The sequence below is a fragment of the Actinoplanes sp. SE50/110 genome (genome assembly GCF_900119315.1).
Classification (GTDB): domain Bacteria; phylum Actinomycetota; class Actinomycetes; order Mycobacteriales; family Micromonosporaceae; genus Actinoplanes.
In genome coordinates this window covers 3033228-3148570 of record NZ_LT827010.1, presented here as the reverse complement: position 1 = coordinate 3148570, position 115343 = coordinate 3033228, and the positions used below count along the sequence as shown (strand labels likewise).

Annotated in this window: 100 protein-coding genes and 2 pseudogenes (1 of these 102 only partly in view); 49 read left to right on the top strand and 53 right to left on the bottom strand. The window is 72.4% G+C overall.

All coding sequences use genetic code 11. The features are described from left to right. Positions 1-22 precede the first annotated feature (22 nt). On the bottom strand, positions 23-412 hold the full coding sequence (locus ACSP50_RS13955; protein ID WP_014689758.1) for a hypothetical protein: 390 nt from the start codon (positions 410-412) through the stop codon (positions 23-25). Between the two features lie 719 nt (positions 413-1131). Then, positions 1132-2103: a DUF5937 family protein gene (locus ACSP50_RS13950; RefSeq protein WP_014689759.1), complete on the bottom strand. Its 972-nt coding sequence runs from the start codon at positions 2101-2103 to the stop codon at positions 1132-1134. 70 nt (positions 2104-2173) lie between these two features. Here ACSP50_RS13950 and ACSP50_RS13945 point away from each other — a divergent pair, with 70 nt between their 5' ends. Continuing rightward, positions 2174-3358, top strand: a complete 1185-nt coding sequence (locus ACSP50_RS13945) for an MFS transporter (protein WP_014689760.1) — start codon at positions 2174-2176, stop codon at positions 3356-3358. Between the two features lie 118 nt (positions 3359-3476). Here the strand turns inward: ACSP50_RS13945 and ACSP50_RS13940 are convergent, their stop codons facing one another. Next, positions 3477-6308, bottom strand: a complete 2832-nt coding sequence (locus tag ACSP50_RS13940) for a hypothetical protein (RefSeq protein ID WP_155123499.1) — start codon at positions 6306-6308, stop codon at positions 3477-3479. A gap of 346 nt (positions 6309-6654) precedes the next feature. Between ACSP50_RS13940 and ACSP50_RS13935 the strand changes: the two genes are divergently transcribed. Then, the gene (locus tag ACSP50_RS13935; protein WP_014689762.1) at positions 6655-7869 is read left to right on the top strand and encodes a hypothetical protein; all 1215 of its coding nucleotides are present in this window, start codon (positions 6655-6657) and stop codon (positions 7867-7869) included. Positions 7870-8381: 512 nt separating this feature from the next. Continuing rightward, on the top strand, positions 8382-8720 hold the full coding sequence (locus tag ACSP50_RS13930; protein WP_014689763.1) for an RNA polymerase-binding protein RbpA: 339 nt from the start codon (positions 8382-8384) through the stop codon (positions 8718-8720). Between the two features lie 68 nt (positions 8721-8788). Here the strand turns inward: ACSP50_RS13930 and ACSP50_RS13925 are convergent, their stop codons facing one another. The 9 genes from ACSP50_RS13925 to ACSP50_RS13885 form a co-directional block, all read right to left on the bottom strand. Further along, positions 8789-9301, bottom strand: a complete 513-nt coding sequence (locus ACSP50_RS13925; protein WP_014689764.1) for an FxsA family protein — start codon at positions 9299-9301, stop codon at positions 8789-8791. Positions 9302-9440: 139 nt separating this feature from the next. After that, on the bottom strand, positions 9441-10229 hold the full coding sequence (locus ACSP50_RS13920) for a polyprenol monophosphomannose synthase (protein WP_014689765.1): 789 nt from the start codon (positions 10227-10229) through the stop codon (positions 9441-9443). After that, positions 10226-11848, bottom strand: coding sequence for an apolipoprotein N-acyltransferase (gene lnt / locus ACSP50_RS13915; RefSeq protein ID WP_043511385.1), 1623 nt, complete (start codon positions 11846-11848; stop codon positions 10226-10228). The genes ACSP50_RS13920 and lnt overlap by 4 nt, the downstream gene beginning before the upstream one ends. Positions 11849-12332: 484 nt before the next feature. Beyond that, positions 12333-13574 (bottom strand): glutamate mutase L, encoded by a 1242-nt coding sequence (locus tag ACSP50_RS13910; protein WP_014689767.1) that lies wholly within the window; start codon positions 13572-13574, stop codon positions 12333-12335. Continuing rightward, a complete protein-coding gene (locus ACSP50_RS13905; protein ID WP_014689768.1) occupies positions 13571-13936 on the bottom strand; it encodes a hotdog domain-containing protein in 366 nt (121 codons plus the stop codon). The genes ACSP50_RS13910 and ACSP50_RS13905 overlap by 4 nt, the downstream gene beginning before the upstream one ends. After that, positions 13933-14625 carry an OAM dimerization domain-containing protein gene (locus ACSP50_RS13900; RefSeq protein WP_231957030.1) on the bottom strand — a complete coding sequence of 231 codons (693 nt, stop codon included), beginning with the start codon at positions 14623-14625 and terminating at the stop codon, positions 13933-13935. Before ACSP50_RS13900 ends, ACSP50_RS13905 begins: the two co-directional genes overlap by 4 nt. Before the next feature lie 35 nt (positions 14626-14660). Beyond that, entirely contained in the window at positions 14661-16205 is a 1545-nt protein-coding gene (locus ACSP50_RS13895; protein ID WP_014689770.1) for a lysine 5,6-aminomutase subunit alpha, read from the bottom strand. Between the two features lie 11 nt (positions 16206-16216). After that, positions 16217-17752 carry an amidohydrolase gene (locus tag ACSP50_RS13890; RefSeq protein ID WP_014689771.1) on the bottom strand — a complete coding sequence of 512 codons (1536 nt, stop codon included), beginning with the start codon at positions 17750-17752 and terminating at the stop codon, positions 16217-16219. Positions 17753-17757: 5 nt separating this feature from the next. Then, positions 17758-18768: a Zn-dependent alcohol dehydrogenase gene (locus ACSP50_RS13885; RefSeq protein ID WP_014689772.1), complete on the bottom strand. Its 1011-nt coding sequence runs from the start codon at positions 18766-18768 to the stop codon at positions 17758-17760. 132 nt (positions 18769-18900) lie between these two features. Between ACSP50_RS13885 and ACSP50_RS13880 the strand changes: the two genes are divergently transcribed. After that, on the top strand, positions 18901-20265 hold the full coding sequence (locus tag ACSP50_RS13880) for a KamA family radical SAM protein (protein WP_014689773.1): 1365 nt from the start codon (positions 18901-18903) through the stop codon (positions 20263-20265). A gap of 67 nt (positions 20266-20332) precedes the next feature. On the opposite strand, the gene ACSP50_RS13875 is transcribed toward ACSP50_RS13880, so the two are convergent. Continuing rightward, positions 20333-20524, bottom strand: coding sequence for a CsbD family protein (locus ACSP50_RS13875; protein ID WP_014689774.1), 192 nt, complete (start codon positions 20522-20524; stop codon positions 20333-20335). A 141-nt stretch (positions 20525-20665) separates the two neighbouring features. On the opposite strand from ACSP50_RS13875, the gene ACSP50_RS13870 reads away from it, so the two are divergent. Next, positions 20666-21379, top strand: a complete 714-nt coding sequence (locus tag ACSP50_RS13870) for a class I SAM-dependent methyltransferase (RefSeq protein WP_099344067.1) — start codon at positions 20666-20668, stop codon at positions 21377-21379. 60 nt (positions 21380-21439) lie between these two features. On the opposite strand, the gene ACSP50_RS13865 is transcribed toward ACSP50_RS13870, so the two are convergent. The 6 genes from ACSP50_RS13865 to ACSP50_RS13840 form a co-directional block, all read right to left on the bottom strand. Beyond that, positions 21440-22102, bottom strand: coding sequence for a DUF6193 family natural product biosynthesis protein (locus tag ACSP50_RS13865; RefSeq protein ID WP_014689776.1), 663 nt, complete (start codon positions 22100-22102; stop codon positions 21440-21442). Positions 22103-22113: 11 nt separating this feature from the next. After that, a complete protein-coding gene (locus tag ACSP50_RS13860) occupies positions 22114-26538 on the bottom strand; it encodes a polymorphic toxin-type HINT domain-containing protein (protein WP_014689777.1) in 4425 nt (1474 codons plus the stop codon). 354 nt (positions 26539-26892) lie between these two features. After that, positions 26893-27675: an alpha/beta hydrolase-fold protein gene (locus ACSP50_RS13855; protein WP_014689778.1), complete on the bottom strand. Its 783-nt coding sequence runs from the start codon at positions 27673-27675 to the stop codon at positions 26893-26895. A gap of 102 nt (positions 27676-27777) precedes the next feature. Then, a complete protein-coding gene (locus tag ACSP50_RS13850; protein ID WP_014689779.1) occupies positions 27778-28347 on the bottom strand; it encodes a maleylpyruvate isomerase N-terminal domain-containing protein in 570 nt (189 codons plus the stop codon). A 42-nt stretch (positions 28348-28389) separates the two neighbouring features. Further along, the gene (locus ACSP50_RS13845; RefSeq protein ID WP_014689780.1) at positions 28390-28839 is read right to left on the bottom strand and encodes an Lrp/AsnC family transcriptional regulator; all 450 of its coding nucleotides are present in this window, start codon (positions 28837-28839) and stop codon (positions 28390-28392) included. Between the two features lie 35 nt (positions 28840-28874). Next, positions 28875-30014 carry an acyl-CoA dehydrogenase family protein gene (locus tag ACSP50_RS13840; protein ID WP_043511389.1) on the bottom strand — a complete coding sequence of 380 codons (1140 nt, stop codon included), beginning with the start codon at positions 30012-30014 and terminating at the stop codon, positions 28875-28877. 93 nt (positions 30015-30107) lie between these two features. Between ACSP50_RS13840 and ACSP50_RS13835 the strand changes: the two genes are divergently transcribed. Both ACSP50_RS13835 and ACSP50_RS13830 read left to right on the top strand, forming a co-directional pair. Continuing rightward, positions 30108-31016: a 5'-3' exonuclease gene (locus ACSP50_RS13835; protein ID WP_014689782.1), complete on the top strand. Its 909-nt coding sequence runs from the start codon at positions 30108-30110 to the stop codon at positions 31014-31016. Between the two features lie 6 nt (positions 31017-31022). Continuing rightward, a complete protein-coding gene (locus ACSP50_RS13830; protein WP_014689783.1) occupies positions 31023-31892 on the top strand; it encodes an SDR family NAD(P)-dependent oxidoreductase in 870 nt (289 codons plus the stop codon). A 308-nt stretch (positions 31893-32200) separates the two neighbouring features. On the opposite strand, the gene ACSP50_RS13825 is transcribed toward ACSP50_RS13830, so the two are convergent. Further along, a complete protein-coding gene (locus ACSP50_RS13825; protein ID WP_014689784.1) occupies positions 32201-32557 on the bottom strand; it encodes a PRC-barrel domain-containing protein in 357 nt (118 codons plus the stop codon). A 180-nt stretch (positions 32558-32737) separates the two neighbouring features. Between ACSP50_RS13825 and ACSP50_RS13820 the strand changes: the two genes are divergently transcribed. Next, positions 32738-33595, top strand: coding sequence for a DUF2382 domain-containing protein (locus ACSP50_RS13820; RefSeq protein WP_014689785.1), 858 nt, complete (start codon positions 32738-32740; stop codon positions 33593-33595). Positions 33596-33653: 58 nt separating this feature from the next. On the opposite strand, the gene ACSP50_RS13815 is transcribed toward ACSP50_RS13820, so the two are convergent. From ACSP50_RS13815 to ACSP50_RS13800, 4 genes are read right to left on the bottom strand one after another with little or no spacing between them, the layout of a single operon-like run. Continuing rightward, positions 33654-33962, bottom strand: a complete 309-nt coding sequence (locus ACSP50_RS13815) for a DUF6401 family natural product biosynthesis protein (RefSeq protein WP_014689786.1) — start codon at positions 33960-33962, stop codon at positions 33654-33656. A gap of 26 nt (positions 33963-33988) precedes the next feature. After that, a complete protein-coding gene (locus ACSP50_RS13810) occupies positions 33989-34984 on the bottom strand; it encodes a hypothetical protein (protein WP_014689787.1) in 996 nt (331 codons plus the stop codon). Further along, entirely contained in the window at positions 34974-36206 is a 1233-nt protein-coding gene (locus ACSP50_RS13805) for an MFS transporter (RefSeq protein WP_014689788.1), read from the bottom strand. The genes ACSP50_RS13810 and ACSP50_RS13805 overlap by 11 nt, the downstream gene beginning before the upstream one ends. Positions 36207-36210: 4 nt before the next feature. Further along, the gene (locus ACSP50_RS13800) at positions 36211-37053 is read right to left on the bottom strand and encodes an alkaline phosphatase family protein (RefSeq protein WP_014689789.1); all 843 of its coding nucleotides are present in this window, start codon (positions 37051-37053) and stop codon (positions 36211-36213) included. A gap of 181 nt (positions 37054-37234) precedes the next feature. Here ACSP50_RS13800 and ACSP50_RS13795 point away from each other — a divergent pair, with 181 nt between their 5' ends. Together ACSP50_RS13795 and ACSP50_RS13790 are read left to right on the top strand one after the other, a co-directional pair. Further along, positions 37235-40294 (top strand): bifunctional diguanylate cyclase/phosphodiesterase, encoded by a 3060-nt coding sequence (locus tag ACSP50_RS13795; protein WP_014689790.1) that lies wholly within the window; start codon positions 37235-37237, stop codon positions 40292-40294. Positions 40295-40390: 96 nt separating this feature from the next. After that, positions 40391-41053: a GNAT family N-acetyltransferase gene (locus ACSP50_RS13790; RefSeq protein ID WP_014689791.1), complete on the top strand. Its 663-nt coding sequence runs from the start codon at positions 40391-40393 to the stop codon at positions 41051-41053. An 8-nt stretch (positions 41054-41061) separates the two neighbouring features. Here the strand turns inward: ACSP50_RS13790 and ACSP50_RS13785 are convergent, their stop codons facing one another. Further along, the gene (locus ACSP50_RS13785) at positions 41062-42243 is read right to left on the bottom strand and encodes an acyl-CoA dehydrogenase family protein (RefSeq protein WP_014689792.1); all 1182 of its coding nucleotides are present in this window, start codon (positions 42241-42243) and stop codon (positions 41062-41064) included. 86 nt (positions 42244-42329) lie between these two features. On the opposite strand from ACSP50_RS13785, the gene ACSP50_RS13780 reads away from it, so the two are divergent. Then, complete coding sequence (locus ACSP50_RS13780; protein WP_014689793.1) at positions 42330-42938, top strand: GGDEF domain-containing protein; 609 nt, start codon at positions 42330-42332, stop codon at positions 42936-42938. Positions 42939-43241: 303 nt separating this feature from the next. Here the strand turns inward: ACSP50_RS13780 and ACSP50_RS44795 are convergent. After that, positions 43242-43337, bottom strand: a pseudogene (locus tag ACSP50_RS44795) (hypothetical protein); the annotation flags it as partial. 179 nt (positions 43338-43516) lie between these two features. Here ACSP50_RS44795 and ACSP50_RS13770 point away from each other — a divergent pair. Beyond that, positions 43517-45199, top strand: a complete 1683-nt coding sequence (locus ACSP50_RS13770; RefSeq protein WP_014689794.1) for a discoidin domain-containing protein — start codon at positions 43517-43519, stop codon at positions 45197-45199. A 167-nt stretch (positions 45200-45366) separates the two neighbouring features. On the opposite strand, the gene ACSP50_RS13765 is transcribed toward ACSP50_RS13770, so the two are convergent. Then, on the bottom strand, positions 45367-45663 hold the full coding sequence (locus ACSP50_RS13765) for a hypothetical protein (protein WP_014689795.1): 297 nt from the start codon (positions 45661-45663) through the stop codon (positions 45367-45369). A gap of 248 nt (positions 45664-45911) precedes the next feature. After that, complete coding sequence (locus ACSP50_RS13760) at positions 45912-46709, bottom strand: CPBP family intramembrane glutamic endopeptidase (protein ID WP_014689796.1); 798 nt, start codon at positions 46707-46709, stop codon at positions 45912-45914. Positions 46710-46914: 205 nt separating this feature from the next. Between ACSP50_RS13760 and ACSP50_RS13755 the strand changes: the two genes are divergently transcribed. Continuing rightward, the gene (locus ACSP50_RS13755; RefSeq protein WP_014689797.1) at positions 46915-48450 is read left to right on the top strand and encodes an alkaline phosphatase; all 1536 of its coding nucleotides are present in this window, start codon (positions 46915-46917) and stop codon (positions 48448-48450) included. Continuing rightward, a complete protein-coding gene (locus tag ACSP50_RS13750; protein ID WP_014689798.1) occupies positions 48447-49187 on the top strand; it encodes a discoidin domain-containing protein in 741 nt (246 codons plus the stop codon). Before ACSP50_RS13755 ends, ACSP50_RS13750 begins: the two co-directional genes overlap by 4 nt. Here ACSP50_RS13750 and cutA read toward each other — a convergent pair. Continuing rightward, on the bottom strand, positions 49154-49504 hold the full coding sequence (gene cutA / locus ACSP50_RS13745; protein WP_014689799.1) for a divalent-cation tolerance protein CutA: 351 nt from the start codon (positions 49502-49504) through the stop codon (positions 49154-49156). The genes ACSP50_RS13750 and cutA overlap by 34 nt on opposite strands. A 23-nt stretch (positions 49505-49527) precedes the next feature. Here cutA and ACSP50_RS13740 point away from each other — a divergent pair, with 23 nt between their 5' ends. Then, positions 49528-49887, top strand: coding sequence for an MmcQ/YjbR family DNA-binding protein (locus ACSP50_RS13740; protein WP_014689800.1), 360 nt, complete (start codon positions 49528-49530; stop codon positions 49885-49887). Here ACSP50_RS13740 and ACSP50_RS13735 read toward each other — a convergent pair. The 6 genes and pseudogenes from ACSP50_RS13735 to ACSP50_RS13715 form a co-directional block, all read right to left on the bottom strand. Continuing rightward, complete coding sequence (locus ACSP50_RS13735; RefSeq protein WP_014689801.1) at positions 49835-50542, bottom strand: HAD family phosphatase; 708 nt, start codon at positions 50540-50542, stop codon at positions 49835-49837. The two genes, ACSP50_RS13740 and ACSP50_RS13735, sit on opposite strands and share 53 nt — an antisense overlap. Positions 50543-50690: 148 nt before the next feature. Then, positions 50691-50909 carry a hypothetical protein gene (locus ACSP50_RS41840; RefSeq protein ID WP_014689802.1) on the bottom strand — a complete coding sequence of 73 codons (219 nt, stop codon included), beginning with the start codon at positions 50907-50909 and terminating at the stop codon, positions 50691-50693. Between the two features lie 10 nt (positions 50910-50919). Beyond that, positions 50920-51492: a polymorphic toxin-type HINT domain-containing protein gene (locus ACSP50_RS45035; protein WP_080127817.1), complete on the bottom strand. Its 573-nt coding sequence runs from the start codon at positions 51490-51492 to the stop codon at positions 50920-50922. Then, positions 51423-51707: an ALF repeat-containing protein gene (locus tag ACSP50_RS43920; protein ID WP_014689804.1), complete on the bottom strand. Its 285-nt coding sequence runs from the start codon at positions 51705-51707 to the stop codon at positions 51423-51425. The genes ACSP50_RS45035 and ACSP50_RS43920 overlap by 70 nt, the downstream gene beginning before the upstream one ends. A gap of 122 nt (positions 51708-51829) precedes the next feature. Continuing rightward, positions 51830-52066 (bottom strand): annotated as a pseudogene (locus tag ACSP50_RS43915) (hypothetical protein); the annotation flags it as partial. Positions 52067-52481: 415 nt separating this feature from the next. Continuing rightward, a complete protein-coding gene (locus ACSP50_RS13715) occupies positions 52482-53150 on the bottom strand; it encodes a lytic transglycosylase domain-containing protein (RefSeq protein ID WP_014689805.1) in 669 nt (222 codons plus the stop codon). Between the two features lie 113 nt (positions 53151-53263). On the opposite strand from ACSP50_RS13715, the gene ACSP50_RS13710 reads away from it, so the two are divergent. The 5 genes from ACSP50_RS13710 (at position 53264) to ACSP50_RS13690 (ending at position 56401) form a co-directional block, all read left to right on the top strand. Continuing rightward, on the top strand, positions 53264-54076 hold the full coding sequence (locus ACSP50_RS13710; protein WP_014689806.1) for a DUF72 domain-containing protein: 813 nt from the start codon (positions 53264-53266) through the stop codon (positions 54074-54076). Between the two features lie 84 nt (positions 54077-54160). Further along, positions 54161-54382, top strand: coding sequence for a DUF397 domain-containing protein (locus ACSP50_RS13705; RefSeq protein WP_014689807.1), 222 nt, complete (start codon positions 54161-54163; stop codon positions 54380-54382). An 81-nt stretch (positions 54383-54463) separates the two neighbouring features. Then, on the top strand, positions 54464-55504 hold the full coding sequence (locus tag ACSP50_RS13700; protein ID WP_014689808.1) for a glycoside hydrolase family 32 protein: 1041 nt from the start codon (positions 54464-54466) through the stop codon (positions 55502-55504). Beyond that, the gene (locus ACSP50_RS13695; protein ID WP_014689809.1) at positions 55497-55913 is read left to right on the top strand and encodes a DUF1810 domain-containing protein; all 417 of its coding nucleotides are present in this window, start codon (positions 55497-55499) and stop codon (positions 55911-55913) included. Before ACSP50_RS13700 ends, ACSP50_RS13695 begins: the two co-directional genes overlap by 8 nt. 107 nt (positions 55914-56020) lie before the next feature. After that, a complete protein-coding gene (locus ACSP50_RS13690) occupies positions 56021-56401 on the top strand; it encodes an SseB family protein (protein ID WP_099344065.1) in 381 nt (126 codons plus the stop codon). Here the strand turns inward: ACSP50_RS13690 and ACSP50_RS13685 are convergent. Both ACSP50_RS13685 and glgX read right to left on the bottom strand, forming a co-directional pair. Continuing rightward, on the bottom strand, positions 56398-56859 hold the full coding sequence (locus ACSP50_RS13685) for a GNAT family N-acetyltransferase (RefSeq protein ID WP_043514095.1): 462 nt from the start codon (positions 56857-56859) through the stop codon (positions 56398-56400). The genes ACSP50_RS13690 and ACSP50_RS13685 overlap by 4 nt on opposite strands. A gap of 100 nt (positions 56860-56959) precedes the next feature. Beyond that, complete coding sequence (gene glgX / locus ACSP50_RS13680; RefSeq protein ID WP_014689812.1) at positions 56960-59068, bottom strand: glycogen debranching protein GlgX; 2109 nt, start codon at positions 59066-59068, stop codon at positions 56960-56962. Positions 59069-59167: 99 nt separating this feature from the next. On the opposite strand from glgX, the gene ACSP50_RS13675 reads away from it, so the two are divergent. From ACSP50_RS13675 to ACSP50_RS13665, 3 genes are all read left to right on the top strand, one after another. Continuing rightward, a complete protein-coding gene (locus tag ACSP50_RS13675) occupies positions 59168-60532 on the top strand; it encodes an MFS transporter (protein ID WP_014689813.1) in 1365 nt (454 codons plus the stop codon). Further along, entirely contained in the window at positions 60529-60942 is a 414-nt protein-coding gene (locus ACSP50_RS13670) for a MarR family winged helix-turn-helix transcriptional regulator (protein WP_014689814.1), read from the top strand. Before ACSP50_RS13675 ends, ACSP50_RS13670 begins: the two co-directional genes overlap by 4 nt. 91 nt (positions 60943-61033) lie before the next feature. After that, entirely contained in the window at positions 61034-62059 is a 1026-nt protein-coding gene (locus ACSP50_RS13665) for an aldo/keto reductase family protein (RefSeq protein ID WP_014689815.1), read from the top strand. A gap of 68 nt (positions 62060-62127) precedes the next feature. Here the strand turns inward: ACSP50_RS13665 and ACSP50_RS13660 are convergent, their stop codons facing one another. Both ACSP50_RS13660 and ACSP50_RS13655 read right to left on the bottom strand, forming a co-directional pair. After that, on the bottom strand, positions 62128-63231 hold the full coding sequence (locus tag ACSP50_RS13660; protein WP_014689816.1) for an alpha/beta fold hydrolase: 1104 nt from the start codon (positions 63229-63231) through the stop codon (positions 62128-62130). A gap of 204 nt (positions 63232-63435) precedes the next feature. Then, positions 63436-64704 carry an erythromycin esterase family protein gene (locus tag ACSP50_RS13655; RefSeq protein ID WP_014689817.1) on the bottom strand — a complete coding sequence of 423 codons (1269 nt, stop codon included), beginning with the start codon at positions 64702-64704 and terminating at the stop codon, positions 63436-63438. Between the two features lie 147 nt (positions 64705-64851). Here ACSP50_RS13655 and ACSP50_RS13650 point away from each other — a divergent pair, with 147 nt between their 5' ends. Then, positions 64852-65310: a group II truncated hemoglobin gene (locus ACSP50_RS13650; protein ID WP_014689818.1), complete on the top strand. Its 459-nt coding sequence runs from the start codon at positions 64852-64854 to the stop codon at positions 65308-65310. A gap of 436 nt (positions 65311-65746) precedes the next feature. On the opposite strand, the gene ACSP50_RS13645 is transcribed toward ACSP50_RS13650, so the two are convergent. Further along, a complete protein-coding gene (locus ACSP50_RS13645; RefSeq protein ID WP_014689819.1) occupies positions 65747-66928 on the bottom strand; it encodes a hypothetical protein in 1182 nt (393 codons plus the stop codon). 256 nt (positions 66929-67184) lie between these two features. On the opposite strand from ACSP50_RS13645, the gene ACSP50_RS13640 reads away from it, so the two are divergent. From ACSP50_RS13640 to ACSP50_RS13610, 7 genes are read left to right on the top strand one after another with little or no spacing between them, the layout of a single operon-like run. Next, entirely contained in the window at positions 67185-68765 is a 1581-nt protein-coding gene (locus tag ACSP50_RS13640) for an AAA family ATPase (RefSeq protein ID WP_014689820.1), read from the top strand. Beyond that, positions 68762-69205 carry a hypothetical protein gene (locus tag ACSP50_RS13635; RefSeq protein WP_014689821.1) on the top strand — a complete coding sequence of 148 codons (444 nt, stop codon included), beginning with the start codon at positions 68762-68764 and terminating at the stop codon, positions 69203-69205. The genes ACSP50_RS13640 and ACSP50_RS13635 overlap by 4 nt, the downstream gene beginning before the upstream one ends. Next, complete coding sequence (locus ACSP50_RS13630) at positions 69202-69417, top strand: DUF2997 domain-containing protein (RefSeq protein WP_014689822.1); 216 nt, start codon at positions 69202-69204, stop codon at positions 69415-69417. The genes ACSP50_RS13635 and ACSP50_RS13630 overlap by 4 nt, the downstream gene beginning before the upstream one ends. After that, positions 69398-70186, top strand: a complete 789-nt coding sequence (locus ACSP50_RS13625) for a helix-hairpin-helix domain-containing protein (protein ID WP_014689823.1) — start codon at positions 69398-69400, stop codon at positions 70184-70186. Before ACSP50_RS13630 ends, ACSP50_RS13625 begins: the two co-directional genes overlap by 20 nt. Further along, positions 70179-70790 carry a 4Fe-4S single cluster domain-containing protein gene (locus ACSP50_RS13620; RefSeq protein ID WP_014689824.1) on the top strand — a complete coding sequence of 204 codons (612 nt, stop codon included), beginning with the start codon at positions 70179-70181 and terminating at the stop codon, positions 70788-70790. The genes ACSP50_RS13625 and ACSP50_RS13620 overlap by 8 nt, the downstream gene beginning before the upstream one ends. Positions 70791-70826: 36 nt before the next feature. Then, positions 70827-71759 (top strand): daunorubicin resistance protein DrrA family ABC transporter ATP-binding protein, encoded by a 933-nt coding sequence (locus tag ACSP50_RS13615; RefSeq protein ID WP_014689825.1) that lies wholly within the window; start codon positions 70827-70829, stop codon positions 71757-71759. Then, positions 71756-72508, top strand: coding sequence for an ABC transporter permease (locus ACSP50_RS13610; RefSeq protein WP_014689826.1), 753 nt, complete (start codon positions 71756-71758; stop codon positions 72506-72508). Before ACSP50_RS13615 ends, ACSP50_RS13610 begins: the two co-directional genes overlap by 4 nt. Positions 72509-72561: 53 nt before the next feature. On the opposite strand, the gene ACSP50_RS13605 is transcribed toward ACSP50_RS13610, so the two are convergent. Further along, entirely contained in the window at positions 72562-75765 is a 3204-nt protein-coding gene (locus ACSP50_RS13605; protein ID WP_014689827.1) for a BTAD domain-containing putative transcriptional regulator, read from the bottom strand. 222 nt (positions 75766-75987) lie between these two features. Continuing rightward, entirely contained in the window at positions 75988-76365 is a 378-nt protein-coding gene (locus ACSP50_RS13600) for an NUDIX domain-containing protein (protein ID WP_231956927.1), read from the bottom strand. A 74-nt stretch (positions 76366-76439) separates the two neighbouring features. Here ACSP50_RS13600 and ACSP50_RS13595 point away from each other — a divergent pair, with 74 nt between their 5' ends. Beyond that, on the top strand, positions 76440-76907 hold the full coding sequence (locus tag ACSP50_RS13595; RefSeq protein ID WP_014689829.1) for a GNAT family N-acetyltransferase: 468 nt from the start codon (positions 76440-76442) through the stop codon (positions 76905-76907). Between the two features lie 40 nt (positions 76908-76947). Here ACSP50_RS13595 and gndA read toward each other — a convergent pair whose 3' ends face one another. Further along, positions 76948-78387, bottom strand: coding sequence for an NADP-dependent phosphogluconate dehydrogenase (gene gndA / locus ACSP50_RS13590; RefSeq protein ID WP_014689830.1), 1440 nt, complete (start codon positions 78385-78387; stop codon positions 76948-76950). A 202-nt stretch (positions 78388-78589) separates the two neighbouring features. Here gndA and ACSP50_RS13585 point away from each other — a divergent pair, with 202 nt between their 5' ends. From ACSP50_RS13585 to ACSP50_RS43375, 5 genes are all read left to right on the top strand, one after another. Continuing rightward, positions 78590-78904, top strand: a complete 315-nt coding sequence (locus tag ACSP50_RS13585) for a type II toxin-antitoxin system PemK/MazF family toxin (RefSeq protein WP_014689831.1) — start codon at positions 78590-78592, stop codon at positions 78902-78904. A 98-nt stretch (positions 78905-79002) separates the two neighbouring features. Then, a complete protein-coding gene (locus ACSP50_RS13580) occupies positions 79003-80451 on the top strand; it encodes a PP2C family protein-serine/threonine phosphatase (protein ID WP_014689832.1) in 1449 nt (482 codons plus the stop codon). 76 nt (positions 80452-80527) lie between these two features. Continuing rightward, on the top strand, positions 80528-81769 hold the full coding sequence (locus ACSP50_RS13575; RefSeq protein ID WP_052311573.1) for a hypothetical protein: 1242 nt from the start codon (positions 80528-80530) through the stop codon (positions 81767-81769). A gap of 92 nt (positions 81770-81861) precedes the next feature. Beyond that, the gene (locus tag ACSP50_RS13570) at positions 81862-82860 is read left to right on the top strand and encodes a glutamate ABC transporter substrate-binding protein (RefSeq protein WP_197688135.1); all 999 of its coding nucleotides are present in this window, start codon (positions 81862-81864) and stop codon (positions 82858-82860) included. A 77-nt stretch (positions 82861-82937) separates the two neighbouring features. Then, positions 82938-84146 (top strand): hypothetical protein, encoded by a 1209-nt coding sequence (locus tag ACSP50_RS43375; RefSeq protein WP_014689835.1) that lies wholly within the window; start codon positions 82938-82940, stop codon positions 84144-84146. Positions 84147-84457: 311 nt separating this feature from the next. Here the strand turns inward: ACSP50_RS43375 and ACSP50_RS13560 are convergent, their stop codons facing one another. Together ACSP50_RS13560 and pgm are read right to left on the bottom strand one after the other, a co-directional pair. Next, entirely contained in the window at positions 84458-86758 is a 2301-nt protein-coding gene (locus ACSP50_RS13560) for a bifunctional diguanylate cyclase/phosphodiesterase (protein WP_014689836.1), read from the bottom strand. 45 nt (positions 86759-86803) lie between these two features. Next, on the bottom strand, positions 86804-88423 hold the full coding sequence (gene pgm / locus ACSP50_RS13555; protein WP_014689837.1) for a phosphoglucomutase (alpha-D-glucose-1,6-bisphosphate-dependent): 1620 nt from the start codon (positions 88421-88423) through the stop codon (positions 86804-86806). Between the two features lie 104 nt (positions 88424-88527). On the opposite strand from pgm, the gene ACSP50_RS13550 reads away from it, so the two are divergent. Beyond that, positions 88528-90147, top strand: a complete 1620-nt coding sequence (locus ACSP50_RS13550) for a copper resistance CopC/CopD family protein (RefSeq protein WP_014689838.1) — start codon at positions 88528-88530, stop codon at positions 90145-90147. Here ACSP50_RS13550 and ACSP50_RS13545 read toward each other — a convergent pair. Next, on the bottom strand, positions 90125-90922 hold the full coding sequence (locus tag ACSP50_RS13545; RefSeq protein WP_014689839.1) for a bifunctional 2-polyprenyl-6-hydroxyphenol methylase/3-demethylubiquinol 3-O-methyltransferase UbiG: 798 nt from the start codon (positions 90920-90922) through the stop codon (positions 90125-90127). The genes ACSP50_RS13550 and ACSP50_RS13545 overlap by 23 nt on opposite strands. 58 nt (positions 90923-90980) lie before the next feature. Here ACSP50_RS13545 and ACSP50_RS13540 point away from each other — a divergent pair, with 58 nt between their 5' ends. Then, a complete protein-coding gene (locus tag ACSP50_RS13540; protein WP_014689840.1) occupies positions 90981-91556 on the top strand; it encodes a TetR/AcrR family transcriptional regulator in 576 nt (191 codons plus the stop codon). Between the two features lie 4 nt (positions 91557-91560). Here ACSP50_RS13540 and ACSP50_RS13535 read toward each other — a convergent pair whose 3' ends face one another. Together ACSP50_RS13535 and ACSP50_RS13530 are read right to left on the bottom strand one after the other, a co-directional pair. Next, complete coding sequence (locus tag ACSP50_RS13535) at positions 91561-91782, bottom strand: helix-turn-helix transcriptional regulator (RefSeq protein WP_014689841.1); 222 nt, start codon at positions 91780-91782, stop codon at positions 91561-91563. Between the two features lie 6 nt (positions 91783-91788). Beyond that, the gene (locus ACSP50_RS13530; RefSeq protein WP_014689842.1) at positions 91789-92259 is read right to left on the bottom strand and encodes a hypothetical protein; all 471 of its coding nucleotides are present in this window, start codon (positions 92257-92259) and stop codon (positions 91789-91791) included. 103 nt (positions 92260-92362) lie between these two features. On the opposite strand from ACSP50_RS13530, the gene yaaA reads away from it, so the two are divergent. Continuing rightward, the gene (yaaA, locus tag ACSP50_RS13525) at positions 92363-93172 is read left to right on the top strand and encodes a peroxide stress protein YaaA (RefSeq protein ID WP_014689843.1); all 810 of its coding nucleotides are present in this window, start codon (positions 92363-92365) and stop codon (positions 93170-93172) included. 11 nt (positions 93173-93183) lie between these two features. On the opposite strand, the gene ACSP50_RS13520 is transcribed toward yaaA, so the two are convergent. Continuing rightward, a complete protein-coding gene (locus tag ACSP50_RS13520; protein WP_014689844.1) occupies positions 93184-93750 on the bottom strand; it encodes an FKBP-type peptidyl-prolyl cis-trans isomerase in 567 nt (188 codons plus the stop codon). Positions 93751-93961: 211 nt separating this feature from the next. On the opposite strand from ACSP50_RS13520, the gene ACSP50_RS13515 reads away from it, so the two are divergent. The 3 genes from ACSP50_RS13515 (at position 93962) to ACSP50_RS13500 (ending at position 102098) form a co-directional block, all read left to right on the top strand. Further along, on the top strand, positions 93962-94762 hold the full coding sequence (locus tag ACSP50_RS13515) for a hypothetical protein (RefSeq protein ID WP_231956926.1): 801 nt from the start codon (positions 93962-93964) through the stop codon (positions 94760-94762). A gap of 66 nt (positions 94763-94828) precedes the next feature. Then, the gene (locus tag ACSP50_RS44790; RefSeq protein WP_014689846.1) at positions 94829-100291 is read left to right on the top strand and encodes an MMPL family transporter; all 5463 of its coding nucleotides are present in this window, start codon (positions 94829-94831) and stop codon (positions 100289-100291) included. Between the two features lie 397 nt (positions 100292-100688). After that, the gene (locus ACSP50_RS13500) at positions 100689-102098 is read left to right on the top strand and encodes an SDR family oxidoreductase (RefSeq protein WP_014689847.1); all 1410 of its coding nucleotides are present in this window, start codon (positions 100689-100691) and stop codon (positions 102096-102098) included. A 46-nt stretch (positions 102099-102144) separates the two neighbouring features. On the opposite strand, the gene ACSP50_RS43370 is transcribed toward ACSP50_RS13500, so the two are convergent. The 3 genes from ACSP50_RS43370 to ACSP50_RS13485 all read right to left on the bottom strand — a co-directional run bounded on the left by ACSP50_RS43370 (position 102145) and on the right by ACSP50_RS13485 (position 107216). Beyond that, a complete protein-coding gene (locus ACSP50_RS43370) occupies positions 102145-102891 on the bottom strand; it encodes a hypothetical protein (protein ID WP_014689848.1) in 747 nt (248 codons plus the stop codon). Between the two features lie 80 nt (positions 102892-102971). Beyond that, positions 102972-103775 carry a hypothetical protein gene (locus ACSP50_RS13490; protein ID WP_014689849.1) on the bottom strand — a complete coding sequence of 268 codons (804 nt, stop codon included), beginning with the start codon at positions 103773-103775 and terminating at the stop codon, positions 102972-102974. A 42-nt stretch (positions 103776-103817) separates the two neighbouring features. Next, positions 103818-107216 carry a DEAD/DEAH box helicase gene (locus ACSP50_RS13485; protein WP_014689850.1) on the bottom strand — a complete coding sequence of 1133 codons (3399 nt, stop codon included), beginning with the start codon at positions 107214-107216 and terminating at the stop codon, positions 103818-103820. Between the two features lie 433 nt (positions 107217-107649). Here ACSP50_RS13485 and ACSP50_RS13480 point away from each other — a divergent pair, with 433 nt between their 5' ends. After that, complete coding sequence (locus ACSP50_RS13480) at positions 107650-109293, top strand: bifunctional diguanylate cyclase/phosphodiesterase (protein WP_014689852.1); 1644 nt, start codon at positions 107650-107652, stop codon at positions 109291-109293. Between the two features lie 25 nt (positions 109294-109318). Here ACSP50_RS13480 and ACSP50_RS13475 read toward each other — a convergent pair whose 3' ends face one another. Then, positions 109319-109753: a DUF5990 family protein gene (locus tag ACSP50_RS13475; RefSeq protein ID WP_014689853.1), complete on the bottom strand. Its 435-nt coding sequence runs from the start codon at positions 109751-109753 to the stop codon at positions 109319-109321. Positions 109754-109826: 73 nt separating this feature from the next. On the opposite strand from ACSP50_RS13475, the gene ACSP50_RS13470 reads away from it, so the two are divergent. The 5 genes in view from ACSP50_RS13470 to ACSP50_RS13450 are tightly spaced (at most 45 nt apart) and all read left to right on the top strand, a layout consistent with a single transcriptional unit that may run on beyond the window. Continuing rightward, positions 109827-110627, top strand: coding sequence for a tetratricopeptide repeat protein (locus tag ACSP50_RS13470; RefSeq protein ID WP_014689854.1), 801 nt, complete (start codon positions 109827-109829; stop codon positions 110625-110627). Between the two features lie 9 nt (positions 110628-110636). Next, a complete protein-coding gene (locus ACSP50_RS13465) occupies positions 110637-111320 on the top strand; it encodes an esterase family protein (RefSeq protein ID WP_014689855.1) in 684 nt (227 codons plus the stop codon). After that, positions 111317-112570 carry a RimK family alpha-L-glutamate ligase gene (locus ACSP50_RS13460; RefSeq protein ID WP_231956924.1) on the top strand — a complete coding sequence of 418 codons (1254 nt, stop codon included), beginning with the start codon at positions 111317-111319 and terminating at the stop codon, positions 112568-112570. Before ACSP50_RS13465 ends, ACSP50_RS13460 begins: the two co-directional genes overlap by 4 nt. Positions 112571-112602: 32 nt before the next feature. After that, entirely contained in the window at positions 112603-114795 is a 2193-nt protein-coding gene (locus ACSP50_RS13455) for a glycoside hydrolase family 9 protein (RefSeq protein ID WP_043511406.1), read from the top strand. Between the two features lie 45 nt (positions 114796-114840). Next, on the top strand, positions 114841-115343 hold the start of the coding sequence (locus tag ACSP50_RS13450; RefSeq protein ID WP_014689858.1) for a cytochrome P450. Its footprint extends 763 nt past the window's final position; 503 of the gene's 1266 nt are visible here — the first part of the coding sequence; it begins with the start codon at positions 114841-114843; its stop codon lies beyond the right edge, outside the window.

The window sequence follows — 115343 nt, the reverse complement described above, 5'->3', positions numbered from 1 at the left end:
TAACCGACCCGCGAGGGCCCGGTCAGGTGAGGAGGGTGACCGTGTAGTTCAGGGTGGTGCCGCTCGCGGTGTAGGTGGCGGTCTGCCCGTTGTTGCAGAACGACACGAACACGTTGCCGGGCACGGTGTTGCCGGCCTGCGCGTGGACCAGCGGGCGGACGTCGGAGCCCTCGGCGAACGGGGTCGAGTTCAGGTCGACGACGCGGTACTGGTTGATCGGGTAGTCGTCGGTGGACGCGGACAGCTCCCCGGTGCGGGTGGTGACCTGGAAGTCGATCACGAAGCCACCGTTGTTGATCACCGAGACCTTCTGCACGCAGGGGGTGGCGGCCTGCGCGGGGACGGCGGCGGCCAGCGAGAGGCCGGCCGCCCCGACGAGAGCAACGGCGGCGCTGACGGTGCGGGATGCCATAGTTTGTCCTCCTATGTAGTCATTGGCAACCATCGCGGAGAACTTGACCCCACAAATCCTCATCAAACAGATGATCATAAATTTTTTGGGGTCGGGTGGAACGACGTTCGGGCCATGGCGCCCCGTCCGCAGCCGCCGGCCACCGCGGCACCAGGCACGATCCGGCCGCCGCCGCGAGCCGGGCCGGTCGAGGAGAACGGCGGCAATGTGCCGCGGATTACGCGTCGCCGCGAGCCCGGCCGGTCGAGGAGAACGGCGGCAATGTGCCGCGGATTACGCGTCGCCGCGCGACCGGGGTCGACCACCCGCCAGGCTTGCGTCGCGCTTACCTCAGTCGGCGACCCGGTCCGCAGTAAGGCCGCGCAGCACCGGACCGCCCGTGCGGCCAGCCGACACGGGACCGTCCACCCGGCCAGCCGACACCGGACCGCGCACGCCGGGTCTGTCGAGAAGGCGGTGCCACTCGATCCTTCCGGGATCGGTGGCGGCCAGCGGTCAGGCGGCCGTCGAAGGCAGGACCGAAGGCGTTGAGGGCGGGTTCCAGCGGGTGATCCAGGGACGGCGGCCGTCGAAGGCAGGACCGAAGGCGTTGAGGGCGGGTTCCAGCGGGTGATCCAGGGACGGCGGCCGGCGCCGGTCGGGCCCCGGGCCGGCGGTGGCGATCGGCGAACGGGGCCCGGGGGGCCGACGGGCCGGGTGCGACCACACGCGCGGGGGTCTCAGCGGGCGGTGTGGACGAGCTGGTCGCCGAGCGGGGTGCGCGAGTAGAGGACGGAGCGGCCGGAACGGGCTCGACTGAGCAGGCCGGAGCGGTACAGGACGGACAGGTGGTCGCCGACGGCGCCGGGGGCCAGGTTGAAGGCGGTGGCCAGGTGTGTGGTGCTGGCCGGGTCGGCCAGGGCGGTGAGGAGCTGGGCTCGGCTGCGGCCCAGCAGGGCTGCCAGGGTGTCCGGGACGGCGGGTGGGGACAGTTCGAACAGGGTGCCTACGCCGCGGGCCGGGTAGACGATCGCTTTCGGCCATGGGTCGTCGCCGAAGACGGCGGTGCGGGGCCAGATCAGGACGGACGGGATGAGCAGCAGGCCGGTGCCGTCGAGGGTGCCGGCGGGGCCGCGGTGGGCGGTCAGTTCAATGCCGCCGCGGTGCCAGCGAACCTTGGGGGCGAGGCCGGCGAGTGCCGCGGACCAGCCGGCGCGGCCGAGTTCGGCGGAGCGGTGGACGACGTCGCGTTCGCAGACGGCACGGATCGTGGGCCATTCCGGCGCCATCAGCGCCGACCAGGCGTCCGACAGGAAGGCGGCCATCCGGTCCAGGACGTCATCGGCGTACAGCAGAATTCTGACCGGGGCCGGAACCCGGCGGCGGGCCAGATAGAAGTCGATTTCGGTACGGGCCGCGCGGAGCGGGACCGCGCGGATCGCGGCGAGGTCCTGGTCGATGGTCTGGGTCATGCCGCGAGGCGGCGGTGCGAAGAAGTTCGCGCCGGAGCGGGCCGACTTCAGCGCGAGGACGGCGGTCAGCCACGGGTCCGGGCGCAGCTGATCGAAAGCGGGCCGGAAACGGGCCAGCCAGGACTCGGGGAGACCCGGGGCGGGTGCGTGCAGGGCCCGTAGCAGATTGTGCAGCTCAAAGATCGGCGACACCGCGAACCGGGTGTGCAGCAGATCCTCGGCGCCGACCTCGAACCGCATCACGACGCCGACGTTACGCCTCCTGGCGAATCAATCGCCAGCAGCGTGCGCCGGGCCGGAGGGTGGCCGGGTGACCTATCGCGACGTCTTCGCGGAACCACGGTTCCGGGTGCTGTTTCTGGGCCGGACCGCGGCCATCGCGGCGGAATCGCTGCGGATCTTCGCGCTGTCCGTGTTCGTCTTCGAACGGACCGGGTCGGCGCTGCTCAGTGCGCTCGCGTTCGCGGCCGGTTTCCTGCCGCAACTCGCGGGTGGGCTGCTGCTCGGCGTGCTGACCGACCGGATCCGGCCACGGCCGCTGATCGTCACCGGATACCTGGCCGGCGGGGTGGCGGCGCTGCTGATCGCGGTGGTGCCGCTGCCGGTCGCCGCCCAGCTGACGATCATCGGGGTGGTGGCCTGCGGGACACCGATCTTCATGGGCGCGGCCGGGCGGCTGGTCGCCGAGGTGCTGACCGGTGACGCGTACGTGCTGGGCCGCTCCGTTCTGAACGCCGCCTCGTCCGGCGCGCAACTGCTCGGCCTCGCGCTCGGCGGCGTCGCCGTCGCCGCGGCCGGACCGCGCCAGGCCCTGCTGATCGCGGCCGGCGGGCAGGCCCTGGCCGCGCTGATCATCCGGCTCGGGCTGCCCGACCTCGCCGGCGAATCCGCGGACCGGGGCTCCGCGGTGCGCGCCAGCCTGGCCGGCGTCCGCGACCTGCTCGGCGACCCGATCATCCGCGCCTTCCTGCTGGCCCAGTGGCTGCCGTCGGCGTGTGTCGCGGGGGCGGAGGCACTGCTCGTCTCGTACGGTCACGGGCGCGGCTTCCCGGCCGGCGCCGCGGGCGCGCTGATGGCGGCCGTCCCGGTCGGCATGCTCGCCGGCGACCTGATCGTCGGTCGCTGGGTGCGCCCGGCTACCCGGGAACGCCTGGTCCGCCCGCTCATCCTGCTCGCCGGCGCGCCGCTGCTCCTGCTGCTGACCGGGCCCACGCTGCCGGCGACGCTGGGCTGCCTGGTCCTCGCCGGCGCCGGATACGCCTACCAGCTCGGCCTGCAACGCCCGCTGCTGGACGCCACCCCGGAGGGACGCCGCGGCCAGATGTTCACCCTGCTCTCCACCGGGCTGATGACCCTGCAGGGCCTCTCCCCGGTGGTGCTGGGCGTGCTCGCCCAGTGGGGCAGCCCGGCCGCCGCCATCGCCACCGCCGGAGCCGGCACACTGCTGTGCATGATCCTGCCACCCCGAACCAGGGAGCTGGTCAAGCGGACATGACCCACGGGCCCGCACCGCGACGCCCAGCCGTGGCACGCAGCCACCGCCGGGCCACATCGCGACGCTTCGCCAGGACAGGCGGGCCATCAGAGGAATCGCCTGCCCCGGCATCGGCCGGTCACCGCAGCCGGTAGCCCCCGAAATCCTCCCGCCGCCGGTCCCGCCCCGGATCGGGGACCTCGGGGTGGCCCACCCTGCCCAGCTCATCCCGAAGCCGCTCGATCTCGGATCGCATCGCCTCCCGGTCCGCGCGCAGCCGGGAGACCTCCGCCGCCATCACATCCCGGTCAGCGTGGGCCCGGTCGACCTCCCCGGCCAGCGCGTCCCGATCCGCCCGCAGCCGTTCGAGCTCCGCCACCGCCAGATCGCGGTCCGCCCGTACCCGCCCGAGCTCCGCGTGGAGCGCGTCACTGTCCGCCCGCCCTTGATCGAACTCCGCGGCCCAGCCGTCGCCACCGGACAGCGGATCACCGAACCCGACAGCGGAGGCCCCGCCATGCGCGTCAGCGAATTCCGGGGCCCGGACGTCACGCGTGCCCCACGACTGATCACCCTCCGCGGGCCACGCGTCGCCACTGCCCCGGGACTGATCAATCTCCGCGGGCCACGCGTCGCCACTGCCCCGGGACTGATCAACCTCCGCGGGCCACCCGTCGCCGCCAACCCGCGACCGATCACCCTCCGCGGGCCACCCGTCGCCGCCATCCCCGGGCGAGGCGACATCCGGGACCCAGGCCTCACCGTCGGGACGTATGCGGTCGAACTCCGTGGTCGTCGCATCAGACCCCGCGCGCAGCCAGTCGACATCGATGGCGCCGGGGTGGCGGTGCCCGGCGGCAGGATCGGTCGGCGAGAAGCCGCGGTCCTCGACCCACAGTTGCCACCCGGCCGGCGGCGGACCCCAGGCCGGATCCGGCGTCCAGCCCGGCGGCGGCGTCCAGCCCGCGGGCGGCGCCGGCCAGGCCGGCGGCGGGTTGAAGCGAAGACCGGCCGGCCGATGCGCGGCTTGCGGCGATCTCGGCGCTTGCGCGCCGCGAGTTTCCGCAAAACCGGTTTCCCGTACGTCGTGAGCCTCCGAGCCGCGCCCCCCACCCGCCGCGCCGGGCAAGCCGAAGGCGCCGTGCCCACCCGCCGGGGAGCCGGGCGACACCGAATGCCGCCCCGGCCCACCGACCCCCGGGCTCAGCGAATCGAAGCCGCCACCCTGCCCGGCTGTCGACGAACCGGAGACCCCAACGTCCCAGACGGCGGGCGAGCCGGAGCTGCCACCTCGCCAGACTGCCGGCGAACCAGAACTGCCACCCGGCCCGATCACCGGCGGACCAGAACTGCCACCGGGCCCGACCACCGGCGAACCAGAACTGCCACCGGGCCCGACCACCGGCGGACCAGAACTGCCACCGGGCCCGATCACCGGCGGACCAGAACTGCCACCGGGCCCGACCACCGGCGAACCAGAACTGCCACCGGGCCCGACCACCGGCGAACCCGGCGAACCAGAACTCCCGCCCTGCCCGACCACCGGCGAACCCGGGACACCAGAACTCCCGCCGTGCCGGCCATCCGGAGTGCCGGGGAACTCAGGCGCGCCGGCAGCGTCCCCCTGCTCGATACTCGGTGCGCCCCAGAATCCGCCATCGGCGGTGGGCCCCGGCATCGGCGTGCCGGGCGCACCGCCCGGACCCGCGCCGACGGTGCCCGGAACGACAGGGACGGGGCCGCTGCCCGCCGGGACGATCGGGACCGTGCGCCGGCCGACCTCCGCGGGGTGGCCCGGTACCGCGGGCATGGTCACGGGCGAGCCGGCCGGCGCGGTGGACAGGACAGCGGTGTCGGCCGCCGAATTCGACTCGGGCGTCGGCCGCGGGCGGGGGGCGGGATGCCGCACAGGTGCCACCGGCGGCGCCACCACGCCTGCGGGCACAACCGGTGACGGCAACGCCGTCGGGAGCCCGGACGGCGCGGGCGTCCCCGGCGGAGGCGCGGACGGCGGTGCGGCCGGAACCGGGGAAGGCGACGCCGACGGCACGGGGGCGCCGGCGGCCGGATCCGGGGTGACCGGGGCCGACAGGAGCGGCGCGGGCAGGACCGCGGTTTCGGCGGCCGGGGACGATTCCAGGGCGGGGACCACGGCCGGGCGACCGGGCGCCGCCATGGGCTCCGGGACGGTCGGCCCGGCCGGTGAGGCGCCTTCGGGCGGGGCGTCCAGCCAGCTTTCGGGCAGTTCGTGGGCTTTCACGGCGTACACCATGAGCCTGGTGGTGACGGTGTCGCCGCTGATGATGGCGCGGGCGCAGGTGGTGAGGCCGCGATCGTGGAGGTGGCGGACGGCGGGCAGGAGCTCGCCACTGAGCCGGGGGCTGAGCCGGCCGACCCGGAGGCCCTCGAGGCGGACCTCGATCGTCGCCGTCCGGTCGCCGGCCTCGTGCAGGGTGGTGTGGACCCAGCACTCGCCCTCGGGGCGCAGGAACTCGATCAGGACGTCGCGGTGCTCGTCGTCGCCGGCCACCTCGATCGGCGCGCCGGTCGGAAGCAGCCGATACGCCTCGCGGGGCGGGTGGTTCGCCGGGGCGATCAGGTGCGGCTCGGCCAGGTCCAGGCGGATCGAGGCGCTGAAGTCGTGCGGCCCCCGCTGCGTGGCGAACATCCTGGCCCCGACCTGCGGCGTCCAGCCGCGGGCGACCAGGCTCGCCAGAGCCGGCGCATAGCGTTTCGCGGCGTCCGGGGGCAGATGCCCGACCTGGACCGGGCCCACCCAGACGGTGACGGCGTCCCGGTCGTGCGGGTTCGCCGGATCGGGCAGCAGCTGCGCGCTGACCGCCATCTCCGCTCCCCCGGCCGACAACCGGCCGCCGAACAGCCCACGGATCGCCTCGTGATGGTGCGACTCGCCGGCGACCTCAGCCGCGGCCCAGCCGCGCTGCCCCCATAGATCGAACGGTAGTGCCATGGCGGCCACCGTACGGTGCCGCCCGGCCACCGGCATCCCCACGGTGTGCCGCAATCCCGAACCCGACAGTTCGACGGCGACCTTGGCCGCACATTTCTCTCGGCGGATCCGGCAATGACGCCTGGTCCGACCGGTCGGGCCGCAATCCGGACGCCGCGGTAGACACGCACTGTACCCTCCACCCGGGCCGCAATCCGGACACCGCGGTACACGCACTGCCCCCTCCACCCGGGCCGCGGTCCGGACACCGCGATAGACACGCTGCCCCCCTGCACCCGGGCCGCGGAAGCCGGTCCAGCGTGGTGACATCGGTAAGATCGCCGATCGGCCTAGGGTGGGAGGTGCTATGACGACGCAGGACCAAGCCGCCGAGGCCATCGAAACCCGACCCTGTTCCCACTGTGGGCGACCCGTTCCGCAGCGGGCCTCCGCCGGCCGGCCGTTCCGGTACTGCCGGGACAACGACGGTGAGTGCCAGCGCGCCTCCCGGAATGTCCGGATGCGGCACCGGTCGTCGCCCGGCCTGGCCGGGTCGGTCGCCCGGACCTGGGAAGTGGTGGACCGCCTCGACCAGATGGTGGGGACGCTGACCGAGGCGCTGCATTCGGAGATGTCGCCGGCCGGGGTGGAACGCCAGGTCGCCGAGGTGCGGGCGGAGACGTCGCGGGCGGTGGCGGCCGCGCACGCCGAACGCGACGATGCTCGGCGCGACGCGGAGCAGGCGGCGACGGCGACGGCCGCGGCGCAGCAGATCGCGGCGGCGGCCACCGCCGAACGGGATGAGGCGCGGCAGCGGGCCACCGCGGCGGAACGTGCGGCCGAGGAGGCCGGCAAACGGGAGCAGGCGGCGGGGGCGGCCCGCGACGAGGCGGTGCGGGCGGCCACGGCCGCGGCGGCGCTGCGCGAACGGGCCGAGGCGGAACGCGACGCGGCCGGCACCGAGCTGGCCGTCGCGCGGCGCGAGGTGCAGGAGATCAAGGAGCAGCGGGACACCGTCGAACGCGATCTGGCCGCGGCGCTCCGAGACCACAACGCATTGCGGCGTACGTCGGAGCAGGCGGCCGCCCGGTCCGAAGAGCAACTGGCGGCGGCGCGGGGTGAGGCGGAGCAGGCGCGGGAGGCGGCCGGGCAGGCCGAACGCCGGGCGCAGGCCGCCGAACAGGCGGGTGCGGAGGCTTCGGCGCGGGCCGAGCGGGCGCTGGCCGAGGCGGCGGCCCGGGCGGAACGGGCGGTGGCCGAGGCGGGGGCTCGGGCCGACCGGGCCGCGGCCGAGGCGGGGGCGGTGCGCGAGGAGCTGGCGGGGGTGGTGGCCGAGCGGGATGGGCTACGGCGTACCGCCGCGGAAGTTGATCGTGCTCGGGAAGATCTGCGCCGGGCCGGTGAGGAACGGGCGGACCTGGAGCGGCGCCTGGTGGCGGCGCGGGCGGACGCGGACGCCGCGCATCAGCGGGTGGCTCAGCTGACCGGTCAGGTCAGCGACCTGGCGTCGGCGCTGGCGGCGCTCGGCACGAGCCGTCCGGCGGCGGCCGCACCGGCGCAGGCCGCATCGCCGGAGGCTTGAACCGACTCCCGGAGCGGTCCCGCATTCTCCTTTATCGACCGGAGCAGCCGCCCGGCTCCTGCGGCCGGAACGGCTGCCGGATGTCCGGACTGTGACCGGATGGTGGGGTGCCGGACGTCCCGGCTGTGACCGGATGGTGAGGTGCCGGTTGTGGCAGCCTTTGGCAAAGGTCGCCGCCGGCGGTGCCGAACAGGAGGGGGAACGGCGACCCGGATCGCCACCGCCTGATCACGGTACGGAGGGGATCGGCGGGGTTAATAGGTGGTGAACGGCGCGAGTGACCGACATCGCAGCACCCGAAGATGTGTCAAATGGGCGCAATTTGGACCAAGGTCCACTTCGCGACCGTTCAATTTGCGGTGTAAGGTCGCCAGCCGGTTACGCTCATAGCGTTACATCGCCTTTACCGGGCGGGTAAAAGACCGATAGAGACTCGGCGGGCGCAGGAATCCGGCGGCCGCCCCTTTCGTTACATCAACGAGAGCAGCACCACGAGCGAGGGGAAGCCGATCATGGGCGAACGCATGCTGCGCGGCAGCCGTCTAGGCGCAGTCAGCTACGAGTCCGACCGTAACACCGAGCTGGCGCCCCGACAGACCCGTGAGTACCTGTGCGTCAAGGGTCACCAGTTCGAGGTCCCGTTCGCTGTCGACGCCGAGGTGCCCACCACCTGGGAGTGCAAGTTCGACGGCAGCGTGGCCCGGCTGGTCGACGGCAGCGAGCCGGAGCAGAAGAAGGCGAAGCCGCCGCGCACCCACTGGGACATGCTGCTGGAGCGCCGCTCGATCGCCGAGCTGGAGGACATCCTCAACGAGCGCCTGCAGGAGGTCCGCACTCGCCGCGGGCGCTGACCGACACCCCACCGATAGACGACGAACGGCCGCCCCCCTGAGGGGGCGGCCGTTCGCATGTGCCGGGGTCAGCGGACGATTTCGCCCTCGATGGCGGCGGCGGGGTGGCGCGGGGAAGGCGGGAAGCCGGCGTCGACCACCGAGGAGTTGACCACCGTCGGGTCGTCGACGCGGACCCGGACCTTGCGTGGGCCGAACAGGTCGCCGGTCATGCCGGCGCCGAGGCGGCGCTCGGCGAAGCGCTCGACACCGCGGCGGGCCATGCCGCGCAGCGGGGGCAGGAGCAGCAGGACGCCGGCGATGCCGGTGACGAAGCCGGGCAGGGCCAGCAGCAGCGCGCCGCCGAGGCCGACGAGGGAGCCGGTCACCTCGGCGCCGGGCGGGCGGCCGGCCGCGGCGGACTGCTGGAAGGCGCGCCAGCCGCGGATGCCCTCGCGGCGCAGCAGTGCGAAACCGGCCAGGGTGAAGGCTGCCAGCAGCAGGAACGCCCAGCCGGCCCCGATCAGGTGGGCCACGGTCAGGAAGACGGCGACCTCGGCCAGCGACAGCAGCGGTAGGGCGAGGGACAGGCCACGGCGCATCAGGAGACCTCCGGTTCAGTGGTGCCCCTCCAGCATGACACCGGAACCTGCGACCTGCCTGAGTGCGCCCGGCCCGCGACGCGGGCCGGGCAACGCGGGAGCGGACGATCGGGCCGGCCCGTGGGGCCGGCCTCGGTCGTCACGGCCAGGTCTGTTCCTGCCGGGGCTTGCGGCCGAGCAGGGTGAGCAGACTCTCCTTGCGGGCCTGCGCGCCCCACACGGTCACCCGCAGCAGCTGTTCCTTGAAGATGTTGCCGCTCATCTTGCTCACGCCGTGCTCGCGTTCGGTGAAGGTGATCGGGACCTCGACCAGCTTGAACCCGCCGCGGTAGGCGCGCCAGGCCAGTTCGACCTGGAAGGAGTAGCCGGTGGAGGCGACGGACGGGACGTCGATGGCGTCGAGGACGGTCATCCGGTAGGCGCGGTAGCCGCCGGTGGCGTCGCGGAACGGCATGCCGAGGGCCATCCGGATGTAGATGTTGCCGCCGCGGGAGAGCAGCAGCCGGCGCATCGGCCAGTTGTGCACGCTGCCGCCCGGGATGTAGCGGGTGCCGAGCACGGCGTCGGCGCCGCTCAGCGCGTCGAGCAGCCGGGACAGCTCCTCGGGGGCGTGCGAGCCGTCCGCGTCCATCTCGACGACCGCGTCGTAGCCCTTGTCCTTGGCCCAGGCGAAGCCGGCCTTGTAGGCGGCGCCGAGGCCCTCTTTGCCCTGGCGGTGCAGCACGAAGATGTGGTCGTCGGCGAGGGCGAGCTCGTCGGCGATGGCGCCGGTGCCGTCGGGCGAGTTGTCGTCGGCGACCAGGATGTCGACCTCGGGCACCGCGGCGCGGACCCGCCCGGTGATCAGGCGGACGTTGTCGGCCTCGTTGTACGTGGGGATGATCACGAGGACCCGGCCCACTCCCGGGTAGCCTTCCACCTCGGTCAACGTTCCTCCACGCTCATGTCGTCGTCTGTGCTGGGGACCGGCCGCCGACGGCGCAGGGGCGCGGCGCCGGCCAGTGCGATGACGGCCAGCCCGACCGCGATCGCCTCGGGCCAGATGCCCGAACGAGTCGCCAGCGTACGCGTAGCCCCGAGGGACATTTTATGCACCACCACTTTCGCGGTGTTGAAACCCGTCGCGCCGTGCACGTCACCCCGGGTATCGACGAAGGCGGACACCCCGACGGTGGAGACCATCAGCGAGTCCATCCCGTGCTCGACGGCGCGCAGCCGGACCATGGCGAGCTGCTGCCGGGCCTCGCCCACGTCGAAGGTGGCGTTGTTGGTCTGCACGGCGAGGATCTGGGCGCCGCCGGTGACGGTGTCCCGGACGATGCCGTCGTAGGCGACCTCGAAGCAGATCACGTCGCCGAGGGTCAGCGAGCCGGTGCGGACCACCCCGGAGTGGTCGCCGGCGAGCATGTTCTTGACCATGTCGACCCGGTCGGTGACCAGCCGGGCGACGGAGCGCAGCGGCATGTACTCGGCGAACGGGACCGGGTGCTGTTTGACATAGGTCTGCGCCAGGTCGGGCCCGGTGTCCGGCAGCCAGAGCAGGCCGGCGTTCTTGATATCGGCCGGCTTGTCGGTGCGCAGCACCGCGCCGACCAGGATCGGCGCCTTGATCGCGGTGGCGGCCGCGGAGATCTCGGCGGACGCGTCGGTGTTGCGCAGCGGGTCGATGTCGCTGGCGTTCTCCGGCCAGACCACCAGGTCGGGCTGCGGCTGGCGGCCGGCGGCGACGCCGGCGGCCAGCTGCCGGGTCGCGGTGACGTGGTTGTCGAGCACGGCGCGGCGCTGGGCGTTGAAGTCGAGGCCCAGGCGCGGCACGTTGCCCTGCACGATGGCGATGGTGCGGGTCGCTCCGGCGGGGGCGGTCAGCGGGATCGCGGCGGGGCCGCCGATCAGCAGCCCGAGGGCGGCGGCGAAGCCGGCGGCGGGCAGCAGGGTGGCCGCGGTCCAGCGGCGCCAGGCGAGCGCGACCAGGGCGCCGCCGGCGGCCGCGACGGCGAAGGTGACCAGCGGGGCGCCACCCCAGGCGGCCAGGCGCAGCGTGGGCGCGTCGCCCTGGCTGAAAGCGAGCCGGCCCCACGGGAAGCCGCCGAACGGGGCCCGGTCCCGCAGCGCCTCGTCGGCGACCCAGATCAGGCCGGTCAGCGGCGGCCAGAGGGCCCGTCGGCGGTCGGTGAGCGGGGAGAGCCAGGCCCCGGCCAGCCCGGCGAGCCCGATGATCAGGGCTTCGGCCAGGGACAGCAGCGCCCAGGGGGCGAAGCCGGCACCGATCCGGGTCCATGCGAGCAGCGGGAAGAACAGCACCAGGCCGGTGACGAAGCCGAGGCCGAGGCCGGCCCGCAGGCGGCGGCGGTGCACGGCGGCGGCGAGCAGCGCGACCCCGACCGGGGCGAGCCACCACAGGTCGTACGGCGGGAGGGCGAGCAGCAGCGCCGCACCGGCCGCGACGGCCAGGCCGAACGCCACCGGCAGCCGCAGCGGGGCGGGCGCGCCGGCCGGGCGCGCGTCGCCGGGCTCGGGAGCGGCGAGTTCGGGCGGCGGCATCGTCATTTCCACGCCAGGCAGGCTACCTGCCGGTTCGCTGTTTTCCGGTCGGGCGGCAAGTCGCAAGACCGTACCGAAAAGCTGACCGAAAGCTGGCGGAGGGGCACGGCGTCCTACGGCCGTGCCCCTCGGGGTGTCTCCTGTCCCTCTCACGTCCGGGGCACGAGGCGGACCTCCCGCTGACCTTCGGACCGACTCGCCGCGGGCTGGCTGCCCGTGTCGTGCCGTTGTCTACTGGCCAGGCTCGGCTCGTCTCGGCTCCCGGTCGCGACCCGGTCCGCGCCGCCCGCGCACCCCGACCCCCTGGACCTGGCTGAACGCGCGACCCCTGCGAGGACTGCACTGCGGCCAGTGGGTTAGGGAACGAAGCGGATCACAGTCGCCTACCGTGAAACAGGACCTGAAGACGGTACGTCCGGACGGGGGAGGTCTGTCAACCGGCTGGTCCCCATTCCGGCGTGTCGTGTTTCCCGGCGTGTCATGATCCACGTCACAGCAGTGTCTGCAGCAGTGCCCCGGAGACGGCCGGATGGTCCGTGGCCAGCAGTCCGGCGGCGGCCAGCACGTACTCCTTGTCGATCACCGTCCGCGCCCGGTCCGGCAGCGCCCATCCCCCGGCCGTATCGTGCAGCACGGCATCCAGCACGTGATCACCACCCCCGTGCCGGAGCACTCCCCCGGAGCCGACGACCAGCCGCACGTCCCGCAGGTCGCGGCCCCCGGTGCGCGGCTGTCCCGGCCCCGCCGAGTGCCCCCGGGCGTGCCGCCGCAACGCGATCCGGGCCGCGGTGGCGGCCAGTTCCCGGTCCCCGGCCGGTTCCGGCAGTTTCTCGGCGACCGCGGCTTCCCGGGTTCCCGCGGCGCCGACCGCCACCCCCAGGTCGCCCTCCACGGTGCGGGCCCGCCACAGGGTTCCGGCCACGTCGCGCCGCGGCCCGGTCTCCAGTTCCGCGTCGGGCACGAGCGCCGAGTACACGTCGGTGGTGGCGCCGCCCACGTCGACGACCAGGACGCCCCCGGCGGCCCGGTCGGCGAGCAGTTCGACCCCGGCGAGCACCGCGTCCGGGGTCGCGTACCGGACCATCGACGCGAAACGGTTGCCTCGGGACAGCCGTTTGCCGCCGATCACGTGCCGCAGGAACACCGCCCGGATCGCCGCCCGGGCGGGCAGCGGGTCGAGCACGCCGATGCGCGGCAGCACGTTGCCGGTCTCGGTCACCGGCACGCCGCGCTCGCGCAACAACCGGGCGGCTTCCGCACGTACCTCGACATTGCCGGCCAGGACCACCGGAATCCGCAACCGGTTGGCGGCCAGGCGCCGGGCGTTGTGCAGCAGCACCTCGCCGTCGCCGCCGTCGGTGCCGCCGACGAGCAGCACCACGTCGGGGCGGGCCGCGCGCAGCGCGGCCACCGCCGCACCGGTGAGCGGACCGGCCGCGACGTGCACCACCTGGGCGCCGGCCGACAGCCCGACCCGGTGCCCGGCCTCCGCGGTGACCAGGCTCTCGTAGCCGACGACGGCGAGCCGCAGCCCGCCGCCGGCCGACGAGCAGACGTAGAGCGGCGCGCCCGCACCGTCGACCGCGGCGACCGCGGCGGTCAGACCCTCCAGGACGTCCGTTCCGGACGTCGTCGGCACCTCGGCCCGGCTGATCAGTTCCGCGCCGCTCAGGTCGATCTTGGCGGATTTGGTGTACGTCGATCCGACGTCGACGCAGACCGCAGAGTTCACGCCTTGGGCGGCACGACGACGGTGCCGGTCGCCGTGACCGCGACGATCGGTTCGGCGAGCACCTGCGCGCCGGATCCACCGGTCCCCCGGCAGACGACCACCGACCGGAACTCGATCCGGCGGCTGCGCGTGCCCATGTGCACCACCGTCGCGGTGATCTCCAGGACGTCACCGGCCTGCACCGGGGCGGTGAACTGCACGTCGTCGTAGGAGGCGAACAGCCCCTCGTCGCCGTCGAGCTGGATGCACACCTCGGTGGCGACGTCGCCGAAGAGCCCGAGCGAATACGCCCCGTCGACCAGGTTCCCGGCGTAGTGCGCGTGCGAGTAGGGGACGTAGCGGCGGTGCGTGACGGTGATCAATTTCTGCTCTCAATCAGGGCGTGGACGAGGTAGGAGGCCACTTCGCGGGGGGTGGTGCCGCGGCCGAAGATCCGGTCGACGCCCAGTTCCTCGGTCATCAGCTCGTCGAAGCGGGGGCCGCCGACGATCAGCAGCGGACGTTTGCCGGCCGGCAGCGCCTCCCGGAAGGCGGCCGACATGGCCTTGGTGTTCTGCAGGTGCGCGTCGCGCTGGGTGACCACCTGGGAGACCAGGACCGCGTCGGCCTTCTGCGCGCGGGCGGTCTCCACCAGGTCGGGCACCGACACCTGGGCGCCCATGTTGGTCACCGACAGCTCGGAATAATATTCCAGGCCCTTCTCGCCGGCGATGCCCTTGAGGTTGAGGATGGCGTCGATGCCGACGGTGTGCGCGTCGGTGCCGATGCAGGCGCCGACCACGTTGAGCCGGCGCCGCAACCTCCGCTTGATCACCGCGTTGACCTCTTTGGCGGACAGCAGCGGGAAGTCGCGTTCCACGACCTGCACCTGCTCGGTGTCGACCAGGTGGGTGACCTTGCCGTAGACGACGAAGAAGGTGAAGCCGCCGCCCATCTGCTTGGCGTGCACCAGCATCGCCGGGTCCATGCCCATCTTGCCGGCCAGCTGCAGGGCGGCGCCCTCGGCACGTTTGTCGTGCGGGATCGGCAGGGTGAAGGAGAGCTGCACCATGCCGTCGCCCGTGGTGTCGCCGTAGGGGCGGATGATCACAGCATCTCCTCGACCGGGTTGTAGTAGTCGGCTTCCTGCTTCGCGACGCCGTCCAGGCCCTTGCCGCGGTCGGCCGGGCGCTTCATCAGGCCGAAGGTGCCGTCCGCGATGGCATCCATCAGGGTGTCGTCGACGATGCGTTCGAGCAGGTCGATGGCCTCGCCGAGGACCTGGTTGGCGCGGCCGCGGATGAACGGGCCGGGGGTGAAGTCCTCGTGCAGGTTACCGGCGCCGTTGAGCACATATTTCACGTTCTGCAGCGCGATGTCCCGATCGGACAGCCAGGGGGTCACGACCGCCTCGGTCATCATGCCGACGAGCAGGATGCCCTGGCCGGTCAGCGCGCCGGCGAGGTTGAAGAAGCCGTCGAGGAGGTTGCCGCGGAACACGTCACCGGTCATGTGCTTGGTAGGTGGCATCCACTTCAGCGGCGCCTCGGGGAACAGCTCCCGCGCGAGCAGGGCGTGCGCCAGCTCCAGCCGGAACGAGTCCGGCAGATCCGGATTGATCTCGAAGGCGTGCCCCAGGCCGAGCTGCCAGTCCGCCAGCCCCGCCTCGTGGGCGAAGAACTCGTTGAGCAGCTGGGACACCGTGACCGTGTGGGCGGCCTCGACGGCGTCCGCGGTGGTCAGGTAGTTGTCCTCACCGGTGTTGATGATGATCCCGGCGCGGGCGTGCACCTGCCGCGAGAACCGCTGGTCGACGAAGGTCCGGATCGGGTTGATGTCGCGGAACAGGATGCCGTACATCGAGTCGTTCAGCATCATGTCCAGGCGTTCCATCCCGGCCAGCGCCGCGATCTCCGGCATGCACAACCCGGACGCGTAGTTGGTCAGCCGGATGTATCGGCCGAGCTCGCGCGAGGTCTCGTCGAGCGCCGCCCGCATCAGCCGGAAGTTCTCCTGCGTCGCGTACGTCCCCGCGAACCCTTCCCGGGTCGCCCCCTCCGGCACGTAGTCCAGCAGCGACTGCCCGGTCGACCGGATCACCGCGATGATGTCGGCCCCGGCCCGCGCCGCCGCCTGCGCCTGCGGGATGTCCTCGTAGATGTCGCCGGTGGCGACGATCAGGTAGATCCACGGCCGCTGCTGCGGATCCCCGTACCGCTTGATGAGTCTGTCGCGCTCGGCGCGCCGGCGATCGACGATCTTGAGACCGTTGGCGGCGGCCTTCTTCGCCAGCCGCCGGGCGGCGGCGATCTCCGGCTTCTTCTCCGGTACGCCGAACCGCACCGCGCCCGCGGCCGCCTTCTGGGCGAGCACGGTGAGGTCGTCCACGCCCGTGGTCAGCGCCGCGTGGCAGACCGGCACGGCCACCCCGTGGCCCAGCCCGACATCCGCGCGCACGGCGTCGACCAGGCGGTTCACCCAGGGGATCCCGTCCGAGTCGGCACCGTGCACGCCGGCCAGGCGCAGCACTGCCCGCTCCACCGACACGGTGGTGTGCGACCGCGCGAGGTCGACGACGGGCTGCCCGGCCTTGGCGGCGAGCGCCCGCGCCCGCGCGACGATCCGCGGGTCCAGATCCAGCTTCCCGGCCAAGTGTTTCGCTCCTAAATCTCGTGAATCGTGTCGCCGTGCAGCACGGTGCGCCGGCAGACCGGCCGTGCGGGGACGGCCCCGTCGACATCCGGCAGCAGGGCCGGCAGTCCCTCGTGCAGGCCGCCCGGGGTGTCCCAGGCGGCGAAGGTGGCGGAGGCGCCGGGCGCGAGCACGCCGGCGCCGCTGATCCCGGCGGCCCGCCACCCGCCGCGGCTGGCGGCGGCGAACGCGGCCCGAACCTTCATCCGGTAGACCGGGTTGCGCGGCGCGATCGCCGCGACCACGGTCGACCACGGGTCGAGCGCGGTGACCGGCGAGTCCGAGCCGAAGGCGAGCGCCACCCCGGTGGCGTGCATCGCCCCGATCGGGTTGCTGGCCAGGGCGCGGTCGGCGCCGAGGCGCTGCGCGTACATCCGGTCGGCGCCGCCCCAGAGCGCGTCGAAGACCGGCTGCACCGAGGCGGTCACCCCGAATTCGACCATCCGGGCGATCATCGCCTTGTCGATCAGCTCGACGTGCTCGATCCGGTGGTTGCCCTCCCGGATCCGGTCGACGCCGACCTGCTTGGCGGCGAGCGCGAAGCCCTCCAGCACGGTCGCGATCGCGGCGTCGCCGATCGCGTGGAAGCCGCCCTGGAAGCCGACCCGGATGCAGTCGAGCAGGTGCTCGGCGACCTGCTCGGCGGTCAGGAACGCCTCGCCGCAACCGTGGTCGCCGTCGCGATACGGGGTGCGCAGCGAGGCGGTGCGCGAGCCGAGCGCCCCGTCCGCGTACAGGTCGCCGGCCGCGCCGTGGGCGCCCAGCTCACGCGCCTTGTCGGCGCCGCCCAGCTCGCCCCAGAACCCGTACACCTCGGGAAGGTTCTGCCCGGAGAGGCGCAGCACCGACTGGAAGTCGGCCTCGCTGGAGGTCCCCGGACCGCCGCACTCGTGCACCGCGGCGATCCCGGCGGCGGCGGCCGTGCGCAACGCGGTCCGCTGCGCGTCGGTCCGCTGCTCCGGCGACAGCGAGCCGAGCGCGACCGCCCGCACCGCGTGGTGCGCGTGCTCGCGCACCCACCCGGACGGGTCGTAGCCGTCGACCCCCTCGGCGGCCGGCAGCAGCGCCGCGCTGACCAGCGCCGAGTGCACCGACGCCTGGGTCAGGTAGACCCGGCGGCCGGCGGCGGCGCGGTCCAGCTCAGCCGCGGTCGGCAGCCGCTGCTCGGTCCAGGTCGACTCGTCCCAGCCCTGCCCGTGCACCACCGCGCCGGCCGGCCTGGTCCGGGCGAACCGCTCCACCGCCGCCAGCAGCTCGCCCGCCGAGCGGACGCCGGACAGCTCCAGTCCGTCGGCGGCCAGGCCGGTGTCGGTGACGTGCAGGTGCGCGTCGACGAACGCCGGGGTGACCAGCGCACCGTCCAGGTCGACGGTGCGGTCGGCGGCCGGCGCGTCGGCGGTGTCGCCCAGCCACGCGATGGTGCCGCCGCGGACCAGCATCGCGGTGGCGCGCGGCTCGGCGGCGGAGTAGAAACGACCGTTGGTGTAGCGGACCGAGGGAAGCGTCATGCGGATCAGTCTCCCGCTATCCGCTTCTCGAACAAGCCACGGACCGCGTGGGTGGTGCGCAGCAGGTCGACCGCGAAGTCGGCGTGCCCCGGCACGTACCCGTTGCCGACCAGCATGGTCACGTCGGCGGCCAGCCCCTCGGCACCGAGCGCGGCCGCGGCGAAACTGGTCGCCATCGAGAAGAAGATCACCGTGCCGCCGGGCTTGGTGGCCAGGATCGCGCCGTGCTCGCAGCCCGGCACGTCGACACAGACCACGGTGATGTCGGCGGTCGCCTTCTCGGCGACCTGCACCGGATTGCGGGCATCGGCGATCGCGATCTCGTCGGCCACGCCCGCTTCGCTGAGCGCGGCCCGCTCCGCCTCCGAGACGACGATCGCGGTGGTACGGGCACCGGCCCGTTTCGCCGCGGCCAGACTCAGCGATCCACTCTTGCCGGCCCCGCCGAGCACCAGCACGGTCGGGTCCTGATACTTCCGGACGATCCGGTCGGTGAGCGCGGGCGCCCCGCACACGTCGTAGACCGCGAGCGCCAGCTCCGGCGGCAGGTCGTCGGGCAGCACGCCGACGATCGAGCGGCCGAACAGGATCGCCGTGCCGTCCGCCGGCACCTGCTCGGACAGCCCGTCCCAGCCGGCCAGCCCGTCGGTGATCCGCAGCGGGGTGAGGGTCAGCGAGACCAGCGTCGCCACCCGGTCGCCCGGCTTGATCGGCAGCGGCGACTCCGGCCCGACCTCCTCGACCACGCCGATCAGCATGCCACCGGAGCCGGTCACCGGGTTGTGCATCTTGCCGCGCGTGCCGACGATCTCCAGCACCTCGGCGCGGATCGCCGCGCCGTCCCCCGCATGTTTCTCCCCGAGCTGCCGATAACTGGCGGCGTCGAGGTTGAGCCGCTGCACCCGGATGCGCGCCTCGTCCGGCCCGATCTCCGGGCTGGCGTCCAGCCGCCACGCGGCCTGCGGCAACACGCCACTCGGCTCGAGCACCCGGCCCAGACCCACCGATCCCGCCATCAACAGCCCCCTCACACTAAACACTGGCCCCTAGCGGCCCCACTACCGTAAATCTTTCGTGCCCCGGGTTTCTAGACCGAAGATTCTCCAGTACGTTAGTGCACCTGATCAGATCTTAAGGAAGGGGTCGCGGTGGTTGCCGAGCTCGACAGCGGACAGCCTTACGAGTACCAGCGGCGTGAGCTGGTCGAGCCGGATTGGACCCGGTTCCCCGGTTGGCGGGACGTCACCGCCGCCCAGTGGCAGTCCGCCCAGTGGCAGCGGGTCAACTGTGTGAAGAACGTCAAGCAGCTGCGCACCGTCCTCGGTGACCTGGTCGACGAGTCGTTCTACGCCGACCTGGAGAAGGACCAGGCCGAGCTGGCGACCATGTCGATGCTGCTCCCGCCGCAGATGGTCAACACGATGGTGCCGCACCAGGTGCCGGACACCGCGTCGTTCTACGCCGACCCGGTGCGCCTCTACATGCTGCCGGTCGCCTCGGACCGGCGCCGGGACTGGCCGTCGCACCCGAACGCCAGCCGTGACTCGCTGCACGAGCACGACATGTGGGTCGCCGAGGGCCTGACCCACCGCTACCCGACCAAGGTGCTCGCCGAGCTGCTCTCCACCTGCCCGCAGTACTGCGGGCACTGCACCCGGATGGACCTGGTCGGCAACAGCACGCCGGCGGTCGCCAAGCTGAAGCTGGTGCAGAAACCGGTCGACCGGTACGCGGCCCACCTGGACTACCTCAAGGCCCACCCGGGCGTCCGGGACGTCGTGGTCTCCGGCGGCGACGTGGCGAACGTGCCGTGGAAGCAGCTGGAGGCCTACCTGATGGGCCTGCTGGCGGTGCCGACCGTCCGGGACATCCGGCTGGCCACCAAGGCGCTGATGGGGCTGCCCCAGCACTGGCTGCAGGACGACGTGGTGGAGGGCATGCACCGGGTCGCCGTGACCGCCGAGCGGCGCGGCGTCAACCTGGCCGTGCACACCCACGTCAACCACGTGAACTCGCTGACCCCGACGGTCGCCCGCGCGGTCCGCACCCTGCTCGAGGTCGGCGTCCGCGACGTGCGCAACCAGGGCGTGCTGATGCGCGGCGTCAACGCCACCGCCGGCGACCTGCTCGACCTGTGCTTCGCGCTGCAGGGCGAGGCCGGGATCCTGCCGTACTACTTCTACATGTGCGACATGATCCCGAACGCGGAGCACTGGCGGGTCCCGGTCTGGCACGCCCAGCAGCTGCAGCACGACCTGATGGGCTACCTGCCCGGTTACGCCACCCCGCGGATCGTCTGCGACGTGCCGTTCGTCGGCAAGCGCTGGGTGCACATGGTCGCCGAGTACGACCGCGAGCACGGCATCTCGTACTGGACCAAGAACTACCGTACGTCGATCGAGAAGGACGACAGCGAGGCGTTGAGCAAGCTGTACGCCTACTACGACCCGATCGACACGCTGCCGGAGAGCGGCCAGGACTGGTGGCGCAAGCAGTCCCTCGCCGGCGCCTAGGGACAAAAGTGCGGGCCTCCCGGATCGGATCCGGGAGGCCCGCACTTCGCTGCGGTGACGACGCGGCTCAGCTGAGCGCGTCGCGCACGTCGCGACCGGCGTCCTTCACGTGCTCGCCGGCCTGCTTGGCGTGCGCGGCGGCCTCCTGGGCCTCGCCCTCGGCGTACAGGCGCTGGTTGTCGGTCGCCTCGCCGAGGCCCTGCTTCGCCTTACCGGTCAGTTCCTCGGTCTTGTTCTTGACCTTGTCGGTGAAGCTCATCAGTCAACCCTCCCGGGGTCGTGTCGTCTCGGGGTGCCTCTGATCTTGTATTTCCCCGAACCGGCCGATCCCGAAACCGACCCGGGAGAGTCGCACCCGCCGTCTGCGCCGCGCTCAGGAACGCGAAATATGATCGCGCTCGTGGATCACGAAGCCACCTCCTTCGGGTCGGCCGCCGGCACCTACGAGCGTGGCCGGCCGCCGTACCCCGAGCCCGCGCTCGACTACCTGCTCCCCGGGGGCCGCGCGCGCGTTCTGGACCTCGGCGCCGGCACCGGCAAGCTGACCCGGCAGATCCTGGCCCGCGGCCTGGACGTGGTCGCCGTCGACCCGTCCGAGGGCATGCTGGCCGAGCTGCGCCGCACCGTGCCCGACGTCCCGGCCCACCCGGGCACCGCCGAGCGGATCCCGTTGCCGGACGCTTCGGTCGACGTGGTCCTGGTCGCCCAGGCCTGGCACTGGATCGACCCGGCCCGCGCCGTCCCCGAGATCGCCCGGGTGCTGACCCCGGGCGGCCGCCTCGGCCTGATCTGGAACCTGCGCGACGAACGCACCGACTGGGTGCACCGGCTCGGCACGATCATCGGCCATGAGGCGCCCCGCGGCACGACCATGGGTCCGCCGTTCGGCCCGGTCACCACCGCCACCTTCGGCTGGACGCACCCGGTGCGGGCCGGCGAGCTGCTGGACCTGGTCGCCTCCCGGAGCCGTCAGATCCTGCTGCCGGCCGACGAGCGGGCCGCCGTGCTGGCCCAGGTCCGCCAGCTCACCGCCACCCATCCGGCGCTGCTGGGTCGCGACTCGTACGCGTTCCCGTACGTCACCCAGTGCGCCTACGCCGACCTGCCCGCCTGACGCCGCACCGGTGATGGCCGGGCGCGTCGCGCCCGGCCATCACCACTTCCCGCTCCTCGCTCAGGAGTCCAGGTCGAGCAGCGGATCCAGACTGAGCAGCGACTCCAGGGTGGCCAGCACGGTGCCCGCACCGTCCTCGATCCGGTGACCGCCGTGCCGCAGCGGCACGATCCGGATCTCCCGGCCGCCGACCCGGCCCATGTCCGCGCTCAGCCGCAGCATGCCGTGGGTCAGCACCGGAAACAGCCGGCGAGCCCGCGGCGAACGGTGGACCGCCGCGAGAAGCGGCCGTTCGTCGCGGTACTCCGGGGCGGCCAGCAGCGACCGCCACTGCGCGGCGACCATCTCGTCGTCGCCCGCGACGTCGGCGAACTCGCCCGCGGTGACGAACGGGAACCGGGCGCTCACCGCCGCCGCGCTCTCCCCCGCCAGCCAGGCCAGGATCACCCCGGCGACGGGATCGAGCTCCGGTGCGGCGCCGCTGACCCAGGTGGCCCGATAGTCCGACCGCCGGATCTCCACGTGGAAGAACCGTTGCTCGGCGCCGACGCTCACCTCGCAGCCCCCGTGCGGCGCGTCGATGCTCGCCGACCAGCGGGCCGACGACTGCTCCAGGGCCGGGCCCAGATCCACGTCCCGGGCCGCCGCGGCCCGGCGCAGCGCCTCGGCGAGCCCGCCGGCGCGGACCACCTCGGGATACAGCTCGGCCATCCGGTCACTCATGGGAGCCCACCTCACAGACATTTGCAGCTCGTCGGCGGATCGGTGAACCAGCGCTGCGGGGTGATCTTCGACCAGTCCGGCTCCTCGACGACGATCTTCGTCATCTTGCCGTTGACCAGCTTGTAGAAGTTCACCGACGACCAGGTCCGCTCACCCCGGATGATCGCCGTCGCGATCCAGCTCATCTCCAGGTCCGTGGCGCCACCGACGCCCTCCATGCCGACCCGCACCGATTCGACGAAGCTACCCATCTCCTCCATGTTGACGTGCAGGGTCACGTTGGAATTCCGGATCGCGTCCTTGACCGGGCCCATCCACTCGTCCGGGCCCAGGTCGCCGAAGTGCTCGAAGTTGTTGTCCTTCGCCCACTTGTAGGTGCCGGCCATCTTCTGACCGAGCGCGACGTTGCAGTTGTGCACCAGCACCGGCGTCCGGCCGGCGAGCACGTAGAACGTGTGCAGGTCGGCGACCGTCAGGTTGTGCATCGTCCGCTCGCCGGTGAACGTGCGCACCCGGGCGACGCCCGCCCACCGGCCCGCGCCGACGGTGGCCAGCGCGGTGCCCGGCCGCAGGTCACCCGCGTAGGTCCACTGCCGGGTGCCGGCATTCCAGAACGGGTGTTCCCGCGTGGTGTGCAGCGTGCTCTGCCGGCCGGCCCGGTCCTCGACCGTGACGTCGGCGAGCGCGGTGTCGTCGTTGCGGTGCAGCGCGGTGACCGGCTCCGGCCGGGTGACCCCGGTGATCGGGTCGGTGGCCAGCACCCGGTCGCCCACCCGGATGTCGGCGATCGCCCGGCTGGTGCCGTCGCCGAGCAGGACCCGGGTGTCCGGGGCGAAACTGTTGCGCTTGAAACAGCTCTCCAGGAGATCGGTGAGCCCCTTGAGGACCGGCAGATCCTTCAGGCCACGCAGCGCGTTCTCCACCGCGTCGATGCCCTTGAGACCGATCGCCTTGGACAGCGCCTTCAATTCGTCGGCACTGAAGGTGACCGCCAGCTTGCCACCCACCGCGGTGGTCAGCTCGATGATCCGGGAGGTGGTGACCGCGCCGAGTTCCTTGATCGCGTTGACCAGCTTCTCGGTGCCGAACTTGACGACCCCGGCCGCCATGTCCTTGGCCGACAGCTTGGCGATGTCCCTGATCGCCTGCTTGGCGGTCTGCGCCACGCCGCTCTCAGCGATCTTGGTGATCAGCCCGGTGCCGTCGGTGACCAGGAAGAAGGCCCCGTCGAACAGGGTCTCGCCCAGCGCGTACTTCCAGTTCTTCTTCCAGTCGTCCCAGTGCAGCAGCTGCTTCGGGTCGCTCAGTAGGTCCTTGAAGCCCTTGACCAGCATGTTGCAGGACTTGTCCGAGTTCGGCAGGTAGCTGACCTCGGGCACCGTGTACTCGTCGGTGGCCGCGTCGGTGCCCAGGAACGTGCCGGTCACGCAGTTGCTGGTCTGGATGATCCCCTTGACCATGCCGGCCGCGCCGTCGATGAAGCCCTTCGTGACGTCCGACCCGCCGATGTGGTCGTTGAGCCACTTCGCCTTGTCGTCGATCCAGTCGTTGAGCTTCTTCTCCGCCGCCGCCTGCTCGGCGTTGTACGCCTGCCAGGCGATGTCCTGCAGGGTCTTGGCCATCCGGCCCATGTTCTGCGCGACCGCCCACATGCCGTCGGAGATCGACGTGATCGTGTCGCTGACCTGCTTGATCTTCTTCGACAGCGCTTCCGCGTTGTCCGCCGCCTGATCCGCCTTCTTCGCGAAACCGGCGGCGTTGTTCGCCGCCTGCTGCGCCGAACCGGCGTCGGAACCGGCCTGCTCGGCCATCTCGGCCGCGCCGTCCGCCCACTGCGCCGCCTCCTGCGCGGCGTCGGTCGCCTCGTCGGCCGCCTTGATCGCGCCCTGCGCCTGGGTGGCCGCGTCCCGGGCGGCGTTCACCGCCACCTTGCTCGCCTTGATCGCCCGGTTGGCCGCGTCAGCCGCCTTCTGCGCCGCCACGAACGCGGGCTGAACCTGCGCGGACGCCTTCTGCGCCATCTCCGCCGCGTGCACGGCCGCCGCGTCCGCGTCGTCGGCGTGCCGCTGCGCCGCGGCGGCCTGATCGTCGCCGATCAGCATCGCGTTGCTGGCGATGGCGGCCGCCATCGCCGCGTCGTTGTCGGTGGCCGCGTACGCCGCCGCGAGGTCGACCGCGGACACCGCCGGGTCGGCGATGGCGTTCGCCGAGGTCCGCGCGTCCAGCGCGGCCCGGCCCGACACCTCGGACTGGAACGTCGCGATCGCCGCCTGGCGCACCGCGTCCTGCGCCGACTGGGCGGTCAGACCGGCGTCCGCCCGCGCGGCGGTCGCCTTGTTGATCGCGGTCCGGGCGGTCTGCACCGCCGTCCGCGCGTCGGCGTTCGCCCTGTTCGCGTCCTTGATCGCCCGGGACGCGGCCGCGTTCGCGTCCGCCGCGTCCTGCCGCGCCTGCTTCGCCTGATCGGCCGCGGCCCGCGCGTCCGCCGCCGCGGCAGCCGCCGCCGCGGCCGCCCGGCGGGCGTCGGCCGCCGCCGCGTCGGACTCGGCCTGGGCCGCGTCCGAGGCGGCCCGGGACTGGTCGGAGGCCTTCTTGGCGTCGTCCGCGACGGTCCGCATCCGGGTCGCGTCGTCGCGGATCTTCTGCATCTCCGCGGTGCCCGGGCACCCGTTCGGCGAGTCCGGGTACTTGCAGTTGGTCTCCGCGGCGATCTTGCGCGCCTCGGCGGCCTGCGCCTCGAACTCCTTGGACTTGGTGTTCTCGTTGTCCGCCGACGCCTTCTTGATCAGCGCCTGGGCCCGGTCCGCCTTGTCCTTGAACCGGCCAGCCGCCGCGAGCGCCTCATCCTGCTTCTGCTTGGCCTCGGCGCCCTTGGCCACCACCACGTTCTGCTGCGCGATCGCCCGCTGCGCCGCCGAGTAGGCGTTCAGCGAGTGCTGGATCGCCGCCGCGGTCGCCTCCCGGGCGATCCCCCGCTGCCGCTTCGCGTCCGCGTAGTAGCCGGCCGCGTTGGCGGCGTGCTGGCGGGCGCTGGCCGCATCCTTCTCGGCCCGCAACCGCTGCGCCTTCGCGTCGGCCGCCGCCGCCAGCGCGGCAGCCGCCAGCTTCTCCGCCTTGTCCGCCAGCTTCTCCGCGGCGGCCTGCTCGCGCTCCGCGGCCTGCCGGTACTTCACCGCGTTGTTCGCGTCGACGGTCGCGCTGTGGTCGGCGTCCAGAGCCTTGCCGGCCGCCTCCGTCGCCTCGGCCGCATGACACGCCGTCTCCGCGGCCAGCTTCGCCGCCGCTCCGGCGTCACCCTGCGCCTGGGTCACCTCGGACCAGGCGATGCCGTGGGTCAGGCCGGTCTTCTCCAGCGTGGCCGCCGCGGTAGCCGCCACCCCGGCCTGCGCGGTCACCTGATCGGCGTTGCGCGCGGCCACCGACGCGTCCTGGCACACCTGCACCCGCAGAGCGGACAGGTCGGCGGTGTGCGTCGGCTTGTTCGCCTTCCGCAGCGGCAGATCCGCGGCGTACACGGTGTCGGCCTGCTTGGCGCCCCGGTTGGACAGACCCATCGCGTTGCCGGCCACGGTCAGCAACGACGTCGCCGCCACACTCGCCTCGATGATCTTCTTCTGCGCGTCGGCGGCCTGCTTCGCCCGCTGCGCCAGATTCAGCAGATCGGCGATCGCCTGCGACCGCGCGGCGAGCGCGTCGGTGATCTGCTTCTGCGCGTCCGCGTCCTGCTGGCTGGCCACCTGGTAGCCGTTGAGATAGAAGTCCTCGATCACCGCCGGGTCTTCGCTGTCCAGCGCCGCCTGGCCCAGCTCCTGGACCTCGTAGCCGCCCTGCGCGACCATCTGCTCGACCCGGGCCTGGATCGTGCGGGCCTTGTCCGCCGCGCTCAGCGTGTCCTGTTTGTCGGCCAGGTCCGCCGCGGCCTGCCCGGTCGCCACGAATGCCGCGATCTTCGCGTCGCTGCCCGAGTCGAGTGCCGCCTGCGCGCCCTTGCGCACCAGCGGGCCCCCGGTCTCGGCCCACTCCTGGACCTGCGCCCGGTCCCGCTCGGCCTGATCCCGCTTGCGCTGGTCGGCCGCCTTGCGATAGACCGGCAGACCGTTGTCCAGGAAGTCCCGGATCTTCGCCGCGTCATCGGTGGCCAGCACCGCGGCCGCGGCCGCCCGGACCTCCGGGTCCGCGTCGTAGTCGGCCAGATCCTGGACCAGCATCCGGTCCAGCGCCGCATCGTCGATCGGGTTGTCGGTCGGCAATGCCTCCCGGGTCTGCCCGCCCAGCAACCGGTCCAGCGCCTGCTGCACCGTCAGCGGTGGCGCCGGCGCCACCGCCGGTGCCACCACGCGCGGCACCGCCGCCACCGCCGTCTGCGGCAGGGCCACCGCGGTGGCCACGCCCATCGCGACACCGGCGAGCAGCCGCCATCGTCGTGTCGAACCCATGAATCCATCCCCCGTACGGATGTAGACGTCTACTGCGAAAAAAGGGCAGCCGGCGCGCCTGTCGGCACGCCCGGCAAACCGTCGAAGAAAGCGGGCGTCACCCGCGCAGCGTCAGCCGACCGGCGGCACGGCGCCACCGGGCGCATGCCGTCGTATAGCCAATGTGGAACCCCCGTAGATCGCGCCATCGCCCCACCGGAGCCGATGTGATCGACACATTTCTACCAGGAGTATGTCGTTCTATCGATCCCCGGGGCCGCCGGGAGACAGCCGGGAGACCCCCGCCCCCCGCCCCCGCGGCCGCCGCGGTGCGCACACCCGGCAGGTCGGACGGCCACCCGGCCGCCCCTCCGGTCAATCCAGCTGTGCGGCGAGGAAGGCGAACGCCGCCGGAATCAACGTGCTCCAGTACGTGAAGTCGTGCCCGCCCGGCCCGAACGTCCCCACCGCCGGCTCGCGCGGCAGCACCCGCCGCAACGCCCGCACGCTGCCGTACAGCGGATCCCGGCTGCCGCACCACAATCCCACCGGCGTCGCGCCGAGCCGGTCCGCGTTCTGGAACACCACGTCCCCGGGCACCACCGCCGGGGAGAACGCGGCCACCGCGCGGACGAACCCGGGGAAGGTCTCGGCCAGCAGCAGCGAGCCGTACCCGCCCATCGACCAGCCCCAGGCGACCAGCCGGCTGGTGTCGAAGCCACGTGCCGCGCACCAGGCCGGCACTTCCTCGTGCACCATCCGCTGCGGGTCGTCGCGCCCGTCGGGCTGCCAGGCGAGACGGTCGCCGGTGGCGCCGGCCAGCACGAACGGCGGCGCGCCGTGAGCCACCGCGTCGGTCAGAAAGTGTCCGAGCCCGAGTGCCTCGAAGTCGGCGGGCCGCTTCGATCCGCCGTGCAGCACGAGGCAGACCGGCAGCCCGGTGCCGTCCCCGTGCCCGGCCGGCACCGCGGTGTAGAAGTCGACGGTCGTCCCGCGGGCCTTCGAGTACCGGAGCTCGCAGCGTTCCGGACCGGGCGGCACCGACGGCACGGGCACCGCGGGCACCGTGGCCGGCGCGGATCCGCGGGCCCACAGCCCGCCGGCCACGGCGGTCGCCACGCCGGCGCCGCCGGCGGCCAGCAGAGTTCGTCGCCGCATGGTCCGTCCGCCTCCGCTCGTGCCGGACAGGCTGATGCCCGTGCCGGACGCCTGATGTCCCTGCGGGACAACGCGCTCCGGCCCGAGCCGACACGGGTCCGGTCAATCCACGGCGGCCCGCAACACCCACGAGGTGCGCCGGGGGCGGCCGGGCAGCGCGATCCGCCCGGTGCACCAGAGCAGGGCGGCCACCGGGTCGCCGTCCGGATGCCCGGGAAAGAGCCGACTCAGCACCGCCGCGCAGAGCGCCGCCGGCGGCCGCCAGGCAACACCCAGACCGCCGGCCACGTCGTACGTGTGGATCAGGATCTCGTTGACGCCGAGCGCGGCGAATCCCGACGGGTCGGCCGGCCCCCAGTGCCAGGCCCGGTCGTCCGGCGACGCCGCGCGCAGCTGGGCGCTGAGCAGTCCGGCCGCGGCCGCGATCACCCGCAGGACCTCGCCCGGCGTCGCGCCCGGGTCGACCCGCAGATCCAGCGGGAGATACCCATTGTCGGCCCGGCCGGCCAGCTGGGCGGCGTACGCCACGAGGTCGTGCGCGATGTGCACGGCGGTTTGCCGGCAGGTCCAGTCGAGGTCGCCGGCCCGGGTGGACCAGGCGGGGCCGTAGGCGTACGGCGCAAGCGTGTCCTGCAGCTCTTGAACTGCCGCGTCGACGTCGTCGGCGTTCATCCGACACATCCCCTGACGCGTCCTAGGAAACCAGGCAACAGCCTATTCGGGGGCGATCCTGGGTGGCCGGTTCTCGTAAGGAGTGGACAGCACCACCGTGGTCCGGGTCGTCACATTCGCCGCCGTGCGGATGTCCTGCAGCAGCCGCTCCAGGTCGGCCGGGCTCTTCACCCGGACCAGCAGCATGTAGAAGTCCTCACCGGCCACCGAGTAGCAGGAGTCGATCTCGGAGAGGTGGGCCAGCCGCTCCGGCGCGTCGTCCGGCTGCGACGGATCGAACGGGCGGATCGCCACGAAGGCGGTCAACGGCAGGTCGAGCGCCTCGAACGACACCTTCGCCGTGTAACCGGCGATCGCCCCGCGCTCCTCCAGCCGGCGCACCCGCTGGTGCACGGCGGAGACACTGAGGCCCACCCGCTCGGCCAGATCGGTATAGGTCAGCCGTCCGTCCACGGTGAGGGCTGACACGATCGCCCGGTCGATCTCTTCCACGCCGGTAAGAGTAACGACCGGGTCGCCGGCGCGGCTCAGCCGGTCAGCGAGCGGGCGATCACCATCCGCTGGATCTGGTTGGTGCCCTCCACGATCTGCAACACCTTCGCCTCACGGAACCAGCGCTCGGCCGGATGATCGGCCACATAGCCGTAGCCGCCGAGGATCTGCACCGCGTCGGTGGTCACCCGCATCGCCGCGTCGGTGGCGAACAGCTTCGCCTTGGCCGCCTCGACCGAGAACGGCCGGCCGGCGTCCTTCAACCGGGCCGCGGCCAGCAGCAACGAGCGCGCCGCGGACACCTGGGTGGCCATGTCGGCCAGCATGAACCCGACCCCCTGGAACCGGCCGATCGGCTGCCCGAACTGCTCCCGCTCCCGTGCGTAGGCGACCGCGTAGTCGGTGGCCGCCTGGGCCAGCCCGACGGCGCACGCCGCGATCCCGAGCCGCCCCGCGTCGAGCGCCTGCATCGCGATCGCGAACCCCTGCCCCTGCTCCCCCACCAGCCGGTCGTGTGGGATCCGCGCGTCGTCCAGCACGATCTGGGCCGGAGCCGACGAGCGCAGGCCCATCAGCCGCTCCGGCGCCTGCGGCAGCAGGCCCGGCGTGGCGGCGTCGGCGAGCAGGCAGGAGATGCCCTTGGGGCCGGGGCCGCCGGTGCGGACGAACAGGTTGTAGAAATCCGCGCGGCCGCCGTGCGTGATCCACGCCTTGGTGCCGTTGACCAGCCAGTCCTCGCCGTCCGGCACGGCCCGGGTGGCGAGGTTGCCGGCATCCGAGCCACCCTGCGGCTCGGACAGGCAGTAGGCGCCGAGCAGCTCGCCGCCGAGCATCTCGGGCAGCGCCTTGCGCTGCCGCTCGCTGCCGAAGGCCGCCACCGGGAAGCACGACAGCGTGTGCACGCTGACCGCCTCGGCGATCCCCAGCCAGGTGCCGGCCAGGATCTCCAGAACCTGGAGATAGACCTCGTACGGCTGGCCGGCGCCGCCGTCGCTTTCGGCATAAGGCAGGCCGAGCAGGCCGGAACGCCCTAACGTACGCAGGATCTCCCGGGGGAACTCGCCGCGCGCCTCGTAGTCGTCGACCTTGCCGGCCAGCTCACGGGTGGCGAGCTCACGGGTCAGGTCGAGCAGGTCGTGTGCCTCAGGGGTGGGAAGCAGTCGATCCACGGTCACCCCCTGAGCTTAACGCTCGTTCAAGTTCCGGGACAGCCGGGACGCCGTCTCGCGGTCGCCGAAAATGTCGGAGGGGTGTGGCAGGGTAGGCGCGTGACCCGACCACTGCTGGCCGTCGACGCCCCCAGCCTCTATTTCCGGGCGTTCCACGGCATCCCGGAGAAGGCGGCGCAGACCGACGCCGGCGAGCCGGTCAACGCGATCCGCGGCTTCCTCGACATGATCGCCCAGCTGGTCCGCACCCGGCGGCCGGATCGGCTGATCTGCGCCCTCGACGCGGACTGGCGGCCGGCCTGGCGGGTCGAGCTGGTCCCGTCCTACAAGGCGCACCGGGTCGCCCACGACACCGTCGAGGAGGTGCCGGCCGCACTGGAGCGCCAGGTGCCGGTGCTGCTGGAGGTGCTCGAGGCGGTCGGCATCCCGGCCTTCGGCGTGCCGGGCTACGAGGCCGACGACGTGCTCGGCACCATCGCCGCGACCCAGGCCGCCCCGGTCGAGGTGGTCTCCGGCGACCGCGACCTGTTCCAGCTGGTCGACGACGCGCGGGGCACCCGGCTGCTCTACTGCGGGCGCGGCGTGGCCAAGCTGGAGGACGCCGACGAGGCTCTGGTCCAGGGGAAATACGGGGTGCCGGCGCGGTATTACGCGGACTTCGCGGCGATGCGCGGCGACCCGAGCGACGGGCTGCCCGGCGTCGCGGGCGTCGGGGAGAAGACGGCCGCCCGGCTGATCGAGCGCTACGGCGGGATCGCCGAGATCCTGGCCGCCCTCGACGATCCGGAGGCGGGCTTCGCCCCCGGCGTCCGCACGAAGCTCGCCGCCGGCCGGGACTACCTGGCGAAGGCTCTGCCGGTCTGCCGGGTGGCGCTCGACGTCAAGCTGCCCGACGTGGATCCGGCACTGCCGCGCGAGCCTCGCGACCCGCAGGCGCTGCTCGCCCTCGCCGAGCGGTGGAATCTGGCCGGCTCGGCGCGCCGCCTGGTGGACGCTCTGGCGGGCTGAGATCCGATGGCCGGCGAGATTCTCCCGCGGATCGGCTCGCCGCGGCGCGTCGCGATCGTGACCGGGGGTGGCGCGGGCCTCGGCCGAGAGCTGACCGTGGGCCTGGCCGGGGCCGGTTTCACCGTGGTCGTCGCGGATGTCGACGGTGCGGCTGCCGAGGCGAGCGCGGCCCGCGCCGAGCAGGTCGCGGGTGCGGCTGCGGGTGCGGGTCCACCGGCGGGCGCGGATGCGGCTGCGGGTTTATCGGTGGGCGCGGATGCGGCAGCGGGAGCGGATTCACCGGCGGTGGCCGGCGGGGTGGCGGTCGCGGTCTGCGCTGATGTGACCGATGCGGAGCAGGCGAGAGGTGTGGTGCGGGTCGCGGCCGAGCTGGGCGGTCCGCACGTGCTGGTGAACAACGCGGGCGGGTGGACGCGTGGCGGGCGGCAGTATCCGGACGCGGAGCCGGCGGACTGGGCGGCCACCCTCGCGCTGAACCTGACCGCGCCGATGCTGCTCACCCAGCTCGTCCGGGAGCCGATGCGCCGGCTCGGCGGCGGGGTGGTGGTCAACGTCGCGTCCAGTGCGGCGCGCGGGGACGGCGCCTACGGGTCACCGGAGTATGCGGCGGCCAAGGCCGGCCTGGTCCGGCTGACGACCAGCCTGGCCGGGCTCGACGGGGTGCGGGTGACCTGTATCGTGCCGGATTGGATCGGCCTGGACCGGGCGCACGCGGAGTTCGCCGCGCTGAGCCCGGCCGAGCGGGCGGTCACGCCACCGCTGATCCCGCCGGCTCAGGTGGTCGATGCCGTCCTGGACCTGATCGCCGGCGGCGCGAGCGGCACGGTGGTCGAGCTCCGGGGCGGCCGCGAGCCGATCCCGCGCAGGCCGGCCTGACCGGGGCATTCGAGGCCGCGCCCAGTGGGCGGGCCGGGGGCATTCGAGGCCGCGCCCAGCCGGCGGGCCGGAGGCATCCGAGACCGCGCCCAGCCGGCGGGCCGGAGGCATCCGAGACCGCGCCCAGCAGGCGGGCCGGGGGCCGCCAGGGCTGGTTCAGCGACGGCGGGGCGCCCACCGAGGGCTGGTTCAGCCACGGACGAGGCGCCCACCCGGGTTGATGCTGCGACGGGCGAGATGCCCGCCGCAGTTGATTCCACGACGGGCAAGATGCCCGCCGCGGTTGATTCCGCGGCGGGTGGGGCTGTTCAGCGGCGGGCGAGGCGACGCTCGCCGCCGGCACCCGCCGCGTACGGGAGACCGTAATGGGCGAAGACGCCCGGCTCGTCAGCGGCGAGCAGCTCACCGTCGACATCGATCGACGGGGCGTCGCCGGTCTGCTTCTTGGTCACCTGCACCCGAACGGCGTCCGGTTTGACGGTGGCCCCGCCGAGCGGGACGAAGGTCAGGCGGTGCCGCCCGATGAAGCCGGTGCGCACCGTGACGAATGAGGGTTCGTCGGTCGCCGTGTCGACGTAGACCGCCTCCAACTCTCCGATCTTGTCGCCGTCCCGGTCGATCACATTCTGGCCACGCCAGTCACGCAGATTCTCCGCCGCAAACATGCGGGTGCAGTGCCCGCCGCCCGGGGCACCCAAACGCCGGCGACCCCGATCCCGCCGCTGACACGAACGGGGCGTGAATGAGTGGAAGTGGGTTGTTAGAAGCCGGCAGCCGTGGGCACAACTAACCCGAGAGCTCAAAACTGAATACATCGCTACATACCGGACGATAGGAGACCCCCCGTGATCACGCAGGAGCACATTCACACGCTGAGCGGCCGCGACGTCCACGACCGGGACGGCGACAAGATCGGCACCGCCGGGCAGGTGTGGACCGACGCCGCCGGTCTGCCCACCTGGGTCAGTGTCCGCACCGGCCTGTTCGGACTGAACGAGTCGCTGGTCCCGCTGCAGGACGCGGACCTGCGCGACGACCGGCTGGTGGTGCCGTTCGACAAGGCGACGGTCAAGGACGCGCCGAACGTGGACGCCTCGCACGACGAGCCGCTGACCCAGGCCGAGGTCGACCAGCTCTACTCCTACTACGGCGTGAACCAGCACGACAGCTACCGGTCGTACCAGGCCGGGGCGACCGCCACGAACGAGAACTACACCGGCGATAGCTACACCGACGAGAACTACACCGGCCAGAGCCGCCCCGGCGGCACCGACTACGAGCTCGGCGCCGGCCAGGGCGACGGCCACCTGCGCGGCGACGACGCGATGACCCGCTCGGAGGAGCGGCTGACCGTCGGCACCGAGCGTGAGCGGACCGGCAAGGCCCGGCTCCGCAAGTACGTGACGACCGAGCAGCAGCAGGTCAGCGTGCCGGTCACCCGCGAGGAGGTGCGGCTGGAGCGTGAGCCGGTCACCGACGCGAACCGGGACGCCGCCTTCAGCGGCCCGGACCTGACCGAGTCGGAGCACGAGGTCACCCTGCACGAGGAGCGGCCGGTGGTGCAGACCGAGACGGTGCCGGTGGAGCGGGTGCGCCTGGGCAAGGAGACGGTCACCGACGAGCGGACCGTCAGCGGCGAGGTCCGCAAGGAGCAGATCGAGGCCGAGCTGCCCGGCGACGAGCGCCGTCGTCGCCTCGGCTGACCCCACGACGACCTGACGTCGCCCCCGGCCGCGCGTGCGACCGGGGGCGACACCGTGGTCAGGGCAGGCTGCGGGCCAGCAGGCAGACCGCGAGCAGGTGCAGCGACGGCCAGCTCGCCGCCCGCCAGTCGGCCCCCGCGTCCGGGTGTGTCCACCCCCGGGCCGCCGCGGTGTCGGCGACGCCGTCGGCATACGCGGCCAGGTTCGCCACGGTCATCCCCGACACCGAGTCCCGGATCCGCGCGGCGTGCCGGTCGAGCAGCGCCACCAATCCCGGCTCCGGGGACTCCGGCACGCCGAGCCGCCGCTCCCACCGGGCCAGCGCCAGCCGCGCGCCCGCCGTCATCACCTGTCGATCGGACTCCATGGCGGTATACCGTACAAAACAACGGCTCAATTCCACAGCGCCGCGGGTGACTCGGCGTCCGGGATGAGCAGTCGCGCCGTTCCGCCGCCGTCGGCCGGGGCGGCCCACACGTCGGAGTTCCGGCTGCCGCGCCGCACCGCGTACATCACCGTGGTGTTGTCGTACCAGGCCGTCTGGTCGTCCACGCTGCGCGTCTCGGCCAGCGGCGTCCGCCGCATCGTCGCCAGATCCAGGACGGTCAGCCGCCACCCCTTCGAGGGATCCCCCTTGATCGCCTCCTTGAAGGCGATCCGGGTCCGATCGGGTGACAGCGACGGGCACTCCACGTTCTCGGCGAGGGTCCGCACGGTCTGCGCGGTCACGTCGCCGGCGACCAGATAGCGTTTCCCGGCGGTCGACAGGGTGGCGTAGAAGTGCTGGTCGTCGGCGAAGGTGACACCCCAGACATTGACGTCGGCCGCCCGGTAGGGCCGGCCGTCGCGGACCACCGAGAACAACTCCACCGAGTCCACCGTGTCGCCGGTGGCCAGGTTCAGCATGCCGGCCCGGGTGGAGAACCTCCCGCCGTTGTACGAGTCGCCGGTCACGAACACCGTCCATGCCAGGACGTTGCCGCTGGGCGACACGCGCGCCCGGTTCGGCACCCCGACCAGCGGGTAGGTGTCCGACACCCGCAGCCCGGCGTCGAGCACCGCCAACTGGTAGGTGGCGAGCGGCCCGTCCGGTCGCAGGCAGATCCCGCGCCCGGCGGCCGCGTACACCCGGTCACAGTCGAGCCCGGAGACCGTCCGCTGCCCCGTCTCGGCGCCACGCGCCACGGTCGCCACCCGCCCGTACCCGGACGCCGCCGTGCTGCGGAACAGCACCCGGTCGCCGGGGCCCGCGTCGACCACCGCCGCCGCGGCCGGCGCCGAACCACGGCGCCCGGCGATCACCACGTACACCACCGCCCCGCCGAGCAGGACCACGGAGACCAGGGCGGCGAGCAGCACCCGCCGGCGCAGAGACGGTTCAGCGCTCACGGTTCGACCTCAGCAGGAGCCCGGCGGAGACGGACAGGGTCAGCACGGCCAGGACGGTGAAGGCGCGGATCGCCCCGGTCGCGTCCCACCACTGCCAGGCCAGCCCGAACAGCACCGAGGAGACCAGGTAGGCCAGCGCCTGCCCGGTCTGCACCAGGGCCAGCCCGGTGGTGCGCAACTCGGCCGGCAGGAGTGGACCGGCGAGGGCCATCAGCACTCCGTCCGTGGCGGCGTAGTAACCGCCGTACAGCACAAGCACCGCGACGATGGTGACCGGGCCGCCGAGCCCGGAGCCGAGCATGGTGTAGACGACGACGAGGGCGGCGTAGCCGCCGAGGACGACCGGCGCCCGCCCGACCCGGTCGGCGAGCCGCCCGAACGGCACCGCGAGGAGCAGGTAGGTCAGGCTGGTGCCGACCGCGAGCAGCGGGAACCATCCGGTCGCGAGGCTCTCCCGGCGCTGCAGCAGCAGGTAGACGAAGCCGTCGCCGATGGTGCTCAGCCCGAGCAGGACCGCGCCGATCAGCAGCATCCGGACCGGTTTGCGGCGCAGCAGCGCGGCCGCAGCGGGCAGGCTGACGGTGTTCGCGGCCGGCCGCGGGCCGCGGTGATCACGGACGAAGAGCACCAGGACGAGCACGCCGACCATGGCGATGCAGCCACTGACCACGAAGACCGAGTCGTAGGCCTGCCCGGAGGCGGCCAGTACGGCGAGCGCGACCAGCGGCCCGGCGAACGCGCCGGCCGTGTCCATCGCGCGATGGACGCCGAACGCGCGCCCCAGCGAGGTAGCGGGGGTGGCCAGGGTGATCAGCGCGTCCCGGGGCGCGGTGCGCAGGCCCTTGCCGGCCCGGTCGGCGACGATCGCGGCGCTGATCCAGGGGACTGCGGTGCCGGCCGCGAGCAGGCCGAACTTCATCACCGCGGAGAGGCCGTAGCCGACCGCGGCGACCGTCTTGCGGCGCCGCGCCCGGTCGGCGACATAGCCGCCGGCCAGGCGCAGCAGTGCGGTCGCCCCGGTGTAGACGCCGTCGATCAGCCCGTAGACGGCGGGACTGAGCCCCAGTCCGGCGATCAGGTACAGCGGCAGGATCGCCGAGACCATCTCGCTGGACACGTCGGTGATCAGGCTGACCGTGCCGAGAGCCAGAACCGTGCCGGCGAGGCGCTGGGTGCGGTCGGTCCGGCGCACGGCCGGACGTTCCACCGAGGCCAGATACATGGGACTACTGCCAGACGTCGGTGATCGGCGAGACGCCGGCCGCGCCGCCCAGGGCGGACAGGCCGTACGCGGACTCGATGGTGCGCAGCACCGTGTAGTGGGTGATCTTCTCGGAGTACGAGCCGACCTTCACGTTCGCGCCGACGAAGGCGGTGTAGATGTGGTTCAGCGAGAGCGAGTTGTCCTCGTCGAACGTCACGATGAGCAGGCTGTTGTGGGTCTTGGCCCACTGGGCGTACCCGTCGAGGTTGTTCCTGAGCCAGGTGTTGCCGGTGCTGATCGAGCAGTCGTGCATGTCGTTGCACATGTCCGGGGTGACGAACGAGACCGTCGGCAGTTGGGTGTAGTCGGACGGGAAGGTCGAGTACCGGACGTTGCTGGCGGCCGGCACGGTGCTGAAGTCGACCCAGCTGTTGTGCTTGCGCCGGTAGGTGCCGCTGGAGCAGCCGGTGTAGCCGTCCGACGGCATCGCCTCGGAGTAGCCCTTGAACGTCCGGCCGGCCGCGATCAGCTGGGCGCCGAGGTTGCCGGTGGTGAACGTCTTGGGGCAGTTGTCGTTGGTGACGCCCTGGGTGGCGCCGGAGAACAACGCGATGTAGTTGGGCTGGCTGGGGTGGGTGATCGCGTACGACTGGGTGAACTTCGCGCCCTGGCCGGCCAGGGCGGTGAAGTACGCAGCCGATGACGAGGTGATCTGCGAGGACGCCTTGTTCTCGAACATCACCAGGACGATGTGGTCGAAGGCCGGGACGGTGGTGGCCGCCTGGGCCTGCGGCGACGCGGCGGTGACGCCGGTGCCGAGAAGTGTCAGGGACGCCAGTGCGACCCCGATGCGCCGAAGGGACATGCCCGCATCCTCCTCAAGATCATCGACGACTTCCGACACGGCGGGTGGCCGAAAGGTTAAGAAACGACATCCGTCTATTGATTGCCGTCCGGGTGCGACCCGTCAAGCCCCCCTCAGATCCCCGTCGAAGAACCCGATAGCGGCAAAGTCGGACCTCTCCCCTCCCCCGAACGGAGCCCGCATGACGACGCGGACGGCTCGCGCATGCTTCGCCGCCTGGTCGCTGTTGCTGGTCGCGCTCTACTACGCGTTCCCGGCCGCCCACCTGTACACCTGGGCGCTACTCGGCTACTCGTCGGCGGCGGCGATCCTGGTGGGTACCCGACTGAACCGGCCCGGCCGGCGCCTGCCCTGGTATCTCGTCAGTGCCGCGCTCGCCTGCTTCACCACCGGGGACAGCTGGTACAACCTGGTGCTCGCGCTCGGCGGCAGGCCCGGCTTCCCCGGCCTGGCCGACCTGTTCTACCTGCTCGTCTACCCGCTGCTGACCGGCGCGCTCCTGCTGTTCATCCGGGCCCGCTCGGGCCGCGGCGACAACCGCGGCGCCCTGCTGGACGCCCTGGTTCCGACCGTCGGCCTGGGCCTGCTGGCCTGGGTCTACTGGATCGCCCCGTTCACCCGGGCACAGGACCTGACCGTGTTGCAGAAGATCGTCTCGATCGGCTACCCGCTCGGCGACGTGCTGGTCCTCGCGATGATCCTGCGGATGCTGACCCAGACCGGCACCCGTCCCCGCACCCTGGGCAGCCTCGGCGTCGCGATGCTCGGCCTGCTGGTCTCGGACATCTTCTACGGGCAGTCCCAGCTGCGCGACGACTGGGTCCTGGGCGGGCCGGTCGACCTGGGCTGGGTCCTGTTCTACTCGGCGATGGGCTTCACCGCGCTGCGCCCGTCGATGCGGCAGCTCACCGAACCGGCCGAGCGGTGCCGCTCGATCATCGGGCGGCACCGCCTGGTCTGGATGACCGCGGCCGCGCTGATCGCCCCGATCCTGCTCTGCCTGGAGTATCTGCAGGGCCGCCCGGCCGAGATCCAGCGCGACGGCATCGTCGACGCGCCGGTCATCGCGGGTGCCGCGGCGGTGATGTTCCTGCTGGTCCTGGGCCGGCTCGCGGACCTGGCGATGGCGCAGCGGCAGGCCGTGGCCCGGGAGCGGGCGCTGCGCGAGGCCGGCGCCCTGCTCTTCGCGGCCGCCACCGAACGCGACGTGGTCGCGGCGCTGCACCAGGCGGTGGCCCGGCTGATGCCGCCCGGCCAGCCCTACCACCTGGAGCTGCCGCCGCAGGCCCCCGGCCCGGCCGACGTCGCCGTGCACTGGCGGGCCGCCGCCGACCTGCCCGCCGGGGTGGACGCGGGCGGCTTCCCGACGGTCCTGTTCGCCACCCAGCCGCTGCCCGGCCGGCAGTGGCACGGGCAGCTGATCGTCGGCGCGGCCGAGGACGTGCTGCAGACCCTGCGGCCCGCGCTGCAGACGCTGGGCGCGCAGATCGCCGTCGTGCTGGACCGGATCTCGCTGACCGCGGAGGTCGGCCGCCGGGAGAGCGAGACCTACTTCCGCACCCTGGTCCAGCGGACCGTCGACGTCATCCTGATCGTCGACGGCGACCAGGACACCACCGTCCGGTACGCCAGCCCGTCGGCCGACAAGCTGTTCGGCACGGTCATCCCGGCCGGCACCCCGCTGGCCGACCTGATCGCGCCGGAGGCGCAGGAGGCGCTGCGCGACGTGCTCTGCCGGCTGCGCCGCGGGCACGGCGATCTGGACGGCGTCGAGCTGACCGCGCAGGGTGCCGGCGGCCGCCGGATGACCGTCGAGTGCGACCTGCGCGACCTGCGCGACGACCCGACGGTCGCCGGCCTGGTGGTCACCCTGCGCGACGTCACCGAGCAGCGCCGCCTCGAGGACGACCTGACCCACCAGGCGTTCCACGACTCGCTGACCGGGCTGGCCAACCGGGTGCTGTTCCGCAACCGGCTGGAACAGGCCTTCACGGTGGCCAGCCGGGACGGCGCCACGCTCGGCGTGCTCTTCGTCGACCTGGACGACTTCAAGGAGGTCAACGACACGCTCGGACACGCGATCGGCGACCAGCTGCTGATCGCGGTGGCCCGGCGGATCTCCTCGATCATCGGGGCCGGCAGTACCGCGGCCCGGATGGGCGGCGACGAGTTCGCCATCCTGGTTGAGCAGAGCGACACCGCGCACGCCGCCGAGGACGTGGCGGCCCGGCTCGTCGCCGCACTCGACGCGCCGATCGAGGTGCCCGACGGTGAGGGTGGCCTGCACCTGGTCAGCGGCCGGGTCAGCGTCGGCGTCGCGACCAGCGGCGACGCGGACAACGCCACCGAGCTGCTGCGCCACGCCGACCTGGCGCTCTACCTGGCCAAGGGGATGGGCAAGGCGGGCTGGCAGCGCTACCAGAGCGACCTGGCGCACGCCATGGTGCAGCGCCTGGAGATGCGCGCCCAACTGCACGAGGCGATCGAGGACGAGCAGTTCATGCTGCAGTTCCAGCCGATCGTCGAGCTCGCCGACCAGCGGGTCACCGGCGTCGAGGCACTGGTCCGCTGGCAGCACCCGACCCGCGGGCTGCTCGGGCCGTTCCACTTCGTCGAGGCCGCCGAGGAGAACGGCGCGATCGTCGGCATCGGCAACTGGGTGATGCGCGAGGCGCTGTGCCAGATCGCCCGCTGGAAGGCCGACGACCCGCACACCACGCTGCGCTACGTCAGCGTGAACGTGTCGCCGCGCCAGTTCCGCTCGGCCGACTTCGTCGACCAGGTTCGCGCGGCGCTCGCCGCGGCCGGCGCGCGGCCCGAGTGGCTGCTGCTGGAGATCACCGAGAGCCTGGTGCTGCGCGACGCCGACAAGGTGGTCCAGGATCTGCGCGCGTTGCGCGCCATGGGGGTCCGGGTCGCGATCGACGACTTCGGTACGGGGTATTCGTCGCTCAGCTACTTGCGGCAGATGCCGGTGGACGTGCTGAAGCTGGACAAGTCGTTCATCGACGACATTCTGACCAGCCGGCAGCAGCACGCCCTGGTCGACGCGATCGTTACCCTGGCCGGCAACCTGGACCTGGCTGTCGTCGCCGAGGGCATCGAGGAGCCCGGGCAGCACCTCGCCCTGGACGCCATGGGCTGCCACTACGGCCAGGGCTACCACTTCGCCAAGCCGCTGTGGCCGACCGCGATCCCGGCCCTGACCGCCGCGGCGGAGGCGATCGCGATGACGGCGTAACGCCAGTCAACTGTCGGTTACTGAACACTCACTCATCCGAGGAGGGGTACCCCTTATCCACTGGCGCGGGCGGCTCGCAGCGGGCAATGTCACAGTGTGCTGAACAACCCCGTGTGGGCCGCCCTCTCCGGGCCACAGGCCGGCTACGCCGAGGCCGCCGGAGACGCCGCCCGATACCTGCCCGAGATCTCGCCGTTCTGCGCCGTCAGCGACCCGGCCGACCCCAAGGCCTGGCGTGACCTGGCCACCCTCACCGACCACGCACTGCTCACCGGCCCGGCGATCAGCCCGCCCCGCGGCTGGGTCGAGGAGGGCCGCTCAGCCGGCGTGCAGATGGTCGGCACCGCGATGACCGCCGTCGACGATCCGGAGGCGGTGCCGCTCACCGAGCACGACGTCCCCGAGATGCTCGACCTGGTGGCCCGCGCCCAGCCCGGCCCGTTCCGCAAGCGCACCGTCGACCTCGGCCGCTACCTGGGCATCCGGTCCGCCGACGGCCGCCTGATCTCGATGGCCGGCGAGCGGATCCGGATGCCCGGCTGGACCGAGGTCTCCGCGGTCTGCACCGATCCGGAGTTCCGCGGCCAGGGCCTGGGCGCGCGCCTCACCCTGGCCGTGGCGGCCGGCATCCTGGCCCGCGGCGAGCTGCCCTTCCTGCACGCGGTCCACGACAACGAGAACGCGATCCGGCTGTACGGGCGGCTCGGCTTCGAGCACAGCGCCGACGTGGTCTTCGCCGCGTTCCGCTACACCGGCTGACCCGCCCGCTACAGCTGCCCGTGGTTGGGCGGCAGCACGTCCAGCAGGTCGTAGGCGGCGAGGTGGTGGTACTTCCAGTCGAGCGGGTCGTGGACGCTGTGCGTCCGCGCGTTGCGCCAGTGCCGGTCCAGGTCGTATTTCGCGGCCGCCGAGCTCGTCCCGCACATCTGGAACAGCTCCGAGCCGGCCTCGACCGCGATCTCGCTGCCGAAGGCCTTCGCGGCCGCCACCGCGAGCGAGCCCCGGGCCGCGGCGTCGGCGTCCGCCGGGGTCAGGGTGATCGCCTCCAGCGTGCGTGCGGCCGCGTCGAGCAGCGCCTCGGCGGCCCGCACCCGGCTGGCGAGGCGGCCGTACCGATGCTTGACGTGCGGGTCGTCGGCCGCCACGCCCGCGCCCGCCCGGACCGCCTCGGTGGCGGGGCGGGCTTTCGTGCGCAGGTAGGCACGGGCGTCGGCGAGCGCCGCGCCGGCGATGCCCACCTCGATCGCGGCGTGGTAGAGCTGGGCGCGGGCGCCGAGCTGCTGCGGCTGCTGATAGGCGCCGGCGTAGTCGAGCCGCATCCCGGGCTCGACGATCACCTCGGTGAAGGTGGCGGTGCCGCTGATCGTGGCCCGCTGGCCGACCATGTCCCAGTCGGTGTCGACGGTCACGCCCTCGGCGTCGCGGGCAACGAACGCGAGCACCAGCCGGCCCTGCTCGTCCAGCGCGCTGACCGCGATCCAGGCGCTGGTCAGGGCGCCGGTGGTGTAGTACTTGACGCCGTCCAGCCGGCCGCCGCTGATCCTCGTCCGCAGATCCTGGGCGTGCTGTCCGCCGCGCTCGGCGAGTGCGTTGCCGAGCCGGCGGCCGGCGAGAACTTCGTCGTACAACCGCTTGCGGGTCGGTGGGGTGCCGTGCACGGCGAGGACGTCGATCATCAGGTAGTGGGCCTGCGGAACCTGGGCGATCGACGGGTCGGCGGCCGCGATGATCCGGGCGACCTCGGCGAGGGTGCGCGGGCCGAGGCCGGGACCGCCGTCGGCGGCCGGAACGGTGATCGCGAGCAGGCCGGAGGAGTCGAGCGCGGCGAGCGCCTCGGACGGGATCACCGTCGCTCCGTCGCGGTCGCGCCCGATCGCGCCGGGGGTGAGGACGGCGGCGAGCCGGTGGGCGGCCTCGACCGCCTCGTCGTGCGTCTGCGGGACTGGCATCCACCGATCCTAGGAGCCGCGGGCGTTCCTCAAGTGGCCCGGTCGGTGTCCGATCAAAGCCAGGTCGGCGCGGCGGAGGAGGCCCCTTGCACACCTGGTACCTGTGGGGCCTGTCGGCGCTGGGCCCGGCGTCCGGCGCGCTGACACTCCTGTGGCGCAGGCGGCAGGCGGCGGCGCTGACCGACGCACTGACCGGGCTGGCCAACCGGGACCGGTTCGACGCCGTGTCCCACCGGAGCCTGCTCCACGCCGCGCGGACCGGCACCTGGTCGGCCGTGCTGGTGATCGACATGAACGGTTTCGCGGAGATCGCGGAGACGCTGGGCCGCGCGCCCGCCGATCAGGTGCTGACCGGTTTCGCCGAGGTGCTGCGGCAGTCGGTGCCGGCTCCCGGGCTGCCGGCCCGGCTCGGCGGGGACCGGTTCGCGGTGCTGCTGACCGATCTGGCCTTTCCCGGCCAGGCCTACGAGGCGGCCGGCCGGATCGCCGCGGCGATGGGCACGGTCGCGGTCGCCGGTCGGCTGGTCCCCCTCGCCGCCGGCATCGGGGTCGCGGTGTCGGCACCGGGCGAACTCACCCACGACGAGCTCGTGCACCGCGCCGACGCGGCGATGCGCCGCGCGAAGGCACTCGGCCCGGACACCCGCTGGGCGGTCTGGCAGGACTCCCCCACCCCGGAGGCGGTCGCCGCCTGACGCGCCCGCGCCGGCCGGCGTCAAGCCGGTGGCATTGATCCGGTGGCATCCAGGCCTGGGTGACCGCCTTGAGCGCCGGCTTGCGGGCCGCGGCACGTACAACTCCACGGCCAGCACCAGGTCGGACGGCGAGCCGATCAGGTCGTCGCGGATCAGGCCGATCACCGCCTCGACCGCACTCGCCCGGTCGGTCGCCGCGCCGAGCCGCTCGTCGAAGACCTTCGCGGCGGCCTCGGCGTGCCGGGTGAAGGCCTCGGCGAGCACCTCGTCGAGCGAGGCGAAGTGGTACGTCATCGAGCCGAGCGGCACGTCGGCGGCGCGGGCAATCTCCCGGTGCGTGGTGCCGGCGACGCCGCGCTCGGCGGATGGCGGATGAGCCGTCGGGTTCCGGAACTTCATCGGCCGCTGTCGACGGAAGCGCCCGGTGACCTGCATCGATGCCGGAACCGCTGCCGGAACCGGTTCCGAGGGCCCATTGACAGTGCATGGGAGCGCGTTCAGAGTGTGCCGCAAGAGAGCGATTTCACAGCCTGTTCCCCGGCTGGAAACAGCTTCGACACAACCCCGCAGGAGTCCCCATGTCGATGCCCCCTGCCCGACAACGAATACTCACCGCGCTGGTCGCGCTGACCGGGCTGGTCGCCACCCCGGTCGGCGCGCCCGCCGCGCAGGCCGCGGAAACCCTGGTCTCGCAGAACAAGCCGGTCACCGCGTCGTCGGTGGAATGGGCCGGCACCCCGGCGACCGCCGGCGTCGACGGCGACAACGGCACGCGCTGGTCCAGCGCGTTCGCGGCCGGCCAGTGGTTCCAGGTCGACCTCGGCGCGCCCACCGCGATCAGCCGGATCGCGATCAACTGGGAGAACGCGTACGCGAAAGCCTTCACGATCCAGTTCTCCGGCGACGGCAGCGCGTACACCCAGGCCTACGCCACCAGCAGCGGCACCGGCGGCCAGCAGAGCATCCCGGTCAGCGGCACCGCGCGCTACGTCCGGATCAACCTGACCGCCCGCGCGCTCGACCTCTACGGATACTCGTTCTGGGAATTCCAGGTGTTCTCCGGCGGCGGAACCACCAACCCCACCCCCCGATTGCTGTCGTACGCCAAACCGGCGCGCGCCTCGTCCGAACAGAACGACGCCAACTGCAACCCGTGCACGGCCGACAAGGCGTTCGACAACGACCCGGCAAGCCGCTGGGCGACCAGCCCGACGAACGGCTGGGTCGACCCGGGCTGGATCTACGTCGACCTGGGCGCCACCGCGCAGATCAGCCAGGTGGTGCTGCAGTGGGATCCGGCGTACGGCAAGGCGTACCAGATCCAGGTGTCGAACGACGCCACGAACTGGACCTCGATCTACGCCACCACCACCGGCGACGGCCTCAAGGACGTCATCAACGCCACCGGCACCGGCCGCTACGTGCGGATGTACGGCACGGCGCGGGGCGGCCCGTACGGCTATTCGCTCTGGGAGTTCAGCGTGTACGGCACCGGCGGCAACCCGGTCGACCCGCCCGCCCCACCGGCCGACCCGGCGTTCCCGGCCACGAGACTGGTCTTCGACGACGAGTTCAACGGCGCCGGCGGCGCCAAACCGGACACCACGAAATGGACGTACGACCCGGGCGTCCCGCAGAACGGCGAAGTCCAGTACTACACCCCGGACAGCGCCAACGCGTCGATGAACGGCGCCGGCCAGCTCGTCATCCAGGCCCGCCGCGAGGACTACCAGGGCCGTCAATACACCTCGGCGCGGATGAACACGAGCAACAGGTTCAGCCTGCAGTACGGTCGGGTCGAGGCCCGGATCAGGGTGCCGAAGGGCAACGGGTTGTGGCCGGCCTTCTGGATGATGGGCGCCGATTTCCTCACCGGTCGCCCATGGCCGTACAACGGCGAGATCGACATCATGGAGGTGCTCGGCCGCAACACCACCGAGTCGTACTCCACGCTGCACGCCCCCGCCTACAACGGGGCCGGCGGATACGGCCAGAAGTATTCCACCGTCGACCTGTCCCAGGACTTCCACGTCTGGGCGGTCGAATGGGACAGCAAGGGGATGCGATTCTTCCTCGACAACACCCTGGTCTTCAACGCCGTCAAGGACACCGTGGAGAACACCCGCGGGCCGTGGATCTACGACCACCAGTTCTACATCATCCTCAACCTGGCGGTCGGCGGCGACTTCCCCGGGCCGATCGACAGCAGCACCCCGTTCCCCAGCACCATGCTGGTCGACTACGTCCGGGTCTACCAGTGACATCCTGACATCGGCGGGTGGGCCCGGTGCCGGCCCCGCTGGTCGAGGCGGTTTCGAGCCCGGTCAGCGGCGGTCGGCGTCGAGGTAGGAGGCGGCGGCGCGGTCTCCGGACCGGTCAGCGGCGGTCGGCGTCGAGGTAGGAGGCGGCGGCGCGGTCTCGGGACCGGTCAGCGGCGGTCGGCGACGAGGTAGGAGGCGGCGGCGGTGACGGCGGAGACGGTGAGGACCGCGGGCCAGGCGCCGATCTTCTTGGCCAGAGGGTGGGACAGGCCGAAGGCTCCGAGGTAGGTGGCGGCGAGGGCGCCGGTGACGGCCGGGGTGGTGCGGCGGGACCACTCGCGGCCGGCGAGGACGCCGCCGGCGGCGAGGACCAGGCCGCCGAGGGGGCGGACGCCGGTGCGGCGGGCGGCCTGCCAGCCGCCGATCAGGGAGCCGGCAGTGATCACAGCAGTGGGAACACGCATACCCCCGACCCTACCGGCCTGTCCGTGCGCGGCGGGGCGGTGAGGGGTCCGCCCCGGCGGCGGCCGCCCGGGCGGGTGGGGTGGTTCGGGTGAGGGTAGCGGCGACCCGGGGTGGGTGGGTCAGGTGACGGTGGCGGCCCAGGGTGGGTGGGTCAGGTGACGGTGGCGGCCCAGGGCGGGTGGATCAGGTGACGGTGGCGGCCCAGGGCGGGTGGATCAGGTGACGGTGGCGGCCCAGGGCGGGTGGATCAGGTGAGGGTGGTGGTGGCCAGGGCGGCGGCGATGAGGAGGCCCAGGCCGTTGGTGGCCCAGTGGAGGGCGGCGGCGGCCAGCAGGCTGCCGGAGCGGCGGCGGAGTTCGCAGAGCAGCAGGCCGGCGATGGCGGTGAAAGCGACCGCGCCGAGGATGGCCAGGATGGTGCCGGGGAGGCCGGAACCCAGGGTGCCGCCGACGGCCTGATTGACCTCGGCCAGGCGCAGCGACGGAAGGATGTGCCAGAGGCCGAAGAGGACCGAGGAGGTGATGCTGGCCCAGGTGGCGCCGCGGTGGCGGTGGATCAGGCCGAGCAGGACGCCGCGGAAGGCGATCTCCTCCAGCAGGACGGTGCCCAGCGGGACGATGACGAACGCGGTGAGCAGGGCGGCGCCCGGGTGCAGGTGGTAGCGGACATCGTGGAAGGCGACCCGGGTGGCGGGGATCGCGGCGCCGATCGTGTAGACGACGGCGACGACGGCCACGGCGCCGATCGCATACTTCAGGCCGGGGAGCAGGGTGCGGCGGGACAGGCCGAGGTCGTGCCACGAGAGGCCGGCGCGGCGGGCGAGCAGGACCAGGGCCAGGGCCACCGTGGGGCCGGCCACCAGGCCGGTGTGGTGCGGGCCGTACTTGTCGGCGACGTTCACCGCGGCGAGGATCGCGAGCACCGCCCCCAGGATCACGGCCAGCCGCCGCCGTGACGGATGGGCTGCGGCCGGCGCCAGGCCGACGGCGGCGTCCGGGTCGGGGCCGACGGCGGAGGGGGCGTGGGTGGGGGTGTGGTCTGGCATGGCGCGGCAGAGGCTACCCGGTCGTCACCGACGGGACCAAAAGTGAGAATGGTGCTGGTTCGGGTGGGCGTACCGCCACAATGACATTCCGGACGGCTCCGGAGGGAAGACCGATTTCCGGTTTGTGTACACCGGACCAACACCGCGACCCAGACCATCCTCTCACCGATAGAGTTGTCGGAAATATCGGGAAAAGGGAGTGGGTATGCTGCAACTTCCCCGCCGGCGGCTCTTCACGCTGAGTGGCGTGGCGCTGGCCGGCGCCCTCCCCCGGCCGAGGCTCACGAACCCGTTCACGCTCGGTGTCGCATCCGGCGATCCACTGCCCGGAGGCGTGCTGCTCTGGACCCGGCTCGCGCCGCGCCCGCTGGAGCCGGCCGGCGGGCTGCCGCCGGTGAGCTATCCGGTGGACTGGCAGGTCGCCGAGGACGCGAAGTTCTCCCGGGTCGTCCGCAGCGGCACCGGGACCGCCGCCCCCGGCTACGGGCACTCGGTGCACGTCGACGTGACCGGCCTGCGCCCCGGCCGCGACTATTTCTACCGATTCCGCAGCCAGGGCTTCCTCAGCCCGACCGGCCGGACCCGGACCGCACCGGCGAAGACCGCCACGCCGCGGGCACTGCGCTTCGCGGTCACCTCCTGTCAGGCGTACGGCGACGGCTACTACGACGCCTGGCGGCACCTGGCCGCGGAGAGTCTCGACCTGGTGATGTTCCTCGGCGACTACATCTACGAGGGTGCGATCACCAGCTCGGGCGGCAGCCGGATGGACCCGAAGCTGCACCTTCCGGACACGTTCGAGCTGGAGACGGACACCCTCGATCTGTACCGGATGCGGTACGCGCTGTATCGCACCGACCCGGACCTGCAGGCCGCGCACGCCGCCTTCCCGTGGATCCTGACCTGGGACGATCATGAGGTTCAGGACAACTACGCCGACGGGGTCTCCCGCTTCGTCACCACGCCGGTGCGGGACTTCCTGGTCCGCCGAGCCAACGCGTACCGGGCATATTGGGAGAATCAGCCGCTGCGCTGGCCGCGACAACCGTCCGGTCCGGACATGTCGCTGTATCGACGGTTCCGGTTCGGCGATCTGGCACACGCCTACGTGCTGGACACCCGTCAGTATCGGTCAGACCAGGCCTGCGGCGACAACCTGCGGGCCGGTTGCACCGCCCGCGACGACCCGCAGCGCACCCTGCTCGGGGCACCGCAGCGGGACTGGCTGCTCGGCCGGATGGGCCGATCCCCGGCCCGCTGGAACGTGCTCGCCCAGCAGATCATGATGGCCCGGTGCGTCTACGGCGGCCCGGCGAACCGCCTCGACATGGACAAGTGGGACGGGTACTCCGCCGATCGGCAGCGGGTGCTGGAACTGGCCGCGCGGATGCCCGGCACGGTCGTCGTCTCCGGCGACATCCACAACAACTACGCCTGTGACCTGCGGCTCGACTTCGGCAGACCGGAGACCCCGCCGGTCGCCGTGGAGCTCGTGGGCACGTCGATCTCCAGCGGCGGCGACGGCAGCGACACCACCGCGCAACTCGACATGCAGCGCCGATACAACCCACACCTGAAGCTCGCCAACGGACAGCGCGGCTACGTGCTCTGCGAGCTGGGACGCGACGTGATGCGGGCCGACTACCGGGTGATGAACCAGGTGACGCGGCGCGGCGGGACGATCTCCACGCGGGCGTCGTTCATCTCCGAACGGGCCCGGGCCGGGCTGGTGCCGGCATGATCTCCTCGACGCTGGTGGCGCTGGTGGCGCTGTCCGCCACTCCCCCGGTCTCGATCACGGTGGCCCCGGCGACGCTGCCGATCACGATCGGACAGTGCAACGGCGGCACCATCACGGTGAAACTCACCAACCACGGAAAGACCCCGATCTACGCCGACGCTTCGCTCAGCGCCGACCCGGCGCTTCACCTTCCCCGCTCGCTGATCACCACCTGGCTCCCGGCCGGTTACACGAGCAGCGTTCCGGTTGCGGTCCGCGCGACCCGCGCGGGCGATTTCCGCGTACGCGTCACTGCCGGCCCCAGCCGCGTCGAAGTGCCGATCCGGGTGGGCACCCCCGCGCCCGGTGCCGCCCTGACCAGGCTCGCCAGCCGGGTCACCGCGTCCTCCGCGCGGGCCGGTTCCCCGGCCTGCGCGGCGATCGACGGCCGGGCGGACACCATGTGGAACGACACCACCGGCAAACGCTGGCCGGACTGGTGGCAGCTGGACTGGGACACGGCACACCGGGTCAGCCGGATCGCGGTCACCACCACCGCGGACGGCGGCCTGCGCGACTGGGATGTGCAGGTCGCGGTGCCCACCGGCTGGCAGACCGTCGACTCCGTACGCGGCAATCGCTCCGCCCTGAAAATCAGCACCTTCACGGCGCGGGCGACGACAGCGGTGCGGATCGTGACCCTCGCCGGGAACGGGGTGAACGATCAGTCGCGGCTGGTCGACGTGGCGATCTCCTGACCGGTCTGCTCCAGGACCCACGCCACATACCGCGGATTTCCACCGACGACCGGAAGGGCCAGCACACACGGTACGTCGTAGGGATGCTCGCGCTCGGCCGCCGCGACGATCGCGTCGACCAGCGACAGCCGGGTGTGCACCGCGACCCGCGCCTCCCCCTCGTCCTCCACCGCACCCTGCCAGCGGTAGATCGACCGCACCTGCGGCGTGATCTGCCCGCACGCCGCGAGCCGCCGCTCCACCAGGCGCCGGGTGAAATCGGCGAGCCACTCCGCCGAACCCGCCGTGATCACCACTTCGCAGATCTGCTCGGTCACCCCGACACACTAGTCTCACAGCCATGGCTGACGCGGACGACGTACGCCGGCTGGCCCTGGCGATGCCCGAGGTCACCGAGATCGACAGTGACGGGTTCGACTTCCGGGTGGCGAACAAGGGGTTCATCTGGTCCTACCCGGAACGCCTGCCCGGCAGGCCGCGGGTGATCCGCACCGACATCGCCGTGCTGTACGTCGGCGACGAGGCGGAGAAACAGGCGCTGCTGCTCGGCGAGCCGGAGCTGTTCTTCACCACGCCGGGCTACGACGGGCTCCCGCTGGTCATGGTCCGGCTGCCGCGGGTGAGCACCGACCGGCTCGCCGAGCTGATCACCGATGCCTGGCGGATGCGGGCGCCGGCCGATCTGCAGGCATCGCCGTGAGCAGGGCGGGAAGCTGCGCCATGTCGGTGAAGACGTGGGCGGCGCCGGCCGCGAGGAGAACCTCCGGCGCGTGGTGGGCGGGGCTGTCCGGCGGACAGTAGCCGAGCACGGTCGCACCCGCGGCGACCCCGGCCCGCACGCCGGTCGCGGTGTCCTCGACGACCGCCGCGCGGGCCGGATCGACGCCGAGCGCCGCGGCGGCCGCGAGATAGACGTCCGGGGCGGGCTTGCTGCGCGGCATCTCCATCCCGCTGAAGATCTTCCCGGCGAAGACGCCGTCCAGGCCGACCTTGGTGAGCTGCAACTCGACCTTGAACCGGTCGGCGCCGCTGGCCACCGCCACCCGGCCGCCGAAAGCCCGGTCGACCTCGTGCACCGCGGCGACCGCCCCGGGAATGGGCTCCAACCCGGCCAGCAGCCCCTCGTTGCGGCGCCGCCGGAACTCGCCGATCCACTCGTCGGTGACCACGAACCCGGTGTGCGCGGTGATCACCCCCACCTCGTCGGCGAGCGCCTTCCCGACGAACAGCCGGAAACACTCGGCTTCGCCGACCGCCCACCCGAGCTCGTGCAGCATGCCCCGCAACACGGCGTTCGTGATCCGCTCCGAGTCGACCAGCACCCCGTCACAGTCGAACAAAACCGCCTCCACCATGCGGCGACCCTATCCGCTGCGACTTTCCGCCGCCGTGACCGCGCGCACGTCGCCGTTCGCGATATCCGGGTTGCTCAACCTGATCGGCTGAGCAACCCGGTCACCGGCGCCTCACGAATTCCAGACGCACGATCGCACGACGGCCGCCTCAGTGCGCTCTCAAATACTCCTCGACCTCATTCATCAGATTCCCCAGCCTGGTAGCCATGTCCGCCGACATAGGAGGAACCTTCATTCCAGCAGCCACATGCTCGCCCAATACTGCAATGGCGTAGCGAAGATAATCCGCGGTCACCCGATCGACGGTAATGGAGACCAGCCCGTCGGTCGACCGAACAGAAACGTGGGGCCCTTCCAGCGGATTCAAGGCAGCCCTCCTATTGGGTGTACTTGGTGATGATAATCGGAAGCTTCGCGTACCCATCCTCGATCGGCACACCCGGGGAACCGCCGAGCCATCTGACCTGCCCTGGATACGGCGGCCCCGGAGGGATACCCGTGTAGAACTCCACCCCTGCGGCCCCCTCGGGCAGCGGCCCGAGATGCGCCTGTGGCTGCGGTATATCAATGAGTCCCACACGGGGCTCCTTGCCCCACAATTGGCTGCTCTCCAAGATTTGCTGGGCTACAGCCGGGCTCTGAGTCGGGGATTGGAGCCGGTGGAATGGCCCATATAGCGGCTCACTGTCATCGATAGGATTCCCGTGGATATCACAAAGTATCGAGTTGTGAACGAGAACAGGGGTGCCACCGGCCAGCACATAGTACGTATGGAGATCGGCGACCGTCAGGTTGTGCATCGTCCGGGCACCGAGGAAGCGGTGAACGGCGGTGACCTTGACAGTGCCGCCGCGCGGCGTGCGAAGAGTGGCGCCGGCCCTCAACAGTCCGGCATCGATCCAGCTTCGGGTGCCGGCGTCCCAGAACGGGTGATGAGCAGTGGTGTGCAGAACGGCTTCCCGGCCGCCTGGGCCAGATCGGTCAGGTCGGCGACCGCCTTGGACCGGGCCGCGAGCGCGTCGGTGATCTGCTGCTCCGCGTCCGCGTCCTGCTTGCTGGCCGCCGCGTACCCGGTGTTGTAGAACTCGGCGATGACCACCGGGTCCTCACTGTCCAGCGCGGCCTGGCCGAGCTTCTGCACCTCGTAGCCACCGTTGGCGACCATCTGCTCGGGATCAGCTTGGCCTGCTGCGCCGCGTTCAGCGCATCCTGCTTGTCCGCCAGATCGGCGGCGTCATGCCCGGTCGCCACGAACGCGGCGATCTTCGCATCGTCGTTGGAGTCCAGAGCGGCCTGCGCCCGCTGCCGCACGGTCGGGCTGCCGGAGACGACCCACTCCTGGACCTGAACCCGGTTGTGGTCCGCCTGGTCCTTCTGGCGCTGCTGATCGGCCTTGCGGTAGACCGGCAGCCCGTTGTCCAGAAAGTCCTTGATCTGCGCCGGATCATTGGTGGCCAGCACCGCCGTGGCAGCGGCCCGCACCGCCGGATCCGCGTCGTAATCCGCCAGATCCTGGGTCAGCATCCGATCCAGGTCGGCGTCGTCGATCGGCGTATCAGCCGGTGACGGATCCTTGGTGTCCGCGCCCAGCAGTTGCTGCAGCGCCTCCTGGACGGTCAGCGCGTGCGGCTGCACCACCGGCGCCTGCACCCGCGGCGCCACCCGGCACCGCCACAGCCACGGCCAGGCCGGCCGCCAGACCCGCGGCCCAGCGCAGACGGACCCGTTTCCTGGAGAATGCGGGCGGTAAAACCGCACGACGAAGCGTCCACAACGCCACGATGGAACCCCCGTACCATCATCACAACGGCCGGAGTGACCGCTGCATCGTTGAAACGTCCTCCACAAGGGAGGATCGATCGATGCAGTCTTACCGCAACCTCACGGCCGGCGCTGCCCCACCGCGACCCTCTCCGGGCAACAAGAGATAGATCACCGTCTAGTAGTTGTTGAACTGGACCGAGTGCGCCCAGGCGTTGCAGGGGGTGTTGTAGCGCTTCTTGATGTAGTCCAGGCCCCACTTGATCTGGGTGGCCGGATTCGTCTGCCAGTCCGCGCCGAACGACGCCATCTTGGAGCCGGGCAGGGACTGCGGGATGCCGTAGGCCCCCGAGCCCCGGTTCTCCGCCCGGTAGTTCCAGCCGCTCTCCTTGTTCCACAGCTTGTTCAGGCAGGCGAACTGGTCGAGCCCGAAGCCGGCCTGCAGGGTGAGCGCGCATCCGACCGCCCGGCTGCCGCTGAATTCGGTGCAGGAGCCGGGAATCGGGCCGGCGAAGGCGACCGGGCCGCTCGGCTTCTGGGCCGCCTTCTTGGCCGCGGTGGCCTGCTTGTCGAGGGTTTTGGCGTATCCCGAGGCGGTGCGGGCGGTCGACGCGGCCTTCTGCGCGGCGACGCCCTCGGCCGCGGTGATCCGGGCGCGGGCCGCGGCGTGGTCGTTCTGCCGATCCTTGAGCAGCTGCATGTCGTTCGCCTCGGCCTGCACCGAGTCCAGGGTGCCGCTGGTCGGCGGCGGTCGGTGCTCGCCCAGGTAGACGCCGCCGGTCACACCGGCGAGCAGCAGTGCGGCGGACGCGGCGCGGATGCCGATCCGGCCCACGGAATCGGTCACGAGGACTCCTTCTGGCGAGCGGGTCCCGGCACGGTACCAGGCGTCGCTTCCGCGCGCCCGGCTACGGTGGCGTCGTGCGTACCGGTGTTCCGGCCCTTCATGTGGGCTGCGCGATGTGGTCCTTGAAGGCGTGGCAGGCGCGTTTCGCGACCGGTGACCGGCTGCGGGCGTACGCCGGATGGTGCAATGCGGTGGAGGGGAACACCACCTTCTATGCCACGCCGGCCCGCGCGACGGTGGCCACCTGGGCGGAGCAGACCGCTCCGGACTTCCGGTTGATCCCGAAGGTTCCGAAACGGATCACCCACGAGCTGCGGATGTCCGGCGCCGAGGAGGACCTGCGCGTCTTCCTGGACGCGATGGAGCCGCTCGGGCCGCGCGCCACCGCTCTGTGGATTCAACTTCCCGGGTCCTTCGGACCCGGCGATCTCGCCGTTCTCTCCCGGTTCCTGCGCTCCCTGCCGATGGATCGGCGGTACGCCGTGGAGGTGCGCCACCCGGACTTCTTCACCGATCCCGGGCGTCTGACGGAACTGCTCGCCGCGCATGACGCGGAATGGGTTCCGTTCGACACGACCACGTTCTTCGCCAGCCCGCCGACGAGCGCCGCGGAACGGGACGCGTGGTTGAAGAAACCCCGGATGCCACGCCGCGACACCGCGCTGACCGACCACCCGATCGTCCGCTATCTGGGCCGGGACGACACCGAGCGCACGGTGGCCGGCTGGCAGCCGTGGGTCGCGACGACCGCCGGCTGGCTGCGGGAGGGCCGATCCCCGACGGTCTTCCTGCACACCCCGGACAACGCCGACGCGCCGGATCTGGCCCGCCGGTTCCACGCCGAGGTCGCCGCCCTGGTACCGGGCCTGCCACCGCTGCCGGAACCGGCTCCCCGGGAGGCGGAGGGGCCGGCGACGCTGTTCTGACCGGCATGCCGTTTGTCCGGGGCTGACGGATCTCGGACAGTTTCCGGGGCACGGCGATGCTCAGAATGTGCCCGGAGGTGCAAGATGACAGAGAAGACCTACGCTGCGAGCTTTGACCGGAACGGGGCATGCTGGCGTCGCAGTACTCGCAGCTATTCGGACAACTGCGTCGAGGTCGCCGATCTGGCCGACGGTGGCCGCGCGGTTCGTGACTCGAAGGACCCGGACGGCCCGGTGCTGTTCTTCACCCCGGACGAGTGGACGGCGTTCGTCGGCGGCGCCAAGGACGGTGAGTTCGACGACTGATCGGCAGCCGGACGGGGTGGCGCGGGCGCGCCGGTGATGTTACGCAGAGGCATGGATGTCGGACCGGGACCGCGCCCCCGGATGCATTTCACGCCGCGTGACGGCCGGGTCGGCGACCTGTTCGGGGTACTGCACCGCGACGGGCGCTACCACCTGTTCTACGAGCACCGGTCCGGCGGCGACGCCGGCTGGGGCTGCGCCGTCTCCGACGATCTGGTGATCTGGCGGGAGGGCGCGGTCGCCGCCGCGCCCGGCGGCCCGGGCTGCGGGTCGGTCGTCGACGGCCCGTCCGGGCCGGTGCTCTTCCATTCCGGTCCGGGCTCCGGGGTGCGCCGGGCCACCGCCGCCGCCGATCTGACGGGCTGGCTGGCCGATCCTGATCAGCCGGTGCTGGGTGCCGCCCCGGAGGGCTTCTCCGACGTGCGCGATCCGTTCGTCTTCGCGGCACCTGGCGGTTGGCGGATGCTGGTCGCCGCCACCGCGGCCGGGGGCGGCTCCGCGGTCCTGCAATACCGTTCCGCGGATCTGGACGACTGGTCGTACGACGGTGTGCTGACCACCGCCGCGGGCGGGCAGGTGGACTGCCCGCGGCTGTTCGAACTCGACGGCGAGTGGGTGTTGCTCGTGGCGGGGGCCGATGCGTCGTACGCCATCGGCGGTTATGACGGTGTCGCCTTCCGGCCGCGCGCCCGGGGCGTCTTCGGCCGGGGCCGGCTGGGGCCGGCCGCGCCCTTCGTCGACGCCGCCGGGCGCCGCTGCGTGCTGGCCCGGGTCGGCGGCTCCACGTGGGCGGGCGCGCTGAGCGTCCCGTGGATCCTGTCGGTGCGTGGTACCAGCCTGCTCGCCACCCCGCACCCGCACCTCGACCGATACCTGGTGACCGGGGTCACCGGCCTGACCGCGGACGCCGGCGAGCTGCGTGACCACGGCGACCTGATCCTGCGGATGCCGGCCGGCGGGGAGACCACGGTGCTGGCCGACGCGGACATCGTCGAGGTCACCGTCGAGGGGGTGAGTGGTCTCGGCGCGGCCCGCCGCGCGGTGCCCGGCGAGCCCGGCGCGCACATCGCGCGGATCGCCGGCTCCGGCCGGCGACACGATTACCATCGGGGGGATGAGTGACCTGGAACGCTTCGTCCGCGCCCAGGACGGCGTTTATGAGCGAGCCCGCGACGAACTGGCCGCGGGCCGTAAACGTACACACTGGATGTGGTTCGTCTTTCCGCAGTTGACCGGTCTGGGGTCGAGCCCCACCGCGCAGGCCTACGCGATCGCTGACCTGGCCGAGGCCCGTGCCTATCTGGCGCATCCGGTGCTGGGCGCCCGGCTGACCGATGCCGCCCGCACGCTGCTGGGCGTCGAGGGTCGCACGGCCGAGCAGATCCTCGGCTATCCGGACGATCTGAAGCTGCGCTCGTCGATGACCCTGTTCGCCGCGGCGGCCGCCGAGCCGGGCGTCTTCGGCGAGGTCCTCGACCGGTTCTACGACGGCCCCGACCCGCGGACGCTGGAGCTGCTCGGCCGGGGGTAGGCAGAGCCACCCTGGCGGGAGTGATCGGCCTCCGCTCCCGCCTCGCCGCCGTCCGCGACCGATCACGGCGGGCGGCGCCGGCCGGCGTTGCCGTAGGGTTCGCGATCGTGAGTGACACACCCCTGTCGGATGTCATGGCCGAGCATGCGCAGACCCGTGACGCGGAGGCGTACCAGCGGTTCGTCGCGCTCTTCCGGTCCTCGACCGTCGGCGTCGTGGTCACCGGGACACCGGTGCCGGACGCGCCGGGCGGCTTCGTCTCGGACGGCACCCTGGCCGTGCGCCGGACCGGTCACGGCGACGGCCGGCAGCGGATCCTCACCTTCGCCGACCCGGAGGTGTTCGCCCGCCGGTTCGGGCCCGTGTTCAACGCCGGCATGTCCGGCGACGCGCTCCTGCGGATGGCCGCCGACGACCGAGAGTGCGCCGGCATCCTGGTCAACAGCGCGACCGCGGAGACCAGCGTCATCATCAGCAGCGTCCATTAGGGATCCGGGGCGATCACCTTCACCAGCAGCAGCGTCGGCCCGTCCCAGACCAGGCCGCGCATCTCCGCCACCGGCAGGAACCCCCGGGCGCGATAGAAGCCGCGCGTCTGCGCATACCCCTCATGCTCGTACGACGCGCCGATGGTCTTGACCTGGAGGAGCCGGACACCCGCGCACCGGAGATCCTCCTCGACCGCGTTGAGGAGCAGCGTGCCGGCGCCGGAGCCCCGCGCGTCCGGGTGCACCGCGATGAGGTGCAACTCGGCGGATTCGGGGAAGTGCCGGCGGACCAGGGCGACCCCGATCGTCGCCGAGCCGCTGACCGCCAGATAGCTCGGCAGCACGGAGGCGTCGCCGACGTAGTCGCGGACGGCCTCCTCGAGACCGAACCAGGACGGCAGGGCCCGCAGAATCCGTCCGGTCGCCACCGGATCCGACCGGCGCTCGATTCTCGTCACGCCGCCAGCCCAGCACCGGCCGGGCCGCGGCGCCAGCGGATTTCCCACAGACACCGCGGCGCGGGCCGTTGCGGAGTCCGCAACGCCCCGGCCGAGCGGGTCAGTAGCGGCAGCGCAGGACGACCAGGGCGTGGCGGAGGACGTCGACGCGGCTGCCGGCGCGGGCGGTCTTGCGGCGGCGGGCCAGCAGCGGATCGGCGGTGTGGGCGACGATCTCCCAGGTCTTGCCGTAGTCGCGGGACGGCAGGGTGAACGAGACGTCCTCGCTGAGCGGGTTGAACAGCAGCAGGAACGAGTCGTCGGTGATCTCCTCGCCGAGGGCGCCGCGTTCCGGGATGCCGTGGCCGTTCAGGAAGACGGTCATCGTCATGCCGCTCGGGGTGTTCCAGTCGGCTTCGGTCATCACCTCGCCGTCGCGGCGCAGCCAGGCGATGTCGGGGAGTTTGTTCTCGTCGGCGAAGGCGCCGGTGAAGAAGCGGCGGCGGCGGAAGATCGGGTGCTCGGCGCGGAGCTTCAGGAGCAGGCGGGTGAAGTGGGTGAGAACGTCCTCCTCCCGGGCATTCTCCCAGTCGACCCAGCTGAGCTCGTTGTCCTGGCAGTAGACGTTGTTGTTGCCGCGCTGGGTGCGGCCCAGTTCGTCGCCGTGCAGGAGCATCGGGACGCCCTGGCTGAGCAGCAGGGTGGCCAGGAAGTTGCGTTTCTGCCGTTCGCGCAGGACGACGATCTCGGCGTCGTCGGTCTCGCCTTCGGCGCCGCAGTTCCAGGAGCGGTTGTGGCTCTCGCCGTCCCGGTTGCCCTCGCCGTTGGCGTCGTTGTGCTTCTCGTTGTACGACACCAGGTCGTGCAGGGTGAAACCGTCGTGCGCGGTGACGAAGTTGATCGAGGCGATCGGGCGGCGGCCGTCGTCCTGGTACAGGTCGGAGCTGCCGGTGAAGCGACTGGCGAACTCGCCGAGGCTGGAGGGTTCGCCGCGCCAGAAGTCGCGGACCGAGTCGCGGTATTTGCCGTTCCATTCGGTCCAGTTCGGCGGGAAGCCACCGACCTGGTAACCGCCGTCCCCGACGTCCCACGGCTCGGCGATCAGCTTCACCTGGGAGACGACCGGGTCCTGGTTGACCAGGTCGAAGAAGGCGGCCAGCCGGTCCACCTCGTGGAATTCCCGGGCCAGGGAGGCGGCCAGGTCGAAGCGGAAGCCGTCGACGTGCATCTCGGTCACCCAGTAGCGCAGCGAATCCATGATCAGCCGCAGCGACTCGTGGTGCCGGACGTTGAGGCTGTTACCGGTGCCGGTGGTGTCGTAGTAGTACTGCTTGTCGCCCTCGACGAGGCGGTAGAACGCCGGGTTGTCGATGCCCCGGAAGGACAGGGTCGGGCCCAGGTGGTTGCCCTCGGCGGTGTGGTTGTAGACGACGTCCAGGATCACCTCGATGCCGGCCTGGTGCAGGGCCTTGACCATCGACTTGAACTCCTGCACCTGCCCGCCGGCGCCGCCGAACGACGCGTACCCGTTGTGCGGGGCGAAGAAGCCGATCGTGTTGTAACCCCAGTAGTTGCTCAGGCCGCGCTCGACCAGGCCGCTGTCGTGCACGAACTGGTGCACCGGCATCAGCTCGACGGCGGTGATCCCGAGGCGCTGGAAATACTTGATCATCTCGGGGTGCGCGAGGCCGGAGTAGGTACCGCGTACGTCATCGGGGATCTTGGGGTGGTTGATCGTCATGCCCTTGACGTGCGCCTCGTAGATCACCGTCTGCCACATCGGGATCTTGAGCGGCCGATCGTTGCCCCAGTCGAAGAACGGGTTGATCACCACGGAGCGCGGGGCGAACGGGGCCGAGTCGGCGTCGTTGTACGACGCCGGGTCGCCGAAGTCGTACGAGAAGAGCGCCTGATCCCACCGGTAGTCGCCGTCGATGGCCTTGGCGTACGGGTCGAGGAGCAGCTTGTGGGGATTGCAGCGCAGGCCGCGGGACGGGTCGTAGGGCCCGTGCACGCGGAAACCGTACCGCTGACCGGGGGTGACCCGGGGCAGATAGCCGTGCCAGACCAGCGCCTCGCGCTCGGGCAGGTCGACCCGGGTCTCGTTGCCCTCGTCGTCGAACAGGCACAGCTCGACCCGCTCGGCGGCCTCACTGAAGATGGCGAAGTTCGTGCCGCCGCCGTCATAGGTCGCACCCAGCGGATACGGGTTGCCCGGCCAGATTTTCATGCCCGCCACCATGCCCACATGGTGTCCGCTCGAAAACCCGGTGTCGATGTGACCAACATCCCGCGCGCCATCCTTTAGTTATACGGGTACAACTAACACGTGCCCCGCCGTTACCTGATCCTGGCGATCTGCTGCATGAGCCTGCTGATCATCAGCCTGGACGTCACCATCATGAACATCGCCCTGCCGGCCATCCGCGACGATCTGCACGCCCCGGTCTCCGGCCTGCAGTGGACCATCGACGCGTACACCCTGGTGGTGGCCAGCCTGGTGGTGCTGGCCGGCGCGACCGCCGACCGGGTGGGCCGGCGCCGGGTCTTCCAGACCGGTCTCGCCCTGTTCACCGTCGCCTCCCTGCTGTGCAGCCTCGCACCGCATCTGGAGGCGCTGATCGCCTTCCGGGTACTGCAGGCGATCGGCGGCTCGATGCTCAACCCGGTCGCCATGTCGATCATCACGAACACCTTCACCGAGCCGCGCGAGCGGGCCCGGGCGATCGGCGTGTGGGGCGCGGTGGTCGGCTTCGGCATGGCGCTCGGCCCGCTGGTCGGCGGTTTCCTGGTGCACGGGCTGGGCTGGCGGTCGATCTTCTGGATCAACGTGCCGGTCGGCGTCGCGGCGCTGATCCTCACCGCCCTGTTCGTGCCCGAGTCCCGGGCCCCGATACCCCGCCGGCTGGACGCGGCCGGCCAGGTCCTGGTGCTGGTGCTGCTGGCCACGGTCACCTTCGCGATCATCGAGGGGCCGGGGGCCGGCTGGTGGTCGCCGGAGATCCTGGGCTGTTTCACGGCCGGGCTGCTCGCCCTGCTCGGACTGCTGTGGTGGGAACCGCGTCGCGCCGAGCCGCTGATCGATCTCGGCCTGTTCCGCAGCCCGCCGTTCTCCGGGGCGGTGCTGATCGCGATCTGCGCGTTCGGCGGGCTGGGCGGATTCCTCTTCCTGAACACGCTCTACCTGCAGGAGACCCGGGGCCTGTCGGCGCTGCAGGCCGGCCTCTGGACGCTGCCGATGGCCGGTGCCACCGCGCTGGTCTCGCCGTTCGCCGGGCGGCTGGTGGCGAGCCGGGGAACCCGGCTGCCGCTGCTGGCCGCCGGGGCGGCGATGACCCTCGGGCCGATCCCGCTGACCTGGGCGCGACCGGACACCCCGGTCTGGCAGCTGCTGATCGGCTATCTGCTGTTCGGGATCGGCTTCGGGATGGTGAACGCGCCGATCACCACCACCGCGGTCGCCGGCATGCCGCGCGAGCGGGCCGGCGTGGCGGCGGCGATCGCCTCCACGTCCCGACAGGTGGGCAGCGCGCTCGGGGTCGCGGTGATCGGGGCGGTGCTGGCCTCCGGGCACCGGCACGCCGGCGCTGCCATCCTGTGCGGGCTCGGGGCGGCGGTGCTGGTGCTCGGCCGGCTCAGCACGGGCGACGGGGCGCGCACCCACACGCGTACCGCGGAAAGCGTCCCGGCATGAGCGCCGCCGAGCGCGCCTGGCGCGCGATGCGCGCGCTCGTCACCGAACAGCACGACGCGAAGGTCCAGGTCAGCGCGGCGCTGGGATTGAGTTTCGTCCGCGTGAAGGCTCTGCTCCTGCTCGCCGGAGGTCCCCACACGCTCAGCGAGACGGCCCGGCTGCTCGGCTGCGACCCGCCCTACGCCACGGTGATCACCGGCGACCTGGCGGCCCGCGGCCTGGTGACCCGCGAGCCGAACCCGGCGGACGGCCGGTCCCGCCTGGTCACGCTCACCCCGGCCGGCCGGGACGCGGCCCGGGAGGCGAACCGGATCCTGGGCACTCCCCCACCCGAGTTGCTCGCCCTGCCGCCCGAGGACCTGGCGGCCCTCGACCGGGTCCTGAGCCGGCTCGGACCGACACCTGGATGACACCCGCCGTCTGCCACGCCGGTCACCCCCGCGGCCCGGGGTGAGCACTGTGGGGCATCGACAGCCCGCCATCGAGGGATAGGTTGAGCACGTGGAGCATCGACGACTCGGGACCAGCGGGCTGTTCGTCAGCGAGGTCATCTTCGGCAACTGGCTCACCCACGGGGAGACGGTCGACGAGGCCGCGGCCACGGCGTGCGTCCGGGCGGCGCTCGACGCCGGGATCGACACGTTCGACACCGCGGACGTCTATGCCCAGGGGGCCGCGGAGACGCTGCTCGGCCGGGCGCTGCGGGGGCTGCCCCGCGAATCGGTGACGATCGCGTCGAAGGTGTGCCTGCCGGTCGGGGACGGGGCCAACGACCGCGGTCTGTCCCGCAAGCACATCATCCAGAGCTGCCACGACTCGCTGCGCCGGCTCGGCACCGACCACCTCGACCTCTATCAGGCGCACCGGTTCGATCCGGGCACTCCGCTGGACGAGACGTTCGAGGCCTTCGACACCCTGATCGGGCAGGGCAAGATCGGGTATGTCGGTGTCTCCGAATGGACGGCCGAGCAGCTGCGGCAGGGGATCGCGGCGAGTGCCGGGCTGCGGGCCCGGATCGTGGCGAACCAGCCGCAGTACAACATGCTGTGGCGGGTGATCGAGTCCGAGGTGGTGCCGGTCTGTGCCGCGGCCGGCATCGGGCAGGTGGTCTTCCAGCCGCTCGCCCAGGGGGTGCTGACCGGGAAGTACCGTCCCGGCGAGCCGGTGCCGCCGGGATCCCGGGCGGCGGCCGGCGGGCGGGCGCCCCGGTTCATCAACCGGGTGCTCGGAGACCGGCTGCTGGAGCGGGTGCAGGCGCTGCGGCCGGTCGCCGCGGAGGCCGGGCTGTCGATGGCGCAGCTCGCCGTGGCGTGGACGCTGCACCGGCCGACCGTGACCGCGGCGATCATCGGGGCGTCCCGGCCGGAGCAGGTCACGGAGAACGCGGCCGCCTCCGGCGTGCCGCTCGGCGATGATCTGCTGAAGCGGATCGACGAGGCGCTCGACGAGTTGGTCGACCGGGACCCGGCCAAGACCGCCAGGATGATGGCGGTCCGGCCGGGCTGGTCAGCCACACCGCCGGACTGACGGCGGTCCGTGGGCTGGTCGATCGGTGACGTGGGTCGGCCGGGTCACCCGGTGCGGCGACGGGGTGATCAGGAGAAACGGGCGGTGATCCAGTCGGCGACCAGGTCCGCGGACTGGATCACCGCGGTGTCGTGGGTCGCGTCCTGGATCGGCACGAACTGGACCGGCTGGCTGTACGCCTGCAGTTGCGGGATCAGCATGCCGGCCGTGATGTCGTAGGGGACGGCCTCGTCCGCGGTGCCCTGCACCACCAGGATCGGCGCGGTCGGGGCGGACTGCGCCGGGTTGTCGTACTGCGCGAGTTTGGTCAGCACGTAATCCGGCACCACGCCGTTGTTCACGAGCTGGGCGGCGGTCAGACTCTGGTAGGAGGCGAGGATCTCGTTGAGACAGCCCGAGTAGAGGACGCCCACCTTGGCCTTGGCCGGGGTGGCCAGGATGGTCAGCGGCTGCACACTCGGGTCGACGGCGTTCAGGCCGTACAGCGCCATCACCAGGTAACCCTGCTCGGCCGTGCCCGGGATGAACGGGGCGATGGTGTCCGCGTTCGACAGCGGGGCGATGCTGGAGGTGCCCTCCAACACCAGATTGCCGTCGTACGCGGGGGCGATCTGGCTGGCGAACAGCGCGCCCTGGCCACCCTGCGAGTGGCCGTCGATCGCGTACTGGGTGCTCAGCGACGCGTCGAGGTTGCGGGCCGCCTTGACGCTGTCGATGATCGCGCGAGCCTCGCTGGCGCCGATCAGGTACGGGTGCTGGCCACCCGAGCCGAGCCCCGGATAGTCCGTGGCGGCGACCGTGAAGCCGCGGTTGAGCAGGGCGGCGACCGCGATCCGGGCCTCCTCCCAGAACACGCTCTGGTTGGTCGACGGCGCGCACTGGTAGGCGAGCCCGGTGGTGCCGTGCGCCCAGGCGACGACCCTGTTCTTCCTACCGGACTTCGGGGTGAGGATCAGCCCGGTGGCGGTGATCGTGCTCCCGGTGATCGAGGTGGACAGGTACTGCACGCGCTTGCCGGTCGCGAGGGCGGACAGCTCGGCCGGAAGGGTGGCGGTCGAACTGCTCAGCACGTACCCGGACGCCAGCGTCGCGGCAGCCGGTCCGGCCGCCACGACGGTCACCCCGCACGCACTCAGCAATGCGGCGAGGAGCAGGCGGACGATCTTTTTCATGGACACCCCGTTCCGTTCTGTTTCATTTCTGATCCTGTCGATCCGATATGGATGATCGGTAGAACGCAGCGTAATCCCGATCACAGCACGGTGCAGGAGCATTCCCGGCTAGAGATGTCTGACCCTTCAGTTGTCCGCCCACGTCACTAGGCTGATGGATGAACGTCATTAGAAAGATCGAATTAATCAGCTCTTCAAAACCGATTACACACCGCTCGGATACGTCTCCGGCTCGTGCGTGTTCACCCGCAGCGTGTGCAACGGCCGCAGCCCGTGCGACTCGTCGAACCAGAGGAACGCGTCGTACCGATCGCCCAGCACGGTCGGCACATAATTCGCCCAGCGCTCCCGCTCCGGCCGGTACACCACCCCGATCGCCCGGTGCGGCAGGATCGTGGTGAGCAGGTCCGGGCCGTCCGAGCCGGCCGGGAAGACGAACAGGCCCCGGGCCGGCGCGGTCAGGTGCAGGATCTCCTCCAGCGACCCGGCCCGGGCCGGTGGCACCCCCATCATCTCCATCGGCGCGCCCCACTGCGGCCCGGCCACCACACTCCCCCGATACGTGCCCATGCCGACCAGCAGCACCTCGTCCCAGCCGAACCGGTCCCGGGCCAGCTGACCCAGCGTCACCTCGCCGTGGTCCACCTGGTCGGTGGCGCGGGCGTCACCGACGTGCGTGTTGTGCGCCCAGACCACCGCCTTCGATCCCGGCCCATAGTGGTTGAGCAGGCGATCCAGCGTCTCGTCCATGTGCCGGTCGCGGCCGTTCCACGCCTCCGGTCCGCCGCGCACCATGTTCCGGTAGTAACTCTCCGCTCCGGCGACCACGGCCGCGTTCTGCCACACCCCGAAATCCCGCCCGCGGAGGCCGGCGAGCATCCGGACGACCGCCTCCGCACAGGTCGCGTCGACGAACTGGGTGGCCCAGCCGTACGCGTTCGGATCCTCGTCGAACGGCTCGAAACAGCGGTAGGCATCCAGCGCGACCGGGACCAGATCCGGGTCGTGCTCCCGCACCCAGGTGAGGATCTCCCGCATCGACTCCCACAGCGAATAGACGTCCAGACCGTGAAAACCGACGCGCTCGCCGGGCGGGCGGACGGCGTTCAGGCCGCGCAGCCAGCGCGTGAAATCGACCGATTCCTCATTGGCCCACATCCAGGTCGGCCAACGGTCGTAGCGGATCAACGCCGACCGCGGATCATCGGGAGCGCCGGGGCCGCCACGAACCGCGGCGTCGACCCGTTCTCCGTCGGGCCAATCCCCCTCGACGGCGACGAACGAAAACCCGCGTTCCTCGATCAACCGCTGCGTCAGAACGGAACGCCAGGCGTAGAACTCGTGCGTGCCGTGGGTCGCCTCACCGATCATCACGATCCGCGCCGACTCCGCCCGATCGAGCAGAATCTCCAGATCACCCGGGTCCCGCAGCTCCCGCGCGATCGACGCCACCTCGTCCCCGTACCGGATCATTCCCGGACGCTTACCCCGCCCACCCACCCCTATACGTCCGATTTTACCGATATGGCGGTACGGCAGTGACCGGGCCGCGCCCGGCCCGACGTGCCGTGTTCGCGGGGGGACCTGGCCACCCGGCAGCTCCGGGCCGAAGATGGGCTGATGGGACGCTCCACGCTCTACCAGGCCGCCGGTGGGGCGGCGGGAATGCTCGCCCTCGCCACCGACTTCCACGCGCGCTGCCTGGCCGACCCGGTCCTCGAGCACCCGTTCTCGCACCTCGACGACCCGGAGCACGTCCAGCACCTGGCCGCGTACTGGGGCGAGGTGTTCGGCGGGCCGCCCACCTATTCCGGCCGGCACGGCGGCCACTCGGGCATGCTGCGGATCCACGCCAACCAGTGCGACGAGGACCCGTTCTCGGGCCGGTTCCTGGAAGTCTTCGACGAGGCGGTCGCGCACACCCTGCCCGACGACCCGGCGCTGCGCGGCGCCCTGCACGACTACATGGTGGCGGCCACCCGCGAGGTCGCCGCCGTGTTCCCGGCCTCGGCCACCGTCCCGGACGCCCTGCCCATGCCGCACTGGGCCTGGTCCGGCCCCACCGGCGGCGACTCCTAGGCCGAGCCGGTGATCACCTGCGTAGTGCACTACGCCATCGGACAACGCTCGCGCCCTACGTCTTACCGCGGCTGCTGGCACGTAGTTGGCCCCTGCGTCCTCCACTACGACCGCACCTTCATGCGCCCCTTCGTCCCCACCGCTTGACCCAGCGCCGCCCCGCGCCCACCACCATCCATTCGCCCGCGCCCGACCCGCGCGCCGGAGCCGTGCCGCGTGAGAGACCAGCGCAGCCCGGACGGCGGGCCGGTCACGCCCGCCCGGGGGATCCGAGCCGGGAGCACGACCGAGGTCGGGCCCGGGAGACCGGGCCGAACTCCACTCGGACGATCAGCCACGAAAGGGGGAGCCGGACCGGGACGGCCGACGTCAGCGCGACCGTGTACCGGTGCCGCCCGGGAAATGGGCTGCGTGATCGAGCCGGGCGGTCCGGGGGTCAGCGCAGTTGGAGGGCGGCGAGGTCGGCGCAGCGGGAGGTGTCGGGGACCTTGATGCCGCCGAACGTGGCGCCGAACTCGGTGAAGCGGAGGCCCTCGGCGCCCGGGAAGTCCAGTTGGATGGGGTAGGGGCGGCCGGCGGTGGCGATGTAGAGGGTGACACCGGGGGCGTACGTCAGGCCGATCGCCGGGATGCCGTGTATCTGGAGCGGGGCGGTCTTCGTCAACGGGGTCGTGGGCTTGAGCAGGGTGCGGAGCAGCACGGCCGGGTCGAAGAAGTGGCTGATCCCGGCGACGTCGGTGGCGTCGGCGCGGAGCCAGCGGTCACCCAGGCGTTTGCGGGCCACGCCCTTGGGGTCGACCGCTCGCCAGAACTCGGCACCCGGACGCACGTAGTGGTGGCCGCCCACGGTGAGCAGTTGCCCGCTGGCCTGCGGCAGCCAGACCGAGCCGATCACGTCGTCGCCGGAGATGCGCAGGTCGAGGGCGAACCGCGGACCGGCCGAAGCGGCCGTGACGCCGCTGCCCGCGCCGGGTGGCACGGCGCCACGGGGGATGACGCCACCGCGGGCGCCCGGGCCGGGACCGGACGACGGGACGGCACCGACGCCGTTCTCCCCGGTGTCGTCGAGGGTGTCCTCCCCGGCCGTGGAGGCTCCCGGCGCGGGGGAGGCGGGCGCCGAGGGGGCGGGCGCCGCGAATTCCCGGCGGGACGCCGGCGAACCGGGCGTGGCGGGTCCGCCGGGGGTGGTGCGCGGCCTCGGTGGGGCGTGGTGGCCCGGCTTCCCGTGCGCGTCGGTCGTGGCGGATCTGCCCGGGGCGGTGTGGGCACGCGGCCCGGCGGAGGAGGCCGGGAGGCCGGGTGCGGCGCCCGCCGGGGCGGAACCGCCGGGTGACAGGGAGGCGCCGGGGGCGGCCGGGGTGCCGGCGGCCGGTGGCGTGGTGGCGGCGCCCGGCGTCTGGGTGGGCCGGGGTGGGCTCAGCGTGCCGGCCGGGACGGTGCTGCCCCGCAGGCGGAAGGAGCCGGCCGCTTTCAGGGCTCCCTCGGCGTCGGACAGGATGGCGTCCGCGTCGAGGCCGGCGATGCCGTTGGCGGGCAGTTTCACTTCCGGGGAGCGGGGGCGGGCCATGTGCACGGTGCTGCATCCGGCGAGCAGGGCCGCGGCGGCGGTCAAGGCCAAGGCCGCTCGCGAGGCACGTTTCATGAAGCCGGTTACCCCCGTTGTGTCGGCGGGCTGCGGCCCGCGCGCGTGACGATAGCCAACGCCGTCCACTGCCCCAAGATCGACTTGGCCGGATGCAACGCTCGTCACGGCCGGCCGGGACACCGGCCGGCAAGGTGACGGCCGAGGCGAGGGGCCGGACGAGGCGGTCCTGGCGGGTTGGGGGTGGGCCATAGGATGGCGGGATCCGCCGGCCGGGAGAGGGGGGCACCGGATGTCCTTTTCGGAGACTTTGGCGCAGCTGCTCAAGGCCCGTTTCCCGGTGCTCTACGTGGAGACGTTCGAGGAGCAGCGCGCCCTGCACCGGATCGCCGCGGTCGCCGGTGACGAGGTGCTGGTGCGCACGCCGCGGGGGCTGTGGACGTGGACGCTGACCGGTGGCCTCATCCCGCCGGACGGCAAGCCGCGCTCCGGCACGCACGGGGCGGCCGGCGCCCTGCAGGCGGTGCAGCGGGTGGACGAGCCGGGGGTCTTCGTCTTCCGCGACCTGCACCCCGCGCACGTCGACGGGCAGTATCCGCAGAACATGGAGCTGATCCGGCTGCTCCGGGACACCGCGCAGGCGTTCCGGTCCGGCTCGCAGCCGCGCACCCTGGTGCTGCTCTCCCCGGTGCTGAGCATCCCGGCCGAGCTGCGGAAAACGGTGACCCTGGTCGAGTTTCCGCTCCCCGGGGCGCCTGACCTGCACGGGCTGCTGGACGCGATGATCCGGGCGAACGCCGCGTCCGGGCGGATCCGGATCGACCTCGACGACGCCGGGCGGGAGCGGTTCGTGGCCGCGGCGGCCGGGCTGACCATGGAGGAGGCGGAGAACGCCTTCGCCCGGGCGATCGCCAACGACGCCGTGCTCGACCTGGAAGACGTGCGGATCGTGCACGACGAGAAGCAGCAGACCGTACAAAAATCGGGTTTTCTGGATTTTGTTCCCACCGAGATCGTGCTGGACGATGTCGGCGGCCTGGGGAATCTGAAAGCCTGGCTGGTCAAGCGGAACGGTTCGTGGCTGCCCGAGGCCGCGGAGTGGGGGCTGCCGGCGCCGCGCGGCGTGCTGATCACCGGCGTCCCCGGCTGCGGCAAGTCACTGACCGCCAAGGCGATGGCGACCGCGTGGAACCTGCCACTGCTGCGCCTGGACGTGGGTCGGGTCTTCGCCGGGCTGGTCGGCTCCAGCGAGCAGAACATGCGCTCGGCGCTGCGGGTCGCCGAGGCGGTGGCGCCGTGCGTGCTGTGGATCGACGAGATCGAGAAGGGGTTCGCCGGCGGTGCGGTCGGTGACTCGGGGACCGGCGCCCGGGTGTTCGGCACGTTCCTCACCTGGATGCAGGAGAAACGGCGGCCGGTGTTTGTGGTCGCCACCGCCAACGACTTCGAGGGGCTGCCGCCGGAGCTGCTCCGCAAGGGCCGGTTCGACGAGGCCTTCTTCGTCGACCTGCCCAGCCGGGCCGAGCGGGCCGCGATCTGGCAGGTGCACCTGGCCCGGGCGCTGCGCCACCCGCGGGTGGCCGGTGACCTGCTGGTCGACCCGGATCTGCGGGCCGATCTGGCCGGGCTGACCGAGGGGTACTCGGGCGCCGAGATCGAGCAGGCGGTGATCGCCGGGCTGTTCGACGCCTTCTCCGAGCGCCGGCCGCTGCGTCGCGACGACCTGGTGCGGGCGGTGATGAGCATCGTCCCGCTCAGCGTCACGCAGGCCGAGCGGATCGCGGCGTTGCGCGGCTGGGCCCGGAACCGGGCGGTCCCGGCGACCGCCACCGACGATGGGGATTTCCGCAACGAGACGGGGAGTGTGCGGTGAGCGTTTCACTACTGCTGGTGCCGCTGGCACTGGCCGGGGCGGCCGCGGTGCAGGCCCGCGCCGAACGCCGGTCGAACGGTCAGACGCTGGTCCAGGTGAACACCCGGATGCGCGATGTGACCCTGCTGGCCGACGCGCTGCGCGACACCGGCGCGGTGGTGTCCGGCGGCGAGGCCGCGCTGACCGCGCGCTGGGGTGACCAGGCCCTGACCTTCGGACGCGACGCCGACGGCATCTGGTCGGCGCACGCCGACGGAGTGGGCGTGGAGCGGGCGGTCGAGTTGATCACCGCGGTCGACGCGGCGTACGGACGGCGGGTGCAGCAGGCCGTCCTGGACCGGATCCGGGCACAGGCGCCGGCCGCCGGGCTGCGGCTGGAGTCCGAGTCACGGCAGGACGACGCGAGCGTCCGCCTGGTCTTCGAGGTGGAGACGGCATGAGCAGCCCCCGCATCGTGGTCACGGTCAGCGGCGACGGTCAGGTGAGCGCGGAGACCCTCGACATCCTGGGTGAGGAGTGCCTGAACTACATTGCCGTTCTCGAAGATCTGATCGGCGGTAAGGTGCGGCACAGCGCCTGGACCGCCGACTACACGCGCCAGGCACAGCATGTGCAGGAACAGCAGGTGAACCGTGACGTGGACCCCGCCTGACGGGACCGGCCCCTACCAGCCCCCACCGCCGGCCGGGCCGGGCGCCGGCTGGCGGATCGGGCACAGCATGTGGCTGTTCTTCCCGATCCTCGGGTTCGGCTGCCTGTCCGGCGGCGGTTTCCTCTACGTCGGCCTGCGCGCCCACCGGCCCGCCTGGTGGATTCCGGGGATCGTCTACAGCGTGCTGTCCATCGCCGGGTTCACCATCGGCGGCTCCGCGCCCACCGACTCGCTGCGGCAGAACCTCTCCTACGCCGTCCTGTTCGGCGCCTGGCTGGTCAGCATCTTCCACGCCGCCCTGATCAACGGCGCCTGGCTGCGCTGGCTGGCCGGTTATCAGGCCTGGCAGGCGCAGATGCGGGCGGTCTGGGTGGGCCAGCAGCCGACGTCCTTCGCGCCGCTGCCGCCGTACCTGCAGGGCGTGGTCGCACCCCCACAGCAGTTCTACAACACCGCCCCGGGCTACCAGCCGGCGCCGGTCCCGCAACCGGCCGTCCACCAGCCGTCCACCCCGGCGCAGGTGGACGTCAACACCGCCACCGAGCAGCAGCTCGCCACCCTGCCCGGCCTCACCCCCGGCCGGATCGCCCAGGTCCTGCAGTCCCGGCAGCAGCGGCGCGGCTTCCTCACCGTCGACGACTTCGCCGCCGCGGCCGGCCTCGCCCCGCACGAGTTCGTCGCCATCCGCGACCGGCTCACCTGCAGCGCGGCCCCGCCGCCGCCGGACGACACGACCAGCGGCCCGTACGGCCGCGTGGTGGATGTCTGAGCCGCCGCCGGTCGTCGTCGCCCGGTTCCTGGAACGCACCCGCGCCGAGGGGCCGGGCGAGCGGACCGCGGTCTGGGTGCAGGGCTGCTCGATCCGTTGCCCCGGCTGTTTCAACCCGCACCTGTTCACCCCCCGCGGCGGCACACCGGTTCCGCCGGCTGAGCTGGCCGCCCGGATCCTGGCCACCGGCACCGACGGGGTGACGCTGCTCGGCGGCGAACCGTTCGACCAGGCCGCCGGGCTGGCCGCGGTCGCCGCCACGGTGCGGGCCGCGGGTCGCACAGTGATGACCTTCACCGGTTACGACCACGCGGAGCTGCGCTCCCGCGCGGACCAGGGCGTCGCCGGGCTGCTCGCCGCCACCGACCTGCTGGTTGCCGGCCCGTTCCGGCAGGATCTGATCGACCGCGTACGCCCCTGGGCCGGCTCGACCAATCAACAGTTCGTGCATCTCACCGATCGGCTTCCGGTGGACGTGACCCCGGACCGGCTGGAAGTGACCGTCTCCGGCACCGGTGACATCGCCGTCAACGGCTGGGCCGACACCGAGACCCTCGACGCCCTGCTGGCCGGGCTGCAGACCCGGCGCCTGAAGCCGCGGTGACACCGCCGTGAAGCCGGCCTCCCGCACGCTGCCACCATGGACGAGAACAACGGTGTGACGGTGCGCGGCTTGCGCAAATCGTTCGGTGGCACGGTGGTGCTCGACGGCGTCGACCTGGACGTCGCCGAGGGGACCACGGTCGCGCTGCTCGGGCCGAACGGCGCGGGCAAGACCACGGTGGTCCGGATCCTGTCCACCCTGATCGGCGCCGACGCCGGCGAGGTCACGGTGGCCGGGCACGACCTGGCCCGGGACCCGGCCGGGGTGCGCGCCGCGATCGGGGTGACCGGGCAGTTCTCCGCGGTCGACGACCTGCTGACCGGGGCGGAGAACCTGGAACTGATGGCCGACCTGCACCACCTCGGCCGGGCCGGTAGACGGGACCGGGTGGACGCGCTGCTCCACCGATTCGAACTGGAGGACGCGGCCGGGCGGACCGCGGCGACCTACTCGGGCGGGATGCGGCGGCGGCTCGACCTGGCGATGACACTGATCGGACGGCCGCGACTGATCTTCCTGGACGAGCCGACCACCGGGCTGGACCCGCGCAGCCGGCGGATGCTGTGGCAGATCGTCCGGGAACTCCTCGCCGGCGGGGTGACCATCTTCCTGACCACGCAGTACCTGGACGAGGCGGATCAGCTCGCCGACCGGATCGCGGTCCTCGACGGCGGGCGGATCGTGGCGGCGGGAACACCGGCGGAACTCAAACGCGGCGTGCCGGGAGGACACGTACGGCTGCGATTGCGGGATGCCGCGGCGCGGGAAGCCGCAGCGGACCTCTTCCCGGACGCGTCCCGGGAGGACGACGACGCGCTGGCGGTGCGGATCCCGCGCCGGATCCCGGTCCGTGAGCTGCTCGACCGCCTCGACCGCGGCGGCATCGAGGTGGACGAGCTCTCCGTGCACTCCCCCGACCTGGAAGACGTGTTCCTGGCGCTGACCGGTCCGAAGGAGGCCGGACGATGAGCGACGCGATGACCATGCTGCGACGCACCGTGAAGCACACGTCCCGCAACCCGGGCGCGGTCATCATGACGGTGGGCCTGCCGGTGGTCCTGCTGCTGCTGTTCGTCGGGGTGTTCGGCGGCTCGCTGAACGTCGGCATGTCCGAAGACGACTACATCCAGTACGTGGTGGCCGGCGTTCTGCTGATGACGGTCGGTTACGGGGCGACGACCACCGCGCTCGCGGTGAACCGGGACATGACCGCCGGGATCATCAACCGGTTCCGGACCATGCCCATCTCCCGGGCCTCGGTACTGACCGGGCACGTGCTCGGCTCGAGCATCCGCACCCTGGCCAGCGCGACACTGGTCGTCGCGGTGGCACTGGCCCTCGGCTTCCGCGGCGACCCGGACCCGGCCCGGTGGCTGGCCGCGGCCGGCCTGCTGGCCCTGCTGACCGTGGCACTGACCTGGCTCGCGGTGGCGGTCGGGCTGGCCGCCCGGACCGCCGAGGGGATCGCGCCGTTCACCCTGCTGGTGCAGCTGCTGCCGTTCCTGAGCAGCGCGTTCGTCCGGCCGGAGGCGATGGACGGGGCGGTGCGGTGGTTCGCCGGGCACGAACCGTTCACACCGATCATCGACACGCTGCGCGGGCTGCTGCTGGGCAGTGCGGTCGGGGATGCGTGGCGGTCGGCGGTGCTCTGGTGCCTGGTGCTGGCGGCGGGCGGCTACCTGTGGGCGCGGCTGCTGTTCCGCCGCGACCCCCGATAAGCCGGCGCCGCCGCCGGTGACAGCGCCGTCGCCCGCCAGCGGCCTGGCATCGTCTATCGCTTCTCCGCAGGGATTCGCAGCAGGGCCAGCGCGGCGGCGCGCACCGCCTCGTGGTCCAGGTCGGGGCCGGTGCCGCCGGCGACCGCGACGGTTGCCTGGAACGTCCCCGAAAAGCCGAAACGCTCGGCCAGGTCGCGGTGCCCGTCGTCCGGCTCCCCCCGGGCGGCACGCACCTCGGCCAGGGCCATCAGCAGCACCCCGCACACCCGGAACGACACCACCGGCACGTCGGGCAGCAGCGCCGCCAGCCGCCCGGGCAACTCCCCCGCGAGATCCTGGACCAGGTCGAGGCGGCCGTGCCGGCAGTGCACCAGCACCGCGACCCCGACCATCTCGTTCGCCCACAGCCCGGGGGTACGACGCAATGCCCGGGCCGCCTCCCGCCAGAGGGCCAGGCCGCCGTCCACGTCACCGCGGCCGAGCAGGATCTCGGCGCGGGTGCAGCGTTCGAACAGCATCCGGCCGGCCTCCTCGTCGAGAACGCCCCGGCTGAGCACCTCCAGTCCCTGCTCGGCCCGGTCGAAAGCACCACGCTGCAGGTCCGCCAGGACGATCGCCCAGCGAGCCCGGGCCGCACTCGCCGAGGCGCCCAGCTCCTCCATGATCGACAGTGCCGCGTCGAGATGCCGGAACGCCTCCTCCCCCGGCGCGGTGCGCAGGCACAGCTCACCGATCCGCCCGTGGGCCACCGCCCGCAGCCACGGATGCTCGCCCTGCAGACAGACCAACATCGCGCGGGCCGCGGCGACCGCGGCGACCGGATCGTTGGCGTTCTCGGCGACGTAGCTGAGCGCGTAGTTGGCCAGCCCGGCGACCAGCGGGCTCCCGCCCGCGGCCGGCGGTCTCCCGCCGGCCGCCACCGAACCGCCGCTCCCCGCGTCCCGGCCCGCCCCCGAGACCACCGAACAGCTGCTCCCTTCTACCGGGGTTCCGCCCGTCGCCAGCGCTGCGAGGTCGGGGGCGCAGATCACCGTCTGGGCCGCGCCGGCCAGCGTGGCCGGGTCGGGCGAAGGCAGCCGGCGGAGCACGGCCAGGGCGCGCAACGACGGCGAGCCGGACACCAGGAAGGCGATCGCCGTGCACCACACCGCGGCGGTCCGGACGGTCTCCACCTGGGCCGGGTCGGGCCGGAACCGGACCAGCGCGCCGGGCGCCTCGGCGGCCAGCGCGATCAGCCGGTTCACGTTGGAGTCGGTGACCCAGAGCGTGCCGAGCAGCGCCGTGGTCGAGGCCACCGTGGCGGCGTCCCCGGCGGCCAGCGCGCTGCGGTGGGCGCGCACCAGGTTGTCATGGTCGGCGCGGAACCCGTCGACGCCGACCACCAGGGCCGCGGCGAGGTCCGGTTCGTCGCGGACGCCCAGGTCGCGGGCCCACGCCAGGAATGCCGCCTCGTCGGCCGGCCCGGCCTGGGCGAAGGCGAACTCGCGGACCGTCTCCAGCATCACGAACCGGGTCCCGGCCGGACTGTCCTGCACCTTGACCAGCGAATGCTCGACGAGCCGGGCCACCGCGTCAGCGCCGAGCAGGTGCCGGACAGCCCCCGCGTCCTCGCCGAGCACGTGCCGGGCGGTGTCCGCGTCCTTTCCGGACACGGGCCTGGCGAGTACCTGCCGGGCGGCCTCCGCGGTGAAGCCGCCGGGGAACACCGACAGGGCGCGCATCGCCGCGCGGCCCTCGTCGTCGAGCAGGTGCCAGCTCCAGTCGATCACCGCGTGCAGGGTGCGGTGCCGGTCCGGGGCGTCCCGGCTGCCGTCGCGCAGCAGGGCGAACCGGTCGTCCAGACGGTGGCCGATCTCGGCCGGGGACATCACCCGGATCCGGGCGGCGGCCAGCTCGACGGCGAGGGGCAACCCGTCCAGCCGGCGGCACAGCTCGCGGACCGGGCCGGCCGGCAGGTCAGCGGCCGGGCGAGCCGCGCGGGCACGCTGGGTGAACAACTCGACGGTGGTGTCGAGATCGAGTTCGGCGAGCGGATAGACCGATTCTGACCAGATTCCGAGCGGGGCCCGGCTGGTGGTCAGCACGGTCACCGCACCGCTGCGCGCGATCAGCGCCTGGACCAGGCCGGCAACGCCGTCGAGCACCTGCTCGCAGTTGTCCAGCACGAGCAGCGCCGGCCCGGGGGTGAGCGCGCCGGCCACGCCGGACAGCAAGGCCTGCTCCGGGACGAAGGCGGGGGCTGCACCGGAGCGCGAGGCCCGCTCCGGGACGAGGGTGGGGGCCGTGCCGGCGACCGGGTCGGGGGCTTCGGCGACGCCGAGGGCGGTGGCGACCTCGGGGAGTACGTCGGCGTCGCGGGTGACGCCGGCCAGCTCGACCACGAAGATCATCCGGTGGCCGGCACGGCGGCCGACCGCCTGCGCGAGGCGGGTCTTTCCGAGGCCTCCGGCCCCGACGATCGAGACCACCCTCGCGGTACGCAGCAGTGCTCCGACCGCCGCGATGTCGTCCTCGCGCCCGAGCAGCTCGTTCGGCTCGAAGCGCAGGCCCTGGCGGACCACCGGGGCGTCGCTGAGCAGCAGCTCCCGGTGCGCGGCCCGTAGCGCCGGGCCGGGCTCGGTGCCGAGTTCGTCGCGCAGTTGCCGACGGTAGGTGTCGTAGCGGATCAGTGCCGCGGCCGGCCCCTGCGTCGCGGCCTCCACCCGCAGCAGGTCGACGAGTATCTCCTCGTCGCGCGGCCGGTCCACGGCGATCCTGGCGAGTTCCTCGTAGCCCTGCCCGAGCCGTCCAAGCGCCAGCGCCCGAGCCCGGAGCAGCGTCTCCCGCACCGTCGCGCGGGCGGCGCGCAGGGCACCGAGGGGACCGTCCGCCTCCGGACCGCCGAACAGCGCCAGGCCGGCGTCCGCGGCGGCCACCGCGGCGGCGTGTGCGCCGGCCCGGGCGTGCCGTTCGGCGTCGGCGGCCCGCAGCAGTACCGCCGACGCGTCCACCTGCTCCGGCGTCAGGGTGAGCCGGTAGCCGGTCGGGGTGCCGCGGATGACGTCCGGGCCGAGCCGGGCGCGCGCCCGGGAGACCAGGGTCTGCAACGCCTTCGACGGATGTTCGGGCTGCTCGTCGGGCCACAGCTCGCCGATCAGCCGGCCGGCGCCGCAGCCGCCGGCGAGGTCACCGGCGAGCAGGGCGAGCAGGTCGGCCAGCCGGGCGCCGCTGATCGGGACGCCGCGGGCGGCCACCCGGGACAGCAGGGTCAGCTCCACGGCTATCACTCTCGCGCGATCGGCTCGGCAGGACCAGAGTCACCGTTGCCACTCCCCGGCCATCGCAGCGACGACGCCGACGGGGAGGCGGCAGGCCCCGCGACGCGCGGCTGCCCCATCCGCGTCGTCGAACGCCGAAGGCGGCAACGGCGGGGAACACGGCGGTCACGACAGCGCTGCCCGAAGCGCAGGAGCGCCGGGGGTGTGGCGGTGGTGGCAGCGCTATCCACGGGGCAGCAGGGCGAGGGTGGCGGCCAGCTGGGAATGGCGCGGCTCGGGCAGGGCGTCCAGGGGCGCCCAGGCCAGGTCGTCGAATTTGTGCGGCTCCCCGATGCGTACGCGCCTGGGATCGATCTTGACTGTGAAGATCACCGCCACCCAGTGCGACGGCGGATCGGCGCGCAGCACGTTGCGCACCCCGAGCAGCTCGATGGTCTCGGGCGGCGCGACATACTCCTCGATCACCTCGCGGGTGACCGCCTCCTCGAAGGTCTCGCCGAACTCCAGCGCGCCGGCCCCGCAGTCCCATGTGCCGGGCTCGTCGCGGGCCCGGGCGGAACGCCGCGCCAGCAGGATCCGGCCGGCACCGTCGTGGCACACGAAAACACAGGAGACCGAAGGCTTCACCCGGAACATCCTGTCAAACCGGCCGGATTCTAGAATCATGGCCCGATATGGACGAGATCCCCATCGGCCCGGCGGGACCGGCCGACGCCGGCGAGATCCTCACCCTGCAGCTGGCGGCCTACGTCACCGAGGCCCAGCTGTACGACGACCCGCACCTGCCCGCCCTGACCCAGACCCTGGACGAGCTGACCGCCGAGCTCGCCGACGGCCTGGCGCTGAAGGCCACCCTGGGCCACCGGATCGTCGGCGCGGTCCGCGGCCGCCTGGACGGCACGGTGCTGCGGATCGGCCGGCTGACCGTCGCCCCCGACCTGCGCGGCCGTGGCCTGGGCACCCGGCTGCTGACCGCGATCGAGCGCGCGGCGGCCGGACAGGCCGAATGGTATGCGCTGTTCACCGGCCATCTGAGCGAGACGAACATCCGGCTGTACGAACGCGCGCGGTACGAGGAAACCCATCGGGAGCAGGTCCGACCCGGCCTGACCCTGGTTCACCTGATGAAGGAGAACGCCTGACGGCCGGCCGGCGACGTGAGCCGCCGGCCGCCCGGGTGGATCAGGCGTCGACCTCGGGACGGTCGTCGGTCGCCCACAGCGTGTGGAACGAGCCGTCCTTGTCGACCCGGCGGTAGGTGTGCGCGCCGAAGAAGTCGCGCTGGCCCTGGATCAGCGCGGCCGGCAGGCGCTCGGCCCGCAGGCCGTCGTAGTACGCCAGCGCCGAGGAGAAGCCGGGGGCCGGGATGCCCTGCTGGGCGGCGGTGGCGACGACCCGGCGCCAGGCGTCCTGCGCGCCGCTGACCGCGTCCAGGAAGTAGTCGTCGACGAGCAGGGTGGCGAGCTCCGGGTTCTTGTCGTACGCCTGCTTGATGAAGTCGAGGAACTTGGCCCGGATGATGCAGCCGGCCCGCCAGATCTTGGCCATCGCGCCCGGGTCGATCGCCCAGTCGTACTCCTTGCTGGCGGCCTGGATCTGCTGGAAGCCCTGGGCGTAGGCGACGATCTTGGAGGCGAACAGCGCCTGCTCGACGTCGGCGCGCAGGTCGCCGCCGGGGTGCTCGGCGCCGGCGGCCGGGCCGGGCAGACCGGCGTCGGCGGCGGCCTTGCGGACGTCGGCGCCGCCGGACAGCGCCCGGGCGAACACCGACTCGGCGATGCCGCTGACCGGCACGCCCAGGTCGAGGGCGGCCTGCACGGTCCAGCGGCCGGTGCCCTTCTGCTCGGCCTGGTCGAGCACGATGTCGACGAACGGCCGGCCGGTGGCCGCGTCGTTCTGCTTGAGCACCTCGGCGGTGATCTCGATCAGGTACGACCCGAGGCGGCCCTCGTTCCACTGCCCGAAGACCTCGGCGATCTCCTGCGGGCTGAGGCCGCCGACCTGGCGGAGCAGGTCGTAAGCCTCGGCGATGAGCTGCATGTCGGCGTACTCGATGCCGTTGTGCACCATCTTGACGAAGTGGCCGGCGCCGTCCGGGCCGACGTGGGTGCAGCACGGCTCGCCGTCGACCTTGGCGGCGATGTCCTCCAGCAGCGGGCCGAGCGCGTCGTAGGACTCGCGCGGACCACCCGGCATGATGCTCGGGCCGTGCAGCGCGCCCTCCTCGCCGCCGGACACGCCCATGCCGACGAAGTGCAGGCCCTGCGCCTTGAGCGCGGCCTCGCGGCGGCGGGTGTCGGCGTAGTGCGCGTTGCCCGCGTCGATCAGCATGTCGCCCTCTTCGAGCAGCGGGGCGAACTCGTCGATCACGGCGTCGGTGGCCGGCCCGGCCTTGACCATGATGACCACCCGGCGGGGGCGCTCCAGGCTCTGCACGAACTGCTCGGCGGTCTCCGCGGGGAGGAACGTGCCCTCCTGGCCGAACTCCTCGACCAGCTCCTTGGTGCGGCTGTAGGACCGGTTGTGCACCGCCACGGTGTGCCCGTGCCGGGCGAAGTTGCGGGCCAGGTTGCGGCCCATCACCGCAAGGCCGGTGACTCCGATCTGCGCCTTCTGCGACATCCCTACGTCCTCTCGTAACCGGCCCGTCACGGGCCCCGCGCTCTTTTCTACGGGATCGGGCAGGTGGAAGTTCGATCACGTCCACGTGGTGAACAGCTCAACCCGTTCGGGGCCGGGCGGGGTGGACGCGGCGGTGATCGGCGCGGCGGTACGCTTCCAGCCATGCCGAACCGGACCAAGCCGTCATCCGGCCGGTGCTGACGTGCGCCGGGGCGAGATCTGGACCATCGGCGACCGCTCCGATCTGCGCTATCGGGTGCTCGTCCTCTCCGCGGACAGCTACAACGAACGCGACAACGCCTCACCCTACTGCGCCCCGATCGTGCGTCAGCGCGGTGTGACCGAGCTGCCCCCGTTCGCCGTCGCCCTCACCGAGCAGGACCCGATCACCGGCGTGGTGGTGATCAACCGGATGCGCCGCCTGCCGGCCTCGGTCGGCGCCGAACGGATCGGCATGGTCACCGGTGCCAGCATGGCCCGACTGACCGAGGCGATGCGGGACTTGTTCGAGCTCTGACGCCGCCGAAAGTCTTACGCCTGACCGGGTGACTGTGGCCGGCGGAGAATGATCGGGGGATGTGTGGGCCCCGCCCGCAGGCGTAACAAGGAACCCGGATGCGGGGCGGGGAGGTCGTACAGGTGGTTGGTCGGGCGGTCGCGCAGGCGCTGAGCGAGCGGCGGGTCCGGGCGGACGCCGTGGTCGAGCGGGCGGTCGGCCTGCTCGCCGGGCGGGCCCGGTGCCGGATCGCCGACGCGTACCGGCACCTGCTGCGGATCGCCGCCGAGCAGGGCGCCGACCCGGCGGTGGTGGCCGGCCGGATGATCCGGCTGCTCGACCACGTGGACGCGCCGCTGTCGCCGTTCACCGGGGCCGATCTGGTCACCGACCGGCTGGCCGGGGTCGAGGAGCTGGCCGGGCTCGGCTGGGGCGAGTGGGACCTGGTCACCGGCGAGGTCTACTGGTCGCCCCAGCTGTACCGGATCTATCAGCGCGATCCGGCGCTCGGCCCGCTGAGCCGCGCCGAGGGCCGGCTGGCCGGGGTGTCCGACGGCCTCTCGCTGCGCGACGCGGCGCTGGCCGCCACGCAGAGCCGGGACCGTGTCGAACTGGTCAAACGAGTCACGATCAACGGCCGGATCAGACGCCTGCGTACGGTCGTCGACACCGTCCGCGACCCGGACGGCCGTCCGATCCGACTGTTCGGCATCGTGCAGGACGTCACCGAGCAGCCGGTCAGCGCACAGCGGCTGGCCGAGGTGGAACGCAAGCTGGACGAGCAGCGCCGGGCCGCGGACGCCGAGCACGACCTGGCCCTGCGTCTGCAGGAGATCATCCTGCCGATCCCGGACGAGCCGATCGAGCTGCCCGGTCTCAAGGCTGCGGTGCGCTATCTGCCGGCCGGGCAGGAGACCATGGTCGGCGGCGACTGGTTCCACGCGGCCGCCCTGCGCGACGGCTCGGTGCTGCTGGCGGTCGGCGACGTGGCCGGGCACGGCACCCAGGCGGCCAGCAACATGGCCCAGTTACGGCACGCGCTGCGCGCGCTGACCGTGGTCGACAGCGACCCGGCCACCCTGCTCGGCCACCTGAACCGGCTCACCTGCGAGCTGGAGTCGGAGACCCCGGAGCTGGCGGCGACCGCGGTGATCGCCCGGTTCGATCCGCACCGGTTCCGGCTGACCTGGGCGCAGGCCGGGCATCCGCCGCCGCTGCTGTGCCGGGGCGGGCGCACCGAGGCGCTGCATCGCCCGGCCGGCCCGATGCTCGGAGTGCTGGAGGACGCCCGGTATGCCTCGACAGTGATCGATTTCCGCCCGGGCGACGTGCTCCTGCTCTACACCGACGGGCTGGTCGAGCACCGCGGGCAGAGCCTGGACACCGGACTGAACGCGGTGATCCACACGGTCGACGACGCGGTCCGCGCCGCCCCGCTGCAGCCGCTGGCCGAACTGGTCGGCCGGCTGCGCCGGGCGAACCCGGACGACGACACCTGCATCCTGGCCGCCCGCCCGTCCACCGGCGGCACCCGGGATCTGCGCCACCACCTGCTCGGCCGGAATTGATGGCGATGCGCGTTGCCCCGACGCCGTACTGTCAGCGGCAGTCACCGGCGACCCTCGGGAGCGTACCTTGCCCGGTTTGCGACGACTGGCCACACCGGACCTCTACCGACTGACCGCCGCGGCGCTGATCCTGCTCGGCATCGCGCTCGGCGGGACCGCCCTGGCCACCGTGCACCACCGTGCCGCGCTGACCCGGGACATCACCGGGGTGAGCGGGCCGTTGAGCGTCGGCGCGCAGGAGCTCTACCGCGCGCTGTCCGATGCCGACGCGACCGCGGCGACCGCCTTCCTGACCGGCGGGGCCGAACCCGCCGCGCTGCGGCAACGCTACCTCGACGACCTGTCCCGGGCGGGCGCGGCGCTGACCACCGCGGCCCGCGACGCCGGGGACGCCGACGCGGCCCGGATCGCGGTGCTCACCGATCGGCTGCCGGTCTACGCCGGGCTGGTCGAAACCGCCCGGGCGGACAACCGGATGGGCATCCCGCTGGGCGGGGCCTACCTGCGGGAGGCGTCGGCGCTGATGCGCGAGACGCTGCTGCCGCAGGCGCAGGGGCTGTTCGCCGCGGCGCAGGCCCGGCTCGCCGACGCGCAGCGCGGTGCGGCCGGGTCGTCCTGGCAGATCCTGGTGCTCGGCCTGCTCACCGTGGCCGGCCTGACCGGCGCCCAGACGCTGGTCGCCCGCCGCACCAACCGGGTGTTCAACATCGGGCTGCTCGCCGCCAGCCTGGCCGCGGTGATCGCGCTGGCCTGGTCCGCGGCCGCGCTGGGGGTCGCGGCGAACCGGGTCGAGGCCGGCCGCCGGGACGGCTCCCGCCTGGTCAGTGTGCTCGCCGACGCGCGCCGGGCGGAGTTGCAGGCGCGCGCCGACGAGTCGCTGACCCTGGTCGCGCGCGGCGGCGGCGCGGCCTTCGAGACCGACTACCGCACGGTCGCCGACCGGCTGACCGACCTGCTCACCACTGCCGCGGCGCAGGCACCGGAGGCCGACCGGGCGATGATCCTGACCGCCCGGTCGCACGCGGCCCGCTGGCACACCCTGCACGACGGGCTGCGCCGGCTCGACGACAGCGGCGACTACCTGGGCGCGGTGGGGCAGGCGACGGCGGCCGGCCCGGACGGCCTGACCGCCGTCGTCACCGACCTGGACACCGCGGTGGCCCGGGCCCTGGCCACCGCCAACCAGCGGGTCGACCGGCAGGCCGGGCACGGCGGCCGGGCGCTGACCGGCCTGCAGATCGCGATCCTGCTGCTCACCGCGGGCCTGGTCGCCGCGGTCATGCTCGGCTTCCGCCCCCGGATCGGAGAGTACCGATGAGCCTGCGCCCCCGGATCGGAGCACCGACCAGCTCGCGGCCACGGACCGGTGCACCGACGAGCTTGCGGCCACGGACCGGTGCACCGACGAGCTTGCGTCCCCGGATCGGGGCACGGCTGAGGCGGCTGCTGACACCGCTGGTCGTGCTGACCCTGGTCGCCGCGCCGGCCGGGTGCGGCGCCGAACCGGCACCCGACGATCCGGCCGGGGCACGGGCCGTCGTGCCGCTGCCGGAGAACGTGCAGGACCCGGCCCCGGTGCCGAGCGCCGGCCCGGTCCCGGACTGCGTGCCACGGGCCAGCCTGCGCCCGGACGGCCCGCTCCCGACGGCGGGCCGGATGCCGGCCGGGAGCCCGATGGCCGCGATCGCCGCCCGCGGCCGGCTGATCGTCGGGATCGACCAGAACGCCTACCTGTTCAGTTTCCGCGACCCGAAGACCGGCGACCTGGCCGGTTTCGAGATCGACATCGCCCGGGCGGTGGGGCGGGCGATCTTCGGCCGGGACGACGCGGTGCAGTTCCAGGCGATCACCACGGCCGACCGGATCCCGGTGCTGCAGCAGAAGAAGGTCGACCTGGTCGTCCGCACCATGTCGATGACCTGCGAGCGCTGGCAGCAGGTGTCGTTCTCCACCGAGTATCTGACCTCGCACCAGCGTCTGCTGGTGCGCCGCGGCTCGGGCATCCGCGAGTTCAGCGACCTGGCCGGCCGCAAGGTCTGCGCCACCCGGGGCAGCACCAGCATCCGGACCATCGCCGAGCAGCCGTCGAAGCCGATTCCGGTGGCCACCGACAGCACCCTGGACTGCCTGGTGATGCTGCAGCAGGGGCAGGTCGACGCGGTGTCCACGATCGACGTGCTGCTGGCCGGCCTGGCCGCGCAGGACCCGACCACCGAGGTCACCGGGCGGTTCAGCTCGGACGAGCCGTCCGGGATCGGCATCCCGAAGGACGAGCCCGACCTGGTCCGCTTCGTCAACGCGGTGCTGGCGCGGATGCGGGCGGACGGCTCCTGGACCCGCAGCTATCAGCGCTGGCTGACCCCGCTCGGCCCGCCCCCGGCACCACCGGCCGCGGTGTACCGGGACTGAGGCGTTTGCCGTCCGGTCGATCTGCGGAGGCCGCCGGTCCGTAGTCACGGTGGAGGACCACGGCGCCAGGAGGACCGATGAGCATGGATCCGGCTGACCATCCCCCGACCGAACCCGATCATTGCGTCCCACTGCTGACCGACCGGTCCCTGGCCTCTCCCCTACCCATCGGCGCCGCCGACGATCCGGCCACCGGTGCCGCCGCAGATGCCGCCACCAGCGCCGCCGCAGATGCCGCCACCGGTGCCGCCGCAGATGCCGCCACCGGTGCCGCCGAGGATGCCGCCACCAGCGCCGCCGGGGATCCGGAGCCGACCGGTGAGTGGCCGCTGCCGGGGCCGGACGACTTCGCCGAGGACGACACCGACCCGCACGGGTTCATCCCGGTCTCCGGGGCGCCCTATCCGCCGGCCACCGATCCGTTCGACGATCCCGCGTTCACCTCGGCCTATCCGCTGCCCGGCTGGAGCGCGCCGCCCGACCCGGAACCGCTGCCGAGCGCGCTGCGGCAGCGCCGGCCGATGCTGCTGGCGATCGGCGCGTTCGTCGCCCTGGCCGGGCTGATCGGCGCGTTCCTGCTGGTCCGGCACGATGCCTCGGGGACCCGCGCGACGGTCTCCGAGGCGACGGCGCCGACGGGGATGGCGGCCGGGCCGGCGACCGAGGCGACCGGCGGCACCGGGCCGCGCGAGGTGGCCGGTCCGCGGGACGGGCTGGCCGCGGCGTCCTTCGAGATCCTGGACAGCGCCACGCTGGTCCGGGTGAGCGCCGCCGATCTGGGCGCCGACCTGTTCCGGGTCGGCACCGCGGCGGGCAGCGGGCTCACCCCGGCCGTCGAACGGTCCGACGGCACGGTGCGGCTGCGGCTGCGGTCGGACGGCAGCGGCGGGTCGGCGGCGGTCACCGTCCAGCTCAGCTCGGCGGTCCGCTGGACGCTGCGCCTGGACGGCGGGACCGCGCAGACCAGCCTCGATCTGACCGGGGCCGACCTCGCGGCGCTGGACCTCGGTGGCGGTGCCAGCCGGATCGACCTGACGCTGCCCGCCCCGCACGGCCTGCTGCCGGTCCGGATGTCCGGCGGCGTCGACCAGTTCCGGGTGGTCCTCTCCCGGGCCACCCCGGTCCGGGTCCGCGTCCAGTCCGGCGCCGGGCAGATCACGCTCGGCGGCGCGACGCACCGGGGCATCGCGCCGGGCCGCTCGTTCACCACCGCCGACTGGTCCGGCAGCACCGGCGTCGACCTGCTCGCGGTCGCCGGCCTCGCCACGCTCACCGTCACCGGCTGACCGCCCCTCGACGGCACCGGGTGGGCGAGCCGGCCGCGGTGACGCACACCGGCGCGACGCGACGGGGGCCGGCCGCGGTGACGCACCTCGGCGGAGACGCGACGGGGGGGCCGGCCGCGGCGGGGCGACCGGCTGTGGGCGGGGGTGCGGTGCCCGGCGGGGCCACCGGCCCCGGCCGGAGTGCTGTGCGCAGGGTCGCTGCCGGGCGCGACGGGGCTACCGACCCCGGCCGGGGTGCGTTGCGCGGCGGGGCTGACGGCCCCGGCCGGAGTACTGTGCGCGGCGGGGGTGCTGTCCGCGTACGCCGGCAATCAAGCGGACCGGACGGCGGCCGGAACGGGCGCCGCGGACATCAGGGCGCCGCACTCCTCGGCCGGAAGTGGTTTGGCCATGTGGTAACCCTGCCCGTAGCGGTACCCCATGTCCCGCAGCCGGTCCCGCTGCTCCGCGCTCTCGATCCCCTCCGCCACCGCCTTGAGCTGCAGATATTCCGCGAGCTGGGCCACCGCCGCGGCCACCGCGAGGCGACCCCGGTCGGCACCGTCCGCGATGCCGTCGACGAACGACTTGTCCAGTTTGAGGACGTCGACCGGGAAGGCGCGCAGCAGGCTGAGCGACGACTGGCCGGTGCCGAAGTCGTCGAGGGCCAGCATCACCCCCATCTCGTGCAGCGCCTGCAGCGTCTCGCGCACCTGCCAGCCGTCGACCACCGACGACTCGGTGACCTCCAGGATCAGGTTGCGCGAGGTCAGGCCGGCCTCGCTGAGCACGGCCGCCACCTCGTCCACGAAGCCGGTCTCGCGCAGCTGCCGGACCGCGACGTTCACGTTGATCGACTCGATGGCGTCGTCGCCGTACTGCGCGCGCCAGCGGGCGAGCTGGGCGCAGGCCTCGCGCAGCACCCAGGCGCCGAGCGGGACGATCAGGCCGGAGCGTTCGGCGACCGGGATGAAGTCCGCCGGGGAGACGAAGCCGCGGGTCGGGTGCTGCCAGCGGACCAGCGCCTCGGCGCCCGCGACCCGGCCGGTGACCAGGTCGAAGACGGGCTGGTAGACCAGCCGCAGCTCACCGCGGATGATGCCGTTGTGCAGTTCGCTGGCGAGCCGGGCGTGGTGCACCATGTCGTGGCGCATCCGCGGCTCGAAGCGGACCCAGGACGCCTTGCCGGCCTCCTTGGCGGCGTACATCGCGATGTCCGCGTTGCGCTGCACCTCGTCGGCGGTCTCGCCGGTCGCCGCGATCGCGATGCCGACGCTGGCGTGCAGCAGCAGCTGCTGGTCGCCGACCTTGAAGGGTTCGGTGATGCCGGCCAGCAGGCGGGCCGCGGCGGCCTCCGCCTCGGCCGGGTCGTCGACCGGTAGCAGCACGGCGAACTCGTCGCCCCCGAGCCGGGCCGGCAGCTCGCCGGGCAGGCAGTGCCGGCGCAGCCGTTCGGCGACCTGGAAGAGCAGCTGGTCGCCGGCGGCCGGGCCGAGCGTGTCGTTGATCATCTTGAAGTCGTCGACGTCGATCAGCAGGGCGCTGGCCGGTCGGTGCTCGCCGATCAGGTCGCCGAGCGCCACCGCGAACCGGGTGCGGTTCGGCAGGCCGGTCAGCGTGTCGCTGAGCGCCAGGCGTTCCAGTTCGGCCTGCTGGCGGCGGATGCCGCGCATCGCGATGGTGTTCTCCCGCAGGCTGAGCAGCTGGCGGGCGACCACGAAACCGGCGATCAGCACGGCGCCGATGATCACGGTGCGCTGCCGGCTGGACATCTGCTGGGCACTGACGCTGATCACCAGCGCGGCGGTGGCGGTCACCGCGAGGAACGGCAGCAGGCTGAGCAGGGAGCGGCCGGCGGTCGCGGTCGTCGTCCGCCGCGCCCGGCGCTGCAGATACGCGGCGACCGCCATGGCGACCGCGACCGACGGGACGGCCAGCACCGACAGGATCAGCCGGCCCCGGTCGGAGCCGGCGATCAGCAGGATGGTTCCGGTGACCGCGACCACCGGGGCGACGGTGAGGACCCGCAGCGACGCCGGGTCGACCGGGCTGGACGGCGCGGCGGCGGCCTTGCCGATCACCACGAGCAGCAGGACGCCGCAGACGCCGATCACCGCCGCGACGATCCGGGCGACCAGGGAGGTGCCGGCCGGGGCGAGGTCGAGGACCACGTACCAGAAGATCAGTCCGCTGGCCACGGCCACGGTGGCACCGTCGAGCAGGGCGCGGACCAGGCCGGTCGCGGTGCGCGTGCCGAACGGCAGGCGCAGGAACGCGGTCATCAGGATGAGGATGCCGACCAGCATCGGTAGACCGACGTACGGCGACAGACCGGTGTCGTTGTTCGACCGGAACAGCGTGACGACCGAGGCGGCGAGAAGGCAGAAGGCCGCGTACTGCAGCTGCCGCCAGAACGACCGGACCGGCGGCGGCAGGCGCACCGTCGCGGCGATCCGCTGGCAGGCGAAGGCCGCGGCGGCCATCGCGATCGGGCCGCCGGTGAATCCGGCGTACAGGTTGCCGGCGCCGAGCGCCAGCCAGAGCACCACCGCGACGGATGCCGTCAGAGCCACCGCGGCGGGCGCCAGCCCGCCGCGTCGTCGCTGTTCAGCTGCCGTTCCCCGGGTACTCATGATGGCTTACCAGTCGGCCGCCGGTGGCCGGATCTGAGTGGTTCGTCAGCCCCGGAGTGCGGCGGACACCACCGCGCGCGCCTCCTCCTGGATCCGGGCCAGGTGCTCCGGGCCGTGGAACGACTCGGCGTAGATCTTGTAGACGTCCTCGGTGCCGGACGGACGGGCGGCGAACCAGCCGGAGCCGGTGACCACCTTGAGGCCGCCGATCGCCGCGTCGTTGCCGGGCGCGCTGGTCAGCACCGCGGTGATCGGCTCCCCGGCGAGCTGTTTCGCGGTCACCTGCTCCGGGGAGAGCTTGCCCAGGACCGCCTTCTCCTCCCGGGTGGCCGGGGCGTCGATCCGGGCGTACGCCGGCTCCCCGAACCGGGCGGTCAGTGCCCGGTAGTGCTCGCTGGGCGTCTTCTGCGTCACCGCGATGATCTCCGAGGCGAGCAGGTCGAGCAGGATGCCGTCCTTGTCGGTGCTCCACGCCCCGCCGTCACGGCGCAGGAACGAGGCGCCGGCGCTCTCCTCGCCGCCGAAGCCGATCGAGCCGTCGAGCAGGCCGGGCACGAACCACTTGAAGCCGACCGGCACCTCGACCAGGGTGCGGCCCAGGTCGGCCGCGACCCGGTCGATCATCGAGGAGGAGACCAGCGTCTTGCCGATCCCGGCGCCGCCCGGCCATCCGTCGCGGGAGCGGAACAGGTAGTCGATCGCGACTGCGAGGTAGTGGTTCGGGTTCATCAGCCCGCCGTCCGGGGTGACGATGCCGTGCCGGTCGGCGTCGGCGTCGTTGCCGGTGGCGATCTGGAAGCGGTCCTTCTGCTCGATCAGCGAGGCCATCGCGTACGGCGACGAGCAGTCCATCCGGATCTTGCCGTCCCAGTCCAGGGTCATGAAGGCGAAGCGCGGATCGACCGTGGGGTTGACCACGGTCAGGTCGAGGCGGTGCCGGTCGGCGATCTCGCCCCAGTACGCGACGCTCGCGCCGCCGAGCGGGTCGGCGCCGATCCGGACGCCGGCGTTCCGGATCGCGTCGATGTCGATCACCGCGGGCAGGTCGTCGACGTACGAGCCGAGGAAGTCGTAGGTGTCGCCCCTGCCGTGCGCCCGGCGGACGTCCTTGAGGCCGTCGGCGATCAGCTCGTTCGCCCGATCCTGGATCCACCTGGTGGCGTCGGTGTCGGCCGGGCCGCCGTTCGGCGGGTTGTACTTGAACCCGCCGTCGTCCGGCGGGTTGTGCGACGGGGTCACCACGACGCCGTCGGCCTTGGCCCGATTCTTCCTGTTGTAGGTCAGGATCGCGTGGCTGACCGCCGGCGTCGGCGTGTAACCGTCCCGGCTGTCGATCAGGACCGTCACGTCGTTCGCGGCGAACACCGACAGTGCGGTGATCTGCGCCGGCTCGCTCAGCGCGTGCGTGTCGCGGCCCATGAACAGCGGGCCGTCGACCCCCTGCGCCCGCCGGTACTCGACGATCGCCTGGCTGGTCGCGGCGATGTGGTCCTCGTTGAACGCGGTCCGCAGGCTCGACCCGCGGTGCCCGGAGGTCCCGAACGCGACGCGCTGCACCACCTCGGCCGGGTCCGGATGCTCGGTGTAGTACCGGGAGACGACCTTCGGAACGTCGATCAGATCGGACGCTTCCGCGGGGCGGCCGGCGCGGGCGTGGACGGACATCTTGGCCTCCTTGGAATCCCTGGAGATGGTATCCAGCCGCGGCCGTCTTGAACCTTTCCGCACCACGATCCGAACTATCCTGCGTGACCGGGAAACCTCCGCGCGTGCTCGTGCTGCTCCTCGTTCTGGTGGGAGCGCTGCTCGCGACGCCGCGGGCGGCTTCCGCGCACGCCGCGACGGTGGGGTCGAGCCCGGCGCCGGGCAGCGTGGTGGCCGCCTCCCCGGCCGAGGTGACGGTCACCTTCAGCGAGACGATCACCCCGGTCAGCGGGCACATCCAGGTGGTGGCGCCGGACGGCGAGCGGATCTCCGGGCTGGCCACGGCGCGCGGCGCGGTGCTGCACATCCCGGTCCGCGCGGCTCGGCACCCGCTCGGGACGTACCTGATCAGCTACCGGGTGATCTCCGCGGACAGCCATCCGGTCGGTGGCGCGATCACCTTCTCGGTCGGTGCGCCTTCGGCGCGTCCGCAGGCCGCGGCCAGCACCGGCATCCATCCCAGCGTGCGGTTCGCTGTGCCCGCGTTCCGATTGCTGGGGTACGCGGGCATCACGCTCACCATCGGCCCGGCGCTCCTGCTCGCCCTGCTGTGGCCCCGCCGCCGGTCGCGCACCGGGCCGATCCGCACGGTCCGCGCCGGCTTCGCCCTGATCGCCCTCGCCACCCTCGGGGCCCTCGGCACCCAGGCCCAGCAGGGCAGCGGCGCCGCCCTGTGGCAGGTGTCCGCCGGCGAGCTGGCCGAGGTCGCCGGCAGCCGGTTCGGCCTCACCCTGATCGCCCGCCTGGCCCTGCTGGCCGCCCTGTATCCGCTGGTGCAGCCCCTGCTGCGGGCCGGCCCGGCCGGCCGCCCGCGGGTGGCGGCAACCCTGCTGCTCGGCGCGGCCGGGCTGGCCACCTGGCCGCTGACCGGGCACGCGGTCGCCGCCCCGCTGCCGGTCGTCACGGTCACCGTCGGCGTGGTGCACCTGGCCGCCATGGCGATCTGGATCGGCGGGCTGGTCACCCTGCTCGCCTTCCTGCTGCGCGGCACCGACCGCCGGATCCTGGGCGTGCTGCTGCCGGTCTGGTCCCGCTGGGCGATGCTGTCCGTGCTGTGGCTGGCGATCGCCGGTGCGGTCCAGGCGGTGGTGCAGGTCGGCGCGGTGGACGCGCTGCTGCACACCGGGTACGGGCAGGTGCTGCTGGTCAAGCTGGGCGTGCTGGTGCTGGTCCTGGCGGCGGCCGCGGTCGCCCGCCGGCTGGTGGGCCGCTCCCCCGAGGGGCGCGGGCTGCGCCGCACGGTCGGGATCGAGGTCGCCGCGACCGCGGTGATCCTGGCGTTGAGCGCGGTGCTGGTGCAGGTCAACCCGGGGCGTACGGCCGGGGCCGAGGCGGGTGCGGTGACCGGTGTCGGGGTGTCGCAGACGCTGACCTGCCCGCTGTACACACTGCAGTTCAACATCTATCCGGTGGAGTTGGGCGAGTACAACACCGTGCACGCGTTCCTGTACACCCCGGAGGGCAAGCCGCTGCCGCCGGCCGAGTGGCAGATCAGCACACAGTTGATGGGTCAGGGCCTGGAAGCGGTGAAGGAGCCGCTGCTCGGGCTGGAGCCGCCGCACCACGCGCTGGGGTCGGTGTCGTTCCCGCTGCCCGGCACGTACGAGATCGCCTTCACCATCCGGGTCGACGACCTGAACCGGGCCACCGTGAAGACCACGGTCACCGTGCCGGCGAAGTCCTGACCGCGGTGACCGCCACCGAGGTGTAGGCCATCACGAAACCGCCGCCCAGCCGGTCGATCGCCGCGCCGACCGCGTCGCAGACCGCGGCCAGCTGATCGCCCGGCAGCCGGGTGAAGGCGCCCGAGGTGGGCAGCTGGTCGAGCCACTCGTCCCGGGTGTAGGCCTTCTCCCAGTCCACCTGCCACTGCTCCGGCTCGGTGAAGCCGCCGGCCGCCCGGATGCCGTCGGCGGCCGCGGTGAGGATCGGCCGGTAACCCTCCACCGGCGTGGCGGGCGCCTGCCGGGGCAGCCGGATCGGCGAGTCCGGCGCCAGCCGGGCGAACACCTCGGCGGACGCGGCGGTCAGCTCGTCCGGCAGCCGGAACGTGTGCCAGAACGGGGCCAGCCGGCCACCCGGCCGCAGCACCTGAGCGGCCTTGGCGGCGCCGGCCACCGGGTCGATCCAGTGCCACGCGGTCCCGGCCACCACCAGGTCGAAACTGCGGCCGGCGGGCTGCCACTCCTCCAGCCGGGCGACCTCGACCGGAATGCCGCTGGCCCGGGCGACATCGGCCATCCGCCGGTCGGGCTCGACGCCCAGCACGGTGCAGCCGCGCTCGCGCAGCTGGCGGGCCTCGATCCCGGTGCCACAGCCGGCATTGAGCACCGCGCGGCCGGGCGTGGCCGCCAGGATGCGGTCCAGCAGCTCGGCCGGGTAGGGCGGGCGGGTCCGGTCGTATCGTGCGGCGTCGATGCCGAACGACTCGGCGGCCTGGCGCAGATCCTGAGTGGGCATGTGCCCACTATAGGACCGGGTAGGTTGAGGGGCCAGGCTCAGCGGGAGAGGATCATCGGTGCCGACAGGGGTAGCCCTCCGTGACGTCCGCCGCCAGCTGTTCGCGGCCGCCGACCGGATCCTGCTCCGCGCCGGGCCCAGTGCCCTGACCAGCCGCGCGGTGACCACCGAGGCGGGCTGCGCCAAGGGCGTGCTGCACCGGCACTTCGAGGACTTCGACGCGTTCCTGGCCGACTACGTGCTCGACCGGGTCGAGCGACTCGCGCCGGAGGCGGTCACGCTGCGCGCCGCGGCCGGCACCGGCACGGTCGCCGGGAACCTGACCACCGCACTGATCGGGGTGTTCGAGTCGGTCGCGGTCGCCGTCGTCGCGCTGATCACCTTCCGCGACGGGCTGCGCGCCCGGTTGCGCCGAGCCTGGCCGGCCGGCGTGCCGGTGCTCACCGAGGCGGCCGAGATGATCGCCGCCTACCTGGCCGCCGAACGCGACCTGGGCCGGCTGCCGGCCGGCACCGAGGTGGACAGCCTCGCGGCGATGCTGATCGGGACCGGCCACCTGCTCTTCGCCGACCGTACCGGCACCGCCCCCGACGAGGCCGCCGTGCACCGCATGGTCACCGCGGTGCTGGGCTGAGCGCTCACCCCTCGTCGTACTGGAAGACGGTGTCCAGCGGCTGCTCGAAGATGCGGGCGATCTGGAAGGCCAGCTCCAGCGACGGCGAGTAGCGCCCCTGCTCGATGGCGATCACCGTCTGCCGGGTGACCCCCAGCCGCTCGGCCAGGCCGGCCTGCGTCATCCCGCCCGCCGCGGCGCGCAGGGCACGGATCCGGTTGGTGACCCGGGTGGCTTTCGGCGCCATCGGCGGTCAGAACCCGCGCCGGTAGAGGCGGATCTTGAGAATGCTCTCGGCGACCGCGGCCACCAGGCCGGTCAGGAACGCCACGTTGCCGATCCAGAAGTCGTCGGCGCCGCGGGCGGCCAGGACCAGGACGGCCGCGAGCCCGGTGCCCATCACCGGGGTGGCCAGCCGCACGCCGCGGCGGCCGATCTCCCGGTCCCGGACGTCGACGGTGACCGCGCTCTTCGCCTCCGCGCCGCGACGGACGACCACCACGATCTCCAGCACGACGGCGACCACCACGGTGCAGACCAGGCCGGCCAGGGTGGCCCAGAACAGCGGGACCACCCAGTGGATCCCGGCGACCGGGTGGCGGGCCACCTCGGGCAGGACCCAGGCGGTGTAGGCCGCCGCGGACACGACCATGCAGGCGAGTTGGGACCAGACCTGCCGCTCCTCCCGGGTGGTGTAGAGCGGCTCGTCGTCGGCCATGTCCATGACGCCTCCCCGGAGTCAAAAATCTTTGACATCGCCACGGTAGGCCGGGCGCCCCGCCGAAGTCAAACTTTTTTGACATCCGGCTGACGGTTACTCTCGCCGGGTGCTCATTCTGCTGCCGCCGTCCGAGGGCAAGACTCCCGCCACCACCGGTTCCCCGGTCGACCCGGACACCCTGTGGCTGCCCGCGCTCGGCGCGGCCCGCCGCCGGGTGATGACCAGACTGGTGGCGATGTGCCGACGCGGCAGCGCCCGCTCGATCGCCGACTCGCTGACCGTTCTCGGGCTCAGCGAGGGGCAGAGGAGCGAGATCGCCCGCAACGCGGCCCTGCCGGAGGCGCCGGCCGGTCCCGCCGCCGAGATCTACACCGGCGTGCTGTACGAGGCCCTCGCCCCCGCCACGCTCGACGACGCCGCCCGGGCAAGGCTGTACGAGACGGCCGTGGTCTTCTCCGGGCTGTGGGGGGTGGTCCGGCTCGGCGACCGCATCCCGGCGTACCGCTGCTCGGTCGGGGTCAGTCTGCCCGCCCCGGTCGGCGGGCTGACCGCGTACTGGAAGAAGCAGTTGAGCAGGGCCCTCGACCCGGTGGCCGCCGGCGGACCGGTCCTCGATCTGCGATCCGGTGCGTACGCGGCGATGTGGTCGCCGCCCGCGGCGACCGCGAGCCGGGTGGCGGCCCTGCGGGTACTGCACGAGCGGGTGGTCGGCGGGGTGGCGAAGCGGTCGGTGGTCAGCCACTTCAACAAGGCGACCAAGGGCCGGCTGGTGCGCGCCCTGGCCACCGAGCCGGTCGCCCCGTCCAGCCTGGACGAGCTGATCACGGCGATGCGCGACCTGAAGTTCACCGTCGAGGAACGCCCGGCGCCGCCCGGCCGGCCCCGCCAGCTCGACATCGTCGTCGCCGAGCTCTAGACCCCGGGCCCCTAGTGCGCGGCGAGGATGTCCACCACGAAGCGGAGGTCCTGGTCCTTGTAGGCGAGCGCGGCGGGGACGTCCAGCTGGATGCGGCTGCCGACGTGCTGGCCGGGGATGCCCTGGTCCCAGCCCTTGATGACCTGGCCGGCGCCGATCACCGTGGTGAAGGGCTCGTGCCGGCTCCAGGACGAGTCCATCACCGCGCCGCCCTTGTAGGGGATCAGCTTGTAGTTGACGGTGATCGTCTGGCCGGCGGCGACCACCGGGCCCGTGCCGACGATCAGCGGGAGGGCGACCAGCTCGGTGAGCGGGCCGCCGGTGCCCGGCTGCACGTCGGGCTCGTGGGACAGCTCCGGGGGAAGGCCGGCGGCCGGGGACGCCTCCGCCGGTGGGGGCGCGACCGCTGCGGCACTGTCCTGCTGCACGGCGGCGCTGGTCGCGGCCGGCTGCTTGTCGTGGCCGCCCCGCACCACGAAGAACACCACCACGAGCACCACGAAGACGAGCGCGCCCGCGACGCCGCCCGCGATCGCCTGGCCGCGGCGCTTGTCCGACGGGGTGGTCCGGTCACTCATCCTGGAAGCTCCTCGGTGATCAGCGGTGGCGAGCAAAAACGGAGACTTCGGACACGGTACTCGGGATCGTGAGGAAAGCCGCGAAGAACCTCCGCCGAACCACCGATGGCGATGATCAACCGTACGGGCCGTACCCGGGCCCGCCCTTCACCCCGCGCCGGGAAGATGAGATCGTTTCACCCGCCGCCGCCCGCCGTTTTTTGGAGAACTGTTGCGCCGTCGTCGCCTCCAGGTGCCGGATGTGCTGCTCAAGCCGGGCAGCCCGCGCTGGCGGGATCACCTCGGCCCGGCCGTGGTGATCCTGATCGGGGTGCTCCTCGTGGTCGCGGTCGGCGTGGTGGCGAAACTGAGCCACGGTGACCATCCGGCGGCCGATCCGGTGACCGGCGCGGTCGTCGAGCCGACCGTGGAACAGGTGCCGATCCCGCTGCCCAGCCCGTCGATCACCGAGAGCGCACCGCCGGTCAACGCGATCAGCGTCGAGGAGGGATCGATCCCGGACACCGTCGACCTGAGCGCCGAGGGCACGATCGACTGGGTGCACTGGGGCGAGGACGGCACGTACTCGCTGGAACGCAGCTCCTCCGGCGGATTCGCGATCCTGGAGGGCACCCCGGACGCGCCGCGCCGGCGGCACACGCTGAGCCCGCAACGCTACGTCTGGAGCGGCGGCACCCCGGCGCCGAAGAACGCCGGCGCCACCAGCGGCGTGCGCACCTGCGGCACCGGCAACGGGTTCACCCTCTCCGCGCCGGCCACCCCGGATCAGCGCACCCTGCGCCTCTACCTGGGCGTGGCCGGGGCGACCGGCACGCTCAGACTCAAGCTCACCACCGGCGGCGAGACCTACACCTCCGCGCTGACCCGCAAGGCCGCGACGCTGGCCACCACCCGATACACGATCAACTACCGCTCCACCGGGCCTGGCAAGATCTCCGTCGAGTGGATCACCGGGAAGACGTTCGACCCGGACTGCGGCGGGGTCGCGCTCGAGGCCGCCACACTGCACTAGCAGAAGTCACGATATTTCCGTACGAACCGGTGCGTGGTGCGCCCGCCACCGGGAAAGGGGAACAGGGTGTTCGCGGGCTGGGGATCGCGGGTCGCCCGCCTCCGTTGGCCGGTACTGCTCGCCACCCTGGTGGCGGTGCTCGGTGCCGGCATCTGGGGGATGGGCGTTTTCGGGCAGCTCACCGAGGGGGGCTACGCCGACCCGGCCAGCGAGTCGGCGCGCGCCGCCGAGGTGGTCGCCGACGAGGCCGGCGGGCCGGGCGGCGACGTCATCGCCATCTACACCCCGGCCCGGGGCATCGGCATCGACGACGCCGGGCTGACCGGGCGGATCCGGGAACGACTTGCCGGGCTGCCCAGCAACACGGTCACCGCGACCTCGTCGTACTGGGACCGCAAGAGCGCGGCCTACGCCGCGAAGGACCGGTCCAGCGCGGTCGCGGTGATCAGCCTGGCCGGCGCCGACGACGCCGCCAAGACCGAGGCGTTCGCGGGGATCGCCGACGACTTCGCGGTCAGCGGCGCCACCGTGCGACTCGCCGGCGCCGTCCCGCTCGCCCACACCTCCAACCAGCGGTCCACCGACGACCTCGGCAAAGCCGAACTGATCTCGATGCCGATCGTGCTGATCCTGCTGCTGTTCATCTTCGGCTCGCTGGTCGCCGCGACCCTGCCGGTGATCGTCGGCGGCTGCGCGGTCCTCGGCTCGCTGGGCGTGCTCAACGCGATCTCCCACGGCCACGACGTCAACTCGTTCGCGGTCAACGTGGCCAGCCTCCTCGGCCTCGGCATGGCGATCGACTACGGGCTGTTCATGGTCGGCCGGTTCCGGGAGGAACAGGCCGCCGGCCACGACCCGGCCGAAGCGGTCCGCCGCACCGTCGGCACCGCCGGACGCACCGTGGTGTTCTCCGCCACCCTGCTGATGACCGCCCTGGCCGGGCTGTTGCTGTTCCCGCAGGGCTTCCTGAAATCCCTCGCCTACGGCGGGCTGGCCGCGGTGTTCCTGGCGATGCTGCTGTCCCTCACCCTGCTCCCGGCGATCCTCGCCATCCTCGGCCCGCGCGTCGACAAACTCCCGGTCCGGCTGCCCGGCGCACAGCGCACCGGCGACGGCTGGGGGCGGCTCGCCCGCTTCGTGCTACGCCGGCCGGTGCTCGTCGCCATCCCCATCCTGGCCGGGCTGATCGTGCTCGCGCTGCCGATCGGAGGCGTCCGCTTCGGGGAGAACGACGAACGGGTCCTTCCGGCCGGCGACCCGGCCCGGGTGGCGATCGAGACGCTGAAAACGTCGTACCCCCAGTTCAGCGGCGACGGGGTGCAGGTCGTCGTGCGCGGGCCGGCAGCCGCGGCCAAGCCCTTCGCCGCGCAGCTGGCGAAGATCCCCGGCGTCGCCTCGGTCGGTCCGGCCGGCGCCGGCAAAGACCTCACCGTCTACAACGCCGCCCTGCAGAGCACCGACTCGTTCAGCGCCCCCGCCCGCCGGGTCGTCGACGACATCCGCGCCCTGCAACCCCCGCCCGGCACCACCGTCCTGGTCGGTGGCGTGACCGCCCGCAACGTCGACAGCCTCGCCGCCATCGGCAACCGCCTCCCCCTGATGATCGGCCTGCTCACCGGCGCCACCCTGCTGCTGATGTTCCTGGCCTTCGGCTCCGTCCTGCTGCCGATCAAAGCCGTCGTGATGAGCGGCCTCAGCCTGTCCGCCACCTTCGGCCTGCTCGTCTGGCTCTTCCAGCAGGGCCACGGCGCCGGCCTGCTCGGCGTCACCCCGGCCCCGCTGGAAGCCGGCATCGTCGTGCTGATGGCCGCCGTCGTCTTCGGCCTGTCCACCGACTACGAGGTGTTCCTGCTCTCCCGGATGGTCGAGGCCCGCACCAGGGGCGCCAGCACCGCCGAAGCCGTCACCATCGGCCTCAGCCGCACCGGCCGCGTCATCACCGCCGCCGCCCTGCTGCTGATCGTGGTCACCGGCGCCTTCGCCCTCTCCAGCATCACCACCATGCGCTTCGTCGGCGTCGGCATGATCACCGCTCTGATCCTGGACGCCACCGTCGTGCGCATGCTCCTCGTCCCGGCCGTCCTCGCCCTGCTCGGCAACGCCGCCTGGTGGGCACCGGGACCCCTGCGCCGCCTGCAGGAGAGGGCGGGCCTGGCGGAGCACGACCCGCTGCCGGCCGTGGCGGAACCCCGAACCGAAGTGTTGGACTACACGGCGGTGGCGGCACACCTGGGCGCGGGACGCGACGCGGAGACCGCCGTCATCCCCCGCGTCCGGGACAACGACGAAACAACCACCCTTCCCACCATCAGCGACGACACAGCGGTTCTGCCCGCCGTCCGCGGCGACAACGAAGCCGACGCGGGCCCCGAAGCCGACATCGACGCCGACGCAGACCCCGAAGCCGACGAGACAACGACGCCGCCCGCGATCCACGACGCCGAGACCGACCCCCACGCCGCGCCCGGCGACGGAACCGACCCCGGCGCCGCCGACGCAGAGTCAACCGGCCCGGCCGCCAACCGCACCGCCGATACAGCGGTCTTCCCAGCTGTCACCGACGGCGAGACAGCGACGCTGCCCGCGGCCCGCGACGACGCGACGGGCTCCGTTGCCGTCACTGACACCGAGGCGAGCGGCCTGACCGCTGACGGCGACGAATCGTTGGTGGTCGCACCGGACGAAACGTCGATCCTGGTCTGGGATCCCGCGGCCGGCGAAACCGCTCCTGCCAGCGACCTCACCGACTCGGGCGACATCTCCGACAGCGGCGGCATGGCCGATTCGGGTGACCTCGTTGACGCCGACGACGCCGGCACCGACACCGCTTCCCACGCCGACACCGGCGCCGCTTTCCACGCCGACACCGGCGCCGCTTCCCACGTCGACGCTGTGCCCGACACCGACGCCGCTTCCAACGCCGACATTGCATTTGATGCCGGAGCCGCTCGTGACGCCGGCGCCGCTTCTGACGCCGGCGCCGGTTCCGAGGCCGGCGCCGGTTCCGATGTTGCGGCGGCGTTCGATGGTTCGGCGGTTTCCGACCTCGAAACTGGTGCCCTCGCCGACCCGTCGGCTCGCGATGCCCTCTCGGATGCCCCGGACAGCCGCGGCCTGACGGCCACCGCGAAGCACGAGGCAGCATCCACTCCCCCTCCGGCGGCCGCTTCAGCTCCGGATGCGACCTCCACCTCGTTCTCCCCTTCGAATTCGACCGACAGTCGGGCCGGGACCACAGGCTTCAGCGCTTGGACGAAATCCAGGCCCGCCGACGCGGCTTCCCGGGAATTGGCCGGAAGCGGAGCCTTCGACGTCACCCAGGTGATGCCGATCCTCTCCCCCCATCTGCTGCGCTCCCGCTCCACGACCACTCCCACCCCGGTCGCCCCCGAATCCGACTCCACCCAACCAGCCGATCACCCGTCAGGGCCGTCCGAAGGCATCCCAGCCCCGGACCCCGTATCCGCGGATCCCGTATCCGCGGATCCCGTATCCGCGGACTCCGCATCCACGGACGCAGCACTCTCGAACCCGACGTCGTCGGAAGCCGCATCCTCGGACGCCCGGGCCGGGGACGCCACATTCCCGGGAGCAGATCTCTCGGGCCCAGCGTCGTCGAGGCCTGGATCCTCGGACGCCGCATTCTCGGAGTCGACCGGGCTGGCGGAGCCGGCTGACCCGCTCGACAGCTCGTCGCTGTGGGCCCAGGTCGAGGCCACTCTGGCCGCGGACGCCCGGACGGCCGCCTCCGGTTCCGCGGAAACGCCCGCCGCCGAGGCCTCGCACCAGGCTCCCGCACCGCAGGGGATGGCGCCTGAACCGCGAGAACAGGGATCCGAAACGCCGGAGCCGGCCGGCAAGATCATCAGCTCGGACCTGATGTCAGACACCGGGAAAGTGGTCACCGGGCCGGAGCCCACCGCTGCGGCAGCGACTTCTGCCGCGGAGGTGCCTGCGGTCGCGCCGATCATCGCGCCGGAAACCGACGCCGACACGACAGCCCCGGCGGCGGACGTCGCCGAGATGGCACCGGTCACCGCCATCCCGGCGGAGGTCGCGGACGCGTTCACCTGGATGTCGGATCCCAGGATCGCCGGCATCGTCAGCGGCGGGAATGAGTCGACCGAGACGGGTTCGGACTTCAACTGGCTTACCGAGACCAGGGAATTCCCGATAACGCCGACTTCCCCGGAGCAGCCCGGCGCCCTGGACTTCCCGGTGGCGAAGCCGGCCCGTCCAGCGACCCTGGGGGACCTTCCCAACGCTCCCCGCCGCGCGAATCCCGTTTCGGAGGACGTCGCCAAGGCCGCCGAGCCCCAGACCGAATCCGCTGTCGAAGCGGGCAGCGAGCCTGAAGGCCGGACAGAACCCAACACCGACCCCCCAGACGGCCCGGCCGAAGCCACGCCGGACGCCGTGCCCATAGGCGACGTCGACGCCAATCCCGGATCGGCGGACGAAACGGCCACCGGTGACGTGGCCGAAGCCAGCAACGACGCCAGCCCCTCGGTCGAAGCAGACACCGATGACGCGGCGGAAATCGGCAACGAGACGGGATCCTCGGTAGAGGACGACGTCAGCGCTGAGTCGCCGACCTCGCCGAAGCCCGAGGCCGACGCCGAGTCCAGGATCGAAGTCCGTGCCCCGGTTGACGTCGGTGCCGCCGTTGACGGTGGTGCTGTCGACGGTGGTGCTGTCGACGGTGGTGCCGGGTTTGACGGGGATGCCGGATCTGCGGACGCGTCCGGCGCCGGACCTGCGGTGGAAACCGAGATGGACCCCGGATCTACGGTGGGATCCGAGGTCGACGCCGGATCCGCGGCGGTGACCCCGGCCGACGCTGGGGTCGGGGCGGGAGGTCAGGCTGCTGCCGGGGCTGGGGCGGACAGCGATGGCCCGGGTTCCGGATCGGCGGCCGAGGCGACCGTCAACGCGCCCGGGGTCGGGCGGCGGCGACCGCAGACGTTGGACGAGTGGCTGCATGGGAGTCGGCCGGCTACCACGCCGGTCGAGGTGACGCCCCGCGTGTCGCCGGTGGACGAGTCGCAGAAGCGGCCCGCGGCGGTCGGTGATGTGGCCCCGGTGAGTGCGGCGCCGGTCAGCTCCGTGCCGATGCGGCGGCCGCAGACGCTCGACGAATGGCTGCATGGGGACCCGGCCCAGCCGCGTCCGCAGAGTCTTGGCGATGTGACCGCCGGCGAGGTTCGGCCGGTCAGCTCCGCCGGACCGCGCCCGCGCAGCCTGGGCGACCTGACCGCCGGGCAGAACCGGCCGGTCAGTTCGGCCGGGCCCCGGCCGCAGAGCCTGGAGGACCTGGCGGCTGGCGAGAACCGACCGATCGGCTCGGCCGGCCCGCGCCCCGGGAAGGCGACCGGCCAGAAGCCGCCCGCTCCGGCCCGGCGCCCGGCTTCGCTCGCCGACCACTACCCCGACCGCCCCCGCCGACCCGGCAGCGGACCGCAGCAACCCGCCCCCGAGAGCCCGGCGGCGCCGGACCGCGACAACGATCCGGACCCGTCCGCATCCTGATCGACCTCACCGAGGTGCCCGCCCGCAACCGTCGGGCGGGCAGCTCTCCGCCGATCCAACCTCCCGGCCCCGGGGCACCCACCCCGGCCGACAGCCCCCGCCGGCCACCCCACCGAGGCACGGACCGGATCACGAGGCGGCCCCGCCCGGCGATCAGCGCGACCGGGCCGGCCGACGACCGTACGACCGCAATCAGCGGATCGGGAGAAGCAACGGTCCGGAGGGGCTGGCGGGCCGGGACCACCGGTCGTACAGCGGCAGTCAGCGAACCGGGAGGGTCAGCGGGCCGCGAGAGGTGTGGTGACCGGGACCCCTTCCGGGAAGCGGGTGGCGGCCGATAGGAGCGCCGGGTAATACAGTGCCTGCGACAGGCAGGGCGACGAGGGAGATTTTACGGATGACCGGCAGTGACCCGACCGTGGGCGTGGATCCGGACCGCCTGGCGGTCTGCCTCGGCGTGCTGGCCGAGGTGGAGGGGCTGCCGCCGGAGCATCCGGACGCGGTGCGGGTGCGGCGGGCTACGGCGGCGCTGTTCAAGACGGTGAAGTTGCAGCGGCGCAAGGACCGGCGGCAGGCCGTGCTCGACAACGATCGGGCGGTGACGGCGGCGACCGCGACCGGGGCGCCCGGGCGGATCGATGACGAGACCGCCGGGATTCCGCTGAAGAGCCAGACGGTGGGAGCGACCGCCGGGGTGCTCAAGCAGGCGCGCGGGTGTTATGTGTGCAAGCAGCGGTACACGATGGTGGATGCGTTCTACCACCAGCTCTGCCCGGACTGCGCCAAACTGAACCATGAGCGGCGAGATGCCCGGACCGACCTTACCGGGCGGCGAGCGCTGCTCACCGGTGGCCGGGCCAAGATCGGGATGTACATCGCGCTGCGGCTGCTGCGCGACGGGGCCGACCTGACGATCACCACGCGGTTCCCGCACGACGCGGTGCGGCGGTTCACCGCGATGCCGGACAGCGCCGACTGGCTGCACCGGCTGCGGGTGGTCGGTATCGACCTGCGGGACCCGGCGCAGGTGGTGGGCCTGGCCGAGTCCGTCGCCGCCCGCGGGCCGCTCGACATCCTGATCAACAACGCGGCGCAGACGGTCCGGCGGACCGCCGGGGCGTACGCGGCGATCGCCGCCGCCGAGGCGGAAGCGCTGCCCGGCGGGAGACTTCCCGAACTGGAGTATTTCGGGAGTGCCGGTAGTTCCCCGGCGGCCGTGCTGACCGCCGGCGCCCAGCATCTGACCCCGCAGCAGATCACCGAGCTGGCGCTGACCGCGCGGTCGGTGGCGATCGACGCGGGCGGGCTGGTGCCGGACACCACGGCGACCAACAGCTGGAGCGACCGGGTGCACGAGGTGGACCCGCTGGAACTCCTCGAAGTGCAGCTGTGCAACGTGACGGCGCCGTTCATCCTGGTCAGCCGCTTGCGGCCGGCGATGACCGCATCGTCTTTCCCCCGGCGGTACGTCGTCAACGTGTCCGCGATGGAGGGCATCTTCGCGCGTGGCTACAAGGGCGCCGGGCATCCGCACACGAACATGGCGAAGGCGGCGCTGAACATGCTGACCCGGACCAGCGCGGTGGACATGTTCGCCGACGGGATCCTGATGACCAGCGTGGACACCGGGTGGATCACCGATGAGCGGCCGCATCCGACGAAGATGCGGCTGCATGAGGAAGGGTTTCACGCGCCGCTGGATCTGGTGGACGGGGCGGCCCGGGTCTACGACCCGATCGTGCGGGGGGAGCAGGGGGAAGACGTCTACGGGTGCTTCCTGAAGGATTACGCGCCGGTGGCGTGGTGACGGCGCCGGCCGCGCCCCCTTATGGAGGGGGCGCGGCCGGCCAGGTTCACGGCCTGGGCCAGTGGTGCTGGTTGTCGTTGCCGCCGTGGTTGTCGTTGCCACCGCGGTCGTCGTTACCGCCGCGGTTGTCGTTGCCACCGCGGTTGTCGTTGCCACCGCGGTTGTCGTTACCGCCGCGGTTGTCGTTACCGCCGCGGTTGTCGTTACCGCCGCGGTTGTCGTTACCGCCACGGTTGTCGTTACCGCCACGGTTGTCGTTACCGCCCCGGTCGGGCCAGCCGCGGTCGCCGTTGCGGTCGTCGTTGCCGCCGCGGTCCGGCCAGCCACGGTGGTCGTTCCGGTCCGGCCAGCCACGGTGGTCGTTCCGGTCCGGCCAGCCGTGCGGGCCCGAGTGATCGTGGATGGCACGGATGTGGAACGAGCCACCCCGGTAGTCGGGGCGGTACGGCCAGCCACCCGGCCAGTCGCCGCGCCAGTCGCTCCACCGCCAGTCGTCCTGGTCGACGACGAGGCGGAAGACCCAGCCCCGCCAGCCGTAGTCGATCGGATCGCAGCTGTAGTCGTCCCAGGCGCCGTAGCGCCTGCCGGTGAAGCCGGCGCGTTCGCACGACCATTCGGTGCGGTAATACCCGATCACGTGATCGTCGCCCCAGTCGGACGCGTGTTTAGCGGCGCCGCCGGCGGAGACCGGCGTGCCGGCGGCCGAGGCGGCTTGCGCCGGGCCCATGCCGATCAGCGCGCCGGCGGCGACACCCATGCCGGCGAGCGCGAAGAAACGCTGTGCCTTGTTCATGTCACACCTTTTTCGGACATAACGCCATTACTCGCCTAGCGCATCATGGCTGCCCGGAGCGTTAAGGCGTTTTCCGTGAACTAAGCCGATCGGCCGACCCCCTCGGTGTCAGCGAGAGCGCGGAACGCCGGCCGCAGAATGTCAGTCAACGGCCGGCCCTGATACCCGATCCGCGGCGGATCCAGCTGATCGAGAAGCGCGTCGGGACGGCCGCCGGATGGCTCCTGAACAGGAGATTCGCCAAGATCTAGGCTGCGGCCCCAAAAGGTCTCCAGATCATCCGGGTCGATCAGCGGCGGCTCCGGCTCGACGGGATTTTCCGCCTGGGTGGCGGTTTTCGCAGCATCGGCGACGTCGGAGGCGTTTACCGCGGCCGCCTCCCGCAGCCGGCGCAGCCGCATCAACAGTTCGTCGCGGTGCCGGCCCCGCCAGGCGAAGACCTCGAACGGGTCGGCCTCGAACATCCGGGCGAGCGCGTAACAGGTGGCGGCCAGGTGCACGCACGGCATCGGCCAGCGCTCGCAGGTGCAGTCCATCGCCACCTCGTCCAGCGAGAGGGGCAGCAGGGTCAGGCCGGCGTCGGCGAACACCGCCTCCACCCCGGGCGGCATCCGCCCGTCGAGCAGCCCGGCGACGAACCGGGCCTGGCTGACCAGGGCACTCTCCACCCGGGCCCACTCGGCCGCGCCGAACGCCCGGACCGCGATCCGGGATCGGAACGCCGACGGATCGTCCGGCCCGCGCACCAGCGCGACCGCCAGGCTGCTGGAGACGGTCAGACTGCGCACGTGCCCGGCCCGCTCGTCGCGGCGGCCGCGGGCGAAGGTCGGCCCCATCCGCAACGACTCGAACATCCCGAGGAACGCGGGCGCGAAATCGCTCATCGCCGGCCCCCGTCCCGCTCGGCGGGCTGGATGGTGCTGGACTCAGTCAATGATGGCCTCCGGGGCGAGAGCGAACAGGTCACGGAGTTCGCTGGTCGACAGCGCGGTGAGCCAGCCCTCACCGGAGCCCACCACCCGCTCCGCCAGCACACCCTTGTCGGTGAGGAGCTGGTCGATCCGCTCCTCCAGGGTGCCGAGGCAGACCAGGGTGTGCACGTGCACGTCCCTGCGCTGGCCGAGCCGGAAGGCCCGGTCGGACGCCTGCGTCTCGGTGGCCGGATTCCACCAGCGGTCGACGTGGATCACATGGTTGGCGGCGGTCAGGTTGAGGCCGGTGCCGCCGGCTTTCAGCGACAGGACGAAGACACCGGGGCGTTCGGCCCGCTGGAACTCGGCGACCATCGCGTCCCGGGCACCGCGCGGCGTGCCGCCGTGCAGGAACGGCACCGGCACCCCGAACCGGGCGGCCAGGTGTGGCGCCAGCATCCCACCGAACCGGGCGAACTGGGTGAAGCACAGCACGCTCTCGCCACCGGCCAGGGCCCGGTCGACGATCTCCTCCAGGCGTTCGATCTTGCCGGACCGGCCGGGCAGCGGAGAGGCGTCCTTGAGCAGCAGCGCCGGGTGCACGCAGACCTGTTTCAGCTTGGTCATCGCGGCCAGCACCAGGCCCTTGCGGCGGGTCTCCCCCGGCTCGGCGAGACGCTCCAGCAGCTCGTCGAGGACCGCGCGATAGAGGGTGACCTGCTCGGTGGTCATCCCGCACAGGTGCCGGACGTGCCGTTTCGACGGCAGCTCGCCGGCGATGCCGGGGTCGGCCTTGGTGCGGCGCAGCAGGAACGGCCGGGTCGCCTGCCGCAGCCGGGCGGCCGCCTCCTCGTCCTCGTACCGCTCGATCGGCACCGCGAACCGGGCGCGGAACGTGTGCGCGGACGCCAGCAGCCCCGGGTTGACGAAGTCGAGGATCGACCAGAGCTCGGCCAGCCGATTCTCCACCGGGGTGCCGGTCAGCGCGATCCGGTTGCGGGCCGGGAAACGCCGCACCGCCCTGGCCGCCGCACCGGCACTGTTCTTGATGTGCTGCGCCTCGTCGAGCACCACCCGGTCCCAGGTGATCGCGGCGAGCGCGTCGGCGTCCCGGACGGCTGTGGCATAGGTGGTCAGCACCAGGTCGGCGCCGTCGGCCAGGGCGGCCGGATCGTCCCGGTCGGCGCCGTGCAGCACTCGGACCCGCAGGCCGGGCGCGAACCGCGCGGCCTCCCGCTGCCAGTTGCCCAGCACCGACAGCGGGCAGACCAGCAGCGCCGGCCCGTCGCGCCGGTGCAGCAGCAGGGTGAGCAGCTGCACCGTCTTGCCCAGGCCCATGTCGTCGGCCAGACACGCGCCCAGACCCAGGGAGTCCATGAAGACCAACCAGGAGAAACCCCTGATCTGGTACGACCTGAGCACCGTGCCGAGTCCTGCCGGAGGCTCGATCAGGGCGAGCCGCTGCTCCAGTTCGCCACTGAGCAGGTCGCCCAGCCAGCCCTCGCCCCGAGCGTCGGTCACCGGCAGCGGCAGCCCCTCCGGCGGCAGAAGGCGGGTCACCCGCAACGCGTCACCCGCGGTCATCGTGCCCCCGCCGCGGCTCAGGAACGCCAGCCCGGCAGCCAGTTTGTCCGGATCGAGGAAGACCCAGCGGCCGCGCAGCCGAACCAGCGGCACCTTCGCCTTCGCCAGGTCGGCCAGGTCGTCCTCGGTCAGGGTGCGGCCGCCCAGCGCCAGGCCCCACTCGTAGTCGACGAGGTCCCGCAGGCCGGTCGTACGGTCCCGCAGCACCGGCGTGATCGGCTCGGGGCTGCGCACGTGCAGCGCCAGGCCCAGCCCGGATCGGCGCCGCCACCAGCCCGGCAGCAGCACCCCGTAGCCCGCCTCGTCGAGCAGCGCGGCGTGACTCAGGAAGCCGTGCGCCCCCTCGGTGTCCACGATCATCTCCACCGGATGCGCCTGGTGCAGCGCGTCGCCCAGCGCCGGGTAGAGTCGCGCCGCCCGCCCCAGCCCGGCCAGCAGCCGCTCCTGCGGGTGCAGCGTCCACCGGCGCAGCGGGGCGAAATCGTCCCGCCAGATGTCGGCGGCCGGCACCAGCACGCTCGGCTCGTCGGCGGCCTGCAGCAGGAACTCCAGCCGCCACGCGTCCGGGGGCAGCGGCACCTCGCCGGGCAGCACCGGCTCGTGCTCCCGCGGATCGCTGAGCCGGAAGCACACCCGCACCTCAGCCCCACGCGCCGCCTGGGCGAACCACGCGTCGAGCGCCCGGACCAACTCGTCGAGCTCGTCCCCCGGCATGCTGAACCACGGCTCCCCGCTCAGCGCCGCCAGCCACCCCCCGAGCCCGTCCTGCACCGGACCACCGGCGGCCGACCCGCGAGCATCGGAGCCGGCAGCACGACCGGCAGCGCCCGCCCCGCGGGACGTGCCCCGGGCAGCCGCGCCGCCGCGCGACGAGTCGGCGGCAACGCCGGCGCCACCCGGGTCATCGGCCGCAGCCCCGCCGGCGCGGGAAGCCGCTGCAGAGTGGGGGACGGAATGGGCAGCCTGCGTGTCGGGCACGGTGACGGAAGGGGCGGCGCCGGCGCGCGCGGCGGGCGGGTGGGGGGTGGTGGCTCCGCGGGTGGGGGTGGCGCTGATGCCGGTGGGTGGGATGGCCGGCTCGGTCAGGGTGACGCCGGCCTCGGCGAGGCGGGTGCGGACGAGGACGTCGACGAGGCGCTCCAGAGCCGCGGTGCAGAGGTCGGCGGCGGAGGCGGCCGTGGGAGCGGTGTCGCCCTGGCGGGCCGGGCGGCTCTCCGAGCCGGGGGTGGCCTCGGCGCGGCAGGCGGGTGGCATCCGGTCGAGCAGGGTGGCGTGGCGGGCCGCGTCGGAGCCGATCAGAATCGGTCGCCAGCAGGCGGCGGGGCGGGGACCGTCGAGCCGGACGCCGGGGAGCACCCGGCCGCGGCGGACCAGGCCGGCGGCGAACCCGCAGAGCTCGATCAGCCAGCGGACCGAAGGCGCGACCCGGCCGTCGAACTCGGCGGCGAGGTCGGCGTCGAGGAACGGCACCTCGACCGCGGGGACGCGCCAGACCCGGGCCCGCCGGGCGCCGCGCCGGGGCGGGAGCCCGACCTGCGGCGAGGGCAGCGGACCGGCTCCGGTGGACGGCAGGGTGAGCAGGGCCGGATCGCGCCGCTCGCCGGCCGGCAGATCGGCGGGCGGCAGCGCGAACGGATGCCACGGGACGCCGCGGGCGGCCGCCGGGATCGGGATCGGGACACCGGTCTCGGCCCACAGGCTCAGCGTGCCGTCCCGGGACACGAATCCGTGCAGGACCCGGACCGGGGGCTCGTCGTCGAGGAGCTTCAGCACGCGGACGACTCTAGGCCGCCCCTCCGACACTTTGCCGTCCACCCAGCTCAGCGCCATCCGAACGCGACAGCCGCCTACCCGGGGCCGCCCATCAGGCAGGCCCGGGCGGGCCAACGGCCGGCGGGCAGCGGGACCGGCGACAGGCGGGCAGGCGGCGGCAGGCCGGTGGGCGGCAGGCGGGTGGGCGGCAGGCGGGTGGGCGGGCAGCGGGCAGCGGGGGTGGGCCGTAATGCGCGAGGGATGGCCGCGATCCGCACGGAGATCGACGGCGACCGACAGATGGCCGCCGGGCCGCATTGATGCTTAACAAATTCTTCGCCGGCCTGCAACAGGATCGTCACACCCGCCGGGCCCCGGCGGCAAAGGTTCCGAAAACGATTCACCCAGGGACTGCCTCCACGAAGGACGGCCGGGCATAATCGTGATCCGCCGGTCCGGTGCCGCATCGGCGTGGACGACTGCTGGCGGCGTTTCGGGGGGAGGCGGGCACATGCGCGATCCCGTCCTCGCCGATCTCGCCGTGCCCGTTCCGGTGACCCCGGCCGGCACCCCGGTGGGCGATGTCGAGGCCGCTCTGCGCGCCGACCCGGAGCTGCTCGGCGTGCTCACCGAGTCCGGCGGCGAGCTGTTCCTGATCGACCGCGCCTTCCTCGATCTGGTGCTGGCCGGCCGGCTCGGTTACGGCCGGGCGCTGCTGCACCGCCGGCCGTTGCGGTCGCTGCTGCGCCGCCCGGCGTTGGTGCTGCCGGCCGCCACCGACTGGGGTGACGCGGCCCGCGCCGCGATGGAGCGCCCCGACGGTTCGAAGGCGATCCCGATCGTGGTGGCGCTCGGTGACGACACGTTCGGCCTGGCCCCGGTGGGCCCGCTGGTGGAGCACATCAGCCGGCGCTATCAGGCGATGGCGCTGACCGACGACCTGACCGGCCTGGGCAACCGGCGCAGCCTGATGTCGCGCCGGGCGCCGGCGCCGGGGGCGGCCGCCATGGTGATCGACCTCAACCGGTTCAAGGAGATCAACGACACGCTGGGGCACACCCGCGGTGACGAGTTGCTGCGGCAGGTGGCGGTGGCGCTGTCCGGGGCGTGCCGGCCGGCGGAGGCGTTCCGGCTGGGCGGCGACGAGTTCGTGGTGTTCACCCCGGATCTGGCGGTCTGGCCGGGCCTGTCGCCGTGCGAGGCCGGTCACCGGCTGCTGCACGCGATCCAGGGTCCGTTCCCGGTGGGCGGTGTCCCGGTGACGGTGGAGGCGTCGATGGGGATCGCGGTGGTCGGCCCGGGCGATCCCCGTGATCTGGAGGATCTCGTCTCCCGAGCCGATTCCGCGATGTACGCGGCGAAGCGGGACCGCACCCAGGTCGAGTTGTGGCACGGCGCGCTCGCCGCCGGCGCCATCGACCTGGGGCTGGACACCGATCTGTGGGCGGCGATCGGCAACGGCGAGCTGGTGCTGCACTATCAGCCCCTGGTGGACGCGCAGACCCGGGCGACCGTCTCGGTCGAGGCGCTGGTCCGCTGGTCGCATCCGCGGCGGGGGCTGTTGCCGCCGGGTGTGTTCCTGCCTCAGGCGGAGCGCTCGGATGTGATTCACATGCTGACCGCGGCGGTGCTGGGTGACGCCGTACGCCAGGCCGCGACCTGGCACCGGGCGGGCCGGGACGTGCCGGTGGCGGTGAATCTGGCGGCGCCGGTGCTGAGTTCGGACCGGGTGCTCACCAAGATCGGCGAGCTGCTGGACGAGACCGGCCTGCCGCCGCGGGGCTTGATCGTGGAGGTGACCGAGAGCGCGGTGATGACCCGGCCGGCGGAGAGCGCTGATCGTCTGCGGTCGCTGCGGGCGATGGGGGTGGGGGTGGCGATCGACGATTTCGGGACCGGGAACACGTCGCTGGGCCTGCTCACCCAGCTGCCGTTGAGCGAGTTGAAGCTGGATCGCTCGTTCGTCACCCGGATCCATCAGCCGCAGGACCGGGTGATCATCGAGTCGGTCGCCCGGATGGCGAACGGCCTGGGCCTGACCCTGGTCGCCGAGGGCGTCGAGGATGCCGACACCGCGGACACGCTTACCGCGCTCGGCTTCGACCTGTTGCAGGGGTACCACTTCGGCCGCCCCGAACCGATCATGGCTGCCTAGCAGCACAGGTGGGCGTGAGGTCAGCTCACGAGAACGGGGAAAGGGTCCAGGCGATGACCGGCGGCCGGACCCGGGCGCACAGCGGATCGCCGGCGGAATCGGTCAGCCCGAGCCGGCCCACCAGCACCCCCTCCCCCGCCACGGCTCCCCGCAGCAGCGCACCGGGAACGTCCCCGAAGAGCAACTTCGCCCGGCGGAACATCGCGAACTCCCCGTCGTGCACCGCCCCCCAGCTCAGGTAGAGGAACCGCGCCCCGGGCGACCCGTGCACCCATGGCCCGCCCACGTCGATCAGCCCGTCGACCTCGCGCACCTCGACGTCCATCTCCCAGACGGCGCTGCCCGCGGTCACCGGCACCCGGCCGACCACCTCGGCCCGCCGCTGCACCCCCACGTGCACGTTGTTGAGCCGCAGTTCCGGTGTCTGCGGCAGCTCCCGCCCCTCGATCCGGATCCGCATGCCCTCCACCCTAGGACGGCGACACTCGCCGAGATGGGGCCGATCACCGCTTTGTCGTTTTTATACTTGATCAGTGGCGGAGATCTACCGGAGTGCGGCGGCCGAGAACGAGCGCGGCGAGGTGCTGCGCCGTGCCGGCCGCCCGGCGGAGGCGACCGAGCACTTCTCTCGCGCCCTGGCGGCGCTGCTCACCAGCTCGGATCCGGATCCGGCCACGCACGCCGCGATCCTCGACAATCTGGCCCTGGTCGCGCACGAGCGCGGGGACCTGGCCGAGGCGAAACGGCACCTGGTCCGCTCGCTGCAGGTGGGACCGCTGGTCGGCGATCCGGTCGGGCGGGCCATCACGTACGACAATCTGGGTGTCGTCGAGGTCGAGCTGGCCCGCGCCGGGCACGGCCGCCGGGAGGCGCATCTGGGTGAGGCGGAGCGGCATTTCGCCGCGGCCGAGCGACTGTTCCGCAGTGTGCTGCCGGACGCGGTGGACGACTACCTGCGGTCGGTGCTGAACCGGGCGGACGCCGCCGAGCTGCGCGGTGACCTGGATCGGGTGGACCGGCTGAGCCGGCATGCCGCCGAGGTGGCCGCGCATCACGCGATCGCGCCGGAGAACGCTCTGGAGGCGGTGACCATGCGCGGCGGTTTCCTGCATCAGCGGCGGAACCGGCCGCGGGTGGCGGTGGAGCTGCTGACCGCCCGGTTGCCGGCACTGCTGCCGGGCTGCCCGCCGGCATCGAGCATGGCGGCGCTGGCGGTGTTGTTGCGGGCGGCGACCGCGACCGGGGATCCGGTGCTGATCGAGGACGTCACGGCGCGGATCACCGAACTCGGCGAACCGGGCACATCGAAGGCGAAAATCATGGCGCGGCGTTAACGTACGTTCATGGGTGGTGGCCGCTGGCGAACGATCCGCCTGCCGCTGCCCGCCCTGCACACGTCGATGACCGCGCGGGTCTGGTCCCCGGCCGGGGATGGCGACCGGCTGCTGATCGCCCACGACGGTCCGGAGTACGAGTCGCAGACCGGTCTGACGGCGCGCCTGCCCGGGTGTCATGTGGCGCTGCTGCCGCCCGGTGAGCTCCGGGAGGACTGGTATGCGGCGTCACCCGCGTACGCGAGAGCCCTGGCCCTGGAGATCGTCCCGCGGCTGCGGGCGCGGCTGGGCGCGCGACCCGTCGTCGGCGCCGGCGCCAGCCTGGGCGCGCTGGCCATGTTGCACGCCCAGCGGTCGTTCCCGGCCGGCTTCGCCGGGCTGTTCCTGCAGTCGGGGAGTTTCTTCCAGCCCCGCCACGACCGCCAGGAGTCGGGTTTCGCGCACTGGTCGCGGATCGTGCGGTATGTGCGCCGGGTGCTGACCGCCACCCGCGGCCCGGCCGTGCCAGTGACCCTGACCTGCGGTTCCGCCGAGGAAAACCTGGCGAACAACCGGGACATGGCGGATGCGCTGGACAAACAGGGGTATGCCACGACTCTCGCCGTCGTCCCGGGCGGGCATGACTGGGCGACGTGGCGCACCGCGCTGGACCCACATCTGACCGCCCTGCTGAACCAAGCCTGGCCTGAGTGATCGGAGGCGACGTGGCCGACGTCGAGCACACCATCGGCATGCTGCTGGGCACCGAGGACGACTGGCCGCGCGCTTTCGAGTCGCTGTTGCGCCGGCTCGGCACGGTCGCCGGCCCGGACGGGCGTTCGCACCGGACCCGGGCGGTGCGGGTCACCATCGAGCCGTTCAATCTGCGGGATCAGCCGAAGCACGACCTGGTCATCGACCGGCTGGCGTACTGGTACTACCACCCCCGGGAGTGGCTGAAGAAGATCGCCCTGATGGACGGGGTGTACCTGTTGAACAGCCCGTTCACCTTCCAGTCGATGGAGAAGCACGCGGCGTACTGCGCGATGATGCGGCTCGGGCTGAAGGTGCCGGAGACGGTGCTGGTGCCGTTCAAGAATCCACTGGACAACTCCCGCTGGGCGTACACCGCGGCGCGGTACAACAACCCGTTCGATCTGGAGGCGACGGCCGCCTCGATCGGCTATCCGCTGTACATGAAGCCGTACGACGGGGGCGCCTGGGTCGGGGTCTCCAAGATCCGCAATGCGCAGGAGCTGCATGCCGCGTACGACGCGTCCGGTGAGCGCCTGATGCACCTGCAGGCCTCGGTGGAGGATTACGACGTGTTCGCCCGCTCGCTGACCATCGGTCCGGAGACGATGGTGATGCGGTTCCTGCCGGACCAGCCGATGCACGCCCGCTACCAGGTCGACCACCACTTCCTGTCGGATGCGGCGGGAGACGAGGTGGTGACCGTCTCCCGGTTGGTGAACGCGTTCTTCCGGTGGGAGTTCAACTCGTGCGAGTCGCTGGTCCGCGGCGACGAGGTGTTCCCGATCGACTATGCGAACGCCTGCCCGGACGTGGCGCTGACCTCGCTGCACTACTACTTTCCGTGGGCGATGACGGCGCTGCTGCGATGGAGTGTCTTCTGTGTGGTCACCGGCCGGCGGATGCGGCTGGACACGGACACCGCCGACTACTTCGCGATCGCCGACGACCCGGACCGGTCGTACCCGGAGAAGCTGTCGGGTTATCGGGATCTGGCGGACCGGTATTTCGAGATCGACCGGTACCGCGAGTTCTGCGACACGCATCTGGGCGCGGTCGACGACATCGTCTACGACTGGGTGACCTCGGAGGAGTTCCGTTCGCTGCTGCGCGAAACCGTCCGGGCGATGTACCCGGTGCACGAGCACGAGAAGTTTCTCGGCCACTTCGGCGGCCTGATCGACGCCTGGATTCGTGACCAGGGGCGTTGACGTGGTCACACATTGGTCATCAGTATGTCTCCATGCATCTATGGGAGCGCTCCCCCGTGATCGCCGCGGCCGCCGCCCTCCTGCTCGTGGGGGCTTCCGCCCCGGCCCGGGCGGACGAGGTCGAGCAGGTCGTCAACGGCGGATTCGACGGAACATCCGACCCCTTCTGGTCCACCGCGGGCATGCCGATCAGCCTCACCGACGGCCGGGCCTGCGTGGACGTGCCCGGCGGGACCACCAACCGCTGGGACGCCGCGATCGGGCAGAACGACATCGACCTGGTCGCCGGCGAGACGTACCGGTTCAGCTTCGACGCCTCGGGCGACGCCGGGCACGTGGTCCGGGCGATCACCGGCCTCGCGGTCAGCCCGTACGACACCTATGTCGAGCAGTCGCCCGTCCTCGGCGACCTGCAGCACTACGAGTACACCTTCAAGGCCGCGGCGAGCACCGCGCAGGGCCAGGTCGCCTTCCAGGTCGGCGGCAGCGCCACCCCGTGGCACTTCTGCGTCGACAACGTCTCGCTGGTCGGCGGCGTCCCGCCGGTGGTGTACAAGCCGGACACCGGCCCGCGGGTCCGGGTCAACCAGGTCGCCTATCTGCCGGACGGCCCGAAGGCGGCCACGGTGGTCACCGCCGCGACCACGCCGCTGCCCTGGCAACTCAAGAACAAGAAGGGCAAGGTGGTGTACGAGGGTGACACCACCCCGCGCGGCGTCGACCCGTCGTCCGGCCAGAATGTGCAGACCATCGACTTCAGCCGGTGGAGCGCCGCCGGGACCGGCTTCACCATCACCGCGGACGGGGAGACGTCCCGCCCGTTCGACATCGGCAGGACCGCCTTCCGGTCGCTGCGCGCCGACGCGCTGAAGTTCTACTACACCCAGCGGTCCGGCATCGAGATCCGCGACGATCTGCGGCCCGGGTACGCGCGGCCGGCCGGGCACCTGGGCGTGGCCCCGAACCAGGGTGACGGCAACGTGCCGTGCCAGGCCGGGGTCTGCGACTACCGGCTGGACGTGACCGGCGGCTGGTACGACGCCGGCGACCACGGCAAGTATGTGGTGAACGGCGGCATCACGGTCTGGGAACTGCTGAGCGAGTACGAGCAGTCCCATGACGTACGCACCGTGAATCTCTCCATCCCGGAGAGCGGCGACCGCACGCCGGACATCCTCGACGAGGTCCGCTGGGAGCTCGAGTTCCTGCTGAAGATGCAGGCGCCGAACGGGATGGTGCACCACAAGGTGCACGACCAGGCGTGGACCGGGCTGCCGCTGCTGCCCGACCAGGACCCGCAGCCGCGGGAGCTGCACCCGGTCTCGACCGCCGCGACGCTGAACCTGGCCGCGGTGGCCGCGCAGGCGTCACGGATCTGGGAGAAGTACGACCCGGCGTTCGCGGCCAGGACCCTCGCCGCGGCGCGCAAGGCGTACACCGCGGCCAAGACCAACCCGATCGCGCTGGCCTCGCCGTCGGACGGCACCGGCGGCGGCACCTACGACGACGCGAAGGTCTCCGACGAGTTCTACTGGGCGGCCGCCGAGCTGTACCTGACCACCGAGGAGAAGCAGTACCGCGCGGACGTGCTCGCGTCCCCGGAGAACACCGCGGACGTGTTCGGCGCCGGCGCCTTCGACTGGGGATCCACCGCCGCGGCCGGCCGGCTCGACCTGGCGCTGATCCAGAACAACCTGCCGGGCCTGGGCAGGATCAGGAAGTCGGTGGCCCAGGCCGCGGACAGGTATCTGGCCGTTCAGAAGGCCCAGCCGTACGGCGTGGGCTACGCGCCGGCGAACAACGTCTGGGACTGGGGCTCGAACAGCATCATCCTGAACAACCTCGTGGTGATGTCGGCCGCCCACCAACTGACCGGTAAGCAGAAGTACCGCGACGGCGTGCTGACCGGCCTGGACTACGTGTTCGGCCGCAACGCGCTGAACCAGTCGTACGTGACCGGCTACGGCGAGGTCTCGTCGCAGAACGAGCACAGCCGGTGGTACGCCCACGAGCTGGACCCGAGCCTGCCGCACCCACCGAACGGCACGCTGGCCGGCGGCGCCAACTCCTCGATCCAGGATCCGCTGGCGCAGGAGAAGCTGACGGGCTGCGTCGCCCAGTTCTGCTACATCGACGACATCCAGTCCTGGTCCACCAATGAGGAGGCGATCAACTGGAACGCCGCGCTGGCCCGCGTCTCGGGTTACGTCGCGGAACTGTCCTAGATCACTTACCGCACCGGCGGCGATTCGTGGCGTAACGTGCGGACCATGCAGGCTCTGCGCTTCGCCGCCGCGTTGTACCAGCGTCAACTAGCCATCAACTACTGGGGCCGGGTGCGGCGGGATCCACTGTCCCGCCTGCACCTGGCCGAGGGGCGCAACGACCCGTACGCCGTATACGACGAGGTCCGCGCCCACGGCCCGCTGATGCCGACCCGGCTCGGCAACTACACCACCGCCACCCACGCGGTCTGCAACAGCGTGCTGCGCGACCGCAGATTCGGCCCGCGCGCGGTCGAGATGAACGGGCCGGGTGCCCCGGGCGACCAGATCGACATGTCCTTCCTGGACAAGGATCCGCCGGACCACACCCGGCTGCGCCGCCTCGCCCAGCCGGCGTTCAGCCCCAAGCAGATCGCCGGTTACCGCCCGCGGGTCGAGCAGGTGGTCGGCGACCTGCTCGACGCGGCCGCCGCCAAGGGCACCTTCGACCTGGTGAGCGAGTTCGCCGCGCCGCTGCCGATCGCGGTGATCTCCGACCTGCTGGGCAT

Excerpts from the sequence above, each read along its gene's own strand:
- ACSP50_RS43375 (WP_014689835.1), top strand. The coding sequence starts at position 82,938 with ATGAGCATGGATCCGGCTGACCATCCCCCGACCGAACCCGATCATTGC.
- ACSP50_RS13800 (WP_014689789.1), bottom strand. The coding sequence starts at position 37,053 with ATGTCCCTTCGGCGCATCGGGGTCGCACTGGCGTCCCTGACACTTCTC.
- ACSP50_RS13865 (WP_014689776.1), bottom strand. The coding sequence starts at position 22,102 with ATGAGTGACCGGATGGCCGAGCTGTATCCCGAGGTGGTCCGCGCCGGC.
- ACSP50_RS13610 (WP_014689826.1), top strand. The coding sequence starts at position 71,756 with ATGAGCGACGCGATGACCATGCTGCGACGCACCGTGAAGCACACGTCC.
- ACSP50_RS13490 (WP_014689849.1), bottom strand. The coding sequence starts at position 103,775 with ATGAGCGATTTCGCGCCCGCGTTCCTCGGGATGTTCGAGTCGTTGCGG.
- ACSP50_RS13740 (WP_014689800.1), top strand. The coding sequence starts at position 49,528 with ATGGCTGACGCGGACGACGTACGCCGGCTGGCCCTGGCGATGCCCGAG.
- lnt (WP_043511385.1), bottom strand. The coding sequence starts at position 11,848 with ATGACGATGCCGCCGCCCGAACTCGCCGCTCCCGAGCCCGGCGACGCG.
- ACSP50_RS13705 (WP_014689807.1), top strand. The coding sequence starts at position 54,161 with ATGACAGAGAAGACCTACGCTGCGAGCTTTGACCGGAACGGGGCATGC.
- glgX (WP_014689812.1), bottom strand. The coding sequence starts at position 59,068 with ATGAAAATCTGGCCGGGCAACCCGTATCCGCTGGGTGCGACCTATGAC.
- ACSP50_RS13455 (WP_043511406.1), top strand. The coding sequence starts at position 112,603 with ATGCATCTATGGGAGCGCTCCCCCGTGATCGCCGCGGCCGCCGCCCTC.
- ACSP50_RS13700 (WP_014689808.1), top strand. The coding sequence starts at position 54,464 with ATGCATTTCACGCCGCGTGACGGCCGGGTCGGCGACCTGTTCGGGGTA.
- ACSP50_RS13615 (WP_014689825.1), top strand. The coding sequence starts at position 70,827 with ATGGACGAGAACAACGGTGTGACGGTGCGCGGCTTGCGCAAATCGTTC.
- ACSP50_RS13770 (WP_014689794.1), top strand. The coding sequence starts at position 43,517 with ATGTCGATGCCCCCTGCCCGACAACGAATACTCACCGCGCTGGTCGCG.
- ACSP50_RS13925 (WP_014689764.1), bottom strand. The coding sequence starts at position 9,301 with ATGCGCCGTGGCCTGTCCCTCGCCCTACCGCTGCTGTCGCTGGCCGAG.
- ACSP50_RS13815 (WP_014689786.1), bottom strand. The coding sequence starts at position 33,962 with ATGGAGTCCGATCGACAGGTGATGACGGCGGGCGCGCGGCTGGCGCTG.
- ACSP50_RS13850 (WP_014689779.1), bottom strand. The coding sequence starts at position 28,347 with ATGAACGCCGACGACGTCGACGCGGCAGTTCAAGAGCTGCAGGACACG.
- ACSP50_RS13485 (WP_014689850.1), bottom strand. The coding sequence starts at position 107,216 with ATGGCGCTGAGCTGGGTGGACGGCAAAGTGTCGGAGGGGCGGCCTAGA.
- ACSP50_RS13640 (WP_014689820.1), top strand. The coding sequence starts at position 67,185 with ATGTCCTTTTCGGAGACTTTGGCGCAGCTGCTCAAGGCCCGTTTCCCG.
- ACSP50_RS13660 (WP_014689816.1), bottom strand. The coding sequence starts at position 63,231 with ATGAAAAAGATCGTCCGCCTGCTCCTCGCCGCATTGCTGAGTGCGTGC.
- ACSP50_RS13735 (WP_014689801.1), bottom strand. The coding sequence starts at position 50,542 with ATGGTGGAGGCGGTTTTGTTCGACTGTGACGGGGTGCTGGTCGACTCG.
- ACSP50_RS13890 (WP_014689771.1), bottom strand. The coding sequence starts at position 17,752 with ATGACGCTTCCCTCGGTCCGCTACACCAACGGTCGTTTCTACTCCGCC.
- ACSP50_RS13710 (WP_014689806.1), top strand. The coding sequence starts at position 53,264 with ATGTGGTCCTTGAAGGCGTGGCAGGCGCGTTTCGCGACCGGTGACCGG.
- ACSP50_RS13650 (WP_014689818.1), top strand. The coding sequence starts at position 64,852 with ATGGGACGCTCCACGCTCTACCAGGCCGCCGGTGGGGCGGCGGGAATG.
- ACSP50_RS13620 (WP_014689824.1), top strand. The coding sequence starts at position 70,179 with ATGTCTGAGCCGCCGCCGGTCGTCGTCGCCCGGTTCCTGGAACGCACC.
- ACSP50_RS13795 (WP_014689790.1), top strand. The coding sequence starts at position 37,235 with ATGACGACGCGGACGGCTCGCGCATGCTTCGCCGCCTGGTCGCTGTTG.
- ACSP50_RS13670 (WP_014689814.1), top strand. The coding sequence starts at position 60,529 with ATGAGCGCCGCCGAGCGCGCCTGGCGCGCGATGCGCGCGCTCGTCACC.
- ACSP50_RS13545 (WP_014689839.1), bottom strand. The coding sequence starts at position 90,922 with ATGCCCACTCAGGATCTGCGCCAGGCCGCCGAGTCGTTCGGCATCGAC.
- gndA (WP_014689830.1), bottom strand. The coding sequence starts at position 78,387 with ATGTCGCAGAAGGCGCAGATCGGAGTCACCGGCCTTGCGGTGATGGGC.
- ACSP50_RS13930 (WP_014689763.1), top strand. The coding sequence starts at position 8,382 with ATGGGCGAACGCATGCTGCGCGGCAGCCGTCTAGGCGCAGTCAGCTAC.
- ACSP50_RS13535 (WP_014689841.1), bottom strand. The coding sequence starts at position 91,782 with ATGGCGCCGAAAGCCACCCGGGTCACCAACCGGATCCGTGCCCTGCGC.
- ACSP50_RS13500 (WP_014689847.1), top strand. The coding sequence starts at position 100,689 with ATGACCGGCAGTGACCCGACCGTGGGCGTGGATCCGGACCGCCTGGCG.
- ACSP50_RS13955 (WP_014689758.1), bottom strand. The coding sequence starts at position 412 with ATGGCATCCCGCACCGTCAGCGCCGCCGTTGCTCTCGTCGGGGCGGCC.
- ACSP50_RS13655 (WP_014689817.1), bottom strand. The coding sequence starts at position 64,704 with ATGATCCGGTACGGGGACGAGGTGGCGTCGATCGCGCGGGAGCTGCGG.
- ACSP50_RS13465 (WP_014689855.1), top strand. The coding sequence starts at position 110,637 with ATGGGTGGTGGCCGCTGGCGAACGATCCGCCTGCCGCTGCCCGCCCTG.
- ACSP50_RS13520 (WP_014689844.1), bottom strand. The coding sequence starts at position 93,750 with ATGAGTGACCGGACCACCCCGTCGGACAAGCGCCGCGGCCAGGCGATC.
- ACSP50_RS13935 (WP_014689762.1), top strand. The coding sequence starts at position 6,655 with ATGACGACGCAGGACCAAGCCGCCGAGGCCATCGAAACCCGACCCTGT.
- ACSP50_RS13580 (WP_014689832.1), top strand. The coding sequence starts at position 79,003 with ATGCGGGGCGGGGAGGTCGTACAGGTGGTTGGTCGGGCGGTCGCGCAG.
- ACSP50_RS13785 (WP_014689792.1), bottom strand. The coding sequence starts at position 42,243 with ATGCCAGTCCCGCAGACGCACGACGAGGCGGTCGAGGCCGCCCACCGG.
- ACSP50_RS13760 (WP_014689796.1), bottom strand. The coding sequence starts at position 46,709 with ATGCCAGACCACACCCCCACCCACGCCCCCTCCGCCGTCGGCCCCGAC.
- ACSP50_RS13475 (WP_014689853.1), bottom strand. The coding sequence starts at position 109,753 with ATGCGGATCCGGATCGAGGGGCGGGAGCTGCCGCAGACACCGGAACTG.
- ACSP50_RS13480 (WP_014689852.1), top strand. The coding sequence starts at position 107,650 with ATGCGCGATCCCGTCCTCGCCGATCTCGCCGTGCCCGTTCCGGTGACC.
- pgm (WP_014689837.1), bottom strand. The coding sequence starts at position 88,423 with ATGTCCGTCCACGCCCGCGCCGGCCGCCCCGCGGAAGCGTCCGATCTG.
- ACSP50_RS13595 (WP_014689829.1), top strand. The coding sequence starts at position 76,440 with ATGGACGAGATCCCCATCGGCCCGGCGGGACCGGCCGACGCCGGCGAG.
- ACSP50_RS13940 (WP_155123499.1), bottom strand. The coding sequence starts at position 6,308 with ATGGCACTACCGTTCGATCTATGGGGGCAGCGCGGCTGGGCCGCGGCT.
- ACSP50_RS13530 (WP_014689842.1), bottom strand. The coding sequence starts at position 92,259 with ATGGACATGGCCGACGACGAGCCGCTCTACACCACCCGGGAGGAGCGG.
- ACSP50_RS13560 (WP_014689836.1), bottom strand. The coding sequence starts at position 86,758 with ATGAGTACCCGGGGAACGGCAGCTGAACAGCGACGACGCGGCGGGCTG.
- ACSP50_RS43920 (WP_014689804.1), bottom strand. The coding sequence starts at position 51,707 with ATGGTCGCCAACGGTGGCTACGAGGTGCAGAAGCTCGGCCAGGCCGCG.
- ACSP50_RS13825 (WP_014689784.1), bottom strand. The coding sequence starts at position 32,557 with ATGTTTGCGGCGGAGAATCTGCGTGACTGGCGTGGCCAGAATGTGATC.
- ACSP50_RS13755 (WP_014689797.1), top strand. The coding sequence starts at position 46,915 with ATGCTGCAACTTCCCCGCCGGCGGCTCTTCACGCTGAGTGGCGTGGCG.
- ACSP50_RS13765 (WP_014689795.1), bottom strand. The coding sequence starts at position 45,663 with ATGCGTGTTCCCACTGCTGTGATCACTGCCGGCTCCCTGATCGGCGGC.
- ACSP50_RS13695 (WP_014689809.1), top strand. The coding sequence starts at position 55,497 with ATGAGTGACCTGGAACGCTTCGTCCGCGCCCAGGACGGCGTTTATGAG.
- ACSP50_RS13900 (WP_231957030.1), bottom strand. The coding sequence starts at position 14,625 with ATGGTGCAGCTCTCCTTCACCCTGCCGATCCCGCACGACAAACGTGCC.
- ACSP50_RS13830 (WP_014689783.1), top strand. The coding sequence starts at position 31,023 with ATGGCCGGCGAGATTCTCCCGCGGATCGGCTCGCCGCGGCGCGTCGCG.
- ACSP50_RS13950 (WP_014689759.1), bottom strand. The coding sequence starts at position 2,103 with ATGCGGTTCGAGGTCGGCGCCGAGGATCTGCTGCACACCCGGTTCGCG.
- ACSP50_RS13860 (WP_014689777.1), bottom strand. The coding sequence starts at position 26,538 with ATGGGTTCGACACGACGATGGCGGCTGCTCGCCGGTGTCGCGATGGGC.
- ACSP50_RS13805 (WP_014689788.1), bottom strand. The coding sequence starts at position 36,206 with ATGTATCTGGCCTCGGTGGAACGTCCGGCCGTGCGCCGGACCGACCGC.
- ACSP50_RS13750 (WP_014689798.1), top strand. The coding sequence starts at position 48,447 with ATGATCTCCTCGACGCTGGTGGCGCTGGTGGCGCTGTCCGCCACTCCC.
- ACSP50_RS13630 (WP_014689822.1), top strand. The coding sequence starts at position 69,202 with ATGAGCAGCCCCCGCATCGTGGTCACGGTCAGCGGCGACGGTCAGGTG.
- ACSP50_RS13875 (WP_014689774.1), bottom strand. The coding sequence starts at position 20,524 with ATGAGCTTCACCGACAAGGTCAAGAACAAGACCGAGGAACTGACCGGT.
- ACSP50_RS43370 (WP_014689848.1), bottom strand. The coding sequence starts at position 102,891 with ATGAACAAGGCACAGCGTTTCTTCGCGCTCGCCGGCATGGGTGTCGCC.
- ACSP50_RS13855 (WP_014689778.1), bottom strand. The coding sequence starts at position 27,675 with ATGCGGCGACGAACTCTGCTGGCCGCCGGCGGCGCCGGCGTGGCGACC.
- ACSP50_RS13885 (WP_014689772.1), bottom strand. The coding sequence starts at position 18,768 with ATGGCGGGATCGGTGGGTCTGGGCCGGGTGCTCGAGCCGAGTGGCGTG.